The sequence below is a fragment of the Neoehrlichia mikurensis genome (assembly GCF_019186785.1).
Taxonomy (GTDB): Bacteria; Pseudomonadota; Alphaproteobacteria; order Rickettsiales; family Anaplasmataceae; genus Neoehrlichia; species Neoehrlichia mikurensis.
In genome coordinates, this window is sequence record NZ_CP066557.1 from 634,388 (window position 1) to 749,730 (window position 115,343).

81 protein-coding genes, 2 rRNA genes and 1 pseudogene (1 of these 84 cut by a window edge) are annotated in these 115,343 nt (G+C 27.6%); 43 read left to right on the forward strand and 41 right to left on the reverse strand.

Annotated features, from left to right (window positions below):
* Positions 1-82 precede the first annotated feature (82 nt).
* Together HL033_RS02585 and HL033_RS02590 are read right to left on the reverse strand one after the other, a co-directional pair.
* Positions 83-298, reverse strand: a complete 216-nt coding sequence (locus HL033_RS02585; protein WP_218193758.1) for a hypothetical protein — start codon at positions 296-298, stop codon at positions 83-85.
* A 554-nt stretch (positions 299-852) separates the two neighbouring features.
* Entirely contained in the window at positions 853-990 is a 138-nt protein-coding gene (locus tag HL033_RS02590) for a hypothetical protein (RefSeq protein ID WP_218193759.1), read from the reverse strand.
* A 916-nt stretch (positions 991-1,906) separates the two neighbouring features.
* On the opposite strand from HL033_RS02590, the gene HL033_RS02595 reads away from it, so the two are divergent.
* The 3 genes from HL033_RS02595 (at position 1,907) to HL033_RS02605 (ending at position 13,561) form a co-directional block, all read left to right on the forward strand.
* Positions 1,907-4,282 (forward strand): VirB4 family type IV secretion/conjugal transfer ATPase, encoded by a 2,376-nt coding sequence (locus HL033_RS02595; RefSeq protein WP_218193760.1) that lies wholly within the window; start codon positions 1,907-1,909, stop codon positions 4,280-4,282.
* 1,522 nt (positions 4,283-5,804) lie between these two features.
* Positions 5,805-9,470 (forward strand): hypothetical protein, encoded by a 3,666-nt coding sequence (locus tag HL033_RS02600; RefSeq protein ID WP_218193761.1) that lies wholly within the window; start codon positions 5,805-5,807, stop codon positions 9,468-9,470.
* A gap of 1,655 nt (positions 9,471-11,125) precedes the next feature.
* Positions 11,126-13,561, forward strand: coding sequence for a hypothetical protein (locus HL033_RS02605; RefSeq protein ID WP_218193762.1), 2,436 nt, complete (start codon positions 11,126-11,128; stop codon positions 13,559-13,561).
* A 1,020-nt stretch (positions 13,562-14,581) separates the two neighbouring features.
* On the opposite strand, the gene HL033_RS02610 is transcribed toward HL033_RS02605, so the two are convergent.
* Both HL033_RS02610 and HL033_RS02615 read right to left on the reverse strand, forming a co-directional pair.
* Entirely contained in the window at positions 14,582-16,621 is a 2,040-nt protein-coding gene (locus HL033_RS02610) for a hypothetical protein (RefSeq protein ID WP_218193763.1), read from the reverse strand.
* Between the two features lie 968 nt (positions 16,622-17,589).
* A complete protein-coding gene (locus HL033_RS02615) occupies positions 17,590-18,666 on the reverse strand; it encodes a 5-(carboxyamino)imidazole ribonucleotide synthase (protein ID WP_218193764.1) in 1,077 nt (358 codons plus the stop codon).
* Between the two features lie 244 nt (positions 18,667-18,910).
* Here HL033_RS02615 and apaG point away from each other — a divergent pair, with 244 nt between their 5' ends.
* Both apaG and acnA read left to right on the forward strand, forming a co-directional pair.
* Positions 18,911-19,315, forward strand: coding sequence for a Co2+/Mg2+ efflux protein ApaG (gene apaG / locus HL033_RS02620; protein ID WP_218194499.1), 405 nt, complete (start codon positions 18,911-18,913; stop codon positions 19,313-19,315).
* A gap of 110 nt (positions 19,316-19,425) precedes the next feature.
* Positions 19,426-22,095, forward strand: coding sequence for an aconitate hydratase AcnA (gene acnA / locus HL033_RS02625; protein ID WP_218193765.1), 2,670 nt, complete (start codon positions 19,426-19,428; stop codon positions 22,093-22,095).
* A 1,003-nt stretch (positions 22,096-23,098) separates the two neighbouring features.
* Here acnA and gatC read toward each other — a convergent pair.
* Both gatC and HL033_RS02635 read right to left on the reverse strand, forming a co-directional pair.
* The gene (gene gatC / locus HL033_RS02630) at positions 23,099-23,437 is read right to left on the reverse strand and encodes an Asp-tRNA(Asn)/Glu-tRNA(Gln) amidotransferase subunit GatC (RefSeq protein WP_218193766.1); all 339 of its coding nucleotides are present in this window, start codon (positions 23,435-23,437) and stop codon (positions 23,099-23,101) included.
* The gene (locus HL033_RS02635) at positions 23,421-24,386 is read right to left on the reverse strand and encodes a ribose-phosphate diphosphokinase (RefSeq protein WP_218193767.1); all 966 of its coding nucleotides are present in this window, start codon (positions 24,384-24,386) and stop codon (positions 23,421-23,423) included. Before HL033_RS02635 ends, gatC begins: the two co-directional genes overlap by 17 nt.
* Positions 24,387-25,091: 705 nt before the next feature.
* On the opposite strand from HL033_RS02635, the gene HL033_RS02640 reads away from it, so the two are divergent.
* Positions 25,092-26,147 (forward strand): Mrp/NBP35 family ATP-binding protein, encoded by a 1,056-nt coding sequence (locus HL033_RS02640; RefSeq protein WP_246575208.1) that lies wholly within the window; start codon positions 25,092-25,094, stop codon positions 26,145-26,147.
* 182 nt (positions 26,148-26,329) lie between these two features.
* On the opposite strand, the gene HL033_RS02645 is transcribed toward HL033_RS02640, so the two are convergent.
* Both HL033_RS02645 and HL033_RS02650 read right to left on the reverse strand, forming a co-directional pair.
* The gene (locus HL033_RS02645; protein ID WP_218193768.1) at positions 26,330-26,914 is read right to left on the reverse strand and encodes a DUF2497 domain-containing protein; all 585 of its coding nucleotides are present in this window, start codon (positions 26,912-26,914) and stop codon (positions 26,330-26,332) included.
* 25 nt (positions 26,915-26,939) lie between these two features.
* Positions 26,940-28,166: a TolC family protein gene (locus HL033_RS02650; RefSeq protein WP_218193769.1), complete on the reverse strand. Its 1,227-nt coding sequence runs from the start codon at positions 28,164-28,166 to the stop codon at positions 26,940-26,942.
* A 145-nt stretch (positions 28,167-28,311) separates the two neighbouring features.
* Here HL033_RS02650 and rplM point away from each other — a divergent pair, with 145 nt between their 5' ends.
* The 8 genes from rplM (at position 28,312) to dnaN (ending at position 35,120) form a co-directional block, all read left to right on the forward strand.
* Complete coding sequence (gene rplM, locus HL033_RS02655) at positions 28,312-28,776, forward strand: 50S ribosomal protein L13 (protein ID WP_218194500.1); 465 nt, start codon at positions 28,312-28,314, stop codon at positions 28,774-28,776.
* Between the two features lies 1 nt (position 28,777).
* Positions 28,778-29,218: a 30S ribosomal protein S9 gene (gene rpsI, locus HL033_RS02660; RefSeq protein WP_218193770.1), complete on the forward strand. Its 441-nt coding sequence runs from the start codon at positions 28,778-28,780 to the stop codon at positions 29,216-29,218.
* Between the two features lie 5 nt (positions 29,219-29,223).
* Complete coding sequence (argC, locus tag HL033_RS02665; protein WP_218193771.1) at positions 29,224-30,252, forward strand: N-acetyl-gamma-glutamyl-phosphate reductase; 1,029 nt, start codon at positions 29,224-29,226, stop codon at positions 30,250-30,252.
* Between the two features lie 52 nt (positions 30,253-30,304).
* Positions 30,305-30,823, forward strand: coding sequence for an inorganic diphosphatase (ppa, locus tag HL033_RS02670; protein ID WP_218194501.1), 519 nt, complete (start codon positions 30,305-30,307; stop codon positions 30,821-30,823).
* 526 nt (positions 30,824-31,349) lie between these two features.
* Positions 31,350-31,985, forward strand: coding sequence for an ECH_1013 family putative transcriptional regulator (locus tag HL033_RS02675; RefSeq protein ID WP_218193772.1), 636 nt, complete (start codon positions 31,350-31,352; stop codon positions 31,983-31,985).
* 493 nt (positions 31,986-32,478) lie between these two features.
* Positions 32,479-33,267, forward strand: a complete 789-nt coding sequence (locus tag HL033_RS02680; RefSeq protein WP_218193773.1) for a response regulator transcription factor — start codon at positions 32,479-32,481, stop codon at positions 33,265-33,267.
* Positions 33,268-33,333: 66 nt separating this feature from the next.
* Positions 33,334-33,948 (forward strand): ribonuclease D, encoded by a 615-nt coding sequence (locus tag HL033_RS02685; protein WP_218193774.1) that lies wholly within the window; start codon positions 33,334-33,336, stop codon positions 33,946-33,948.
* Between the two features lie 44 nt (positions 33,949-33,992).
* Complete coding sequence (gene dnaN, locus HL033_RS02690) at positions 33,993-35,120, forward strand: DNA polymerase III subunit beta (RefSeq protein WP_218193775.1); 1,128 nt, start codon at positions 33,993-33,995, stop codon at positions 35,118-35,120.
* A 309-nt stretch (positions 35,121-35,429) separates the two neighbouring features.
* Here the strand turns inward: dnaN and glmS are convergent, their stop codons facing one another.
* The 3 genes from glmS to purD form a co-directional block, all read right to left on the reverse strand.
* Positions 35,430-37,241, reverse strand: coding sequence for a glutamine--fructose-6-phosphate transaminase (isomerizing) (gene glmS / locus HL033_RS02695; RefSeq protein ID WP_218193776.1), 1,812 nt, complete (start codon positions 37,239-37,241; stop codon positions 35,430-35,432).
* A 48-nt stretch (positions 37,242-37,289) separates the two neighbouring features.
* A complete protein-coding gene (gene yajC, locus HL033_RS02700) occupies positions 37,290-37,649 on the reverse strand; it encodes a preprotein translocase subunit YajC (RefSeq protein ID WP_218193777.1) in 360 nt (119 codons plus the stop codon).
* Between the two features lie 85 nt (positions 37,650-37,734).
* A complete protein-coding gene (purD, locus tag HL033_RS02705) occupies positions 37,735-39,003 on the reverse strand; it encodes a phosphoribosylamine--glycine ligase (protein ID WP_218193778.1) in 1,269 nt (422 codons plus the stop codon).
* 236 nt (positions 39,004-39,239) lie between these two features.
* Between purD and HL033_RS02710 the strand changes: the two genes are divergently transcribed.
* Positions 39,240-39,908 (forward strand): outer membrane protein assembly factor BamD, encoded by a 669-nt coding sequence (locus HL033_RS02710; protein WP_218193779.1) that lies wholly within the window; start codon positions 39,240-39,242, stop codon positions 39,906-39,908.
* Positions 39,909-40,112: 204 nt separating this feature from the next.
* Here HL033_RS02710 and cyoE read toward each other — a convergent pair whose 3' ends face one another.
* The 4 genes from cyoE to HL033_RS02730 form a co-directional block, all read right to left on the reverse strand.
* On the reverse strand, positions 40,113-40,988 hold the full coding sequence (gene cyoE / locus HL033_RS02715; RefSeq protein ID WP_218193780.1) for a heme o synthase: 876 nt from the start codon (positions 40,986-40,988) through the stop codon (positions 40,113-40,115).
* A 2-nt stretch (positions 40,989-40,990) separates the two neighbouring features.
* Positions 40,991-42,547, reverse strand: a complete 1,557-nt coding sequence (ctaD, locus tag HL033_RS02720) for a cytochrome c oxidase subunit I (protein WP_218193781.1) — start codon at positions 42,545-42,547, stop codon at positions 40,991-40,993.
* A 14-nt stretch (positions 42,548-42,561) separates the two neighbouring features.
* Complete coding sequence (gene coxB, locus HL033_RS02725; RefSeq protein WP_218193782.1) at positions 42,562-43,344, reverse strand: cytochrome c oxidase subunit II; 783 nt, start codon at positions 43,342-43,344, stop codon at positions 42,562-42,564.
* Positions 43,345-44,137: 793 nt separating this feature from the next.
* On the reverse strand, positions 44,138-45,370 hold the full coding sequence (locus HL033_RS02730) for an aspartate kinase (protein WP_218193783.1): 1,233 nt from the start codon (positions 45,368-45,370) through the stop codon (positions 44,138-44,140).
* An 805-nt stretch (positions 45,371-46,175) separates the two neighbouring features.
* On the opposite strand from HL033_RS02730, the gene metG reads away from it, so the two are divergent.
* Positions 46,176-47,708, forward strand: a complete 1,533-nt coding sequence (gene metG, locus HL033_RS02735; RefSeq protein WP_218194502.1) for a methionine--tRNA ligase — start codon at positions 46,176-46,178, stop codon at positions 47,706-47,708.
* Between the two features lie 832 nt (positions 47,709-48,540).
* Here metG and HL033_RS02740 read toward each other — a convergent pair.
* The 5 genes from HL033_RS02740 to HL033_RS02760 all read right to left on the reverse strand — a co-directional run bounded on the left by HL033_RS02740 (position 48,541) and on the right by HL033_RS02760 (position 54,206).
* Complete coding sequence (locus HL033_RS02740) at positions 48,541-49,233, reverse strand: class I SAM-dependent methyltransferase (protein WP_218193784.1); 693 nt, start codon at positions 49,231-49,233, stop codon at positions 48,541-48,543.
* 3 nt (positions 49,234-49,236) lie between these two features.
* Positions 49,237-50,655: an ATP-dependent protease ATPase subunit HslU gene (hslU, locus tag HL033_RS02745; RefSeq protein ID WP_281422985.1), complete on the reverse strand. Its 1,419-nt coding sequence runs from the start codon at positions 50,653-50,655 to the stop codon at positions 49,237-49,239.
* A gap of 2 nt (positions 50,656-50,657) precedes the next feature.
* Positions 50,658-51,227, reverse strand: a complete 570-nt coding sequence (gene hslV, locus HL033_RS02750) for an ATP-dependent protease subunit HslV (RefSeq protein WP_218193785.1) — start codon at positions 51,225-51,227, stop codon at positions 50,658-50,660.
* A 1,069-nt stretch (positions 51,228-52,296) separates the two neighbouring features.
* Positions 52,297-53,274, reverse strand: coding sequence for a pyruvate dehydrogenase (acetyl-transferring) E1 component subunit alpha (pdhA, locus tag HL033_RS02755; protein ID WP_218193786.1), 978 nt, complete (start codon positions 53,272-53,274; stop codon positions 52,297-52,299).
* An 80-nt stretch (positions 53,275-53,354) separates the two neighbouring features.
* Positions 53,355-54,206, reverse strand: a complete 852-nt coding sequence (locus HL033_RS02760) for an alpha/beta fold hydrolase (protein WP_218193787.1) — start codon at positions 54,204-54,206, stop codon at positions 53,355-53,357.
* Positions 54,207-54,488: 282 nt separating this feature from the next.
* On the opposite strand from HL033_RS02760, the gene HL033_RS02765 reads away from it, so the two are divergent.
* Both HL033_RS02765 and rrf read left to right on the forward strand, forming a co-directional pair.
* Positions 54,489-57,258, forward strand: a 23S ribosomal RNA gene (locus HL033_RS02765).
* A 73-nt stretch (positions 57,259-57,331) separates the two neighbouring features.
* Positions 57,332-57,446: ribosomal RNA gene (rrf, locus tag HL033_RS02770) — 5S ribosomal RNA — on the forward strand.
* 186 nt (positions 57,447-57,632) lie between these two features.
* Here rrf and guaB read toward each other — a convergent pair.
* The 3 genes from guaB to rpmE all read right to left on the reverse strand — a co-directional run bounded on the left by guaB (position 57,633) and on the right by rpmE (position 60,706).
* Positions 57,633-59,096: an IMP dehydrogenase gene (guaB, locus tag HL033_RS02775; RefSeq protein ID WP_218193788.1), complete on the reverse strand. Its 1,464-nt coding sequence runs from the start codon at positions 59,094-59,096 to the stop codon at positions 57,633-57,635.
* 554 nt (positions 59,097-59,650) lie between these two features.
* Positions 59,651-60,442 (reverse strand): NAD kinase, encoded by a 792-nt coding sequence (locus HL033_RS02780; RefSeq protein WP_218193789.1) that lies wholly within the window; start codon positions 60,440-60,442, stop codon positions 59,651-59,653.
* Between the two features lie 21 nt (positions 60,443-60,463).
* Entirely contained in the window at positions 60,464-60,706 is a 243-nt protein-coding gene (rpmE, locus tag HL033_RS02785) for a 50S ribosomal protein L31 (RefSeq protein WP_218193790.1), read from the reverse strand.
* 360 nt (positions 60,707-61,066) lie between these two features.
* Between rpmE and fabD the strand changes: the two genes are divergently transcribed.
* The 3 genes from fabD (at position 61,067) to HL033_RS02800 (ending at position 64,854) form a co-directional block, all read left to right on the forward strand.
* Complete coding sequence (gene fabD / locus HL033_RS02790; protein WP_218193791.1) at positions 61,067-62,026, forward strand: ACP S-malonyltransferase; 960 nt, start codon at positions 61,067-61,069, stop codon at positions 62,024-62,026.
* Between the two features lie 126 nt (positions 62,027-62,152).
* On the forward strand, positions 62,153-62,758 hold the full coding sequence (gene tmk, locus HL033_RS02795) for a dTMP kinase (protein WP_218193792.1): 606 nt from the start codon (positions 62,153-62,155) through the stop codon (positions 62,756-62,758).
* A gap of 890 nt (positions 62,759-63,648) precedes the next feature.
* Entirely contained in the window at positions 63,649-64,854 is a 1,206-nt protein-coding gene (locus HL033_RS02800) for an MFS transporter (RefSeq protein ID WP_218193793.1), read from the forward strand.
* Between the two features lie 107 nt (positions 64,855-64,961).
* Here HL033_RS02800 and HL033_RS02805 read toward each other — a convergent pair whose 3' ends face one another.
* A complete protein-coding gene (locus tag HL033_RS02805) occupies positions 64,962-65,591 on the reverse strand; it encodes a Tim44/TimA family putative adaptor protein (protein ID WP_218193794.1) in 630 nt (209 codons plus the stop codon).
* A gap of 113 nt (positions 65,592-65,704) precedes the next feature.
* Here HL033_RS02805 and secB point away from each other — a divergent pair, with 113 nt between their 5' ends.
* Together secB and HL033_RS02815 are read left to right on the forward strand one after the other, a co-directional pair.
* Positions 65,705-66,208 (forward strand): protein-export chaperone SecB, encoded by a 504-nt coding sequence (gene secB, locus HL033_RS02810; RefSeq protein ID WP_218193795.1) that lies wholly within the window; start codon positions 65,705-65,707, stop codon positions 66,206-66,208.
* 605 nt (positions 66,209-66,813) lie between these two features.
* Positions 66,814-67,530, forward strand: a complete 717-nt coding sequence (locus HL033_RS02815) for a DsbA family protein (protein WP_218193796.1) — start codon at positions 66,814-66,816, stop codon at positions 67,528-67,530.
* A gap of 507 nt (positions 67,531-68,037) precedes the next feature.
* On the opposite strand, the gene HL033_RS02820 is transcribed toward HL033_RS02815, so the two are convergent.
* Together HL033_RS02820 and HL033_RS02825 are read right to left on the reverse strand one after the other, a co-directional pair.
* A complete protein-coding gene (locus tag HL033_RS02820; protein ID WP_218193797.1) occupies positions 68,038-69,306 on the reverse strand; it encodes a M16 family metallopeptidase in 1,269 nt (422 codons plus the stop codon).
* A gap of 750 nt (positions 69,307-70,056) precedes the next feature.
* Complete coding sequence (locus HL033_RS02825) at positions 70,057-71,130, reverse strand: hypothetical protein (protein ID WP_218193798.1); 1,074 nt, start codon at positions 71,128-71,130, stop codon at positions 70,057-70,059.
* 1,253 nt (positions 71,131-72,383) lie between these two features.
* Here HL033_RS02825 and HL033_RS02830 point away from each other — a divergent pair.
* Positions 72,384-73,703, forward strand: a complete 1,320-nt coding sequence (locus tag HL033_RS02830; protein ID WP_218193799.1) for a M23 family metallopeptidase — start codon at positions 72,384-72,386, stop codon at positions 73,701-73,703.
* Positions 73,704-73,815: 112 nt separating this feature from the next.
* On the opposite strand, the gene HL033_RS02835 is transcribed toward HL033_RS02830, so the two are convergent.
* Both HL033_RS02835 and HL033_RS04550 read right to left on the reverse strand, forming a co-directional pair.
* On the reverse strand, positions 73,816-73,986 hold the full coding sequence (locus tag HL033_RS02835) for a hypothetical protein (protein WP_246575210.1): 171 nt from the start codon (positions 73,984-73,986) through the stop codon (positions 73,816-73,818).
* A 27-nt stretch (positions 73,987-74,013) separates the two neighbouring features.
* Positions 74,014-74,076 (reverse strand): annotated as a pseudogene (locus HL033_RS04550) (hypothetical protein); the annotation flags it as partial.
* A 1,088-nt stretch (positions 74,077-75,164) separates the two neighbouring features.
* On the opposite strand from HL033_RS04550, the gene HL033_RS02840 reads away from it, so the two are divergent.
* Positions 75,165-76,568: an NAD(P)H-dependent flavin oxidoreductase gene (locus HL033_RS02840; protein ID WP_218194505.1), complete on the forward strand. Its 1,404-nt coding sequence runs from the start codon at positions 75,165-75,167 to the stop codon at positions 76,566-76,568.
* A 725-nt stretch (positions 76,569-77,293) separates the two neighbouring features.
* On the opposite strand, the gene HL033_RS02845 is transcribed toward HL033_RS02840, so the two are convergent.
* Positions 77,294-77,908 (reverse strand): riboflavin synthase, encoded by a 615-nt coding sequence (locus HL033_RS02845; protein WP_218193800.1) that lies wholly within the window; start codon positions 77,906-77,908, stop codon positions 77,294-77,296.
* Positions 77,909-79,853: 1,945 nt separating this feature from the next.
* Between HL033_RS02845 and HL033_RS02850 the strand changes: the two genes are divergently transcribed.
* From HL033_RS02850 to HL033_RS02885, 7 genes are all read left to right on the forward strand, one after another.
* Positions 79,854-80,018, forward strand: coding sequence for an RNase H family protein (locus HL033_RS02850; RefSeq protein WP_218193801.1), 165 nt, complete (start codon positions 79,854-79,856; stop codon positions 80,016-80,018).
* An 813-nt stretch (positions 80,019-80,831) separates the two neighbouring features.
* Entirely contained in the window at positions 80,832-81,287 is a 456-nt protein-coding gene (gene rnhA / locus HL033_RS02855; RefSeq protein WP_218193802.1) for a ribonuclease HI, read from the forward strand.
* A gap of 111 nt (positions 81,288-81,398) precedes the next feature.
* Positions 81,399-84,335 carry an AsmA-like C-terminal domain-containing protein gene (locus tag HL033_RS02860; protein ID WP_218193803.1) on the forward strand — a complete coding sequence of 979 codons (2,937 nt, stop codon included), beginning with the start codon at positions 81,399-81,401 and terminating at the stop codon, positions 84,333-84,335.
* 398 nt (positions 84,336-84,733) lie between these two features.
* Positions 84,734-85,474, forward strand: coding sequence for a UMP kinase (pyrH, locus tag HL033_RS02870; protein WP_218193804.1), 741 nt, complete (start codon positions 84,734-84,736; stop codon positions 85,472-85,474).
* A 20-nt stretch (positions 85,475-85,494) separates the two neighbouring features.
* Entirely contained in the window at positions 85,495-86,049 is a 555-nt protein-coding gene (frr, locus tag HL033_RS02875; RefSeq protein ID WP_218193805.1) for a ribosome recycling factor, read from the forward strand.
* 9 nt (positions 86,050-86,058) lie between these two features.
* Positions 86,059-86,757, forward strand: a complete 699-nt coding sequence (uppS, locus tag HL033_RS02880; protein ID WP_218193806.1) for a polyprenyl diphosphate synthase — start codon at positions 86,059-86,061, stop codon at positions 86,755-86,757.
* Positions 86,747-87,391, forward strand: coding sequence for a phosphatidate cytidylyltransferase (locus HL033_RS02885; RefSeq protein ID WP_218193807.1), 645 nt, complete (start codon positions 86,747-86,749; stop codon positions 87,389-87,391). Before uppS ends, HL033_RS02885 begins: the two co-directional genes overlap by 11 nt.
* 560 nt (positions 87,392-87,951) lie before the next feature.
* On the opposite strand, the gene HL033_RS02890 is transcribed toward HL033_RS02885, so the two are convergent.
* Positions 87,952-88,512: a DNA-3-methyladenine glycosylase gene (locus tag HL033_RS02890; RefSeq protein ID WP_218193808.1), complete on the reverse strand. Its 561-nt coding sequence runs from the start codon at positions 88,510-88,512 to the stop codon at positions 87,952-87,954.
* Positions 88,513-88,953: 441 nt separating this feature from the next.
* Here HL033_RS02890 and HL033_RS02895 point away from each other — a divergent pair, with 441 nt between their 5' ends.
* The 3 genes from HL033_RS02895 (at position 88,954) to HL033_RS02905 (ending at position 91,793) form a co-directional block, all read left to right on the forward strand.
* Positions 88,954-90,297, forward strand: a complete 1,344-nt coding sequence (locus tag HL033_RS02895; RefSeq protein ID WP_218193809.1) for a hypothetical protein — start codon at positions 88,954-88,956, stop codon at positions 90,295-90,297.
* Positions 90,298-90,662: 365 nt separating this feature from the next.
* On the forward strand, positions 90,663-91,148 hold the full coding sequence (locus tag HL033_RS02900; RefSeq protein WP_218193810.1) for a hypothetical protein: 486 nt from the start codon (positions 90,663-90,665) through the stop codon (positions 91,146-91,148).
* Between the two features lie 504 nt (positions 91,149-91,652).
* Positions 91,653-91,793, forward strand: coding sequence for a hypothetical protein (locus tag HL033_RS02905; RefSeq protein WP_218193811.1), 141 nt, complete (start codon positions 91,653-91,655; stop codon positions 91,791-91,793).
* A 396-nt stretch (positions 91,794-92,189) separates the two neighbouring features.
* Here the strand turns inward: HL033_RS02905 and purC are convergent, their stop codons facing one another.
* Positions 92,190-92,915 carry a phosphoribosylaminoimidazolesuccinocarboxamide synthase gene (gene purC, locus HL033_RS02910; RefSeq protein ID WP_218193812.1) on the reverse strand — a complete coding sequence of 242 codons (726 nt, stop codon included), beginning with the start codon at positions 92,913-92,915 and terminating at the stop codon, positions 92,190-92,192.
* A gap of 509 nt (positions 92,916-93,424) precedes the next feature.
* Between purC and hisS the strand changes: the two genes are divergently transcribed.
* On the forward strand, positions 93,425-94,678 hold the full coding sequence (gene hisS, locus HL033_RS02915; protein WP_218194506.1) for a histidine--tRNA ligase: 1,254 nt from the start codon (positions 93,425-93,427) through the stop codon (positions 94,676-94,678).
* Between the two features lie 912 nt (positions 94,679-95,590).
* Here hisS and HL033_RS02920 read toward each other — a convergent pair.
* The gene (locus HL033_RS02920) at positions 95,591-96,355 is read right to left on the reverse strand and encodes a DsbA family protein (RefSeq protein WP_218193813.1); all 765 of its coding nucleotides are present in this window, start codon (positions 96,353-96,355) and stop codon (positions 95,591-95,593) included.
* A gap of 1,529 nt (positions 96,356-97,884) precedes the next feature.
* On the opposite strand from HL033_RS02920, the gene HL033_RS02925 reads away from it, so the two are divergent.
* Together HL033_RS02925 and panB are read left to right on the forward strand one after the other, a co-directional pair.
* Complete coding sequence (locus HL033_RS02925; protein ID WP_218193814.1) at positions 97,885-98,883, forward strand: COX15/CtaA family protein; 999 nt, start codon at positions 97,885-97,887, stop codon at positions 98,881-98,883.
* Positions 98,884-99,011: 128 nt separating this feature from the next.
* Positions 99,012-99,830 carry a 3-methyl-2-oxobutanoate hydroxymethyltransferase gene (panB, locus tag HL033_RS02930; protein WP_254815649.1) on the forward strand — a complete coding sequence of 273 codons (819 nt, stop codon included), beginning with the start codon at positions 99,012-99,014 and terminating at the stop codon, positions 99,828-99,830.
* A gap of 444 nt (positions 99,831-100,274) precedes the next feature.
* On the opposite strand, the gene ccmA is transcribed toward panB, so the two are convergent.
* The 3 genes from ccmA to dcd form a co-directional block, all read right to left on the reverse strand.
* Entirely contained in the window at positions 100,275-100,883 is a 609-nt protein-coding gene (gene ccmA / locus HL033_RS02935) for a heme ABC exporter ATP-binding protein CcmA (protein ID WP_218193815.1), read from the reverse strand.
* A gap of 190 nt (positions 100,884-101,073) precedes the next feature.
* Positions 101,074-102,360 carry a UDP-N-acetylglucosamine 1-carboxyvinyltransferase gene (gene murA / locus HL033_RS02940; RefSeq protein WP_218193816.1) on the reverse strand — a complete coding sequence of 429 codons (1,287 nt, stop codon included), beginning with the start codon at positions 102,358-102,360 and terminating at the stop codon, positions 101,074-101,076.
* Positions 102,361-102,451: 91 nt separating this feature from the next.
* Positions 102,452-103,012 (reverse strand): dCTP deaminase, encoded by a 561-nt coding sequence (dcd, locus tag HL033_RS02945; RefSeq protein ID WP_218193817.1) that lies wholly within the window; start codon positions 103,010-103,012, stop codon positions 102,452-102,454.
* A gap of 1,224 nt (positions 103,013-104,236) precedes the next feature.
* Between dcd and HL033_RS02950 the strand changes: the two genes are divergently transcribed.
* From HL033_RS02950 to HL033_RS02960, 3 genes are all read left to right on the forward strand, one after another.
* Complete coding sequence (locus HL033_RS02950) at positions 104,237-104,518, forward strand: cold shock domain-containing protein (protein ID WP_218193818.1); 282 nt, start codon at positions 104,237-104,239, stop codon at positions 104,516-104,518.
* A gap of 118 nt (positions 104,519-104,636) precedes the next feature.
* Positions 104,637-106,787 carry a sensor histidine kinase NtrY-like gene (locus HL033_RS02955; protein ID WP_218193819.1) on the forward strand — a complete coding sequence of 717 codons (2,151 nt, stop codon included), beginning with the start codon at positions 104,637-104,639 and terminating at the stop codon, positions 106,785-106,787.
* The gene (locus tag HL033_RS02960; RefSeq protein ID WP_218193820.1) at positions 106,781-107,935 is read left to right on the forward strand and encodes a ribonuclease D; all 1,155 of its coding nucleotides are present in this window, start codon (positions 106,781-106,783) and stop codon (positions 107,933-107,935) included. Before HL033_RS02955 ends, HL033_RS02960 begins: the two co-directional genes overlap by 7 nt.
* A gap of 981 nt (positions 107,936-108,916) precedes the next feature.
* Here the strand turns inward: HL033_RS02960 and ligA are convergent.
* From ligA to HL033_RS02980, 4 genes are all read right to left on the reverse strand, one after another.
* Complete coding sequence (gene ligA / locus HL033_RS02965) at positions 108,917-110,917, reverse strand: NAD-dependent DNA ligase LigA (RefSeq protein ID WP_218193821.1); 2,001 nt, start codon at positions 110,915-110,917, stop codon at positions 108,917-108,919.
* Positions 110,911-111,249 (reverse strand): Grx4 family monothiol glutaredoxin, encoded by a 339-nt coding sequence (grxD, locus tag HL033_RS02970; RefSeq protein ID WP_218193822.1) that lies wholly within the window; start codon positions 111,247-111,249, stop codon positions 110,911-110,913. The genes ligA and grxD overlap by 7 nt, the downstream gene beginning before the upstream one ends.
* Before the next feature lie 16 nt (positions 111,250-111,265).
* A complete protein-coding gene (locus HL033_RS02975; RefSeq protein ID WP_218193823.1) occupies positions 111,266-111,487 on the reverse strand; it encodes a BolA/IbaG family iron-sulfur metabolism protein in 222 nt (73 codons plus the stop codon).
* A 401-nt stretch (positions 111,488-111,888) separates the two neighbouring features.
* Entirely contained in the window at positions 111,889-112,575 is a 687-nt protein-coding gene (locus HL033_RS02980; protein ID WP_218194508.1) for a P44/Msp2 family outer membrane protein, read from the reverse strand.
* Here HL033_RS02980 and HL033_RS02985 point away from each other — a divergent pair.
* Entirely contained in the window at positions 112,549-113,058 is a 510-nt protein-coding gene (locus tag HL033_RS02985) for a P44/Msp2 family outer membrane protein (protein WP_255323782.1), read from the forward strand. The genes HL033_RS02980 and HL033_RS02985 overlap by 27 nt on opposite strands.
* 181 nt (positions 113,059-113,239) lie before the next feature.
* Here the strand turns inward: HL033_RS02985 and HL033_RS02990 are convergent, their stop codons facing one another.
* Entirely contained in the window at positions 113,240-113,737 is a 498-nt protein-coding gene (locus HL033_RS02990) for a DsbE family thiol:disulfide interchange protein (RefSeq protein ID WP_218193824.1), read from the reverse strand.
* Positions 113,734-115,077 (reverse strand): DNA repair protein RadA, encoded by a 1,344-nt coding sequence (gene radA / locus HL033_RS02995; RefSeq protein ID WP_218193825.1) that lies wholly within the window; start codon positions 115,075-115,077, stop codon positions 113,734-113,736. Before radA ends, HL033_RS02990 begins: the two co-directional genes overlap by 4 nt.
* 259 nt (positions 115,078-115,336) lie before the next feature.
* Between radA and HL033_RS03000 the strand changes: the two genes are divergently transcribed.
* Positions 115,337-115,343, forward strand: partial view of a TRAP transporter fused permease subunit gene (locus tag HL033_RS03000; protein ID WP_218193826.1) — the 5' portion only. The gene runs 2,594 nt beyond the window's last position; 7 of the gene's 2,601 nt are visible here — the first part of the coding sequence; the start codon lies at positions 115,337-115,339; the stop codon falls past the right edge of the window.

The following is a 115,343-nucleotide window of genomic DNA, read 5'->3' on the forward strand; positions in this document are numbered from 1 at the left end:
TAAGTTTAACCATAATCTAATTATTTATCAATTATAAAATTAGTCTTATAAAACTATTTCTGTGTGCATTATGTTAATTAAATCAGTTTTTATTGTTATGAGATTTTATGGATGACAGATAATTATAAATTTCTTTATCAGAGTTTTGAGACGATTGTTCAACATTTTGTGGTTTGACCTTAAAAGGTGTATTATTATGTAAGTGAACAAAGCTATTATTACTTTTTTTGTAATATATTGCTAAAATAATGATAATAGCAATTATGTATATGGATATCAATAATTTTGCGCTTTTCATATTTAGTACTGATTTTAACTATATATGATAGTTGCTTATATAGAAAATGATTATTGAATACAAGCAATTTTTTCAAATATTGATGATGAATGCATAAAAAATTAATAATTTTAGGACTTAATAGTTCTTGATAATATCCTAAATACGCTACAAATTTATATAATGAAGATATGCATAAATGATTATATAATGATTATATATTATATATAATGCAGTATTATATAGAGCTGTATTTATATTTAATGTAAAGCCAATAAAAATAACCTATAGTTAGCATCTAAACTGCGCTAAGAAGCCCTAAAGTATACTACCCTTAGCTTTTGACAAAGCTTATGTTAATGAACACATCAAACAAATGAAAGTAACGTTAATAAACGTATTTTATATAATAAGTCAACAAAACTTATGCAAGAAATCAACCTAAATGATATTTGCTAAATTCATAGCACATATAAAACTATTTATAAATATGGACAATAACTTGTACCATATTTATATATCAACGTTACCCCAAATATTTGATGATTATTACTTATCATCAGCCTAATGTTTTTTTATGGTGCAGCTTTACATTCAAATGTTTCAGCATTCATACCTATACCTGCAGCAAATTTATTAATTAATTTTGCTGAGCCAAAAATTTGCTGCAGGTATAGGTATGAATGCTGAAACATTTGAATGTAAAGCTCCATAAATACATTGAATTGTTTCTAGTAACATTAATAGAGAAGTGTTGTTTATGTAACTATTATGATTATTGTTAGTATATTTTGAAAGAGATTTATATGATTCTGTTGAGTGTGGGCTTTTATTAGCAGTATATGTAGTTATATTTGATAATATATTCTGTATTATGGTGATTAGTTAAAGAAGTAAAATAATTTATAGAGAACTGCTTTTGTAAGAAAAGAGAAGTAATTATAGAGTGCGCTTTAGTATTTGATGTTATTTGGGTATTGTACTGTGTTCCATATTGTTTTTGTTCTTTTGTAAGCAACAATGTGAGCCGGTAATAGTTAATTTACTTCAGTATTACAACAGCAGTAATAAGCATATGGAAGTTTTTGCTAGCTGTTAATATTTTAGGTGAATTTATAACTTATTAGTATAAACATTAAATTATTAGAGTGCACAGATAATTTATGAAAGGTGCTATTGCGATTTTCAAGACACTATGAGTGGTTTTTTTTAATGATTTAACACTATTGTATTAGCTTTTGCTAACTTTGATTACATGACTTATATACCTGCTAATGTTTTTGTACTAGTAATGGTTACAATAACTCCTATTACCTTTACCTATATTCTTTCTATTTCGTCTTTTTTTTGTTTTTTATTATATACAAACCTTGATCTAATATGTAAAAAGAAGAATTGTATTTTATAAAAAAAAATATACTATAAATTGTATATTTATATATATAAGTGAAAATTTTAGAAAGAATATAGAGTAATTATATACCTCAAATCTTATAGTGTTGGAGAGAGATAAGTTTTATATATAACATTAATTAGATATTAATTATATATTAGTATAAGTAATTTTGTATAATGCATGTATTTTATCAATATGCTTTGTATAATTGCGTAATGTTTGGTCATTAAGATATGTTTTCTTTTAAAAGCTTGGTGAATAATCTTGTATTCAACACTGATGATAATAATGTACATGATAAGGATCATAGAACAAAGGATAATAGAATAGATTTCATTTCAGCAGCTTGTCATTATAATGAAAATACTATTCTTAATAGAAATGGCGAACTTGTACAAATTGTGAAAATAGAGGGTTATGCTTCAAATATAGAAGAGTATAAGGATGTAAGAGAGATAATACGGCAAAGTATTATTGAGATAGCGGAATGTCTTGAGGTTTCTTTCTGGATATATACAGTGAGAAAACATCATACATTTGATTCACAGTGGGTAGCTAAAGATAAATTTTCTGATGAATTACATGAAATGTATAAAGTACATACAAATCAGGAATATGATACGTATGTAACAGAGTTATATATAGCAATTGTAACTAGTCATTTGCAAGAAAATATTAAATCATTAATAAAGGCACTATCTTTTAAACATTTAAAGAAAATACATAAAGAATTTTTATGTCAAAAGTTTAATGTACTGGATAAAGTGACTAATAATATACTAGATAATCTAAAATGTTTTCATGTTAAAAAATTGGGATTATTACTAACTGATACAGGAAATTATAGATCAGAGTTGTTAGAATTTTTGAATTATTTAGTTACTTTTAGACATGATGAATGCTTTCTTGAACGTAAAAATAATGCCTATATATCTTCTAAATATAAGATAGATATGGGATTTAATACGTTTAGAATTACAGATAATGATAGTAAAAAGTTAGGTACTATTCTGGGAATTAAGGAATATTTAGGACTGTCATCGAATGCAATAAATATCTGTTTACAACAAAACTGTGAATTTGTAGTTGTAGAAATTATTAAATTAATAAATAGTAAAAACGTAATGAAAGTTTTTAAAAAACAAGCAGATATTTTTCGGATAAGTGGGGATCAAAAGCTTAGTCAAGTAATGTGTTTAAATGATTTTGTAAACACTGATAATGAATTTGGTTTTTGTGAACACAAAATTAACTTTATTATTATATCTGATACAATACAAATGTTACAGAGAAATATTGTGTCTATTGTTGCCGCTTTATCAGTTATTGGAGCTATATCTGTAAGACTTGATTTAAGTATGGAAGATAATTTTTGGTCACATATACCAGGTAATTTTCCTTTTGTATTAAACATGCGATGTTGTGTAGTAAAGCATGCATGTGTTTTTGCTATGTTAGACAATTTTTCTGTAGGAGCATTAAGATATGGAAAATGGGGTGAAGCAATAAGTATATTTTTTTCTCATAATAAACCTTATTTTTTTAATTTTCACGTTCAAAATTATGGTCATTGTCTATTTATGGGACCGCATAATTCTTCAATGACTGTGTTAATTAATTTTATATTATCAGAGTCAAGAAAGATTAATACAAAGATTATATTGTGTGATTATAGTGGGAAGTCTGTTATTTTTGCTAAAGCTTTATGTGGAAAATATTATAGAATAGATTATAAAGCTAATAATAATATTTTTTCTTTTTATCCTTTTAATATTGAGGATTGTGCCATGAATCGTAATATTATGGCAGGGATCTTAAGAAGAATGAACTATGCAACGAAATTAATAAATGATGAAGAAGAAAAGTTAATTAATAAAGTAGTTGATGATTTATTTGCCATTCCTATAGAAATTAGAACGCATGATAAGATTTCCGAATGTTTATCTGTTCTTGGTCAAGGTGTGAATGATTGGATTAATGAAGGTGAGTTTTCACATCTTATAAGAAGTGGTAACAGTATTAATTTTATAGAAGATTTTATAGGTATTAATATCGGAATTATTATTAATAAACCCAAATGTATTTCAGTAATCATGTATTACTTTTTTAATATTTTGGAAGCATACCTTGATGGTTCTCCTACAATTCTGGTAATATATGAAGCATGGATAATGGATATAATTTTTTTATCGAAAGACGAATTTGATAATTGGGTACATAGAATGGGACAATTAAATGTTGTTATTATTTTTGCTTCTGAGAGTGTGCATGCTATGACTTCTAGTAAGACTATAGGATACTTAAATAAGCACATTGAAACTAGGGTGTTTATGCCAAATGTTGTAACAAGTGGTCAACTTTCTATGCAGACTTTTGGTCTGTCAAGACAAGAATTAAATGTTATGTTTCAAATATCTGAACATAAAAGTCAATTTTTTATTAAACAAGGTAGTACTTCAACAGTATTAAAATTAGATATAAAAGATAAAAAGGAAGTTAAAGTATTATCTGCTACTAGAGAAAGTATTCAATATATGTATGATGCTATAAAGGAAAAGGGAGAGAATGTAGAAGATTGGCTACCTATCTTCTATTCGAAAAGTATTTAGTGTTTATATCTACATGAGTGTTGTTATTTATAGATATTGTGAATTTTGTGTATTGTTTATAATTCTATGCTAAATTTAATATATAGATAAACATTAATACAGTACTGCAAAAAAGATATATTACATATACATATTGTTATTATTCATTATGCTAAAAATATTAATTAATAAAACTTATGCATTATTATTTTGAATGCAAATCTTAAGTTGAAAAAATGTTTTATAAAGATACGTTGTGTCAAACAGTTATATGTATTTAATGTATATATCATTAACAAAAGTTTGATGATTACCCTTTCTGGTGTATTTAGGATAATATTGTAAAAAATGCAAGATAATCGGGCATTATGTATAAAAAGCTTACTTGATTTTATCAGTTTAGTAAAAAATTACAGTAGTAACAATAAGTAATCTTATGTTGTTTGAGGTATTTACCAGATTTGCTTGAATTAATGCTACATTGAAAGAATACTGTAATTGTATATATACATAAAATGATTAAATAGTATATGATTATGTATTCATAATAATCCTATAAGCACTACTAAGATGATAGCTGATACTTTATAATTCTATTATGTAAAAAAATGCATTTTTAATATTATATAAATTCATACATTTTATCTTCGTAAACTGATAAATTATTACATTGTAATATAAATGAACAAATTATAAGCTTGAAATTTTTATCTGATTATATTCTAGTATTATGTATATTATAGCTTTGAGCACATTTTTTTGAACTACTATATAGTTGTTAACAACTAGTTTCCAATTCTATTATGTTAAGTTTATTTATGTTTTTCAGAAGTATAATCTTCAAAACAAGATATGGTTTATGCTTTACAATGTTACGTTGTAGCTATAAATCTATGTTATAGAAGCTTTTGAAATTGAATCTTATTCAAAAAGATCAATTGAAGTATATAATAATTATGCAAATAAATTAATATAATAGAATTATATGAAAATATATTTTCAAATATAAAAAAATGCATTTTTAGTACTATTGTATTTAATAGCCTCATATAGTTTTAATATTAGTGGTTTTCCTTATATGTGTTCATATGTAATGCGTTAGTAATGTATAAATTTTTAGTATTACTTAATAACAGTATTTAATGCCTATTTTAAGTATTAGTTTTTACATGATGTGTCTGTAAAGCTGAGAATAATTCTTTTTTAAATATAACTAATTTTTAGTGTAATGTTTTTTCATACAGTATTGTAATTAACATCATGTAATGCATGGTGTTTTTATGATTTATAATATATCAACAATAAAGTTTATGAATTAAACTAATGTTATTATGATAATATATAATATTTTTAGTGAAATTAATATTTATTTTACGTAATATAGTACATACATAATTATGAGCAAAAGAATGAAAAGGAGCTAAATAGTTTATTTATTGGTACAAGTGCTCTTTTTGTGATGTGTTTTTATTGATACAAGTGCTCTTTTTGTGATGTGTATTGTACTGCAGCCACTGTTCTATATTTTGTATGAGAAAGAAAAATGAAAAAAAGTCTTTTTTTTGCAAGTATATTTTTGTTTTTAAATGTATTTTTAGTATTTTCTAATGTTAAAAGTGAAGTGGATGCTGAAAGCGAATTTGATGTAAACAATATTATACCATATGTGTCAGATGAGCTAATGATGTATTATAATAGATTTTTTGTTCCCAAAACAGTACTGGATGGAACAGCGCAAGAACCAATTATAGGAGTGATAGGAAGAGCATATTCGAATGGACGAGAAGATAAATGTATTGTTGGCAGGTATCAGCTTGTGGAGTGTAATAAAAGTTTATTTTTAGGATTTCTTAAAGAAATTGATAAAGATAGATTACAAATGTGTGCGTGTACTATAAATAGTGTGGAGCTTTTCTCTCAAAAATTCACCAGGGTTTTGGCAACATTACCAGAGTTATTTAATGACACTACATATAATCCTTCTATAAGACAACGTTATCTTGCAGGGGAAGATGATATTGATATGGATCTTGATCAACGGATTGATAAGGGCTGTTTAAACAGAAATATTCCGGGAGAATATGGATGTATTGATATTTCAAACATTATTATGAGAGGGCCTAATCCATTTTGTAATGTTATTGCACATGAATCAAGTGTAAAAATTGTACCTATAGCATTTGATAAGCAATCATTTTTTGTGCCAGGTGTACATTTTATTGTAAATGGTCCAAATAATACTTTTCATGAATTTGATGTGTATGCAAAGTTAGATGGGGGACAAAATTCTTATAATTTTAATGATATAGATTATACTATAAACAAGATGTATAGAAAGAATTTTGATTCATTATGTATAAATTATCAAGATAAGCAAGGTGCTGCTACTCAGTGTATCCCGATACCATATTTACAACGTCCAATACTTAAAGAGCGTGATGATAAGGTTAATATTATGTTCAACAACTGTAAAGATTATTCTGAAGATAAAACAGGTAAGGATACTAAATATTGTAATTTTGAAATGTCAGTTGGGGATAAAGATAATAATTTAGGGTTTTCATTTATTAAACCTAAGTTTAACATTGAAAAGTATGACTTTGATTATAGTTTTAAATGTGAAGATGGATCAGATATTAAATCAAATAGTGCTTGTAAAGCACATAAAGTATATGAGGAAGATGCAAATAGTAATGTTAAATGTTTAGTTAATGTTCCATTTTTTAAGCAAAAGCATGTCGTAAAACGAAATAATAGACATCATTGGTTAAATAAATTGGATAAAATTTTATTAGGATATAGTTATAATGTGGGACGATGCGATGAAGCTTCATCTCTGGATTTGGCAAGTATGGATCAGACTTTAATAAATAAGATGACAATTTTTGATTCATATTTTTATATGCAACAAGATACACATCAAACTGATAAAAAGCCTTGTTTCAATGATATGTATTATATTTATACTAATGACAGGGCATTTGTAGGTAATAAATTATGTAAAAAATCTGTTAAGATACATGATAGCTCGAAGAAAAACAGCATTGCTTGTGTAACTGAATTTTTTAGTGAAGATGATTACAATAACTTCTTTCTCACAGATGAAGAAGATGAAGAAAAAGGTAATGTAAATGTTCTTAATGATATGATGCAGGGCATGTGTATTAGCAATTTTCCATCACATGAATATATGGTTCGAGGTGATGATAATAAATATTTATTAAATATTAATGATGATAATACTAAATGTGATTTTATTAAAATAGAAGCATGGGGAGGAGGAGAGTCAGGTTCTTTGGATACTTATGAAGTAGGTAGAGCTGGAAGCTATTTAATGGGTATTTTGAAATTAAGTGATCATATGAACAAGTATTTACTTATGGATATTGGTAAAGGTGGAGGAGATGGTGTTAAATTAGAGAGAGTAGGTAAAAATACAGAAGTAAAATTATGTGATGATGCATTAGGTCGAAATTGTTCTATAAAGTTAATAGCAAATGGTGGAAGTAAAGATGTTTTGCAAGATAGTTCTAAAGGATATGAGAATTTAATACATTATAGAGTTGCTACTGGACGTAATCATGTTAATGATAATGAGATTTTTATACCGTACCAAAATATTGATCTTGCAAGTGGAGTAGTACGTATGGATGATAAAGAATGTGTAAGCAAAGGTATAGAAAAAAATTCTAATAAATATTTAGGTGCTGGGGGTTGTGCTAGAAGGGAAACATCTTCTGCTCAAGAGGGTGCTAATGGTATGGTGAAATTAACATGTGAAAAATGGTCAGATATACCTGGAAATGTTAAGGAATGGGAAAATATTAACTGTGGAGAATATCTTACAAAATTAAGTCAGCTGTCGCATAAATGTAGTAAAGAATTTCCAGAGACTTTGAATGCTATTATTGATATGATGCATAAATCTCAATTTTGTCGAGCATCAAATAAAGAATCATTACACCTTATTAATGAGTTTATTGATAGTATAAAGACGATTGCTAATAATAGTGATAATGAAAATGTAACAAATATGGTTACCAGGTTAGCGGATAAATTACAGGATAAATTTGCATTAGATAAAAATAAAGTTATGTCTCATATGCAAAATTTAATTAAAAGTTGTACAAAATTACCAATGGATAACAAGCAGTATTCGCATCAATTACGGGAAGATCGTGAAGATATGTATCAACAAGACCAGAGTGCTATTCCTGATGATAAAGAAATATCGAAAGAGAAAGAAGGAAAAAATAGAAAATTGTACGATCTATTAGACTTTTTTAATACACTTAAGATTAATAATAACTGCGTCGATAAGCAGGAGTTTATGTCTTTGTTAGATAGGATAACAAAACAAATACCTCAAAAAGCATTTATTACAAGATTTTCTATAGATGATCATTTAATGATGGATGATAGTCAGTTATTTACACCAGAATTAGTAATATTCAGTAATAAACTACCAGAGTATATAGGACATTTTTTCTTATTGATTAATAAGCTTGCTAGCAAGGGTGATATAGATGAGCAAGAAATTGTAAATTTTATAACAAAATCATTACATAATGGATGGGATGAAAAATTGAAAGCACTTGGTATTGACATGATGATACTTTTAAATTTATTTCGTGCTTGTTCAGGAAAGTTAACAACTATTAATATTGGGGATGGATCAGTTATTGATAAAAAAAATAGTCAAAAAATTGCTTCAGATAAACTGGAAAAAGATGATCTTGTTGTATTACTTGGAGAATTTAAGCAAAATAATATATGTAGAGATAAGGAACAATTTGTACAAACGCTAGATTATCTTATAAATAAGATTCCTAACGCAAAATTTCATAAATCTTTGCATTTTCCTAAACCTATAGAAAATTTAGTCTTATTAATAGAAGAGCTTGCAAAAAATGGTAAACAAATTGATCAACTTACTTATTCAAAGAAAGTTTTGGACTTTGTAAATACAATTAGAAATAATCCTTCAGATAAGCAGATTTTTTTAGATTTAGGATTAGATGTTGAGACAAGACCAAAGCGTTTTCCTAAGCAAAGATATACTGATGCATATGGTGAGGTAAGTGAACTAGAAATGCCATCTGATGACCTTACAGAGATATTTGTAAATTTATTTATTGATTGTGTAACTCTTGAAATAGTAGCTTATCCATATTGGAGTACTGATGCGCATTACATACATTTACGATAATAAATTTTTTACTGTTATTGAGATGACCCAATTATTCTAGAAACGATATGAGATTTATATATTCCTACATATCAAATCTAATTAATTTCATTTTCATATTATCTACCGAATTATTGTATTACCTACGGATATATTGGATATGATGAAGATAGATTACTAACAGATTTAGATACGATAAATAAGTAAATATAATTAATTAACGATGAAATGAGTTTTACATAACTAATTTATGTTATTTTTTTTGATATAAGCTATAGACATAGGTTATGAAGTGATTTGAAAGTGCTTATTCATTTAGGTGTTAGGTTATTAAAATATTGTCTGTGTGGCAATGTTGTACTTAGAATGTGTAAATAAATTTACAGTTTATAACCAATTTTAGTACTATTTCGATGTATTCTAAAGAGTTTCTTCTAATATATAAATAAGGTATATTTTAATATATATTATAGTTTATGACATAAGGATTAGTGTAAAGGAATCTCTTTTGTAATAAAAATTATTGTTTAACAGTAATTTAAATATATTGGCATGCATTTATATATTTGTAGGATTCCTATAATGGTATGGTGTATAAAGGTATCATGTATTCTTAACATTGTAAAAGATAGTAATTTTTGTATGAGAAGTACTATACTATTTAGTATTATAGCAGTATTTTATACTTATTTAATAACAAAGCTACTAATAGCTCTATTAATATAGAGGAGGAAGGGTACTATATTATTTATATAATAGAAAAGGTACTTTATTCATTATGAATATATTGTAAGTTTATATAATTAAAAATAGTAATTTGAAAAATTCAGTATATATAAGATACTATGGGACTGATATACGAGGAAACATGTTATTGAAGATAATTTTGTGCCTATATCTACATTAAATAAATGGGGATCATGTTTTTGAGAAGAGGAACATTGTATAATAAAAAGATAGTAATTTTGTATGAGAAGTACTATATTGCTTGATATTATTACATTGTTTTATACTTTATTTTCTTTTATCTATCTGTATTAATTCATGTAATTGACATATTTGTTCAGTAATTTTAATGTATTTCTTAGCAATGATTTTATGATGAAGTTAATTTTATAGGATCCTTGTGGTGAGTTGTTAAAAGATAAGTAGCTAAAATATAATAGCGTTATTTTTCAGTAATCAAATAATACTTTGTAGATTTTTATTGTAATGCCATACCTAATTATAGTGTTCTCTGGTACACAAATTAGTAAAAATTTTTTATAATAACCATGAAAATCTTTTAAAGAAGGGTCATTTGATTAGTGATATCTAAATGTATTGTGTAATTAATAAGAATCTTATTATATAGTAATTTATATAATTAGTGAAAAACAAATCCAATAATAAAGAATTTGGTAGTAATTGCAGGAATAGTTAGGAAAATAATAATTTAATCATAACATGAAATTTATTCTGTAGTATCCCAAGAGAAAAATAGTTGACTATATAATTGCTGTTTGTATAAAGATTATATATTTAAAATTGTGGTTAAGTAACTATATATTTAAATCAAGTTGTGTTAAGTTGTAAGTATGTAATGGTAAAAATTGTTCTGAGGTAATTATTTGTTTATATTATGGCGTCATTATTTTAATGAAGTTAATTATATCGTATTGTTACTTGTTCTTTGCATGCACTATCAGGATGCACATAGTATTTGTCGTGCTATTTATCAAGATGTGCAATCACCTTTTAAAATGAATTTTTTTGATCCTGATGTTAAAGTTTGTGCAGCATGGCCGTTTTGTTCTTCTTGTACTAATATGAAAATAGGTGAATGTAGATATATTTTTCCAACAAATGTTATGACATATGTTGATGATAAATCACATCAATTAAAGATTTGTGCATGTCAGGTTTTTGCTTGTGATCTACCTTGGGATCCAGCACAATGGGCTAGTAAGTGTATATCTGATAGCATTCAATGTGTTAATTTTCCTATGGCACCATATGCTGGTCCTTTTTGTAATATTATACAATCTGTATATTTTCATGTTAAGTTTGTGCCTATGGAGTTTTCAAAGCAAAGCTTTTTTATACCTGGCATAGTAATAGTAGTGGAAGATGAAACAGGTGTTCATCAATATGAAAAGAAATTATTACATAATATGCATGTTAATGATGAATACATAGATTATGATTTTGTGCATAAAGATACAAAGTATTTTTTTGGGGCATCTAAAAAAAAAGATTCAGTATGTATAAGATACTATGGAACTGATGTTATAAAAAAACATGTTATTGAAGATAATTGTGTCCCTATACCTACATTAGATGGGATTGTTTTTTTAAAAAAGGAACATTTTTCATCTATTAAAAGTGATAGTAAATTAAGTGACTTACCTATAAAATTTAAAGATAATATTGCTTATTTTGGAGATATCACTAACCTTGATGAGATGGTTAATAAATTACTTGGTGTAAGAGTAGTACAATCTGTAAAAGATAATAATTATACGTTAAAAACTACACGATATAAATGTAAACAAAGTGATAATACTGTAGATAGCAATTGTGGTTCTCATCATGTAAAATGTATATCATTTCCTTTCGGAAAATATCAAATAAAGGAGAGCGATAATACTTATGTATTTATTAATGAATTACCTAAAATACTAAGACGTTACGTAGTTGTAGAAAATGGTGATTATAGTAGAAATATAAAATGTAGTGATGAGTATTTTTTAGACCTTCAGACTATGACGCAAGAAAATCTCAATAATGCAATAGTAAAAAATGATATTTTTACCTTTTCTAAAGAAATGTTTAATTATTATCGTGATAAAGGTATAACTCCATGTTACAAAAAGAACTTCAAAAATTTATATTTTTATGAAAGTGGATTTTTTTCTGTTACAAGTGATAATTTGAATAAAAAGAAATGTTCTCATCCCATAACACAATATTATAGCGAGAATGACAGTTTTGTGGGATGTGATTATAGATATGCATATATTGATGGTACTTTCTATTATCTTAATGCAAGTTATCGAGAACTTGAGCAAAACAATATAAAGATTACTGTTAGGGATTTGTATGATCAAGGGCTGTGTATTGATTATTTTGATAAGTCACTATATTTTATAGCTTATAAGAAACCTAAAGATGGTGCTAATAGTAATAAAAGACATGTTGATAATAATAAGACATCTACAGATAATGTTATTAATAATGGCAATGATGAAACTATAAAAGATATAACTAAAAATAGCACTGATATAGATACAAAGTATGTTAATAAAGCATCTACAGATAATGTTATTAGTGATAATGAAACTGTAATAGATTACTATAATAATTTTTATGTTGAAGAAGATATTGATAAAATTAAAAGTATTGATGGAACTAAAATTAGTGGCATAAGTAAGAATGTGGTGGTGAACACTGGTGATGTGAAATATATTTATAATAATCTACAGTTAGGCAAGATTTATCAAGAGTGTAGCTTCTTAAAAATGGAAATATGGGGAGGAGGGCAAGCTGCTAATAAAATAGACTCTGTTATAACTCTTGGCAGACCAGGTGAATATGTAATTGGATTATTAGATAGCAAAAAAATACAAGAATATTCAACTTATAATTTAGTAATTACTATTGGTCAAGGTGGTACTCAATATGGTGAAAATGGAAAAAGTACATATATAGAGTTATGTAACAGCAAAGTATGTGAACGTTTGATAACGGCAAAGGGTGGAGGTGATTTATCTGTACGTGAAGTACCTTCTAGTCATGTTTTTTATCACAGTGTGGTATCTGGAAGGTCATCGATATCAGATGATGTTATTGCAAGCTTGACAAAAAGATATAGTGTATTATTACCTTATTTTTCATTAGATATCTCATATTTTGCTAAGAATGAATTTTTTGACTATATATTTAATCATTCATACGTATTAAAATCTTTTGCACTAAATAATTATATAAATTGTGTAGAACGTAAATTATATTTTGAACGTTATAAAGTTTTTTTTCCTGGAGCTGGAGGATGTGTTAATATAGAAAAAGGTATTGCTGATATAGGTAGTAATGGTGCAGCAATATTAACTTGTGAGAAATGGCAAAGTTAGCTTGACTGCTTACTGTGGTAGAAAGATTTGATGTTAATAGTTGGGCTATTTTGTAATTTAATGATATTAATATGAGAAATTTTATTAAAAAGTAGGGAAAGATATTCTTAATTTTTTAAATTAGATAATTTGTAGATTTCTTACTAATATGATTTTTGTATTATAAAATAATTGATTTTTAGTGTATATTTATATTTATTTATAAAACTGCTATGAATACTAATTAATGATATTATGGTGTATATTACTAGGAATTAGTGAATGATATGTAAGTTGAGCTATGGTATCATAATATATAATCTATGGATTATAATTGGTTATGCACCTTTAAAATAAGAGGGATGCATTATAGATTTTATGAAGTGATAAATAAAATTTTACTGATATGATTTTATATATTATTAGATGATTGATTTTTAGTATATTCATGAAGAATTCCTTGATTATGAATGTATGTGTAAATTTATTTGCAATGTTTAGGATAGTGACTCTATTATAGGCATATACTTAATAGTATATATTTTTAGTTGATATAACTTAAAATGCATTTTTAAATATTATTTGTTAGGGAATAGTAATTCTATTGTAGGTTAATGATTGATAATACAAATTTAATTGTAGTTGATTTAACTTAAAATGTATTTTTAAAGACAGTGTTTATTGAATAACTACTTTATCAATTAAGGTGATAATATTATTCAAGTAGCAATAGAATGTATAACTGAGTTACTGATATAGAATCTTATATTCTAAATTATATACAATGGTATATTTTATGAGTTGCTCTTATTTGTAATTTTATTATGACTTATAGTAAAGTTTTTAGTAATGCATTAAGTATGCGTTTATTATATTATGACCGCATGGATCGTTAATAATTTAAAATTCTTGCTAGAATTTTGTATTATTAATGACGTAATTATTTTTTTGATGAATGTAACCTGATAGAGAATTTGATAAAATATTTAAATAATATCTACTAATATAACATTTAGTGATGTTAATCAAATAACTTATTTGCTACCATTGTTCGCAAGTAATTTTTACCATGCCATTGTTGGTTAGAGGTTCTGTAATACGTGAAATAGTACTTAATATACGGAAATAGTTTGTAGAATGTGGCACAAAAATATGTGTCTTTGAATTTTGTTTGATATCATATGGGACTGTATGATATTTGTTTTTTGTATTTGTTAAAGGAGATATTACTATTTTTGTAATAGTTTCACTTGGTATATTACTTTTTCGACCTAATTTAATTTGTATAATTATTGGATATTGAAGAGATGTTTTTTCTATTATTAATATTAACAAAGGACTTTTTGTTTTTTTTGCTGTGCTTCCAAGGGACTCAATTCTTAAAAAGTTGCAGCTGTCATTTAATATCATGCGATGGTCAAAATCATTAGGTAGTGTTGTTGAAGTATTATTTATTGTCTTAATATGTTCTTCAAATATTTTATTTGTCTGATTATTTGATATTGTAGTAGGGGTATTAGTGTTAAATTGATATGTTGTAAAATTATCGATGCATAATCCTTGATCATAAGGATTTAACGGTTCTATGTTGTCTATATCTTGTGGTATATATATATTTCCTTTATTATCAATATACGAAGAAACATGTGTTTTTCCTTGTGTATCATATATGATTCTTGTATTTTGATATGAAAACAGTAGGTGTTTATTTGTTTTACATGGGTTATTTGTTTTTTTATGAACTTTAGAAAAATTACGTACATATTTTGTGGGTATTTTGTACATATTCCCAATTTGCTCAACTTTATCTAAAACTTTTTGTGGAATGTCATAAAAAGATAGACTGCCTCTATCATTTGCATAGCATTCTGTAAGAGTATTTTGCCTATCTTTGTAAAATGGAACAAGCATTTTATGCATTATTGTACCAAAATTATAATGACTAGATATGGCATTGATTGGTGCTGCCTTGTTTCTTGTATTAGTATTGCTTATTGATATTACTCCACTGATATTTATAATATATTCTTTAGGTTCAAAATTAATGTTATGAACGCATATAATAGGTCCATTATTATTTTCTTGATATTTTACAGTTGGTAATATTTTATTATCGCATTTTTTTGATTTGTTATAGAAATCTGAAATGTTATTGTATGTGAATTCTTTATTATTTGCACAATATATGGTTTTGTAAAAAACGCGATTAGTTGTTACATAAGGTGAAATTACTTGCAAGGTAATAGGTGTTGTTTTTTTCATGCCTGATTGAAGAACATAGTTGCAATTTTTTGATGTGCATTCTTTAAATCTTACCTCTAAAGTATTATTGTTGACTTTATGTACAGTGGGTTTTTGAAGTGGTGGAGTAGGTACACATGTAGTAATTTTTCTTATATATTCTACGTAACTTGCGCAAATAAGTTGTTCTTCTGTTTTTTTAATAGTAATAACGTAAGTATTGCCCCTGAACGGTATTGTATAATCTTTCTGTGTTTCGCCATTTTCGAGATTGAGAAATAAATTTTTCTCTTGAATTATTTTGCCGTATGAGAATATTACACGAATACCAGGATGAAAGTAATTTTGATCATGAAAATTTATAGGTACAAATTTTATTATTTGATATTCTTCAATTATATTGCAGAATTTTATGGGACGATATATATCAATACTAGCGCACCCTATAATTTCTTCGCAATAGTGTTGTGCGATATATATAGAATCTTGATTGCTGAATAAATTTTCCATATTTTTATTGCAAGGATCTTTTAATTTACATGCACACATGAGAAATGGAATAGTGTTTCTGTTGGTATAGGATATTACAGATTTAAGTATCTCGTGTTGTGGATGTGAAATGCATTTTCCTGGGAAAATTCTATATTCGCTGTAATATGGCATATTACGATTAAAGTTCCTTATGTTCAGCATCATATACATCATATCATCTGGCATATAATATTCCATATTGTTATGTGGTGGTATATAAACGTGAATATCTCTAGTAATAGATGCATAGCTTTTGTTTGAAGAAAAGTTTGTATACATCAATAGAAAAGCAATTATTAAAATATGCATATAAATGCTGTAAAAAATAATAACCTTTAGTGGTAAAATGTTAAGGATGTATAAACTGTAGTGGAAAAAAATTTATTTTTTAGTAGATGAAAAAAAGAAAACGCATAATGTAATTCTTATTATTATGATATAGTTCATAAAATTGCTTGCTAATAAAAATAATATTTTTATATTACATTTCTTTTGTATATCACACTGTTGAGTAATAGTGTATATACGTTGAAATATTAGCTTACTATGAATTAAAACTAAAAATTGTTATTATTGTATTTTGATCATTTTTAAATTTTGCAATAATAAAGATTAATTTACATTATCATAAATAGTATAAAACACGTGTAAATAAATGTTATATACCAGTTGGTTACAATTTGATTAGTATATTTTATACACGATATATCATAATACTTATTGCTAAAATATTCTGTATATTATTTATGTATCAGATATTGTTACTATATGATTATTGATTATTATATTTCTATTTTATCAAAAGTTCAAGTTGTGTTGTACTAATTAGTATTAGTGTAATGATATGGAAGTTATTTTGTAAGATTTGATAATTTTTAAAGTGTTAGTTTTATATGTTGATTTAAATTAAGTCATCAAAGCTAAAAAGCTGTTATGCATTTATTAAATTAAAATACTTCATTACATAATAAACTACTGTTTATTGACTATTTTCAATAGCATTAATTTTTCTATTGAAAAATAAAAAAAGGACATTAAATTGCAAATTATCTAATGGTTTATTAATATTTCTTGCAAGTTTTTATATAGTGATTTTTTATCAAAATTTGATGTCATATATGTTATACCTAACATATATTAAATAATATGTTGTGCATAAAGTTACACAAATCAAAAATTGTTTTCCCTTTAAAAAATACACATAGTATTTTCTTCTATTAAAAAAGGAGTATTACTTATTATAATATTTTGTGTATATAGTTTATTTGTATTGTAGCCTAATAATCCATAATATTAATGTGCCCCATTTTTCTATTATCATGAGCTTCTTCTTTTCCATATATAGTCAAGTGATAATTTGGCATTTTTATATAGTTGTTATGGTTATATATGTCTTGCCCTAATATGTTTTGCATAGTACATGGGAAGAGTAATTTTATAGGCTTTAGTGGCAATCCGCAAATTGCATTTATTAGTTGTTCAAATTGACTTATGTTACATGCATTCAAGCTCCAATGACCAGAATTATGAGGACGTGGTGCTATTTCATTAACTAGTAATTTTTGTTGATATGTTATGAAAAATTCTACTGTTAATATACCTATGATGTTTAGAGATTGAGCAATTTTAAGAGTTATCATTTGTGCTTGTTTGTATATATCTTGATGTATTTTTGCAGGGACAATTGATTTATCCAGGATACCATTTATGTGGTAGTTTTCTGCTATTGGAAAAAATTCTGAAGTATTATTTACTCCCGTAACAATTATTGAAGATATTTCCTTATAAATGTTAATAAATTTTTCTAAAATGTATTCTTGATTCCAGTTTAAAGATGACAGTTGTTTTAAGTTGCTTTGATTTTTAATAAAATATTGTCCTTTGCCATCGTATCCCAGAGTTGCTGTTTTAAGTATTAGAGGATAACCGAGAATATTAGCATGATATATTAGGTTTTCATAATTATTAATAGTGACGAAATCTGCAACTTTAATGCCAAGTTGTTGCATATGTGTTTTTTCCTTAATTCTATTTTGTGCAATAGATAAAGTTTTTTTATTAGGATAAACTTGAGTTTTTTGTAGAATTATATCTATGATATTACTATCAATGTTTTCAAATTCTATTGTAGCTACATCTACACTTGAAGCAAATGAAACTAGTTTCTCATGGTTATTATAATTTGCAACAGTCACTTTGTTGCTTACCTGAGCTGCGGGGCTGTTAATGTTATTTGTAAATATATGAGTTTTATATCCTAATTGTGATGCAGCAGTAGCCATCATTTTTCCAAGTTGACCTCCGCCTATAATGCCGATAGTTGAACCAGGAGAAATATTTAGGTTGTATGACATAAATTAATAACCTATTATGAAAACAATTATTATACATGAATTATCTTTATTCAAAAGTTGAGTAATGTATAAAAAATTACTATACTGATAGTTATTTTAGTGAATATGTAAGTTTTATATAATACAAAAGTAAATGTTTGTATATGTATTGTTTATATATGTATTGTTGTTGATTTTTATTAATAGGTATTGTGCTAACTAATAAATGAATGTATTATTTATATTATAAAGGGGTGTAATGGCAATGGTCATTCAGTATTGTAGTGTCACAAAATTAATAGAAGTAGAGGTCATTACAAGTTACTTGGAAGAGCAATCGGTGCCACATGAGAATTGCTATATATGGCTTTATAGCATTAAAATTAAAAATAAAAGTAAGTCAACAGTGCAACTTTTGCGTCGCAATTGGAGGATTATCGATTCTCGAGGTGTTATTAATGAAATAACAGGATCTGGAGTGGTTGGTAAGCAGCCTATATTAAAGCCAGGTGAGTTTTTTGAATATACTAGTGGTGCATATCTTAATACCCCTTCGGGGATTATGCATGGAGAATATCAGTTTATGGATGAAAACGCAGCTCAAGTTTTTTATGTAGATATACCTACTTTTTCTTTAGATAGTCCATATGATAATATTAAGCTGAATTAAGCATTGTAAAATTTATAATTAATGTTGGGTGACCTTAATAATGTATAGTTTATTGGCTATAAAAAGATGTCTTTGTTTTAATAAAAAAGAAATTAAGTGAAGGATTGATTATGTCTTTAGACTCTTTTTGTGTGCAAAAAAAGCTGAATATTAAAGGTTGCTCTTATAATTACTTCAGTATCAAAGATGCAAGTAAAAAACTGGGGTTAAATTATAAGAAATTACCAGTAATAACTAAAATTTTTTTTGAAAATTTATTACGTAATGAAGATGGTTATAATGTAACGTGTGATGAAATAAAGCTTCTGCCTGAGCTTTTGAATAGTTCTAATGGTGAAATAAGCTTTATGCCAGCACGAATTTTGATGCAAGATTTTACAGGTGTGCCTGCAGTAGTGGATTTAGCAGCAATGCGGGATTATGTTAAAAAAAATGGTAAGGATCCTAACATTATTAATCCTAAGACTTATGTTGATCTGGTTATAGATCATTCTTTACAGGTAGATTTTTATGGATCGAAAGATTCTGTAGTAAAAAATACTGATATTGAAATGTATAGAAATATGGAACGATACCAATTTCTCAAATGGGGAAAGGCAGCATTTAGTAATTTTAGGGTAGTTCCTCCTGGGGTAGGAATATGTCATCAAGTCAATTTGGAATACTTGGCGAAAGTTGTATGGAATGACGGGATACATGTATATCCAGATACTGTTGTTGGCACTGATAGTCATACAACTATGATTAATGGATTAGCAGTTTTGGGGTGGGGTGTAGGTGGTATAGAAGCTGAGGCAGTAATGCTAGGGCAGCCAATTACTATGCAAATTCCAAGAGTAATCGGATTTAAACTTGTTGGCAAATTATCAGAAGGTATTACAGCAACTGATATGGTGCTAACCATTACTAATATTTTAAGGGAAAAAGGAGTTGTTGGTAAATTTATTGAATTTTATGGTGATGGCCTTAAAACATTATCAGTTTTTGATCGTGCGACTATTGCAAACATGTCTCCTGAGTATGGTGCTACATGTGGATTTTTCCCTATTGATCAGAATACTTTAGATTATTTAGATATTACAGGACGAGATTCTGTACTAATAGATTTAGTAGAAGCTTATGCAAAAGAGCAGGGCTTATGGTGTGATTATTGTAATGAGATATTATATTCTGATAATATAGAATTTGATTTATCTGAAGTGCAAGCAGTAGTTGCTGGTCCTAAAAGACCACAAGATAAAGTATTGATATCTCAAGTATCTAAAACGTTGTATGATTTTAATATTCAAAATATTGATGATACGAAGTCATTAATGAAGCATGGAGATGTTGTTATTGCTGCAATTACAAGTTGTACTAATACTTCAAATCCTAGTGTTATGATTGCTGCAGGGCTTGTAGCACGTAAAGCTAATAAATTGGGTATTAAATCTAAACCATGGGTTAAAACTTCATTGGCTCCAGGATCACAAGTAGTAATGGAATATTTAAAAGTATCAAACTTACAAGATGATTTAGATGTTTTAGGATTTAATGTTGTAGGTTATGGATGTACGACTTGTATAGGTAATTCTGGACCTTTAGCAGAAAATATAGAGCAAGATATAAAAAATAATAATATAGTAGTTACTGCAGTATTATCAGGGAATCGTAATTTTGAAGGTAGAATACATGCCATTGTTAGAGCTAATTATTTAGCATCACCGCCTTTAGTAGTAGTGTATGCAATTGCTGGTACTGTAAATATAGATATTACCAAAGATCCGATATGTCAAGATGAATTAGGAAGGGATGTATATTTAAAGGATATTTGGCCTTCTAATCAAGAGATAAGTGACATTATTAGTAAATTTATCTCAAAGGAGATGTTTATTGAAAAGTATAGCAGTGTTTTTGAAGGTGGCAAATTGTGGGAGAATATTGATTCTATGGATGAAGAAATGACTTATAAATGGGATTCTAATAGTACATATATACAAAATCCTCCATATTTTGATAATTTATCTGTTAATAATTTTACAAAAAGTAAAGAACTTGACATTCGTAATGCAAGAGTATTGATGTTACTAGGTGACAATATAACAACAGATCATATTTCTCCTGCTGGCAATATTCCACGTGATAGTGCTGCTGGTAGATTTTTAATGCGAAATAATGTTCAAATACAAGATTTTAACTCTTATGGTTCTAGAAGAGGTAATCATTGTGTTATGATTCGTGGAACTTTTGCAAATATTCGTATCAAGAATGAGATGTTAGATGGTATTGAAGGTGGATTTACTTTACATGTTCCTACAAATCAAAAAATGACCATATTTGATGCATCTGTGTTATATCAACAAGAGAAAATACCATTGGTTATAATTGCTGGGAAGGATTATGGTAGTGGGTCTAGTAGAGACTGGGCTGCAAAGGGAACTTTTTTATTAGGTGTGAAGGCAATTATAGCTGAAAGCTTTGAACGTATACATAGATCTAATTTGATAGGAATGGGAGTATTACCACTGACATTTAAAGATGGTCAAACAAGAAAAAGTTTACAATTATGTGGAGATGAAATAATTAGTATTACGGGTACTGTGGGTATACAGCAAGATGTAGATTGTTGTATTGTAAGAAAAAATAACGTTAAGGAAACCATTAGGTTAAGATGTCAACTTAATACTATTAGTGAAGTTGATTATTTTGTTGCGGGTGGAGTTATGCAGTACATGTTGTTAAAAATGATTAAGAGAGAGGGTGTTTACAAGGAAAGACATACACTCAAAAATGATAATTAATGTCTTAATTCTTTAAGGATTAATGCTACTTGTAACAAGTCTTGTTTATAAAAAGACTTTTGCTTATATAGGTAATATACATAGATATGATGTATTATTATTTTATGGTACATAAAGTTAAGTGCTAATGTATAATAACAGTTGATCATTATATCATGGATCTGTTTTTACATAATCAATCTTATTATTTGTGACTCTTATGAAGAATAACAATTTTATGTATGTACAATGTAAATAACATGAATGCAAAATAATATGGTATAGCTATATTTGTGCAGAACACTATGTATTTTCCAAATGATAAATTTCAGTAATTTATTGTTATGTTATGAATTACATTATTTACATAGCAGGGTTATGATGACATTTATTTTTGTGGTATTTTTTACATTGTGTTAGTTGATTAAATGTTAGCTAATTTTCTAGCAGTTTTGTATAATAAATTCATATGTGAAAAATGATTAAGTACATCAGTAATATTAAAGAATGTTTCATGAATTTTGATCTAATACTTAGTAAGTTGATGTAACTTTATGTATTACAAGATGCGTAATTAATATCTTGATTATATAATTGTATAGTTTTATGTGTGTATTCACTTATAACTTATGTGTAGAAATATGTGAAAATATATTTTAAAATACCAATATTTTAATCAGTAATACACAAGTGAATTACAGGTATGTATAGCAAGTATAATTAATAAGAATATGCTTTGAAATGAAAATACCAATATATTTTATGTAGATATTGTGAAAAACAGTATTTTATATATCTTAGATTATTTTTACTAATTGGGATTTTGAGTTTAAATAACTAGTATAGTATTATAATTTTGTTGCAGTAAGTGACGGTATATTAGAATATAGCTTTCTTTCATCATATTTTGTTTATACAAGAGTAATCTTTGCTGAGAATTTATTATTGTATTTCTTGTTATTACAATTAATAAAGGACTGTTATATTCAAAATCTTAATATCATTATTAAATAGTGATAATTTCTTACATAACTTTTGGTACTACAAAATATCCATATTCTGATTTAGTATTGGATAATACTTGATCTTTGACATTACCGTCATTAACAATGTCTTGACGTGTAATTAATTTATGAAAAGGATTCCCGTAATACATTGGAGGAACATCATTTGTATCTACTTGTGAAATGATATTAAACCAACTTACTACTTTCTCTAATTGATTACTGTAATACTTAATTTCATGATCCGATAGCCTAATCTTGACTAACTTTGCAATTTCCTTTAGCCTTGCTGCATTAATACTTTCTGTTGAAGAATGTTCGTGATGAACAATATCATTATTTTTAGAATATTTTTCCATTGTGTAATAAATTAGCTATAATATATTGACTTAAAAAATTGCTTATAGATTTAATCTTAATCTTACTGCATATTTTATCATTTTGAATAGTATCAGTTATAATTAAATTGTCAAGTTCTGAGTTGAGTATTGTATCTACTGCTTGACCAGATAGTACACCATGTGTAATATAACTATCTACTTGGATAGCACCTCTATTTTTAAGTGCTATTGCAGCATTACATAATGTTCCACCAGAATCAATTATATCATCTATTATGATACAATGCTTACCTTTTACATCACCTAGTACATACATAACCTCAGAAACACCAGGACTTTCTCTATATTTATCAATCATTGCTGATTGTATAGATTGTGTTTTACATGTATTTGATAAAATTTTTGTAAAATTTCGTACTCTATTTAAAGAACCACAGTCAGGTGATACAATTACTAATTTATCTATAGTACTATGTGCAATTATATTATCAATAAAGATATTATGACAAGTTAAGTTTGTTATTGGTATATCAAAAAAGCCTTCTAATTGTTTAGAATGTAAGTCAATAGTGATGATATGATTAATGTTACTAGATTTTAAAATTTTTGCGATTACTTTAGCACTAATAGGAGAAAACATTAGTTGATTATTAATTTTCCTAGAAATTACCCTATCTTGTCGGGAATAACAAAAATATGGTATTATAGCTGTTATTTTTTTTGGATTTAAAGCTCTTGTAACAGCATCAGTTAATAACAATAATTCAACTAAATTATCGCCAGAAGGGTAAGATAATGATTGTATAATGACAACATGTTTATTTTGATAAGAGATATCACTTTCTACTTCTATATTAAGTTCTTGATCTGAAAATCGTGAGGTAACAGTATTGACTAATTTTATTCCTGTCATGTTCGATATGCTTGTTGCTAATGGAATATTAGAAGTTCCAGATATTATTAACATATTAACTTTAATTTAATTGACTAGGTAAAAATGATAATGAAAACTGCTATAAAAGTAAATAACTTATTTATGATAGACCTAATATTTTTTAGTAAAAGTTTAATAATAAAATTTTTATCACGTGTTACTTAAGACAAAATTTGAATGTGTTTTTAAATGGGAGATATTGTGTCTATTTTTTGTAGATAAATACTAAAAATAAGGAGATGTGATATGTAGTAGTATTTACAGAATAACTAACTTATAAGTCTAAGATAGATTATAAAGAGCGCTCTTTTATAGTACAAGTAAAAGAAAGCAGCAAGAATATGAGTAAAGGCTGATAGCTACAAGGTTGTTATAACATGTTGTGTAAAAAAAGTCAGTTAGTTATGAACATGTTTATTTTTTATAATTATAATTAGTCCATGTTAGCTCACGGTAATTTTTATTCTACAAAGCATTATGAATGCAAAATTTGTTATTGTACCATTTAGTAATAAGTTAGCATTATCTTAGTTGCTGTAATGCCTTATGATGACTTACTAACAAGTTTTAATCCAGTTATTTTTGGAATTTAGTATATAATAATGAATAAAATATATTAAGTTGTTTATGTTTTGCCGTAATGTATTATTGTTTAGTGAATGATATTCTTGTTATTTAGCAATCTTAATGTTTTTGTTACGCAATTAGCTAATATTTTTGAGTGATGTGAGGAGCAATGTGGTAGATGTTATAAGTAAAAGCCAGATTCTTAAAGTTTTAGAGTCTGTTATTGATTATGAAGTAAATCAAAACATTGTTAAATTAGGGATGGTATCTTCAATTGTAATATGTGGTGATAATGTTACTTTTGCATTGGAATTTCCCAATAAAGCACAAGCAATACGTAAGCAGCAATTAACAGAGGAGTGTAAGAAAGCTATAAAGAATAATATTAAAGAAGTTAAAAATATTAATATTGCATTAGTTATAGATAATACCACAAAATCAGAATTAATACTTAATGATGTAAAAAATATCATATTGATTGCTTCAGGAAAGGGTGGTGTAGGTAAATCTACAGTTGCTGTACATGTAGCATTGTCTTTATTAAGAATGGGATATAAGGTTGCATTGGTTGATGGTGATATTTATGGTCCGTCGGTACCGCAACTTTTAAATATATATGGTAATGTGAAAGTAAATTGTAATGGTAAGATGGTCCCTTTGGAAGGTTATGGACTTAAAACTATGTCAATCGGATATATCGTGGATAAAGACAAAGCAGTAATGTGGCGTGGTCCAATGTTAACAAAAGCAATATATAAACTTATGGTAGATACAGAATGGCAAGATATAGATTATTTAATAGTAGACACACCTCCTGGTACAGGTGATGTACATATTAATCTTTTTTCTAAGTTTAGTATTACAGGTGTAGTACTAGTTTCTACTCCTCAAGAACTATCAATATTAGAGCTAATGAAAATGTACAATATGTTACAAATTATGATGGTTCCAATTATTGGTATGGTAGAAAATATGAGTTATTTTTTTGATAATGTTTCAGGGCGTAAAGTTTATTTTTTCGGAAAAGAAGGAGTGCAGAGAATTGCAAAAGTAAGAAATATCACATTTCTTGGTGAGATAATAATAGATCCACAAATTTGTGAGTCATCAGAAAAAAGAAATCCATTATTGTTAAGTCAGGATTTGCTTAAGGCATATGATAGTATTACTATTAATATGTTAAATAGTTTAAAAAATATTTATGGTAAGAAAGATAACATTTTATAAACGTTAATAAATTTAGGTTAATGTAGTGATTATGGATTTCTTTTAAAAGGTTTTTTTCATATATATTACTGAGAAATTAATTTTTAAAATTATATTTTTACTAGTAATTTAACTTATTTAAAACAATAACACACTGTATTTGATATTTCTTATAGTAGGTAAGTGAATTTTTATACTAAAAGTTATTGAGATTTAGAATTGTTAACTAATTGGCTAATTTCTTTTTCAATAATACTTTTAACTAATTTATATAAATTCTTGTTAAGCCACAAGGATAACTCCGGTTTAATAATATTTATTACTAGCTCTTCTATAGTTATGTTTGAATGATTAACAGTTTTTTGAGGTTTGTGAATTTGATTGATTAATTTTTTTACTTCTTCAGTAGTAGCAGTAATATTTTCTTCAGATATTAAGGAAAAATTTGTTACATGTTGGGTTGTTGACTCATTTTCTTGTATTAGGGAAGAATTTTCAGTTAGATTCATTGATTTTAATTCAGAGCTATCACAGGTTGATGTAGTAATATTAGATGTGATATTATACTGATGAGTAGTTTGTTCGATTATAGAACGCAGGGTGTTATCGATATCACTAAGTATACTATAGGGGTTATATTTATTTTTATTGAGCTCTAAAGCATTTTCAGGATTTTCTAAGTATACTATTTCTGTGTCCTGTACCGGTTGTGTTTCATTATTAGCCATAACTTTTTTGATTCCATTAATGATATCCTTAATTGATTGAAAGTTGTTAAGTTTACTCATATTATAATTAACTTTTAGTTGATTTTTAATTTAAATTAAATTGTCCGATTAAAGCAAGTAAATTATATTGGTTTATAATTACACTACTTTGAGCATTTATTAAGTTAACCTTAGCTTTCAGTAATTCCTGTTCAGCATCTGAAACATCAAGTATTGTCTTAAGGTTCAGTTTAGCCTCTTCCTTTACACTTTCTAAGACAACTGTTGCATATTTTATAGAATCTTTTGCTGATTGTAGCATAGATTGAGCAGTAGATAAATTTTCCCAATTTAATACAACAGATTCCTCTAAGGATTTTAAAGCTTCATAATATGCATACATTTTTTGTTTACGGGCAATGTGCGATTGTTCAATATTAGCAATGTTTACACCTTTCTGAAATATAGGTAGAGATATTTGAAAATCAATATTACTCATATAGTTTGAAGTGTTAAATGGAGATGTTAAATTAGCTGTAATACTGAGATACGGTAAGGACTTTGCCAGCGTTGTTAGTATATCTTTTTTTGCAGAGATGTAAGCATAGCTTGCTAACTTTAAGGCAATGCTATTTTGTCTAGCAAGATTTAAAGCATCTTCTAAGGCAACAGGAATCTTTATAGGCATTTCAGGATAATGTAGATTAGTAGGTTGCTCTCCAATAATGTGAAAATAACTTGCTTCAGCAACTTTCATATTACCGTGTGCTTTTATAGTATCTGATATAGCAGCTGATAGCAGAGCTTTTGTTTTTGATACATCAGTTTTTGTTATTTCTCCAACATTAAAACGCTTTTGAGCAATAAGCAAGTGTTGCTTTAGAATTTTCTCATTGTTTTGGTTAAGCTTATAAACTTCAATTGCTGTTAGAACATTCATATATGCTCTTATTGCGTTTAATAAAATATTCTGCTTTCTTAATAAAAAGCTTAGATCTTGAATGCCTAGTAAATAACGTGATTGCTGTAATGCTGATATAGTAGCCATGCTAAGTGATTCTGATAACATTATACCTGTGGTTTTGTTTTGATTTGGTATATTTATACTGTTAATACCATTACTTGCAGACCTAATAAAATAGGTAACATTTGGTAGTAACTCAGATATACTAGAAAAGAAAACCTGCTTTTTATTCCCTAATGTTTCGTAGAAGCTATTTTTAAGACTAGGATTATTCTCTAGTGTTTTTATTAAAGCATCATTTAGTGATGTGCTGTATGCATATAAGGGAAGAATTGTAAGAATTAAAAGTAAAAATGCACTCTTATACATAAATAAATTGCTAATTTTAATGTGGTGCATTATACAACTAGGCTTACAATAAGTAAATATGTATTTAGATCTACATATAATGAGTTTCTTGACAATAGTAAATTATGCTAGTAGATTAAGTAATATTTTAAGTTGTTGGATGCAAATGAAGACTTTTTCTTTGAAAGCTAAGCAGATAAAGAAGCAATGGGTTGTTATTGATGCAGATGGAGCTGTTGTTGGCAGGCTAGCTGCTTTTATTGCTACTGTTTTACGTGGTAAAAATAAACCTGAATATACTCCTCATATGGATTGTGGGGATAACGTCATAGTAATTAATGCAGAAAAAGTCAAATTTACTGGCAGCAAATTTAATGATAAAATTTACTATAGGCATACTGGTTACCCTGGTGGAATAAAGAGCTCTACACCTGCTGAATTATATAGATCTGGGCGTTTTGATCGTGTATTAAAAATGGCTGTTTTGCGTATGATTGGAGATGGGCCTATGGCACGTTGTCGCTTTAAGAATTTATATGTTTATTGTGGACCAACACATAAACATTATGCGCAGAAGCCTATAGAATTAAATTTTTTGCAGATGAATGCTAAAAATAAAAAGGAGATGTGATATGGTAAGTAATGTTTTACAGAATCACCAACCTGACAAACCTAAGATAGATTCTAAAGGGCGCTCTTATGGCACAGGTAAAAGAAAGGAGTCAGTAGCAAGAGTATGGATAAAGGCTGGCAGTGGAAAGGTTGTTGTTAATAACATGGAACTATCTAAGTATTTTAAAAGAGGTTCTTTATGTAGAAGGGTTTATTTGCCGTTTAATGTTACTTCTACTACTGGGTGTTATGATGTTATTGCCACAGTTGCTGGTGGAGGTATTTCCGGGCAGGCTGGTGCTTTAGCTCATGGTGTTAGTAAGGCGTTAAAAGATATTAATCCTTCTCTACATCCAATCTTAAGACAAGCTGGGCTTTTGACAAGGGATTCACGTATTGTTGAGCGTAAAAAATACGGACAGCATAAGGCAAGGAAGAAATGTCAGTTTTCTAAGAGATAATATTTATGGAACACATAAGGGCTGTTGTTGTAGGTGCTACAGGGTATGTGGGGGTTGAAATAGTAAGATTACTTATGTCGCATCCTATGGTAAGGATTAAGTATCTTTGTGCAACGCAGTTGGGATCATTATCAGATGTATTTCCTCATATTAATCGTAGATGTGATTTATTAATTTCACAATTTGAGGATGTTGATTTTTCACAAGTTGATGTTGTGTTCTTGTGTCTTCCACATAATATATCAAATAAGTTAATAGCTAATATACCAGAATTTGTTAGAATAATAGACCTATCTGCGGATTTTAGAATCAAAAGTCTTGATATATATCAGCAGTGGTATGGAGAACATAGTGCGCAATACCTTATTGATAGTGCTGTTTATGGGTTATCAGAGATTTATCGTAGAGAAATTAAAAATGCACGTTTAGTTGCTTGCCCTGGGTGTTATGCTACTTCAATGCTAATACCTCTTATTCCTTTAGTAAAAGATAATTTGATAAAAGTAGATAATATAATAGTTGATGCAAAATCTGGTGTAAGTGGTGCAGGAAAAGTGTTAAAGCAAGAAAATATGTTTTGTGATGTCAATGAAAGTATTAAAGTGTATAGTATTTCGCATCATAGACATATCTCTGAAGTAGAACAAGAATTGTCGTTTTTTGCTAAAAAAGATGTATTGTTGCAATTTACACCTCATTTGATTCCAGTTAGTAGAGGTATATTATCTAATATATATTTAAATCTGAATGATAAAGTTTCTATTTATGATATTAATGATGCTTTATTGTCTTTTTATAGAGCTTCTGATTTTATATTTGTAGATAACGATAAGGCAGTAAATACAAAGTCGGTCATTGGTACTAATTTTTGTTATTTAGGAATTTTTCCTGGAAGACGAGAGAATTGTATAGTAATAGTATCTGTAATTGATAATTTATTAAAAGGTGCTGCTGGGCAAGCTGTACAAAATTTTAATATTATGTTTTCTTTAAGGGAAAGTTTAGCTTTACTGCAAACAGCAATTTATGTTTAGATGATGCAGTGACAGGTATTGTAAAAGCGATTTATAATTAAAGGATGTGATGATGGATTTGAAAAAAATTAGTTATGGTAATAATGTTCCAAAAGAAATAAATGTTATTATTGAGATTAGTCAGGGTTCTGCTCCTGTTAAGTATGAATTTGATAAGGAAAAAAATTTTTTTTGTGTAAACAGATTTTTGCCAACGGCAATGTATTATCCATGTAATTATGGATTCATTCCTAATACTATTGCTGGTGATGGGGATCCTGTAGATGTTTTAGTATTAACCAGGTTTCCAGTGATGGTGGGTGCATTAATATCTGTAAGACCTATAGGGGTGCTGACTATGTATGATGAAGCTGGAGAAGATGTAAAAATTCTTTCTGTGCCTATTGAAAAAGTTGATCGTTATTATGCTAAAGTTTATAATTATCTTGATATACCAGAATCATTTATTGATTCAATAACTCACTTTTTTTCTTTTTATAAGAAGTTAGAAAAAGATAAATTTACATCTGTGGAAAAATGGCAAGATATGAAATTTGCAGAGAAATTAATATTGGATTCATTAATTAAATAATATAAGAATTTATGAAAAAATATTTCTGTAAGTAAAAAAAAACAGTTAATAAACTAAAATTTTATCAATTGTTATATTTTTTTATTAAGTTTAATATTAGCTTATATTAATAAATTTTTTTGTATCTTTTTTAAGAAAAGTGAATTTATATAATAAATATATTAATAGTTAATATTTTTTCAAGGATATACATAATACTTAGTTAACATATGCTATGATTTAATGTTACAGTTGCTAATATACTACAAGTTATATATATATATTTAATATTTAAAATATTATTAATTTTTTCTATGTATATATTGGGTTATTTATAGTGTTTATGTACCCTTATATTAATATCTTTCAATTTTTAAGATCTATATAAGTATTGTTTTATTTAGAAATTTATTAGAAATTTAATTTCTAAGTAATGATACATATTGATTATTAATTAATAATAAATCAATTGTGATTTATTTAATGCTTGAGTTTATCTAGTTTAAATTGTAATAAGTTGTAATAATGTGAACTATAAGGTGAATGTATGGAGAGACATGACAATCATGGTACAATAGTTACTAAGATAAAGTTACAAATGAATAAAATGGGAATAAATGCCCGTGAGCTGGCAGATAAAGCTTATGTTGGTAAGTCGTTCGTTTATGATATATTGAGTGGTAAATCAACAAATCCTACATCTAAGAAACTTATGGCAATAGCAAAAGTGTTAAAGGTGCCATTATCATATTTAATTAGTAGTGATGACTGTACTTATGATATGAGTGGTAATGATATATTACCTATAAATCATTTAGATACACAAAATAGCTTGTCAGAGTACTCGAATAATTTAAAATTTTATTTACCTGCAAATATAAAATTATCATTAGATATAAAAAATTTGCGTTTTTACCATGTTAAGGGTGATAGTATGTGTCCTACATTAGTAAATCAGGACATTGTGTTGGTGGATACGGGTGATAAAATTGCTCATCCTGTTGGTATTTTTACTATTATTGATTCAGTTGGTATATCAGTTAGAAGATTGGAGTATGTAAAAGATAACCAAAAAATTAGATTACGTATTGTTTGTGATAATAAACAATATTCTTCCTATGAAAGTGACCTTGAAGATGTAAAAGTGTTAGGTCGTGTGGTTTGGTATGCAAGAGCATTATAATTAATCTTTTGTCAATAAATAAGGATTTGTATTTTGTATGAGTTAGCATTATTATCTTTATTAGAAGGTATTAACTTATTATTTGTAAAAAATATAGCATTATAACCTACTAAGTAGAAAGGTAGGTTTATGCGTGTATAATAGCTTAACTGTCAGTCAATAAAGTAAAATTTTTATGTGCTATGTGTGCAACATAATAGAAATATGTTATATATAATTTTGCTATTATGCTTGATTAGCATAATAACACTATATATTAATTTTTTTTGAGATTTATTAATAATAAGTTAATTATGGTTATTGATTTTAAATGCTGTATATCTAGTGTTATTATAAATTTTGACGGAGGATGATACATATATGATAAGGAAGATAATATTTATAATCTGAAGTACGTTTTAGTGTATATATTATTTTTTTAGAGTTTTGAGCTATTAATTTGGGGTGTTTTTATAATTAAGATTTATTATAGGGTTTTATTAGAGGTGTATTTATGCGTATATTATTAATAGAAGATGATATTACATGTGCGAAAGCAGTGGAGGCTTCTTTATCTTCAGAGGGACATTTTTGTGAGACTATGACTTCTGCTCAAGATTGTTATGGTAGTATTATTCCAAAAAATGATGATTATGATGTAGTAATATTGGATATACATTTTCCAGGTAAGATAGATGGTTATGATATATTAGTAAAGCTGCGTGAGTCAGGAATAAAAGTTCCGGTATTAATATTGTCTTGTATTTCGTCTGTAGCTCATAAGGTAAAAGGGCTATATTATGGTGCAGATGACTATATAACGAAGCCTTTCCATAAAAGTGAGTTGCTTGCAAGGATTAAGGCAATAGTGCGCCGTACAAGAGGACATCCTGAATCAATAGTACGTGTTGGCAATATTTCAATTAATTTAGATCACAAATGTGTTGAATGTAATGGTGAAATTGTACACTTAACTAAGAAAGAATATGGTATGATAGAACTTCTTTCATCGCGTTTAGGTACTGTTCTTACAAAAGAAATGTTTCTGTCACACTTATATAGAGAGCTAGATGAACCATCTGACGATAAAATTATTGATGTATTCATGTGCAAACTACGTAAAAAGTTGAAAATTGCAAGTAATGGTAAAAATTATATAGAGACTGTTTGGGGACGTGGTTATGTTCTTAAAGAGTGTGCTGATGATGAAGATGAATCTAGAAGGGATTATATGTGGAATGAGAATAATCATGATATGGCGTATGGTAACGAAACAAGTAAAGATTATGTAGAGGAAGCTTAATTTATTATTTGGATTTTAATATTTTTATGTTAATGTGGAGTGTAATAAATGCATTTTAAGTAATATATGGCAGTTTTTGTGCATAATAATGATTTACCTGAAAATTTGAATTTTGGTGATGTTATTGCAGTTGATACTGAAGCTATGGGTCTTGTACATAGACGTGATAGGTTGTGTTTGGTGCAATTATCTACAGGTAATGGTGATGCTCACTTAGTTAAGTTTGTGGATGGTTGTTTCGATGCTCCAAATTTAAAAAGGATACTTTCTGATAGTAATATACTTAAAATTTTTCATTTTGCGCGATTTGATATAGCAATTATATATTATTATCTTAAGATTTGGGCTGTGCCGTGTTATTGTACAAAGATAGCATCAAAGCTAACTCGTACTTATACTGATCATCATGGGTTAAAAGATTTATGCTATGATTTTTTAGGCATAAAACTCAGTAAGGTACAACAGTCTTCTGATTGGGGGCATGAAGTGTTAACATCTGATCAACTTAGTTATGCAGCATCGGATGTATTGTATTTACATGCTATAAAAAATAAGTTAGATATAATGCTGCGACGTGAATGTAAGCAGGAAATAGCTGATGCTTGTTTTGCATTTCTTCCTACAAGAGCAGAGCTAGATTTGTTGGGGTGGGGTGATGATATATTTAGTCACAGCACTTAATTAGATTGTTTGTTCATTGTGTAAGAGTTTATGTGTAAGGGAACATGAGTGCTTTGTTAAAAAATAATTTGCAATTTAAAATTGTAAAAGAAGATTTATTTCAGTCTTTAGTATATATTAATAATATTATAGAAAGACGACAAAGTATTGTTGTTTTGTCGTGTGTTAAAATTGAAGCAAAGGGTAATGTTATAAGTTTAACTGCTACTGATCTTGATATTTCAATAGTTGCTTGTATTAATGCTGATGTTATTTCTGATGGTATTGTAGTAACATCTGCTCAATTGCTTTATGATATTGTGAAAAAACTTTCTAACAACACTGAGATAATATTTAAAATTAAAAATGGAAAATTGGTTATAGAATGTGGAAATGCAAAATTTTCTTTGCATATTGTTGATCCTGATAAATTCCCTATTATTGAAAATAATGAGTTAGATTATAAATTTGATTTGAAAGTGGAGGTTTTAATAGATCTACTAAGTAAAACAAAATTTGCTATGTCAACAGAAGAAAGTCGATATAATTTAAATGGTGTTTATTTACATATCAATGATAATGTTTTATGTTGTGTTGCAACAGATGGTCACCGATTATCGTTAATGCAAACTGAAAAATTTGACAATGAAGTTTTTGATTTTGGCATTATTGTACCTAGAAAAACTGTTAACGAAATACTAAGGATTATTAGTAATGATTATACAGATAAGGTTATATCTATTAGCTTATCAAAAAGAAAAATTTGCTTTAAATATAAAGATTATGTAGTGACATCTAAAGTAATAGATGGTGTATTTCCAGATTATAAACCAATAATTCCACAGGTTGAGGGTAAGCATGTATCTATAGAATCCGAGGTATTATTAAGTGTTATAGATCGTGTATCTGTTATTGTATTTGACAAAGTAAAAGTAATTAAGTTAGATTTTACTCATAATAAATTACTAATAAGTTCTGCTTCTTCTGATCAAGGAGATGCTATAGAGGAGTTAGATATAGATTACATTGGAGAAGATATTACTATAGGACTAAATGCTAAATATTTGATGGAAGTATTATATTGTATCAAAGGAAGATGTAAATTGATATTCCGTGATGGTAGTACGGCGATTGTAATCCAGGACCAGGATATAGAGCGAGCACTTTATATTATAATGCCAATGAGGATGTGATGTTAAAATATTATGTATTATGTGATAAATTAGTATTATAGTACTGAATTTATTGGGGATAGAGTTTAATATGTACTTAAAAACGCAGTGTAGTAGGGATTTTATTTATATTTTTGATAAATAAAGAAGAAAGTTTTATGATTTTTTAAAAGTATAGACTATGTAATTTTTATTTACCAGCATAAATATTATTATGTTAATAATATTTAATTTAATATTTTAGATAGGGAAATGTGGTTAATTTATAACTACTATGCTTTATTATTGTTCTATTTAATTTTGCTGATATAACATATGTATATATGTTAACTATTCCACTGTTACAGATTTGGCAAGATTTCTTGGTTGATCAGCATTTATCCCTTTTTTAATTGCAAGTGTATATGCAATTAGTTGCATTACAACTGTATATGCAATTGGTGATGAAAAGAAGTTTGTCTGAGGTAGTTCTATTACTTGAGTACAAAGATTTTGTAATTTTAGAGAACCTTTTTTATCTGTTATTGCTATAACTATACCTTCCCTTGCTACTATTTCTTGAATATTAAGAAAATTTTTTGAGAATAACTCATTGTATGGTGAAATGGCAATTGTGAGTATTGATTTATCAATTACTGCAATAGACCCATGCTTCATTTCTCCCGCTGCAATACCTATGGTATTAATATAAGATAATTCTCTGATTTTCAAAGCACCTTCTAAAGCCACCCCGTAGGCAGTACCTCGGCCTATAACAATAGTATGATTATATTTTAAAATTGTACTTGCTACTAAATCAATATTTTTTACTTGCAAAACATGTGATATATGTGTTGGTATCAATGCTAGATAATTTATAAAGTGTGATAAGTCATGAGAAGAGTTGTTCTTTATTTGAGCTAAATGTACAGCAAAACATGCTAGAACGGATAATTGAGCCGAAAAAGTTTTTGTAGATGCTACACCTATTTCTACTCCAGCTAAGGTTTTTAAGGCAATATCTGAAGCTTGCTCCATACTATTCCCTGGTACGTTTGTTAAACTAATAATTTTACAATTATGTTTTTTTGCATAGTGTAATGCTTCAAGAGTGTCAGCTGTTTCACCTGATTGCGATATTAATAACACAATGTCTTTTTCTGAAAGAGAAATATTTTTATAACGAAATTCAGATGCTATATCTAAATAAACTCGTACATTAGTAATACCTTCTATCCAATATTTTGCTATTAGTCCAGCAAAATATGAAGAACCGCATCCTATTATTATTATAGAATCTATGTTACTAAAATAATCGATATCATTAAATGCTAATATTGAATTATTATTGTTAATAAATTGACTTATTGTATTATGTACTATTTGCGGTTGTTCGTATATTTCTTTAAGCATGAAATAAGGATATTGACCTTTACTAACTTCACCAATTAAAAAATTACTAGCAAATGTGTTACGATGAACTTTGATATTATTATTGTAGATTTTTATATTATTTGAATGAATTTCTGCAATATCATTATCTTCCAAGTATGTAATTTTCTGTACATGATGAATTAATGCATGTGCATCAGAAGATACAAAATTAGTATTCATGCCATACCCTAATACTAGAGGCAGCCCGTTCTTTGCTGCTATTAATAGATTATTATGATCTGTAAATAATACTATAATAGAAAATTTCCCTGTTAATTTTTTAACAGCTTTGGTTACAGCCTCACGAGGTGATAATCCTAATTTTAAATTAAGTTGTATAAGATGTGGTATAACTTCGGTATCAGTTTTAGTAATAAAAGCCAAAGTTTGTGCTTCTAATTGTCTTTTTATTTCCATGTAATTTTCTATAACGCCATTGTGTGCAACGGCTACTTTATCAACACATATTGGGTGTGCATTATTGATTGTTGGAGCTCCATGTGTAGCCCATCTAGTATGTGCTATACCAATTGTGCTAGTAAATGTACTGTCGGATTTTATAATATTACTTAAATGAGTAACTTTTTTACTAGACTTTTTAACTTGTATACCATTACTAAGTATTGCAACACCACAAGAATCATAACCCCTATATTCTAACTGGGATAACCCATGCAGGAGTAACTGCACAACAGAATATTTGCTGACTACCCCAAATACACCACACATGCAAGCACCTAATTGTAACAGCTATAATGGAAAGTACTAACTATAAATCTACTTTTCCTCAGATACTGAAGCAAAAGACTTTTTAGTTTTATTTATTACTTCAGATATTGAAGATTTTAGCACCTTTACTTCTACGCCATCTGCAATTTCTATAAAAAGGTGCTGATTGTTAGTGTCAACTTTGTTGACGCATCCTAATATACTACCAGATACTACAACTTTATCACCTTTTTTAATACTATCTAATAACTTGTTATGCTCCTTAATTTTTTTTTGTTGTGGCCTAATAATTAGAAAATAAAACACAACAAAAATTAAAACCAGCGGTACAAAACCTGCAATTGATGCCCCTATTCCTGCAGTAGATGGAGAAGACACTGATGTAGCAAAAGCTTCAGAAAAAAACAATACTTAACCTATCAAAAATATATAACTACTTTATAAAAAATCAAAATCTTTGTCAAGCTAGTTTACAAGCAAATTTTTTTACATATTATTCACAGGATCCAATATCATATCTGTACACGCCATCTGGCCAATCCAATAAGTCCAAAGCAGCGTATGCTTGGTGCTTTGCACTTGCTAAATTATCGGCTTCAGCTACAATGTTTAAAACTCTTCCACCATTAGATATTACATTACCATTACTATCCAATTTTGTTCCCGCATGAAAAACATTAATATTAGGCAATTTTTCAATTGCATCTAAACCTTTTATGATAGATCCTGTTTTATATTCATCAGGATACCCTTTACTTGCTACTACAACACATACAGCAGATTTATTATTAAGTTCTACAACTTCATTCCCAAGTTTACCTTTAGCTGTTAATACCATTAATTTTAACAAATCGGAATTAAGTCTTGGAAGTATAGATTGTGTTTCTGGATCACCAAACCTTACATTGTATTCAATGAGCTTTGGTTCATTTTTTTTAATCATTATGCCTGCAAATAACATTCCCTTAAATTGTATATTCATATTGAACATTGCTTTAATGGTGGGATATATTATTTTTTGTACAATAATATGCTCCATTTCTTTGCTAATAATGCCTGGAGAGGAATAAGAACCCATTCCCCCTGTATTAGGTCCTTTATTGTTATCGTGTATAGTTTTGTAATCTTGAGCCACTCCTAGTATTACAGGATTAGTACCATCAATTAAAGTAAAGAAGCTAATCTCCTTACCCCCATCAAGGAATTCTTCAATGATAACTGCTTCTCCTGCTTGTCCAAATTTCTTTTTAACAAGCATTAGATCCAACGTATTATAAGCTTCCTCAATAGTGTGACATATAACAACACCTTTACCACTTGCAAGACCATCAGCTTTAATTACTAACGGTAATTTATTTTTATTTATAAATTGCTTTGCTGATTGTACATCAATGAAATATCCGTATTTTGCTGTGGGAATATTATAACGCGTACATAATTCTTTAGTAAATCCCTTTGAATATTCAAGTCTTGAAGCAGCTTTTGATGGACCGAACACTAAAATGCCTTCATCAGTTAAGGCATCTGCTAACCCATTAACTAATGCAGCCTCTGGTCCAATAACTACTAATTCAATTTTTTCTTTATTACATAGCTGAATTACTTCTATAAAGTCATTTATGTTAAGATCTACTAAGGTAGCTAAATTAGACATTGCTTCACGCCCCGGAGCAACAAAAAGCTTTCCAATCATAGGAGACTTTTTTAAATAATGCAGCAATGCGTGCTCACGTCCTCCAGCTCCAATAACTAATACATTCATTTTATGATGACCAAAAAATACCTATATAACCTTATAATTTGGTATCTTATGCTACCATAAATTATATAATTGTCAATGTAAATATAGTACTTGACTACGTTTTTGATAAAGAACTTGCCTTAATAATTGTTTTATGTTTTAATTTTTTTTAAAATTGTTGTGCTTTCTGGGAAAATTTAATGAATTTCTTGAAAATTGTTTTTATATTATATTGTATATTCTTTAGTAGCTATGTTGTGGCAGATGTTAAAAATTTTGAGGAATCAGCTTCTGCACTTTATAATCTTGGTATTCAGCAGTTTAAAATTAAGAAGTATAAGGATGCAATAAAAACTTTCGCAAAAATTGAAAGCTTATATCCTTTTTCAGAATTAGCAGTAAAGGGTCGTTTAATTGCTGCAGTTGCAAATTATGAAATTGATGATTATGTTAGCGCTAGTGATTTAGTAGATGATTATATACAAATGTATCCTAATAGTCAAAATATAGACTTTGCCTACTATTTACGTATTATTTCTAAATATATGCAAATTCAAGATATAGATCTTGATCCGAAAGTAGCTTATGAAGTATTAGAGTTATCAAATGAGTTTATAAAGTTGTTTTCCAATTCTGAGTATGCTGTATCTGTAAAAAAAGGATTAACAAACGTTAGACATCATGTGGCAGGGAAAGAGTTTTCTATAGGGAATTTTTACTTAAAAAGGGGTGAATATATTGCAGCGCTTAAAAGATTTAATGTTATACTTGCTCAATATGATGATACAAAATATTTTCCAGAAAGCATATATAGGATTTATGAAATATATTTAGCTTTAGGAGATAGGGAAACATCGCAAAAGTACTTATCAATGTTTCAAAAATGTTGTAAGGATAGTATTTGGATTAACTTAAATAAACAGTAAATTATACTTAATTTTAATATTAGTTAATAGATTAGAAAATTTTTTTAATTAGGATTTTATATAAAATGTTCTTTACTTAAGATTAAGTAAAGGTTTATTAATATAACAGCATTATTATTTAATAATATAATTATTCTGTTGTTTTTATTATGAACTACCTTGTGCTATATAATTTAAGGTATGAAAAATAAATCTCTTCTTAGATTATTTAGATAGTATTATTACGGCAAATAGTAAAAATAAGTAGTAAATTGAATAAGTAAATAACTGCTTATAACGTAGTGCATTGTTATGCTTAAATATTCTTAATACATGTATTAGAAATATTGTTCCAAGTATTGTTGCACTTATTTCATATAATATTGTATATTTAACAAAGATACCTGGGAATAATGTGATAGGAATAAGAATAAGACTATAAAAAAGAATATGAAGTTTTGTTTTATGTATACCATAAACAACAGGCATCATAGGAATATTTGCTTTTTTATATTCATTGTAATTTAGAAGTGATAAAGCCCAAGAATGAGGTGGTGTCCACATGAAAATAATACTAAAAAGTATAAGACTTTCTAATGAAATGGAACCTGTAACGGATGTCCATCCAATTATTGGAGGAAAGGCTCCAGCTATACCACCAATAACTACATTTTGTGAAGTTCTTCTTTTTAATATTATGGTGTATATTATTATATAGAAGTTGATACTAATGGTGAGTATAATAGCAGATATATAATTGACAGAAATTGCCATTATGGTAATTGATAATATTGCAAGCACTAATCCAAATTCAAGTACAGTACTTTTTTTAATTTTGCCAGCAGGTATAGGACGATTTTTTGTACGTTTCATTATTGCATCTATATCGCTATCATACCACATGTTGATAGCCCCTGCTGCACCTGATCCTAGAGCAATACATAATATAGATATAATAGCAATAAAAGGATGTATATTACCTGGAGCTATTGTCATTCCTGTAATACCCGTAAATACAACTAGGGACATAATTTTTGGCTTTAATAATTGACAATAATCACCAATGGAAGCAATTTTCTCTTCTTTTGTATTTAAGGACATGATTATTCTATTTTTGGAATTTCATTGAAAGTATGAAAAGGTGCAGGAGATGGAATAGTCCATTCTAATGTATCTCCTCCCCAAGGATTACTAGGAGCTTTTTTGCCATTTTTCAAAGTTATTATTACAATATAAATAAAGAATAAAGCAGAGATAAAAGATAATAGTGCCCCTAAAGAGGATATATAATTCCATGGTATAAAAGCATCCGGATAGTCAGGAATTCTTCTAGGCATTCCTGCAAGTCCTAAAAAGTGTTGAGGAAAAAATGTTAAATTAGTTGCGATAAATGTAATCCAAAAATGTATTTTCCCTAGACGTTCATTATATTGTTTACCTGACATTTTACCTATCCAGTAGTAAAATGCTGCATATGCTGCAAATAAGGCTGCAATAGACATTACATAATGAAAATGTGCTACAATATAGTATGTATCATGTAGTACTTTATCAATACCACCATGAGATATTACAATTCCTGTTAGTCCACCAGCTGTAAAAACAAATATGAATCCTATTGCAAATAACATTGGAGTTTTAAATTCAATATTACCACCCCACATTGTTGCGATCCAACTGAATACCTTTATACCTGTTAATACTCCTATTAACATAGTTGTTACACTAAAATATGTAATTGCTTCTGCACTTAATCCTACAGTAAACATGTGATGTGCCCATACAACACCACCAACTGTTGCTATACCGATTAATGCAAATACCATACCTAAATATCCAAATACTGCTTTATGGGAAAACGTTGAAATAATTTGAGTGATAATACCAAAAGCTGGGAAAATGATAACATATACTTCTGGATGGCCAAAAAACCAAAATAAGTGTTGAAATAGAAGAGGATCGCCTCCACCTGCAGGATCAAAGAAGCTAGTTCCAAAATTACGATCTGTTAAAAGCATTGTAATTGCACCAGCTAATATTGGTAAAGTAACAATTAGCATGAAAGATGTTAATAATATTGTCCACACAAATAAAGGCATCTTTAATAATGTCATGCCTGTAGCACGCATGTTGAAGATAGTTACTATGAAATTCACTGACCCAGCAATAGAAGAAATGCCGGCAACATGTAGAGCAAAGATAGCAATGTCTACAGATGCATCAGGATGGGAAGCAATATAAGATAATGGTGGGTAAAGTGTCCATCCTGTGCCAGCACCTTCGCCTATTAATATAGAACTTATTAAAAGAATAAGAGAAGCTACAAGCAGCCAAAAGCTTACATTATTTAGTCGTGGGAATGCCATATCTGGTGCTCCTATTAATAATGGAACAAACCAATTACCAAAGCCTCCAGTTAGTGCAGGCATAATCATAAAAAAAACCATAACTAATGCATGACTTGTAACAATTGTATTATAAAGTTGGTAATTATCATGAAGTACATTAATATGCGCGAGTTGAGCACGTATTATAAGTGATAAAAGCCCTCCTACTATTCCACCAATAATTGAAAATATAATATACATAGTACCTATATCTTTATGATTAGTAGAAAATAGCCAGCGTTTTATTCCTCTTGGTAAGTGTTCATCATTCATAATTATGGTCCTAACTAAAGTTTATGTTCTTTTACCCATTTAGCAAATTCTTCCTTACTGACGGCTACTATTGTAATAGGCATAAATCCATGTAGCCTACCACAAAGTTCAGAGCATTGTCCATAGTAAACGCCAGGATTTTTGATATTAAACCAGGTTTCATTTAGTCTTCCTGGCACTGCATCAATTTTTACTCCAAGAGCAGGGACTGCCCAACTATGTATTACATCTGCACCTGTAACTTGTACCAATACATTTACATTTGTTGGTACTATAACCTTATTATCTACCTCAAGTAAACGTAATTCCCCTTCTTTTAAATCATTAGAAGCTTTCATGTAGCTATCGAACTGAATATTGTAGTCTGGATATATATAACTCCAATACCATTGATAACCAATCGCCTTTATCGTTAGTTCAGTTTTAGGTATTTTTTGTTCCTGTTGAATTAATTTTACGTTACTTATTGTAAGAAACCCTACTAACATTAATGGAATAACTGTCCATATAATTTCAAGCAATGCATTATGAGAGTTTTTAGTGTTAAAAGTTATTTGATCATTGTCTTTTTTACGGAATCTGATTATTATATATGTCAGCATGCTAAAAACAACAGCCGCTATTATTAACATTATTATCATTACAAAATTGTGTGAATGTATAATATGTTCCATAGTGTCAGTTGCAGGGTCTTGAAAGCCCATTTGCCAAGGGTATGCCGTAGATGCAGCATATAAATTACAATAATAACATACTGTGTTAAATATAAAAAGCAAGCAAGGGTAAATTATTAACATGCAATTATAGTTTTAACTAGTTTACCTTTCTATCATTATAGTTATAAAAATGCAAGAATTTTTGTGCTAGTAGTGCTTCTGATTATGAAATATCAATGCTGATTATATGTTTGTTATAATTTTTATTATTGATAGAATGTGTCAATACTTTAAGATAATTTTAATAAATTATATTATATCGAGTTTTAAAGTATAAAATTATCAGGAAATTTATTTCTAAGGTTGATGTTGGAAATTTTATTGTTTCCGTAGTAGTAATTGTAAATTATCATATAAATTTTTATAGGAATGTTGTGTATAACTAATTAGTTAGTTTAAATTACATTTTAGATTTCTTCATTGTATTGTTTATTTGAATAACAATTATATTGTTACAATAAAGTTATAAATATCACTACAGTAGTTCTGTTATGATATTAGTTATGTATTATTGTAATTGAATATTAAAAGAGAAATTAATAGGGCAAAGTTAAGTATAATATTGTATCTATGATTGACAATAAATTACCTCAATAAGATAGATATTGACAAGAAGTCAAAGAGCGGTTACGGATACAATTAAAATTAGTAGAGTAGCCTACATTAATTAGTTACATGCGGATAAGTGATTTTTATTATAGTTGAAATTGATAAATAATAATTTTTGATTAATCAAATATGGGGTGTTGTTTACTATTTATAAATTTAACAAATTAACTAATGCAAAATATTTATTAGTTTACAGAGGATATTGTGGATAGCAATGCATTTTGCTTATTATCGAGGTATTTAAATTACAAGTATGTTTAGAGTATCATTTAAGTTCTTTGTTTATATGCAGTTCAAATGCATCATGTAATACTTTTATTGCCAATGCTGAGTGAATACGCTCTATTAGTACACTAATTTTTATTTCTGATGTAGTAACAGCTAGTATTTTTATTTTATTATTACTTAAAGTATTAAACATCTTATATGCCACTCCAGGATTAGATATCATACCTACTCCAATAATCGATACTTCTGCTACTGTTGGGTTTATTATTAAATTATTATACATAATTTGATCTTTTAATTCTGTTAATAGTGCTGTTGTTCTGGCAATATGATCTTCTGAAATTGTGAAAGTAACGTTAATTTTTTCATGTCCTATATTTTGTATAATCATATCAACACTGATATTATTTTGTGCAAGAGGTGCAAATACTGCAGCAATTCCAGTTAATGTATTAATTGATTCTACTGTTATACTTACCGCATTGTTGTGAAGTGTAATACCTGTAATAGTGTGACTTTCCATAATTTCTTCCTTTCTTACTACGAATGTTCCTTGTGTTTTTGCAAAAGTAGATAGTACGCATAATTTTATATTATATCTCATTGCTATTTCTACGGATCTTACTTGTAGTATTTTTGCTCCTAAAGAAGACATTTCTAACATTTCATCGTATGTAATATTATTAACTTTACGTGCTGTAGGAACGATATTAGGATCGGTAGTGTAAATTCCATCGACATCTGTGTATATATAACAAAGATCTAACTTCAATGCGGCAGCAATAGCTACTGCAGATGTGTCTGACCCTCCTCTGCCTAAAGTAGTAATTCGGTTGTTATACACTCCTTGAAATCCAGCAATGATTGCAACGTCATTATCTTTTAAAAAATTTTTTAGTTCAGTATCTTCAACTTCAACTATTCTAGCATTAGAATAATGAGAAGAAGTTTTAATAGGTATCTGCCACCCTAGCCAGGATCTGGCTTTAATATTCATTTTCTGTAGTGCAATGGATAATAACCCAGATGAAATTTGTTCTCCTGAGGCAATAATAGAATCATATTCAGCAAGCGCTGAAGCAGTACATAAGTCGGATAATAGTTTAATTTTTGAAATAATGTCATTAGTAAATGTACCCATAGCAGATACAACTACTATTACTTTATAGTTATTTATAACATCATTTTGAATTATTTTTGCTACTTTATTAATACATTCTATATCTTTTAGAGAGGTGCCGCCAAATTTTTTAACAATAATTTTACTCATGATAAAAGATAAATAGTATGTTGTGAAGATTATAGTTGATTTTTTATGAGATTAACATAAGTAATTTTTTGGAAATTTAAATCTTATTAATAAAATTATAGCTGCTTTTTTTTACTAGTATTTATTTTAATAATGTAATGTATGCTTTTAGTATTAAAAATTATTTAATCATTTCTTTTACAGACTCTGATTATTACATATGTCAACATAATAAAAACAATAGTTGCTATTATTAACATTACAATTGTATGTGGATGAATAATGTTCTCTATAGTATTAATGAAGCCATGATTATCATGGATAGCTGTAATTTAAGATAAAATAATTTAGCTTTATTTTCTAAAATTTAGTTTGAATGTATTATTATTATTGTACTAGTAGTATTTGATATGGCAGGGGGGGGGGTAATATTGTTTCTGTGTTTTTGCAATAATTCTGTTGAGTATATAATATTAATATAATTCTTTAATGGTGTAGGTAAATATGTAGTTTTAGTACCTAATTTTTTATATTATTTAATAAATTAGTATGTATATAAACTTAGTAAGCTTTTGATCTATTTTAAATGTAGTTTTGATACCTAATTTTTATATAATCTGATTAATAATGTGTTATGTAATTGCTCTAATAATTATGTTAAGCAGTATTCTTGTTATTATATATGTAAAACAGTGTTATTGTATTGTGCTTATACATCTATTATATTGTGCTTATTTTAGTTCTCATTGTGATATATTTTATAATGTAATTGATTTTTTGTAGGATTAATATTAAGTAATAAACTAAAATTGTAGGCTGTTTTGTGATGGGAAAAAAATATTTTTATATTACTACTCCAATGTATTATGTTAATGATGTTCCTCATATAGGTCATATTTATTCAACGTTAATTTGTGATGTTATAGCAAGATTCAAGCGTCTTGATGGATATAATGTTAAGTTTATTACAGGCACAGATGAGCATGGTTACAAAATTCAAAAAGCAGCAGCAAAAAATAATTTTTTAGTAAAAAATTTTGTGGACAACAATAGTGCTGTTTTTAAAAAAATATCAGATGTAATGAGCTGTAATTATGATGATTTTATTCGAACAACAGAGAATCGTCATAAAAATGCAGTATATGGATTGTGGCAACGTTTGTGTGATTATAATCAGATATATTTAGGGCATTATTCTGGATGGTATTCTGTGCGAGATGAGGCATTTTATCAGGCGCAAGAACTTGTTGATAATCGTGCTCCTACAGGGGCTGAAGTTGAATGGGTAGAAGAATCTAGTTATTTTTTTAAATTGTCGGAATGGCAAGATGCATTACTTGATTTTTATAGCAAGAATCCTAACTTTATTACACCAAGACATAGATTAAATGAAGTAATATCATTTGTAAAATCTGGGCTAAAAGACTTATCAATATCAAGATATGGTTTATCATGGGGTATAAAAGTACCAAATGATGATAAGCACGTTATATATGTTTGGGTTGATGCTTTATCTAGTTATTTAACTGCTCTTGGATTTCCAGATACTTCAAATAGAGAATATCAGCAATACTGGGATAATGATCATAGTTTAAGTATTCATGTAATAGGGAAAGATATATTAAAATTTCATGCTGTATATTGGCCTGCAATTTTAATGGCTGCTAAGTTGCCTTTACCTAGTAAAATTTTAGCTCATGGTTGGTGGGTCAATGAAGGACAAAAGATTTCTAAATCGATAGGAAACGTTATAGAACCTTTTAAGTTAATAGAAGAATTTGGTATTGATCAAATGAGATATTTTCTTATTAAAGAAATTCCTATAGGAAATGATGGTAATTTTTCACGCCAGAGTGTTATTAATTGTATAAATTATGAATTAGTAAATAATATAGGTAATCTTGTACATAGAACGATATCTCTTATACATAGAGAATGTAATGGCTTGATTCCAGAAGTAGATATGAGTTTATTAAGTGATAAGGAATCATTACCTGATTACTATTGTATATTACATCAAGTAAGTGATTATATAATGCATTATGAACTTTATGAAGCTGTTAAATTTATAGTACAAATATCTTCTTCTGCAAATGAATATATAACAGAAAGAGCTCCATGGCATCTTTGTAAAATAGATAAGAAAGTTATGGAAGCTGTTTTATATAAGCTTGTGGAATATATAAGATGTATTGGTATGTTATTGCAACCTATTATGCCGAATGTAGCTTCGAAAATTTTAGATCAAATTGCTGTTCCTATTAATAAAAGATGTTTTAGTTTTTTTGCAGTGAAGAGTTGCATGGGAAGTAAATTACTAGATCCTCAACCTATTTTTACTAAATATGAATTATATTAGCTTTAAATACTAAAATATGTAATATGTTATGATTAAATAAAATATAGCAGTTATATATTTTGTAGTTATTAGTGTTTATTAATGCGTGTGTAATTATTTGATAATGTAATTTACTTTTTTATGTATCCACAATAATCACAATGTATTGATAATAAATATATTTTAATTTATTTCTCAAGCAATTGTTATTATTATGTAATTATATAATTTTGTAGTGATCAATATTTAAATACGTGTTGTTGATTGGTAATCAATAATGGAATATAGTACTTTTTCTAAAGGAACTATAGCAGGTTTTAAAGTAGTCATAGCAACATTAGTTGTGTAGTTTTAAGGTTTATTATTGGTATTTCATAAAAATTATTATATCAATATTTTCTTATGAGGAAATCATTAACATAATACATAGGGTAGTATATAAAAATATTTTTTCCATCACAAAACAGACTACAATTTTAATTTATTATTTAATATTAATTCTACAAAAATCAACGATATTATAATTTTTAGTTTATATGGGGTAGTATATAAAAAATTATTAACTAACATTTAATCATATTCCACATATAAAAATTATTACACAACATTATAGATATCAAAAAGAATTTTCTAATGATGGAAAAACACTTTTATATTAGAAATATATTATAAGTAATCTTGTATATAGGTGGTTTCTTTGAATATCAACTTGCTTTAAAAGTTTTTACTTCTAAAAGATGTAATTTTATTAAAGAGTAAATGATTATTAATGTAATACTGTTATGTTATAATGATTTAAAATTCATATGTAGCTTTAAGAAACTAATGCTATTATATAAACTTGGATAATTTATTATATTTTGCTTGCTCTGTATAGAGTAGCAATTTTATTGCATATATCTTCATAATATATTGTAGTAAATCCGGAATCTGCTATTTCTTGTATAAAGTTATTTTGTGATGGAAAGGCTCTAATACTATCAACAAGATATTGATATGCTGTTTTATTATTTGCTATAAATTTTCCTATATTAGGAATAATATTAAATGAATAGAAGTCGTAAATTTTGCTGAATAAGTTATTATTTTGTAATGGGGAAAATTCTAAACATATAAATTGTCCTTTAGGAGATAATACTCTATAAGCTTCTTGTAATGCACGATGTCTATTAGAAACATTACGTATTCCAAAGATTATAGTGTAATAGTCAAAAGTATTATTAGGGAATGGAAGATATTCTGCATTTGAGCAAACCCAATTTAATTTTAAAACATTTTTATCAATAGCATAATTACGGCCATGTGTAATCATCTCATAACTTATGTCACATACAGTAACATCAAGATTTTTTTTTTGTAGAATTTTTATAGCTATGTCACCAGTACCGCCTGCTACATCAAGCAGCAACCCTTTATCTTTAGTAATGCAATCAACTACCTTTGCTTTCCATAACCTATGCAGACCAAAACTCATAACATCGTTCATAATATTGTAGTGAGGTGCTACTGAACTAAATATTTGACGAACAAAATCAGATTTTTTCATGCCCTATAAAATAAATTTAGAAAGATCTAGTTGTTTTGAAATATCTTCAAGTTTTCTTTTTACATATGGACCATCTATAACATATGTTTTACCACTATTTTCTGATGCATTATAACTTATATCTTCCATTAGTTTTTCTAAAATAGTGTGTAATCTTCGTGCACCAATATTTTCAACTTCTCTGTTAACTACGGAAGCTATTTCTGCAATTGTAGAAACACCATCATCTGAAAAATTGATAGTTACATTTTCTGTTTTCATTAAAGCACAATATTGCTTTAATAAACTTGATTCTGGCTCTGTCAGAATTTTAATTAAATCATCCTTACTTAATGGATTAAGCTCTACTCTAATAGGAAGACGTCCTTGTAATTCTGGTAATAAATCAGAGGGTTTAGCTAAATGAAATGCGCCAGATGCAATGAATAATATATGATCTGTTGTGATAGTTCCATATTTTGTTGTTACGCTTGTTCCTTCAAGTAGTGGTAAAAGATCACGCTGTACTCCTTCTCTGTTAACTTCACCTCTAATTTCTGTTCGTGCAGCAATTTTATCTATCTCATCTAAAAATACAATACCGTCATTACTTGCTATGTGCAGAGCTTCTTTAATGATTTTATCTTCATCAATTAGTTTTTCTGTTTCTTCATGCATTAGTATTTCTCTTGCTTCTTTTACTGTAACATTAATAGTTTTTAACTGTTTATTATTACCTAGCATTTTATGTACTATTTCACTAATGTTCATGATTCCTATTTGTCCGCCTTGTACTCCTGGTATATCAAAAGAAGATATACTTTTATTTTCTTTAATACTAATGGATATTTCAGAATTTTCAAATTCCCCAGCTGATAATTTCTGTTGAAAAGTCATTTTTGTTTCTTCACTTGCATCCTGACCAATGAGGGCAGTTAATATAATATTTTCTGAGATTTCTGCGGCTTTTTTTGCAAAAATTTTTCTATATTTTTTTTTAACTAATCCAATAGCTATATCTACAAGATCACGTATTATAGAGTCTACATCTCGACCAACATAACCAACCTCAGTAAACTTTGTTGCTTCAACCTTTATAAATGGTGCGTTAGCTAATTTTGCTAATCTACGCGCTATTTCTGTTTTACCAATACCTGTGTGACCTATCATTAATATATTTTTTGGTATAATTTCTTCTCTTAACGGTAAAGGCACTTTATTGCGTCGCCAGCGATTACGCAATGCTATAGCAACAGCACGCTTAGCGTCTGCTTGACCTATAATAAATCTATCCAATTCTTGTGTAATTTGCTTAGGCGATAACTCCTGCATTACGTTATCTTCAGTAGATGCCACTTGATTTTGGTTTACAGAACATTTTTCAATATCACTGTAAGCATCTTTATTATTGTTAGAAGTGTGATAGTTACTTATTAAAGACATAATTAGCCCTCTATTTTTTCCATTATAATATTATGATTAGTGTAAATGCAAATTTCAGCAGCTATTTTCATAGATGTAGTTACTATGTATTCTAAACTCATTGCATTTTCAAGATCTTCCTGCGCTGCACACAAAGCTTTTGCTGCTGCTAGTGCAAAATTACCTCCTGAACCAATAGCTGCGATTCCATTTTCTGGTTCTAGAACATCACCATTACCAGATATAATTAAAGATACAGACTTATCTGCAACAATCATCATTGCTTCTAATTTGCGCAAATATCTATCCATACGCCAATCTTTAGCTAATTCCACACATGCTCTCATTAATTGTCCAGGATGCTTTTCTAACTTGCTTTCAAGTCTTTCAAATAGTGTAAATGCATCTGCAGTTGCTCCAGCAAATCCAGTAATGACTGTATTATTTGCTAAACGTTTTACTTTTTTTGCTGATGTTTTGATTACAGTATGACCTAAAGATACCTGTCCATCGCCTGCAATTATAACACTATTACCTCTTCTAATACATAAAATTGTAGTACCATACATTATACTATTGTCTTTATGGTCCATATAGCTCCTTTTTTTATGTACACACTTACCTAATTATTGCTTTGCCAGCTATTATATTTATATAAAAACTTATAATATATATATTTTATTATTAGAAATCAATAAATATAAAAGCAAGATATATATGACACAATTGTTGAATATGATAATGTAATTGTATTTAAGATATATGATAATGTATCTTATTAATGTAATATATATAATATACTTGTAATTAGACGGTTAATCATTATAGTAAGGCAATTATTAATTGCGCTCCTATGATGGTAATGTAGTAGATAAGTTAAGTATGAGAATATGTTGCATTGTTTGCGTAAACTTCTATATTTAAGATTTAAATGTGCTTTATAACTTTTATTGTAGTGTGGAATTTATGTAATATTATAAGTTAATAAATATGAATAGAATTCTTACTATCGATAATTATATTATCTACATTTTACATAGCTATGGAGACATTTTACTTTAAAACTATAGTATTATTTATAAAAAATTTGTTAGATATGTCGAAAAATTGCTAATAGCAAATACCGCTGCAATTTAATTATCGCAGTTTATTATGGAATAATTAAGTATAGAGACACCATTTTACCGTAATTAACAAAATGAAGAATAAATTTTATCTTTTTTGTGAGCATCTATTAAGTAAGGAGGTAGCATTGCTCTACTTTACTATTAAAGAGATTCCTTGTTAGCTAAAACAAGTATATATACCTAATATGATATAAGTTTTATCAAGAAAATGTTTAGTAAAGAATTTATAAATATGAAGTGAAGCATAGTGCTATAACAGTTGAAGGATTAACATTTTATTAGTACATTTTAATGTATTATTGCTAGTAGAAGTGATGACATCATACCTATTTTGATGTCCTTTTCATTTTTTAAAGATTTAGCTTTTACTAATATAGAGAGTAAGCATATTATGGAACTATGTTTTATAACGTTTCTGTATAGCTTATATCTTTTAATTGTACTTATTGTGATATTTTTACATGTTATAAGCAAAATGCTATAAATATAAAAATTTATTGTATAGTATATAATTATTTATTATGACAGTAGGGTGTTAATTTTTATAAATTTCTATATATAAATCATTATCATTAGGATAAGGACTGTTCTGAGAGAAATCTATAGTATCTTTGATGACATTACGTATTTTTTTTTCATATTCATTAAGAACATCTTCGGTAGTAATATTTTGAGATATTATATATTTTTTTAGTCTATTGATAGGATCTTTAATTTCTTTTATTTCCTGTACTTCTTCTTTTGTTCTATATGTTGCTGGATCTGACATTGAATGTCCTCTGTAGCGGTAAGTTTTTATTTCAAGCAATACTGGACCGTTGTTTTCTCTACAGTGTTTTGCAGCATCTTGTCCTGTTTGTATTACTGAAAATATATCCATGCCATCTACTTGATAACCAGGTATTCCACAACTTTCACCTTTTTTATATAAATCTGTTATGTATGATGCTCTTGCAACAGATGTGCCCATTGCGTACTCATTATTCTCAATAACATATATTATAGGCAATTTCCATAAAGATGCCATATTAAAGGATTCATAAACTTGACCTTGATTAACAGCTCCATCACCAAAGCATGCAAATACTACATTTGTATTTTGCTTATATTTATTAGCAAATGCAATGCCTGTTCCTATTGATACTTGCGCTCCTACAATGCCGTGTCCGCCGAAAAAATTTTTTTCAATATTAAACATATGCATAGAACCACCTTTACCTTTTGAACATCCTGTGCTTTTGCCCATAAGTTCTGCCATAACATATTTAGGGTCTGTACCCGCAGATAACATAAATCCGTGATCCCTGTAACTAGTAATGATAGAATCTCCATTGATTGTAGAATATTGTAATCCTACAGCTACAGCTTCTTGTCCTATATATAAATGGCAAAAACCTCTTATAAGGCCCATGCCATAAAATTGGCCTGCTTTTTCTTCAAATCTACGTATCAGTAACATATTATAATAACAGTTGATAATTTGTTCTTGTGTTAAATTTTTATAAAGCGACATTTATATTTACTCCATAATCTAACAAGTTGTTATAATAAAGTTATACTTTATAAAACAGCACTTATAATTTATCAAGGTATTTACAACAATGAGTTAACAATTAGCCAATCTTGTATATCTTTTATTTGATAATTTTCCATTAAAGAAGGATTATGACCTATATTAGGATACTCAATATAATCAGTTATTGGATTTAATTCTATCATTTTTTTTAAAGTATCTCTTGTTAAAATATCTGATTGACTTCCCCTAAGAACTAATGTTTTACTTTTTATTTTTTTCCACACATCCCACATATTCATATTGTGTATAGATTTAATTGTATCATTGAATGCTATACTTATTTTTGGATCGGCAGCAATTATATAATCATTTTGTTGTTTAATTATACTGTATTTTACAATATGATCCCAATGTTCTTTTTGCGTAATTTTAAAATTATAAAGCATTTTTTGTAAATAATGTTTTGCACTGCTTACATTGTTGAATTTAGGGATGTTACTAATATATTCAGCAATTTTCTTTAAAGGGACTATATCAATAAATGGTCCTATATCATTTAAAATTAGACTATTAATTAATTTTGGAAAATATGCTGCTAGGTACATACCTATAATACCACCCATTGATGTACCAAGAAAGTTAATTTTGTTAATTTTAAGATGTTGTAGTAGGTATATAATGCTTTTACAGTATGTCGAATAGTTGTATAGTGTTAAGTTTTTTATCCAGCTACTCTTTCCTCTTCCTATTATATCAGGGCATATTACTTTACAATGTTTTGAAAGTGAAATAGCTAAGTAATCAAAATCTCTACAATTTCTTATTATTCCATGTACACATACTAAAGGTATAGAATTTCCTACATAGTCAAATATTAAGTAATGTATTTTAAATGGTTCTGAAAATTGTGAAACATGAAAATAGCTCATTATAAACCGTAGTAATAATATTATTAATTTAATATATCAATATCACTATCAAGAAGAAACTTATTTATTATTAGTAAAAAAGTATTGACATGGAATGTATATTTCGTTAAAACTTGTAATTCATGAAACATTTAAAGTTGTTTTGTATATTTTTGATGTTTTGGTTGTTTGACAAGTAAGTAGAAAGATTAAAATGGTAGAGATTATTATATAATATAATCTTGATTCAATTAGCTGAAAAGTATAAAAATGTAGTTTTAATACTACATATATTTTGCAAATAAATAAACAATTAAGAGCACTTGATGGATGCCTTGGCGTTAAGAGGCGATGAAGGACGTGGTAGGCTGCGATAAGCTACGGGGAATTGTCAAACGAGTTTTGATCCGTAGATTTCCGAATGGGGGAACCCAATCAATTTATTGATTATTGCATGCTGAATTCATAGGTATGCAAAGCAAACCCGGTGAACTGAAATATCTAAGTAGCTGGAGGAAAGGACATCAAATGAGACTCCGTTAGTAGTGACGAGCGAATGCGGAATAGGCCAGTAATTTATAACTAAAAACTAGAATATTTTGGAAAAAATAACCATAGAGGGTGATAGTCCCGTATAGGTAAAAAGGTTATAGATTCTTGAGTAGAGCGGGGCACGTGAAACCCTGTTTGAACGTAGGGGGACCATCCTCTAAGCCTAAGTACTCCTTAACGACCGATAGTGAACAAGTACCGTGAGGGAAAGGTGAAAAGAACCCCGGTGAGGGGAGTGAAATAGATCCTGAAATCAAGTGCTTACAAGCAGTTGGAGCTTTAATTTAGTATTTTATATTAAATGTAAAGTGACAGCGTACCTTTTGCATAATGGGTCAGCGAGTTAATCTATTAAGCAAGCTTAAGCCGTTAGGTGTAGGCGCAGCGAAAGCGAGTCTGAATAGGGCGTTTAGTTTAATGGATTAGACCCGAAACCAAGTGATCTAGCCATGACCAGGTTGAAGATGTAGTAAAATACATTGGAGGACCGAACCTGTTACTGTTGCAGTAGTATTGGACGAGTTGTGGCTAGGGGTGAAAGGCCAATCAAACTTGGAAATAGCTGGTTCTCCGCGAAATCTATTTAGGTAGAGCGTTGTAATATATACTTTTGGGGGTAGAGCACTGAATGGACTAGGGAGACTCATCCTCTTACCAAATCCAATCAAACTCCGAATACCAATAAGTAGTTCTACAGCAGACACACTATGGGTGCTAAGTCCATGGTGGAGAGGGAAAAAGCCCAGATCGCCGTCTAAGGTCCCAAAATTATGGCTAAGTGTGGAAGGATGTGAGAAAACCAATACAGCTAGTAGGTTGGCTTAGAAGCAGCCATCCTTTAAAGAAAGCGTAACAGCTCACTTGTCTAAATAAGTTTTCTTGCGCCGAAGATGTAACGGGGCTAAAGCCATATACCGAAGACGCGAGTACCGTAAGGTACGGTAGCGGAGCGTTTCGTAAGCCTGTGAAGGTAATTTGTAAAGATTGCTGGAGGTATCGAAAGTGAGAATGCTGACATGAGTAGCGTAAAAGAGTGTGAAAACCACTCTCGCCGAAAACCTAAGGTTTCCTGTGTTAAGTCAATCTGCGCAGGGTTAGTCGGACCCTAAGGCGAGGCCGTAAAGGAGTAGTCGATGGGAATCAGGTTAATATTCCTGAACCTTTTAAATGTGACGAATTTTGTGTTAGTATAAATCTTATTGGATTGATTTATGCTTTAAAAAAATTCCAGGAAATAGCATTTAAGTTAATAAGGCCGTACCGTAAACCGACACTGGTAGGTGGGTAGAGTATACTAAGGCGATTGAGAAAACGATGTTGAAGGAACTCGGCAAATTACACCTGTAACTTAGGGAGAAGGGTGACCTGTATGTGGGCAACCATATGCAGGTGGCACAAAATAGGGGGTAGCGACTGTTTACTAAAAACACAGGGCTCTGCAAACACGTAAGTGGAAGTATAGGGCCTGACGCCTGCCCGGTGCTGGAAGGTTAACATGAGGGGTGCAAGCTCTGAATCGAAGCCCCAGTAAACGGCGGCCGTAAAACTGACGGTCCTAAGGTAGCGAAATTCCTTGTCGGGTAAGTTCCGACCCGCACGAATGGCGTAACGATTTCCCCACTGTCTCCAACATCGACTCAGCGAAATTGAATTCCCCGTGCTGATGCGGGGTACCCGCGGGTAGACGAAGAGACCCCGTGCACCTTTACTATAGCTTTACATTGATATTAGGAATGTGATGTGCAGGATAGGTGGGAAGCTTTGAAGCTAGAACGCTAGTTTTAGTGGAGCTGACCTTGAGATACCACCCTTTACGTTTTTGATATCTAACTATGTTTCATAATCTGGAATTAGGACATTGTATGGTGGGTAGTTTGACTGGGGCGGTCGCCTCCTAAAGAGTAACGGAGGCGTGCGATGGTAGGCTAGGGCTGGTCAGAAATCAGCTTTTATAGTATAATGGCATAAGCCTGCCTGACTGTGAGGCTGACAAGCCGAGCAGAGACGAAAGTCGGTCATAGTGATCCGGTGATTCCGTATGGAAGGGTCATCGCTCAACGGATAAAAGGTACGCCGGGGATAACAGGCTTATGGTGTCTAAGAGTTCATATCGACGACACCGTTTGGCACCTCGATGTCGACTCATCACATCCTGGGGCTGAAGTAGGTCCCAAGGGTTCGGCTGTTCGCCGATTAAAGTGATACGTGAGTTGGGTTTAGAACGTCGTGAGACAGTTCGGTTTCTATCTTCCGCGGGCGTTTGGAAATTTGAGAGGAGCTAACTCTAGTACGAGAGGACCGAGTTGGACATACCTCTGGTGTACCAGTTGTTGTGCCAACAGCATTGCTGGGTAGCTAAGTATGGATAGGATAATTACTGAAAGCATCTAAGTAAGAAACCTTCCTCAAGATTATATTTCCCCATTAGAGCCGTGAAAGACTATCACGTTGATAGGCTAGATGTGTAAGTATGGTAACATATGTAGCTAACTAGTACTAATAGCTCGATTGGTTTATTTATTTTGTAAATTATGTGTAGTGTTAAGATTATATTTTTATTCTTTCTTCTTACTTTTTTGGCATAGTTTAATTGGGTTGGTGGTAATAGCAAAAGTGAAACACCCGGTTACATTTCGAACCCGGAAGTTAAGCCTTTTAGCGCCTATGGTACTTTATCTTAAGATACGGGAGAGTAGGTCGCTGCCAGCCTTATTAAACTATGTGTTTTTCATTTTTCTCTTAGATCAATATTATTTAATATATATGTCAGGATTAAATTGTATTTTAATCTTTAAGCTATATTGTATCCTACTTGCATTCATATGGAATTATTATTAATAAAGCTTATTTTATAGTAGAAGCATTTTTTTACATATATGCATACTAAAATTGCTTTTATTCTTTGAGTTGAAAGTGAGGTTCATAATTTGATGTTTCATGAGTAATAATAACATCATGAACATGGCTTTCACGTAATCCTGATGATGTTATAATATTAAATTTACAATTTTTTTGCATTGAGGCAATATTTGCATTTCCTGTATATCCCATAGCAGATTTTAATCCCCCAATTAATTGATATATAACATCTGCAGCGCTACCTTTGAATGGTACTCTACCTTCTACTCCTTCAGGAATGAATTTACTACTTTCGTCTTGAAAATATCTATCTCCTGAGCCATCTCTCATTGCATTAATTGATCCCATACCTCTATAAGTTTTATAAGCACGTCCATTATATATAATAATATTTCCGGGACTTTCATCAGTTCCAGCAAAAATAGATCCTATCATTACAACGTCAGCTCCTGCTGCTATAGATTTGGCAATATCTCCAGAATATTTTATACCGCCATCTGCAATAACTTTTATATTTTTGTCTTTACATTCTGCAGCAATATTTTTTATTGCAGAAAATTGAGGTACTCCTACTCCTGTCACAATTCGAGTTGTACAAATAGATCCAGGACCTATTCCGACTTTTATAGCATCAACACCTGCTTCAATTAATGCTAGTGCACCTTCTGCTGTAGCAACGTTGCCGCCAATAACTTGAGAATGTGGATACATTGCTTTAATTTCTTTGATAGTATGAATTACTCTTTCAGAATGGCCATGTGCTGTGTCAACAACTATAATATCAGCTTCTGCTGCAATGAGTCTTTCTGCCCTTTCAATCCCTTCTTTAATACCTGTACCTACTGCTGCAGCAACTCTTAATCTTGCTTTACTATCTTTGCATGAATTAGGAAATTTGTTAAATTTTTCAATGTCTTTAACAGTAATTAGACCTATACAACAATAATTTTCATTTATTACAATTAGTCTTTCTATTTTATTTTTATGTAGTAATTTCATTGCATCAGATCTTTGTATACCTTCCTGTACTGTAACAAGGTTATTCTGTGTCATAATATCACGAACTTTACAGCTTTTATCTTCAATGAATCTTACATCTCTATTTGTTAGTATCCCTACTAATTTATTTGTATTGTTTGTAACTACTGGGATACCAGAATAATTATATTGCTGCATAAGTGCTAGTGCTTCAGATAGTGTTGCATCAGGAAGAATTGTTATAGGATTGTACACTATCCAACTTTCGTGTTTTTTAACTTTTTTTACTTCAGTAACTTGATTTTCAATTGATAAATTTTTATGTATGCATCCTATGCCCCCATGCTGAGCTACTGCTATAGCAAGTTTTGATTCAGTGACTGTATCCATAGCAGCTGACATTATAGGAATACCTAATTGTATATCATTTGTGATATAAGTTTTGACATCTACATCTGTTGGGAGCACATTTGATTGTGCAGGAATAATTAAAATATCATCAAATGAGTAAGAAATTTCCACTGGTTACCTTTTTTTATGGTGTTTATTAAGTATATGAACTTTTAATATATATGCAATAGTATTACTATTCTCTTGTTATTAATATTACTTATGTTTTCTATACATGGGTATTTTATGATTATAGAAGTTAAGTGTGGTATTATTATGTAGCTAAATTATAAAGGTTAACTTTATTAATTAGGTATTGTAAAAGTATAAGAAGTATTTATTTAGTAAAAATTTTTTATATGAGGGATTTAAAATAACTAAGAACAAAGAAACATGAAATGTTTTAGAGACCAAATGATATTTGAATACATTTTTGATAAAACGTGCACGTAGTAAATTCTTATTTATAACATAATCCTATGTAAAATATAAGAAAATCTTAAGTAATGATATATAAAAATTTTCTAAATATGCTAGAGGATTTTATTTGCTGATCATAATAGTATTATTTGGATAGATAATTATAAAATTTATGGGTAATGTATATAGCTAGCTTAGTAAATAAGCTTTTTTATTAATTTAAAATATGTAATAATTTGTGACATAGTTTTTTTTTGCTTATTATATTAAAATAAAAATTGTTCTGTGATGATTCTTTCTTCTAATTTATTGTGTGGATCAAATAATAATGTAATATCTAAATTATGTACTTTTTGTATTGTAACATTTTTTATATTATGAAATTCCGTATAATCTGCTACTGCATTTACTAAACGTATTTCAGGATTTAATACTTCGATTTCTACTATTGCGTTATTTGGCAAAAGAGCACCGCGCCATCTTCTTGGTCTAAAAGGATTGATGGCAGTTAAAGAAATAATGTTAGAGTTTAATGGTAAAATAGGTCCTCCAGCAGAAAAATTATAAGCTGTACTACCTGCAGGGCTTGCTACTAACACACCATCAGATATTAATTGTTTCATGACTAATTTATTATTAATCTTTATTTTAAGATTTGCAGCTTGATGAGTATTACGCAAAAGTGAGATTTCATTAATTGCTATTGCGTTATACTGAATACCATTTATGTCAAATGCAGTCATTTTTAAGAGTAGGAGTTTTGTACTAACGGCGTTATTAATTAATGTAATTAAATCATTATCTGAGTATCTATTTAATAAAAACCCAACTGTACCATAATTTATTCCATATACAGGAATATTTCTACAACATTGAATAACATAGCTATGTAAACTATGAAGCATTAAACCATCACCTCCCATTACTACTAATAGATCAATAGAAGAATTAGGATTTTCTGTGATATCTATTAAATTATACTTTTCTTTTAAAAGATTTATTTGCTGATCTTCAACAAAACTGCTAGCAACATATCCAATGTTCTTATACTTAATCATTAAAAATACTAGCTAGGTAATTTATGCTAAATCTCCAAATCTATTCAAGAACTTAGCAGCTTTGCTATTTTTTTTGCCAGCAACTCTTAATCCAGGATTCCATGCAGGGTGATTGAAGTGATCAGTTTCAAGGTGTATTTTAGTAATTTTATTTTCTGTTCCTATAGTAGACATCATTGTTTGTTCGCTTCCATCTGTAAAAACAACTAATATAGGATGAGCCTTAGGGTGTCTTTCACTTTTTGAAACCTTTACATTTTTCATGATAAAACCTAACTTAATTGTTAATATATTTTATTAATTCAAACATCAACTACTTCTTATACTATATTAGTGTTACGTTTTTGTCAAATTTAACTAAGTTTAGTATTTTAATTGTTACATATTTTGAATCAGTTGGTAATTACAATATAGAATATTCGGTATTTACGTAGGTTATGCGAATTGTTTTTTAACAACTTTGTTTTTATTAGGGATAATCATATTTTATTATAGTTTGTGGGGTTTTATATTAACTGATGTTGTTATTTTATTTATTATGTACTTATTTCTTGATAAATTAACTTTGACTGAGTTATTTATGCGAACTATAATTATTTGTAGAATAGGTAATAAGCTAAATATATGATATTTGTATTTCCTGGACAGGGTTCTCAGTTTGTAGGGATGGGAAAAGAAATTTATGATAATTTTACTGCTGCCCGTAATGTTTTTCACGAAGTTAATGATATATTAGGTAAGGATTTAACTAAAATAATATTTGAGGGACCATCTGAAGATTTAATGTCTACTGAAAATGCACAGTTGGCATTAATGGCAGTGTCAATAGCAACTTTGCGTGCACTTGAAAGTGTTTTAGGAAAAAAATTCTGTTCCAGTGATAAAGTGAAATATATGGCGGGTCATTCGGTTGGTGAGTATACAGCCTTATGTGCGTCTGGTGCCATAAGTTTACCATTTATGGTGCAACTTTTAAAAGTGAGAAGTAAGGCAATGCATGAAGCAGTTGCTTATGGTTATGGAGGGATGGTAGCTTTAATAGGTGGAAGTATTGATGAAGTAGAATCAGTAGTACATTCTGCAAAAGCTTACGGTATATGTGAGATTGCAAATGATAATTGTAATGGACAGGTAGTTGTTAGTGGAGTAAGGAGTGCTTTAGAGAATTTGGAGCATCTTGTGAAAGGTACAAATATTAGGAAAATTATAAAATTACAAGTAAGTGGTCCATTTCATTCATCATTGATGTATTCTGCTTATAAAGAGGTGAGTAATTTTATTGATTGTATTGATATTAAGATGCCGGCTATTAATGTAGTATCTAATGTTTCTGCAAGTGAATATACAAATTGTTCTATGATAAAGGATTTATTGGCAAGGCAGATTATTAGTAGAGTAAGATGGAGAGAAAGCGTAATTTATATGATAAGACGTGGTTATTCTCATTTTGTAGAAATTGGTGCAGGTAACGTTTTGTCAAATTTAGTACAAAGGATTGATAATACAGTATGTAGTGTTAGTGTTAGTACTGTAAAGTGTATAGATGCTGTGGTATCTAGTTATTTTAGTGTTGTTGATGCTTGATATTATTGAAAGTAGTAATAGGATGCAGTAAAGCAACCCAATCTTTTTTTGGAGTATTTATCAAACTTATATTTTAAGGCTGATATTAAGCTTGCTGGTAAAAGTTTTTATTAATATTTGTGTTAAATGTTTATTACTTTTGAAGGGATAGATGGGTGTGGTAAGACAACACAATCTTCTTTATTGCTGAAGTATTTATCAAACTTATATGGTAAGGATAATGTTGTGATTACCAGAGAACCTGGTGGTACTTCTTTTAATGAGCTTGTACGTAAATTACTATTAGGTTTTACAGGTGAGAGAATTGATGCAGTAACGGAGTTGCTGTTTTTTATAGCTATGCGTAAAGAAAATTTTATAAAAGTAATAAAACCTAATTTATTGAATGATAAAATAGTAATATGTGATAGATTTATTGATTCAACAGTTGCGTATCAAGGCTATGGGCATGGTATTCAATTAAGTATAATTAAATTTCTTAATGAATTAGTTGTAGATATTCTTCCTGATATGACTTTTATTATTGATATTGATGTTAATAAATCTATATTAAGGGCTCATCACAATGGATATGAATCTTTAGATGTAAATTTTTATAAAAATGTAAGGTATGGATTTCAGTGTATTGCGAAAGAGAATGTGAAGCGTTGTCATATTATTCAATGTGAAGATGATGATAAAAATTCAATACATAACAAGGTTATAGAGTTATTTCATGCTAAGCAATATTAAGTATTTATTTTCTTATTTAGGTTGTCTGTAGTAGGTAAATATAGGTTATGAAATAATATTGAGGATTATTAGGTCAATATTATGATTGATACTAAAATTATAAAGGTAAAGAAGCATTATTGGGTGTAACAATATTTTCAATTTTAAAATATTACATAAAAAATTTAGTATTATGGTCTATAGTATATATATTTATCAATAATTCATCTATATTTATTAAAATGTTTTTTTTGATTAGTAATTATATATTGCCGAAAAGAGATATTTTATTGCTTTATAAATTATAAATATCAACTAAGATAATTTAGTATACGTTGTATTGGATGTAAGACATATAAATTTAGCTTGGTATATAATATCTTTCATAAGGATAATAACATTAGTAATCTCTTGAAAGACGTGCTTTTAAATTCTAGTACTTCTTATGAAAATCTTCCTTGCCTTCAAGTAATAATAATATTATTTAATGAAATCTTTTTTTATTTTAACTTCTTGTGAAGGTAATTAATTTATAGTTTATAAATTTGAATAAAAGGTTATGTAAACATAAAGTTTATTATAATTTACATTAAGAATGTGATTTTTTAAAGATGTAGTTTTATAGTAGTAGTATTCTTTATGTTGTGTGATGCGAAAGTAAAATAAAAAAATATACATGTGAGATAAATTTTATTTTAACAAAAAAATGAAAGTATATAAAGATGCTATTATATATAGTGTTTATATTACATTAACTTTATAGGGTAATATAAATTATAGGATAATATAAAAATTATGTTTTCGAGAAAAGAATATTTAAATATGTAGTGTATGTTCAGGTGTTGAATTTTAAGAATTATAGGATAATATTAGTGACAGTCATAATTTTGTAAAATATGTGAAGGTGCTCTGTGCTATTAGATAGAAAATTTGCTTCTTGGTTTTTAATTTCGTTTTTTTATGCTTACCAATATGTTTTAAGAGTACTACCTAATATTGTATCTAATATTGTAATGGATAAATTTAATGTGGGTATTCTAGCTTTTGGACAATTTTCTGGGTTGTATTACATAGGATATACTCTTGCACATATTCCAGTAGGGATAATGTTAGATAGGTATGGACCTAAAAAAATTATTCCTATTTTTATAGCTGTAACATTTATTGGATTAGTGCCATTGTTGTTTAATTCGTGGATATTTGTGCAAATTGGAAGAATTATAGTAGGGATTGGTTCTGTTGTTGGGGCATTGGGAATATTTAAGATATCAAATATGTATTTTCCTGGTACTTTTGCAAGGATGGTAGGATGTTCTATAATAATAGGATTATTAGGAGCTATGTACGGTGGATTACCAGTATCCTCTTTGATAAATATTTATGGATGGATGAGTTTAGTTTTAGGATTAATCATTATTGGAGCTATACTTTGTATTGTAATGTATTTTGTTATGATTCCTAGTGAGTCTAATGGTTATGATAATAATTTTGTTAACCAATTTAAATTAATAATATGCAATAAAAATATTTTGTTAATTAGTTTATTTGCTGGATTAATGGTTGGTCCTTTAGAAGGGTTTGCTGATGGATGGGCTACGGTGTTTTTATTAACAATAGGTATGAGCTCTGAAACTGCAAAATTATTGCCATCTGCTATATTTTGTGGGATGTGTGTAGGGTCTTTTGTAATTCCTTATATGTTAGAAAGATCTTTTAACTCTTGGAATATAGTAATCTCTTGTGCTGCAATTATGTGTATATCATTATTTTTATTATTTGCAGTATGTGACAGTGTTTTGTGTGTTTTTATATTGTTCTTGATTATAGGATTTTGTTCCGCATATCAAATTGTAGCAACATGTAATGCAGTTACATATTCAGATGGAAGGTCAGTGGCTTTAGTTACCGCTATTTCGAATATGATAATCATGTGTTTTGGTTATATATTTCATACAATTATATCATGGATTGTACATTTATATTGGGATGGAAGAATAGTGGAAGGTATAGCAGTTTATGAAATTGATTTGTTGATTAAAGCACTTATGGTTATACCTATTGGATTAATTATAGGGTTAGTAGGATTTGTTTGGATAAAATATCGTATAAGGAATTAAAAGCGTAATTATAAAAGTAGTTTATTTTAATAAAGATTTTTTATTTATATTGTTTATACAATGTAAAATTATTCTTAATTTATATAATTAATTTAAGATTAATTATGTTAGAAAATTTTATTAATCTTTGATACATTGTCACTTACTAAGTTACCATTAATATCCTTAATTAAATTAATTTGCTCTGTAATGAATTTTAGCACTAAATTACCATTAATATCCTTAATTAAATTAATTTGCTCTGTAATGAATTTTACCACTATATAAGCAGTGTTATTTATTAAACTAACATTAACTATTTTTTGTGAAAGTATTGATACAATAACATCTTCATGCACATTGCCAAGATTTTTGCGATTTTGAATTTCTTGCACAAATGCATTGTATAGCTCACCATCTAATAATGTAAGAAGTATATTAGATTTTCCTTGATTATATGCTTTTATAATTAGCTCAAATGCATTTGCAGCACCATTCATAAAATTCTGTAGTGTAAATTCTTTATTTTTTTTCTTTATAGTTTCTATTATATGTTTTGCATTTTCAATATCTCCTTCCATAATTGATTCTAAAGTTACATCTTCGTATACAATATCTTCAATATACTTTTCCTTTTGATTGGAGTTATAGTGAGAATTTGTTTTATGAAAGCTAGCAGTTGAAATTTTTCCTGCAGAATTATATAAACGAAAAAAGATAAACGCTGCTAAAAATGCATATATTGCTAATTCGATCATGTTCACCAACTTTTATTAATAAGATATATACAAGCATCATTAACTATATTATAGTTTAGTGAGCGTTAATCAATAATTAATTTTATATATAGTTTTTTTTATGGAGTGAGTTTATGTATCCTAAGATTAAGATAAAAGGTCAATATATTAAGGATTTGTCGTTTGAAAATGTAAATTCTCCTCAGATTTTTTTAATGATTAGCAAGAAACCACCTGCAATTAATATATCTGTAAATGTTAGTTCAATTTTACTTCCAGTTAAAGAGACTGATGATGAGAATGCTAGAATTGAAGGTGATTTTTATGAAGTAATGTTACAAATTAACGTAGAAGCTAAGGCAGAAAAAGTTACTGCATTTATATGTGAGCTAAAATATTGTGGGGTGTTTCTTATTGAAAAATTGGAAAATGGGCAACATGAAGAAAGCTTTATTAAGGAAATGCTTTTAGTTGTTGCGCCAAGTATAATATTTCCATTTGCTAGAGAAGTAATAGCTAGAGTTACTGCATCTGGAGGATTCCCTCCTTTAATGCTTGATGTAATTGATTTTAAAGTAATGTATGAGAATCAGTTATCAAGTAATCAATCACAGCATGATGATACTAATCTTAACTAGAAGGGATCTGCGTTTCAAATAACTAGAATTGTGCAATAACTTTTCTGACTGATAACATGTGGGTTTTTATTATACATAAAGCTTTTATATAATTAAAAATATATTTATATAATTTCTACATAGCTTTTTTGTATTTATAGTGCAACTACTGTAATAGTAGGTCATACGTAATTATTATAATCTAATTAAATCATTTGTGTTTTTATAACATGATTTTACAATATTATTTTGACTTAGATCTATACCATAAATCTAATCTTGATATTGATTCTAAAAAATACCATTAACCAATATCTAGTAAAGTGATGATAATTGGCTAAAGTATTATTAAGATGATTTACTACATAACATACTTTTATAGAGTTTATCTTATGTATAATGAAAAACTATCTTTTTTATTCATATGTAGTTATCGTAATGTTGTTCTTATACGATAAATATATAATCTCTTGTGATTAATTAGTTTTGAATATTGAAGTCTAAAAGTAGTTTTTGTAAATTAAAAACTATACTATTATATATATGCAGCATAAATAGTTGATATTGAAAAATGTTATTTATTTGATACAATAAGGTTGCTTTCCAAAAATTAATATGTGAGATATATGCGTTATTTAGGAAATTGTATAATAATATTATTATTAGTGGTTGCGTTGGTTTATTATAAATGTGATGTTGCTAATGCAAGTAGTAGCCATACTTCTTCTATGAAACATTATTCTGATAGGCTAGTAAAATTGAAGGATAGTACTACAGCTGAAGAATTATTAGGGTTAATGCCACATGATAGATTTTTAGGGAATAAGAAAGCTCCTGTAGTAATAATAGAGTATGCATCTTTTTCATGTATGCATTGTGCAAGCTTTATTTTAAGTGTTTTGCCAAAAATAGAGGATAAATATATAAAAACAGGTAAGTTGTTGTATATATATAGGAATTTTCCTTTAGATTACGTATCATTAAAGGCGGCAATGCTAGGGTTATGTTATGATAGCAATGAAAGTTTTTTTACTTATAGTAAAGCTGTATTTAGTTCTATTGAAGCTTTAGTAAGAAATTATAAAGATCTTACCCTTCTTTCTAATATTGCTAAAATTAGTAATATCTCCGATGAAAGGTTTAACAAGTGTATGAATGATGAGCATATGATGGATTATATTATTCAAGATAAACTTTTAGCAAGTAATAAACTGCAGGTTATGGCAACACCTACTTTTTTTATTAATGGAAAAAAATATGATAAAGCTCATGATTTTGAAAGTTTTTCGAGAGTAATTGATGAGATAATTATGTTACATCCCAATTATTCTGTTGCACAGTAAAAGGGAATTTATATAAAGTATATTTTCTTTAATAACGTCATGTTAATTGTAATCAGGAATCTATTTTTTTATAGATGTTATATTGTATGGGATTATATTAAAATTCTTTTAGTAAGTAGAAGTTTAACTTGTTAATGAGTATTTAATATAGAGTTAATTGTAATGTATAGTGATAATACATTATAATTACAATGTTTAATATTTATTAATGAGTTGTGTAATAATATACTTTACTAATTATTTATTAGTAGAAGTTTATTATATCAAGAATTGTTTACAATATGTATATTAATGTTTTTTAAGTTTTTAACTATATTGGTATAATTACAAGGTTTATCAGTTAATTAGAAAATTTGTTTCATTATAGTTAAATTTACTAAATATTATACTATAACAAATACATAGCTATACTATGTTAATATCATTTTTATTACTAATTTTTGTTAATACTATGTAAAGTCTATTTTTTATTAAGCTAGAAGTAATTTTCATTAATGAATATTCATATTAGGGTTTGAGCATTAAAGATATATCATGATAGCTTGGTAAATATTCTATTTCCCCTATTGCTGCTAAAGTTATTTTATTATAATGTTGCATTAATGAGTGAATAGCTGATTTTACTTGATGAATATTAACTGCATGAATATGTTCTATAATTTCTGATCTTGCTATGTATCGGTTATAATGAGAATAATAATATCCTAGAGCATCTGCATATGCAGTTGTGCTTTCTCTTGACATTAATATTTCAGATATAAGCTTATTTTTTGATCTTTGTATTTCTTCTTCTGTAAGATTGATAGATGTTTTTTTAATTTCAGATGTAATGGCAATGATTAGCTTTTGTAAATTGTCTTTATCTGTTGCTGCATATATGGAAAAAATCCCATTATCACTATAACTTGAATTAAATGATGATATACTATAAACAAGGCCAAGCTTTTCTCTTATTTCTTGAAAAAGTCTTGAAGACATACTTCCACCTAAAATAGCATCTAAAACTTGCATAGTATAAAACCTATCATCTTTATACGAAACCCCAGGAAATCCAATAAGTAAATTAACCTGTTCTAAGTCTTTTTTTTCTAGATATTCTCCTCCTGTGTAAACAGATGGTGTTACACTAGAACATTGGGATGTTGTAATGTGTGAGAAATCGCTAGAAAGTTTTACTATATCATCATGCAATATATCTCCCGCTACAGATATTAACATATTGTTGCCATGATAATGAGTACGCATATAATTGTTAATATCTTCTTTAGAAAAATTTTGTACTGATTCTACTGATCCTAAAATTGACTGGCCGAATATTTGATTACTGAAGGCAGTTTCCATGTACTTATCAAAAATTATACTACTAGGAGAATCATATGTTTGATATATTTCTTGTAATACTACTCCTTTTTCCCGTTCAATTTCTTCTTCTGGAAATTGTGAGTTAGCTATAATATCAGCTAGAATTTCAATTGCAATATTAATATCTTTTTTTAATACTTTAACATGATATACAGTATGTTCTCTATCTGTTTGAGCATTAAAATTTCCTCCTATTTGGTCAAAGGTTTTAGCAATATCAAGTGCAGTTCTTGTATTTGTCCCTTTAAATGCCATGTGTTCTAGAAAATGTGATATTCCTATTTTATCTAAGGATTCGTACCTGCTACCAACGTTGATCCAAATATTGATGGCGACAGAGTTTACATTATCGATTTGTTTTGTAATAACAGAAAAGTTATTCTTTAATTTTGTGACTTGTGGTTTAACTATCATTAAATGCATCTTTTTATAAATTTGAATGATATTATACTAAATAAGTGCAAATGCAAAGTTGTTATTAATATATGTGCATAAATGTTCTACATTTGATGCAAATAAAGTTATACAATATGACATTGTACATTAAAAAGATATTTTATAGGGGGTATTAATATTAAATTTAGTGAAGTTATATAGCTTTTTTCTAAATTAGATTTATTCGTTAAAAACTATGTGGTTATATGAAAATTTATTTTCAAATATAAAAAAGAGTTATCATTTAAATTAATTTTATATTTTGTTAAAGGTTTATTTTTCATATTCAAAATTTAATTTTCAGAATTAGTAAGTATACTAACAGCTATATAACCTCTTTTTATATATGTAAGCTTGTGTTTATTTTAAAGTAGCAATGAAATGAATTTATATCTTTTAGAAGCATTATTATATGTAATGATATGTTTTTATTTAAGTTGTAGTTTCTAAGAATAAGTCTTAATATCTAATAATTTTTACAATATTTTAAATTTTATTATTGATATAAAGTATATTTATACAATGAAACGTGACAGTAATTCTTGGATATAGTAAAAATAGTGTTATATTCTTTCTAATAAGATAGGGTTATTGCAAGTTAAAATGCAGCACTGATAAGTCAAGAGAATTTTTTACACTTTATGAATTAAAACTGTGAAGACTGAGTTAAAGCATTTTTTATTTAATAATAGGTCTATAATTTTAATGAAAAATAGAAATAATAATTTATTATTTAAAATATTTGTCACAATTCACTATCTTTTGTTGTTCTACGCTGCAACATGACATGTAATAATTAGGATTGTCAGTATTATATGTAGTATTTTGTTGGAAATATTGTTCATTATACCTATTGCATAATGTCTTTTGATGTTTGTTAGAAGATGGAAATATGTCTTCAAATAATGTCTTTTGATGTTTGTTAGAAGATGGAAATATGTCTTCATTTGAGTTATCAGCTGTGGTAAATACTTGATTTATTATAGTACATTTTTGTTTTAATGAAGCGTAAATATTATATAACGTATTGCCTATCTTAGCAAAAAATGATTGCCGATTGTGTGTGCTGTTAGTGAAAGTAAGGGGTGCTTTTTTATTAAATGCGTTGGAAACTTTAGTATTGTATTTATCTTCATCTTCATCTTCATCTAGTGAAACATATATACTATATAACATATGAATGATGTTAGTTAGAAACCCTTCTTCTTTGTCTTTAGTGAAGGTTGCTTTTTTGCAATATGTATTAGGGCTTGGTAAGCTACATTCAGAATTATTTTTTTGTAAGAACATTTGTGTATTATGTGTATTAAGAGTTAAATTATGTTGAGTGTTGCTATAAATATTATTTTCGTTTATAGTGCTGCAAATTGAAAGATTATATTCTTTATAAAATTCATCGTTGTTATAGGGATCGTAAGGTAGAGGATTATTTTTGTTATACTTGATGTTTGGTACTGTATCGAATGCTTGTTCTTTATTGTTATATTCATAATTTAACTGAGATTTAAAATTATTTATACAATCTGGTGTGTTATAAGATTTATAGTATTCATGTAAAATATGCAAAGTGATGGGCTTAGTATCTGATTGAGCCTCTAAATTACTTAATTGATAATAATTATAGTCATATTTATAATTACTATATATCATATCAGGAGATTCACATATTGAATAGTTGAATCTTGCAGATGATATTATACTTTTATTGTATAAGTTCATAACACTAGAAAGTAATTGTGGGTCTTGATTATAAAAGCTGTGTGCAGATTGTTTAGTAGTAGCAGCATTATTGTATGAAAGCATTTTTCTTTATCTTAATTAATTAACTAATGATATCATCATTATAATATATTTGTCAATTATTAACAGTATAGATAACTATTATATAGTATATTATAAGAACAAGGGTAATATTTTATTTGAAAAAGGATTTTATTGAGGCTTTATGCATACATAAAATGTTACAGTTTATAGTATTTTTATTTTATAAATGAATTGTACATTACGATTACAACATTTACTGCAAAGCTGTGGTATTAAATAAATCCTTGTTGTGATTTAAGGAAAATGGTAAAGATTAGCATTATTTATGTGGGTTTAAGCTATAGGTTGGAGATACATATTTAATGTGCCTAACTATGTATTTTATTGCAGTATTAAAAATTTAGTAAAAAGTTATATTTTATATTTAAATTAATATGATTTGCTCTTAGTTATTTTTTTATATGAAAACTGTACTTAAGTTAATTAATTAGTAACTTAGAGTTATAAAGAGGGCTTAAAGTATTCTAGCTATTGAATTATTATCTGAAGTATACAATGTAACGAAGTTTTTTTGTAGTTAATATATTGCATTTACTAAATATTATTTAATAATATAGGGAAGTTTGTTGTATTATTTGGTACGATTTTTGTATATTAATATTTTATAATTACTGGGATATTGTATGCAAAGTACAGTATTTATATATTTTTTGATATTGGTAATGATTTAATTGTAAATTAAGATAATTTTTTTAGGTAATTATCACTGTGTTATTTTAATATATAGTTTACTGACATAATAATGTCGATCGTGATACTGGTTTAGTATATATATGATGAAATTGAAAAGCCTACTATTCTTTAGACCTTCTATTCTATGATATGCTTGTTATTATGATGCTTTAGATAGCTAACTATGTATAGTACCGTAAATGAGCTATTTTAGACAAAACGCAAGATTACTTTGTATCTTTATAGCAGTAATTATGTTTTCTATATTCTTATATAGAGTTTTATTTTTAATAAGTAGTAAAAATTTATTGTTAAAAGTGTACTGTGATTACAGTTATATAAAGTATATAAGGTAAAAATGCATTTATTAGTTAATTAATCTTAAGCTATGCCTAATATAATGGACAAAATTGGTGATTTTTAATATAGATTATAATATAAATCTATAGTAAGTTCTATAATATAAATGTTATATATCATATATTATATATTATTATGTCATTATTAAAGGTATGGTGTGTTTTAGATCTCATTTTTTTAAGTTCTATGATGCAAAAGCTATGTTAATTAAAAATAAACCTGTAATACAGTTATTAATGAATTTATCTATGTATTTTATAACAATTTTTTTTATGGTGTTTATTGTATTATCAATACCTGCTGTTAAAGTATTATCTAAGGTACCAGAGTCTCCTTCTCACGAAAAAGTAATTAAAAATATTAATATACCATATATTGCTAAGCCTAATATATATCGGTTTTCGATAAATGCTGGGGACAATATGATAGGTGTTTTAAGAAAAGCTGGTCTTTCTGTTAAAGAGGCTAATAGAATTATTTATCCTATGCAAAAAGTTCATAATGTTAATAAATTAAAGATTCATGATAAAGTTACGATTAAAATAAATGAACATAATTGTGTTGAGTATGTACTGATAAATACGCAATCTTCAATGCGTAGCATTAAAATATATAGAGATAACAAAGGAAATTATAATTCTCAAACTGTTGATAATGTGAGAGAAAAAAGAATTGTGCGTGCTTCTGATACGATAAAATCATCTTTATTTGCTTCTGCAATTGAGCAAGGTCTTTCATATTCTATAATTATGAATCTTATTAAGTTGTATGGTAATGGTATAGATTTACAAAGAGAAATAGTAGCAGGTAGTAAATTCGATGTTTTGTTTGAGAGATATTTTGATAAAAGTGGTCGTCCTATTACAGATGGAAAAATATTATATGCTTCTTTAAAAACTAATAATAAAAATATTAGCCTATATAGACATTTATTTAAGAATGGTACTGAAGGGTATTTTGATAGTAAAGGTAATGGTATACAAAAAATTATGCTAAAACATCCAATAGATAGTAATAGGGTGTTTTATATCTCATCTAAATTTGGAGTAAGACAACATCCTATATATGGATATAGTAGATTTCATAAGGGTGTAGACTATGCTGTTCCAATTGGCACGCCGATTTTAGCTGCTGGTGATGGGGTGATAGAATTTGTAGGGGTAAAAGGCGGATATGGAAAGTATATAAGAATACGTCATAATAGATTTTATTCTACAGCTTATGCGCATATTAGTGATGTATATCAAGGAATAAGGAAAGGTTTACCAGTAAGACAAGGACAGGTTATAGCTTATGTTGGCAACACTGGATTATCTACAGGACCTCATTTACATTATGAAGTGTTATATAAAGGGCAACAAATTGATCCACAGAAAGTACATATTGCAAAAGAAATAGTAAAAATACCTGAAAGTGAATTACCTTCATTTCAGTTAACTATGAACGATATAAGACGTACACTAAAAAATACACCATATGTTACAGAGTTTGCTATGATGAATCGCAAAAAGAAAGGTTAACATACCTTCATTTGAATAAGTTATACGCTACATGAAATGTATACTAAAAATATTCTAGGGATACCATAATGAGAAGTTAGTATATCTGATAAATTATGGGTGATAATAGTGGTTAATTATGATTAACAGACAAAAGTTTGCATCCATACTTCAGAGTCATTAGTGTACGTCTTATATCGTTCATAGTTAACTGAAATGAAGGTAATTCACTTTCAGGTATTTTTACTATTTCTTTTGCAATATGTACTTTCTGTGGATCAATTTGTTGCCCTTTATATAACACTTCATAATGTAAATGAGGTCCTGTAGATAATCCAGTGTTGCCAACATAAGCTATAACCTGTCCTTGTCTTACTGGTAAACCTTTCCTTATTCCTTGATATACACACTAAATTTATACTAGATGTTTGAAAATTACTTAGTACATTTCTGTTTGAATTAGGCGAAAATACTAGATAATTTATTAATGATACAATTAAGTAATATAGTTAGCATAAAAAAGATTTCTATAATAAGTTAGAAAGGTATTTTTTGCTGGTAAGTGTACTGATTTAAGTATCATTGCATAATGTAAGTATAGATGCGGTAATTCTTGATTTGTAAGTTCAATTTTGTTAAGTATTTAAGTTATTGACAGAAGCTGCTGTGTAGGATTTATTTTTTATGTTGTGCTGCTATTGAACTGTATATCTTATCGTAATATCGTAAATGTATAATAAGTTTTTTTCTTTTTTAGTAATAAAGTTTTACTGATTTTTTTGGTATATTGCCTTAAGGAAGTATACTAAAAAAATGTTATAATGTAGTATTGTTGTCAATATTAACCTTGTAATCTACATTAATGTAATATTTATTAAAATGTAAGCTGAGTTGTATTATAGCTTTAGTTTTACTTTAAAAAAGTTCTAATTAAGATTTATTATACCTAAATGTTTAGTTACTAGTTTAAGATGTGTGTTTTTATGAAATTATGTACATAGCTATAAAATTTACTGTGGAGATCTGTAATATTGTAATGTAAAATATAAAAGTGTGTCATACTTTTTTAATATCTATGAATACTATAATATGTTGTCTATTAATTAAAAGGGTATGCACTTTTTTATTATATGTAACATGCATTGAATAACACCATACCTTTATAATGCTGTAATATGCTGTCTATTAATTGAAGGGGGGGGGGTGGTGTGTAATCTCTTATTATATATAGCATGAATTGAAAATACCACACCTTATACAGCAAAATGTAATATAGTTTAATATTATATGTCAATATGCTATTTAAAGAGTTTTATAAAATTTCTATTGTGCTATAATATTTATAGCGTAACTTGGAATTAGCTTTTACTTGATTTACAAGTATAAGTATTACTGAAAGTTGCATGGAAGTATATGCTTGTAATATGAAAGTCTAAAGTAAGTCAAATGCTTGATTTGCTGTATTAATGAGTGGAGTTTTTTTTGCGAAAGGATATTAAAAAAGTTTGTATTTCTGGCAAAGATGTATGGCCTATTATAGAGGGTGGAAAAGGCATTGGTATTAGCGATGGCAAGACGTCAGGTGCGTTTGCTGCTGCCGGAGCTGTAGGTACATTTTCTGGGGCAAATGCTAAACTAATGGATGATAATGGAGAATATATTCCTTTAGTTTATCGTGGAAAAACAAGACGAGAACGTCATGATGAGCTTATTGAATATAGTATTAAAGGAGCGATTAGTCAAGCTCGTATAGCTCATAATATATCAAATGGATGTGGAAGAATTCATATGAATGTTTTATGGGAAATGGGAGGAATTCATAGAATTTTACATGGAGTACTTGAAGGAGCAAAAGGGTTAATACATGGTATTACTTGTGGAGCTGGTATGCCATATAAATTAGCAGAGATAGCATCGCAATATCAGGTATATTACTATCCTATTGTATCTTCTATGCGTGCATTTAAAATTTTATGGACACGTGCATATAAAAAAATATCGAAAGAGTGGTTAGGTGGTGTTGTATATGAGGATCCATGGTTAGCAGGGGGACATAATGGGTTAAGTAATAGTGAGTCTCCTGATGTACCTCAAGAACCATTTGATAGGGTTGCGGAGATTAGATCATTTATGAATGAAGTTGGTCTTTCTGATACAATACTAGTTATGGCAGGAGGAGTATGGCATCTTAAGGATTGGGAGTTGTGGTTTAATAATGATCTTGTGGGGCCTATAGCTTTTCAATTTGGGACGAGGCCTTTAGTTACTCAGGAAAGTCCTATTTCTTTATTATGGAAAAAAAGGCTATTAACTCTTAAAAAAGGGGATGTTTTTTTAAATAGATTTAGTCCAACGGGGTTTTATTCATCTGCTGTAAAAAATGACTTTATAAATGAATTGCAGGAGCGTAATGAACGTCAAATTTCTTTTAAAGAAGAACCTAATGAAGAATTTTGTGTAGATATTGTTTTTGGTAGTAGAGGTAGAAAAATATATATTAAGCCTTGTGATAAGGTGCTAATTGATAATTGGGTATTACAAGGATATACGGAAATGTTGAAAACTCCTGATGACACACTAATATTTGTTACAAAAGAAAAGTCACATGAAATAAGAGAGGACCAAATTAATTGTATGGGATGCTTAAGTCATTGTAGATTTAGTAATTGGAAAGACCATGGAGATTATAATACAGGGAACAAACCTGATTCTCGTAGTTTTTGTATTCAAAAAACTTTACAGAATATTATTAATGGTAAAGATCATGAATGTGAATTAATGTTCTCTGGACATAATGCTTATAGATTTAGTAGTGATTCGTTTTATAAAGATGGGTATATTCCTACTATCAAGGAGCTTGTAAATAGAATTTTGACAGGTTATTAGTTATTTATTTATAGCTGTGATATATCTTATAGGAAGGAATAGTATATTTTTTGCTGTATTGGATACATAGTTATTATACATTTTATAGGTACGTTTTTATAATAAATATTATTTGATGTATTAGTGATTATTATAAATTATTGAAGATAATATATTATATTATATTGTGGTACATATATAGAATGGTGAGTGTGATTTTTTCTATGGGAGCTGTACCTAAAATTAAAATAGAGTATTGAATTATAAAAAATATGAATTGTAGTTTAAAGTTGTAATATACCTATATTTTTGTAAAGTTAGTTTTTTGTAATGTTAGCTGCTTATTCTTATATTGACTATAGATACAATTATATTATGAGAGTATGTCAGTTTTATAGTAATGTATAAATGTTACTGTTAATAATAAGATAGGATATGTATGAAGTTTTTCTTATAAAATGAATAGTGGTTTTTTTTGGTTTTTATATTTACTATAAGTGTATGTATACTAATATTAAATACTGATGATATATTGGATTGGTGATATCTTGATGATAAAATAGTTGTGTCCATTTTTATATAATTATAGTAAATGTGTGTAGTAAAAGTGCATACTACTCAACTTAGAAATATGGGAATCCTTTTGATAAATTGATATAACAAATGTAATGATAACTTGAGCAGGTCTATGATAAAGTTTGTAAGGCTCATGTGTACAATACATTGTTATACAATAAATTATTATTTTATAAATTTGTGTTTTTATAATTTTTTTGTAGTTGAATTATGTATTTTGCTATAATATCTATTTCTATGTTAACTATGTCATGAATTTTTGCATATTGAAAAATAGTATTGTACCATGTGTAAGGAATTATATTTACTTTAAAGGCTGTATTATTGACATCATTAACAGTAAGGGATATACCATTTACTGCTATAGATCCTTTTTTTATAATATATTGCAATAATGACATGGTAGTACTTATTTCTATAACCTTGGATTCATTAATTGATGTAATAGATATAATTTTACCAGTACCATCTACATGGCCTTGTACAAAATGTCCATCAATACGGTCATTTAATTTTAATGCTGCTTCAAGATTTATTTGATATCCTTTACGCCAATGGCTAATATTTGTGCAGGCTAGGGTTTCTTGTGAAACAGTAACAGTAAAATAATTGTTGCCTAGCTCTGTTATGGTTAAGCATATGCCTGAACATGAAATTGAACTTCCTAATATGAGATCTTGTGAAAAATTATTTTTTATTGGACTGATACGTATTATTGTCTCAGAGTTTGGGGATGTATTAGTTTGGATAACTGTTGCTATACTGGTAATAATTCCTTTAAACATAATTTATGTTTCAATGTATTTGTAATTAATTATCAATTTTACTAAAGAATTGAAAAATAACTAATATTATTTGCTGTGCTAATTGTATTACTTATACGGCAAACTTTAAGAATTACTTGATTATATAATATGTTAAAAAGCAAATATTTTATTTGTTGTATTAAATATAATTAGTATTTTTAAAAATAATGTTCTATATCTTAATAATTAGTGAATAAAATTTTATTGTGTTAAGGATTTTTAATGATTGTGTGTATACACTATTAACTAGGGTATCATTTTTAGCATTTTGTCCAATAAATACACTTCTTAATATATTTACTAAAGAATTTATTAATAAATTGAAAGAAAATTTAGCCCTTGTATTATTGATATCCTTATCAACATTATTATTGCTAACCAAATTAAATATGAAGCTTAATAAAGTATTTAAGTTTATATTTTTGAGTATTAAAAGAGCTAAACATTAACCTTTAAGGTTTATTACGGAGGTTGAAAGGGTACTAATGCTGAGTTCATATTTGGTAGGATTATTGTGTTATATAATACGATAATAAATACTAATTTATACATACATTTTTAATAGTATGTATTTTTGATTATATGACTTATATAGTTTTATTATCAGCTTTGATATTACACTTATTAAACTTTGTAAAGATAATATTTCAGAATATAGAGTGAATTTAGATTATATTTATAATTTTGATGTTGTCTGTAGATTTTGTCATTTCTATCTTCGTTATAATGAAATAGATAGTATGCTTTATTATCTATTTCAATATATTATGCTACATTATAATCTAATATGTAATACACTGTAGTATGAAATCACATTTTTATGTTTTTAATAAGAATGGAAGATACTATCTTTAAAGTATTATTAGATTTATGTGACTACATTTGTTTTTTGAGGATCTTCAAGTATATTATTAATTATCTCAATTTGCTTTTTTAACCTGATTTATTAATAAATTTACAGATTTTATAGTGCTAATATTATCTATGATTGTTATAAAAGGTTATTACTAATCTGGTGTAAGAAGGAGTAAATCATCCTCCTAGGATTTATTTAATTCTTGATCATCTATAAGCGGCATTTTATCACTTTGGGTATTTTGCATTTGTGGATTTTGTTCTGTAATGAAGTTACTGCACAATGCAAATATGTACAGACATTACTTGTGAATTTAGTTGCATACTTTTCTATTCTTATAATTTAAGAGGGATACTCTAGATCATTCACAAAGGAGAAAAGGTACTATATCCCATTTATTAAAGAATTCTTGATCTTTTAATTTTTTATTAACTTTTATCTAATGTGACTACATGTGCTATATTAACGTACTTGCATTTCAAGTTACTTGTTTTGTAATGTATATGCCTAGTACAGTGATATAGTTGGTGAAGAAAGTGCATTGTTATATTGTGTTTTCATAAATTTCAGTGTTGTATACTTGATAGTATTATATATAAAATATAGAGTACTTCAAAAGAAAGATTAATAATATTATTATACAAATGCAGCATAAAGATATACTACTAGTCATTGAGAGAAAGTATAAAATATCCAACTTGTGTAATGAAGTTTATTTTATTGACTAATATGTATACATGTGAATTATAGTGTACGCTATTATACATATATTGCTTTTATGCAATAAAGTATATTACCCTAGTTTCTTGCCGCTAAAAGGTAGTGTTATTTATGTTATGTATTACTGTGCATTAGGATAAATGACGGCATTATATATTGCAATGGCTAACTACTTACAATTTTTTTATTTTTACAATGACTTAAACATTTACTGTTTAGCTGAGATTTTATTATATGTATGCTTACAGCATATTATTTATGATAAATTACAATAAATGTAAATACGATGTTTTTTTATATTTTGACATTTTTAAGTTTAAGTAAATTGATGAAAAAACTATTAATAAAATGGAATTAATGGCGGTTATTCAGGTTTTAAAAGTTTTAAAATGTTATTCTAATATACAGTTATACACTAATAGTATTTATGTTAAAAATGGTATTACGTTATGGATACACAAATGGAAAATCAGTAGATGGGAAACAGTTAATAAATTATCTGTTAAAATTTGAATTTATGACTAGAATTGATGATTTATTGGATGATATTAATTATGGAAATATAATTTTAAATGTTTTTTATAAGAGAATTACGTATAATTATTTATAAAATTGTATATTAAATGAGGTTGCATTTATACAATTTAGTGTTTTATATTTGTATACTTTAAAAAAGTATTTTTTATCATAGGATAAGTTAAATATCTTGCTTTTAATTTTAGTTTCTATGAAATTATCAGTTGTTTGCTTATTTTTTAATTGATAGTAAATAAAATAAGCGTCAGAGCTAGGATTATCTGAAAAATGATAGTATATCTCTATATTCCATTACTACTAAATGGTAAAAGAATTAATTTATTTATGAAATTAATATGTCATTATTGAATATTGTGGTACATATATAGAATAGTGAGTGTGATTTTTTCTATGGGAGCTGTACCTAAAATTAAAATAGAGTATTGAATTATAAAAAATATGAATTGTAGTTTAAAGTTGTAATATACCTATATTTTTGTAAAGTTAGTTGCTTATTCTTACAAAGCAATTACAATGATCAATTTAACGATAAAATTTCAACATTATAAAGTATGATTTAAATTTTTAATAATAGCTTTCACTCTACTTAAAGCTTTATTATTAATGAATAAAATGTAAACTTAATGAAATAATTTATAATAACATAGTGTGTTATTTACAAATAATATAATTTAATGTTGTAAACTATTAATTGTAACATTATATGTATAACATTAGGATAATGTGTTTAAAAAACCAGTAAAGCTAGAAGCATATTATAGCGATAAATCAATGAAATAGGATTATATTATGACAATAGATCAACAAGAAGTTACTATATATACTGATGGAGCATGTTCCGGTAATCCAGGCCCTGGTGGATGGGGTGCAATATTATTTTTTAATAGTAATAAAATAGAAAAAAGGATATGCGGTAGTGAATCTTATACTACAAATAATAAAATGGAATTAATGGCGGTTATTCAGGCTTTAAAAGTTTTAAAATGTTATTCTAATGTGCAGTTATACACTGATAGTATTTATGTTAAAAATGGTATTACATTATGGATACACAAATGGAAAATTAGTGGATGGAAGACAGCTAATAAATTACCTGTTAAAAATATGGATTTATGGTTAGAATTAGATAAATTGGCCTTATTGCATAATATTAATTGGTATTGGGTGAAGGCACATGTAGGAAATAAATATAATGAGGAAGTGGATATGTTAGCACGCAATAGTATATATACAAATATATCATAGGGATAATAATGTCAAATCAAAGCTCATTTATATAGAAATATTAATTTATGTTGTCTGTATTTTTAGTAAGTCTTGTTAAAGTGCAGGTATTTTTATTGCGTATGTTGTATTATGGCTAGTATAAAATTTTGTGTTCAATTGCTTATAATAGTGATAGTTTGTGCAATGGGTGGCTGGCTATATTACTATGTACATAGCAAAAGTGTTATAGAATTAAAAGCAAATATTATAAACCTATATATAAAACATCGATTATCTAATATTTTTCCTAAATCAGAAATTAGTATACAAAATACAAAATTATTATGGAAAAAGGCTGATGAAAATTTTATGTTATTAGCAAGTAATATTGTTATAGATAACAGTCATTTAGGAGTAAAAATTAGTATTCCAAAATTTTCTTTATATTCTAAAATAGGAATTTTATTTTTATGGGGGGATTTTAATTTTGCATACATTGATATTCCAAAAGTAAATATCAATATTGATGGTGTGGAAACATCTTCTAATACTGTAATAACAAATATTAACTCAATAAAATTATTAAAAAAATACTTTATGAAATTGGTAAAATTAAGTATTCCAACGCACGTTAAAGATCTTACTATTACTAATAAAACAGGAGAGAGTTTATTACTGGATTATTTGCAAATAGGTATTAAAAAAAGATATGATAGCAATGTTTTTAGCTTTACATTAGGGAGCAATAATTCTTTTATGCAGTTAACATTGTTTGAGCATTATAAAGGTATTATATCACTTAATATGACTTATAATAACTTTCATACAAGGTTATTGCGATTTTTAGGATTCATTGATAAGAGACTTTTGTTATATGATAGTATAGATAATATTTTAGGGAATTTAAATGTAGTATTTGATGAATATGATAATATCAAGTCTGCTGATGTAAATCTACAAAATATTAATGGCAGTATTCCATGTGTGAATACTAGTATATGTAATGTTAGTAATCTTAGTATTCAACTAAATTATAATGATGATTTGTTGATAGTAAAAGATTTTAGTTTTTTTATAGATGAAAGTAATATATCGGTAAGTGGTAAATTAAATACAAGTAAGCAAGATTTTGGTATAGATATTAAAACTCATATGGTTAATACAAATGTAGTGTGTAACTATTGGCCTGATATGTTGTATCATAAAGTTAAAGCTTGGTATTGTGCTAACGTTTCCAACGGTAATTTTAGCGATGTTAATGCTACATTAAATGGGAATATCTCTGATATTAATGATATTATACTAAATTATAATATAAGTTCTTATATCAATAATGTTAGTATTATGCTTGATGATCATAAATTTATTAAAATATTAAAGGGTAAGTTACTATTAGATAATGAAAATTTTGCTATTAGTTCTAATAGTGCTAATTTTCAAGGTGTTGATATTGTAGAAGGCCATGTTTCTATGAAAATGAATGATGTAAATGCTGTTATGTATATAAAAGGTCAAGCTATAGGTAATGTACGTCAACTTTATAAAATAGCAGCTGGGCATTCATTATTGCAGTTTAAAGAGAACTTAATATTTGGTGATGTTAGTACTAAATTTAATTTTGAAATATTTAATTTAGCAAATAGTAAACCTGTTTATCATTTTAAAAATATAAATTCTAAGATTACATCTTTTGCAGCAAAAAAGATTTTTGATAGTTTTGATATAAATAATGCTACGGTTAATATATTGCTTGCTAATAATCATTTAGAAGTAAAAACTATTGGACAAATGAATAATCATGAAATGAATTTAAGTATTATTCAAGATAAAGAAAAAGCGGAAAGATTTCACTATAGATTTTCTGGATATCTCTCAAGTGATAATATTAAAAACTTTAAAGTATTTGGATATAATGATTTTCAAGGTAAAGCTAAGGCCAATATTAATTGGATAACTAATTATTCCAATGCTAATGATATTTTAATAAATGGTCATTTAGATGTTATAGATTTTAATTTAGGAAAAAAGTACTTTACAATAAATAATCAAGATGGTTATGTAGAGTTTTCAGCATTGTTACAAAATCGTAATGATATTAAATTAACTTATGCTAATATAATAGGAAAGGATATTAAAATAAAGCTTAAAGGCCGCGTAAGTAAAGATGTTGATCTATTTATAGAAAATGTAGATGTTAATGCTCATATAAAATCTGCTAGTAATAACTTAACAGTTAATCTACATGGTGAATTTTTGGATTTGAGTAAAGTAAATTTTGATACTTTTTTTGATAAAAAACCTGATAAAAGTAATATTCACTTAAATGTAAGAGTAAAAAAAATACTACTAAAAAATAATGTTATGCTTCAAAATGCTACTTTATCATTAAATTGTAATAGTAGAAACTGTATTGGTAGTAAACTAAATGGTTATTTTTCTGATAATACTGTATTAAATATAGAGTATAGTAACATTGGATTAGAAATAGTATCAGAGAATGCAGGTAGTTTTTTGCGTGCAATTGATATAATGACTACTATAGAAAAGGGGCATCTATCTTTTTATATGCATTTGTCAAATAATGCTGAAGAAACTTATGGTATGTTTTCATTAACGAATTTTTATGTTGTTAATGCGTCTATTTTGGCTCAAATATTAACTTTATCATCTCTTAAGGGTATATTAAATACTTTAAATGGGCAGAGAATATATTTTTATCATTTAAATGTGCCTTTTACATATAAGAATCATTTAATAAAAATACAAGAATCATGGATGGAGGGATCTGAGCTTGGTATTAGTTTAAGTGGTGATGTTAATGTTAAAACAAAGGTATTTGATGTTGAAGGTCAGATTATTCCTGCATATGTTATTAATAAAATAATATGGCAAACTCCTGTTATTGGAAAATTGCTTACAGGTGGGCAGAGTAGAGGAATAATTGCTATTGATTATAAGGTTAAGGGTAGTGATAAAGAACATGATGTATCAGTGAATCTTATGTCAATTTTAGCACCTAACTTATTAAAAAGAGTTTTAAAAGTATTTGATAATCGAATGTTACAGAATACTAAAATGGTTGGTTAAAGTGATGTACAATAAACATCTATTATTTTAGATGCTACATTATCATCTCCACCAATTATTGTAATTTCTTCTTTGTTTAGCAAGCTTAACATATGAAATCGTAACTGATCAAAAAATTCAGTTTATTAGTTATATATTTAGTAATGCAAATTCAAGAATAGAAGATATATTATTATTTCTTGATATTTACTTTGCAGATTATATTAAATAAGGCGGGTAAAAAGTTTTTAAAATAATTTAATTTGATAAGTATTTATGGTAATTCTAAGGGTGTTTGAATGTGATAAGTTATTATTTTAATATGAGTGTATATTGCACATTTTTATATTTATTGTATAATTCAGCATTATATTGCATGAGTATATAAATTTGTTATAAAAAGTGGTAAAAGATTAATTATGAATTCTAATGTTAATAATATAGGTAGTATAAAATACTCTAGGGTATTACTTAAGGTCTCTGGTGAAGCTTTAATGGGTAATAAAAGTTTTGGATGTGATTTAGAAGTTATTGAAAAATTATCTCATGATATAAAATTAGTTGGTAGTTTTGGTATTCAAATTTGTCTTGTAGTTGGTGGTGGTAATATATTTCGTGGAGCTACAGCATCGTCGTCTTTGGGATTTGAAAGAGCTAGTAATGATTATATAGGTATGCTAGCTACTGTAATGAATTCTTTATCTTTACAAAATTCTTTAGAAAAAATTAATGTAGATTCGAGAGTATTATCAGCAATGCCTATGCATTCTATTTGTGAAACATATATAAGAAGACGTGCTATACGTCATTTAGAAAAAGGTAGAGTTGTAATATGTGCTGCAGGGATAGGTAGTCCTTTCTTTACCACGGATACAGCTGCAGCGTTGCGTGGTATAGAAATGCGTTGTGATGCTATATTTAAAGGTACTCAAGTTGATGGTGTTTATTCTTCTGACCCTAAAAAAGATAGTAATGCTGTGAGATATACTCATATCTCATATCTTGATTTATTAGCGTCAGATTTAAAAATTATGGATATTGCTGCACTATCTTTAGCTAGGGAGAATTCTGTTCCTATCATAGTTTTTAATCTAAATAAAAGTAATGCTTTTGCAGATGTTATTAGAGGCAAAGGTTTGTATACAACTATATCTGATTAGCATAAAGTACAGAGGAATATATGATAAGTGCAATGAAAAAAGATATAAGAGCAAAGATGGAAAAAACAGTATCATTATTTTTAAATGATATTTCTGGAATTAAGACAGGAAGAGCGAAGGCTTCCTTGCTTGATGGAATCACAGTTGATTATTATGGTGGCAGAGCGAAATTAAATACAATTGCTAATATTACTGCATCTGATAAATTGTTAACAATAACTGCATGGGATGCAAGTATTATAGGTAATATTAAATCTGCAATAGAAAGCTCAAATCTGGGGTTTGGCATATCATGTGAGTTTAGTACAATAAGATTAACAGTTCCTGATTTAACGGAGGATATGAGAAAAAATTTAGTAAAGTTATTGAGCAAATTATCAGAAGAAGCTAAAGTGTCAATACGTAATATAAGACGTGATTCGATGGATAAGTTAAAGCTTATACAAGAAAATAAAGAGATATCAAAAGATGATTTTCATGTTTGTGGTTTAGAAATACAAAAGATGACAGATGAATTTATTAAAAAAATATCAGATGCTTTTGTTGTTAAAGAAAGTGAAATTTTAAGTATATAAGTTGCATATATGGATTATGTAGCTGATATTCATAATTTGCCTAATCATGTTGCTGTGATAATGGATGGTAATGGAAGATGGGCTAAAGGTCGTGGGTTGCCAAAAATTAAGGGATATGAGGCAGGGAGTCGTGCTGCAGAGCAAATAATAGATGTATGTCTTAATTACTCTATAAGATACTTAACACTTTATGCTTTTTCTTTAGAGAATTGGTTAAGAGAAAAAGGTGATATTGATAGTTTAATGAAGTTGCTAGATAGCTATTTATCATCTACTGTTTATAGTTTAGTAGATAAGCAAGTAAGAATTAGTTTTATTGGCAACTTAAGTTTGTTGCCTAGTAATATACTTAAGAAAATAGAAGAAGTACAACTATCGACATATAATAACAGTGGGTTATTTTTAAATGTAGCAATAAGCTATGGAGCAAGGCAAGAAATTGTAGCGGCAGTAAATTCTATAATATGTAATAATATTAAAGTTGTAGATGGAACAGTAATAAAAAATTTTTTATCTAGTAAAAATTTACCAGATGTTGACTTATTGATTAGATCAGGAGGAGAGAAAAGATTAAGTAATTTTTTATTATGGCAACTAGCATATGCTGAGTTATATTTTTGTAATACAATGTGGCCTGACTTTACAAGGAAACATTTTTTAGAAGCACTTAATGAATATTCAATGAGGAATAGAAGGTATGGTAGGTAAAAATTTATTAATCAGAATGTTGTCTTCTGTGCTAATTTTTTGTGTATTAATATTTAGTTTGTATAGTGGAAGAATGGTAGTGTATACTCTTTTTTTTAGTATAGCAGTAATTTCTGCTTTTGAATGGGGAAATATGACCGCTGGAAAGAAGGTTTTTTATATACCAGCATTTTTTATTATAATATTACCATATGCCTCATTATTATATATATATAGCTTGCCCCATGGCACTATGTTGTTATTATGGTTAATATTTAGTGTGTGGAGTACAGATATAGCAGCATATTTTATTGGGAAAAGTATAGGAGGATGGAAAATATTACCTGGAATTAGCCCTAATAAAACATGGTCTGGGTTATGTGGAGGTATTGTATTTAGCATGATTACTAGTGTTATGATGTCTATCATTTTTGGTATATTTTCTATATCACATTCCTTCATCATAGGGATAATTATTGCTATAATTGCTCAGATTGGTGATTTTACAGAATCTTTTATTAAACGTTTATGTAATGTTAAAAATAGTGGGTCAGTTATTCCAGGTCATGGAGGAATGCTTGATCGTATGGATGGGTTTATTTTTACTGCCCCATTAACTGCATACTATATTAAAGGTATTGCTAAGTTTTTCTAATTTATATGTGAATATGGAAATATTTGTATAGGATTATTCTGTACTATGAAGTGACTTTCATTTCTATTTAATTACCTGCATATTATAGTACTACTTTACTAAGGAAATACTTATTTTTTTAATTAATTAAAGCATACTTAATAGGTAAATATATTAAGAAGGCTTGAGGTAAAGCTGATTACTGACAATTCTAATATGATTTTAAAACTATAGTAAACAGGTAGGGTGATATCATTATAAAGACAATTTATAAGCATCTCTGACTTACTCTTCGTTACTTTTATAAAGCTGTCTTTCCAGTCGGATAAAGTCGTATTTTAGATAATTTATGATTATTGTGAGTTTAATATTATTATACATGTTATTTTAATACTTTTTAGTATTAATGGCTGAGTAAGCATAAAGTAAATCTATGTTTTTAGTTGTATAGCTATTTTGATGTGTATAACTATTTAAGATGATATTGTTATTTTAATAGTTTTGATTTGCAGAGCTGTTTAAGATTATGATAATTTGCAAATTTTAAGAAAAGATACTGAATTACCAAGTGAATTTTTATATTAATTTTTTAAGTATGATAAATTATGCAAATATTTATTTTGCTGTAAATTTGTTGCTATAAATCTCCAAAATTTTTCTTTTGCTTTACTGATGCCAATTCTTGGGGTGCATAAATAATCAAATTTGATGTTTGAGTCATAAATACAAATATTTTTATTTGCTGTAATATCAGTATTGTTGAAATCTTTTGTAATTGTTAGAGCTTTACATACCTTTCCTGGACCGTTAATAATTATTTTATTATCTTTTGTTTCTAATATTATTGATCTAATGAGAATTGCTGCTGGAAATTGTTCGCGTTCTGTTACTATATTAAGGCAATAATATATACCATAAATTAAATATACATATATGAATCCTGCAGGACCGAACATAACAGAATTACGTTTAGTATATCCTCTTGCAGCGTGGGAAGCTAAATCATTAAACCCAATGTAAGCTTCTGTTTCTATAATAATTCCGTAATTGTTATAACACCTAATTTTTTTTCCTAACAATTTGCTTGCAACTATAAGAGAAGGTTGTTCATAAAAGGATTGCAGTAAGATATGATCTGACATGCAGTTATTGTTAAAAAGTAGTATATTTTAATTTGCATATAGTTACTTAATTTGTCAAGTATTATAGGTTATCTAGTTAAAATATATGGTATGCATGATAAATGGATGTTATATCTTAAGAAGCTTATAATTTTTTTGCAAGATATGCGAGCAAGTTTATTTAGGTAATATATTTTTTAACACTTTAATATTTATGTATTAATATACTTAATTATGTAGGGGGAATGCATATTTGTAATAAATATGTGGGATACTGTCTAGATTCTTATGTAAGTTGATAGATATATCTATTATTAAATATTAATAAAAATATTAAAAAATAAATTTATTTATTTTAATAAATATTATTATTTTTTGAAAAAGGTTAGAATTTTTAATAAAAAGAGTATATTATTAATATATGAATAAAATTTATTTAATAAATTAAGGAAATTATTAATTATGAATAGAAGTAATACAACATATGATAAATCAGCTGACACAAGTACATCACAAAATACTTGGTTATTTGTTACTAGTGTTATAGAGGTAGAGGAAAGAAATTTTGGTTTGCAAGCGAATCATCAAGCAATGTTTATTGAAGGAAAGAATAGTGTATTGGAATTGTATAATGAAGAAAAATCAAAAACTTATAATGCAACTGTTTTTCTGGATAAGTATAGAGAAAGGAACATATCAGATACTATAGGAGATGCAACATATGACAAGTTTGATTATTTAAATGATATTTCTATGTATAATGATGAAGTTATAATGGCAGAATATTGTCAATTATCAGAAAGTAGCAAACGTGTTATAAATCAGTTAGTGAAAGTTGTAACTAAAGGTGTATCTTCTGGTCAAAGTAATGCGGCAATGGTTCCTGTACTACAAGATAAGGAATTAAACTTGTTGAAAGTTTTTAAGTGGTTAAATGACGATATAAATGTAGAATATGATTATAGAGCATCATTACAGGAGGAAAATTTACGCTGTGCAATATTTAAAAATGATAAGCAGCAATTTAGCAGAATTCGTAATGAAATATTTATGAATCAGCAAAAGATATTGCAAGTCTTTGACGTAATGAAGGAAATGACACAACAATATTTTGCTAATAATGCAGCAATTTGTCAAAAAATGAATCAAATAGCTACATTTCAACAAGAAATAGTGGATAATATGGGTACTTCTATCAATAACTTCAATGCATTGTATAATAAACTTAAAACAAGAATTTTTCCTATTATGGGTAATTATAATGCAGAAAAGAAGCAGGCATTTATTAACTTTCATAATATTAATGTGCGAGATTGTTTTAATGAGCAAATTTCAGAATGTTATGCTATGAGTAAACTTTTGGAGAGTTATAAGACGGTTGATAATAGGTTAGAAGTGCAGGAGTCTTGTGCTAAACTTAATAAGGATATAAATAAGCTCATTGATAATATTACTGTTACTAATTTAATTGTAAATTTTTCTACAAGAAAATTAACAACATGTTTTGCTTTTGATTTGGAAAATTCTAGTGATGTTGGTATTTTAGAGTTTTGCAATTTTAATAAGTATAAGAATCGTATTGTATGGAATAGTAGACCTTTATTAAGTAAATCAGTAAATGCTATAAATGCTTTTAGTGATCAAATTGCTAATATGGATTGTAATAGTATGCTAGCATGTACGAGAGATGATGCTATAAGTACTCCTATGGATCAAATTGATAATGTGGATTGTGGTGATGTATCAACACGCATGGAAAATATTGATGTAAGAAATATGCAACAAAAGCAACGTATTGTTGCTTAATGAAATTATTTATGGGAGATTTTGTATATACTTATTAAAGAGAGTTATTTTTATAGTTTTGCATTTTATAAGAATTAGTATGATAAGTCCTTCTAAGGAGAAATACTTGTTTTTTCATTAATTAAAGTTAATGCACAACTATATTGATGGTATAACTAGTTTTACTAATGTAATTAGAAAATCATTAAGTAAAACTAGCTATTCGCATTACTATATATGAGTAATCTGTGTATTATTGAATAGAAAATTTGTATTTATGATACTAAATAAGTTATTTTCTTTAGTTAATTTGCAAAATATTGCATAAATATATTATATGGGTTACTATTTATTGTAATATAATAAGTATAGTGTGTGAGGTATTTATGGTTATAGCTTTAAGTAAGAAAAACGTAATGTTAGCTTTGATTACTTTTACTACGCTTCTATTGATAGCATCAATAGTTAATCTTATAGTTGTTATAGTTATGCGTAAAAAATCTATGAAGCTTAGTGATAAAGTTGATGATCTTATAAAAGAATCTAATGAGATTAGTGATCAACTTGATGATATGTTAAGAGTATTAAGGAGTAATGTTGTTTGTGATGATAAACCTTTGGTTGATGTAGAGCTTAGGGATGCCTGTAATGGAACAGATGATTTATGTAATGTTGCTGGCGACAATTTGTGTGATGATACAAAGGATATAGCAGGTAACTTGCATAAAACCAATAGTAACTTATCTCTTTCAAAATCTTGTGATGGTAGTGAAGAGGTTTCTGATGATGAAAATGGTCCTAATAGTGAGGTTACGAATTTACTTCCTTATCGTAGCGGATGCCTAGGTCATGTGAAATATCACCTTTTGTAGAAAAGGTATGGTAATAGAGAATTATTAGTGACTTTTTATGTTATTGATAGTGTATCAGACTATTTAGTTTAGTATGGTTTTATGAATCCTTGAGTAGGCATTAATAAAGCATGCGCTTGGTTTGTTTAAGGGCGGTGTTTTATTAATGTCCAGGTAGTAATTAATGATGCTGCTATGTATTATGTTTATAAGTATTGCATGCGTTCTTATTTTATAATATTTTTTCATGAGGCTTATGTATTGAAAAATATATGGATAAGGTGGGGTACTTTATTATTCATTATTCTTTGCTTTCTATTGTAATAAGTACAGGGCTATGTTTTGCTATTTGTAGGGTAATATTTGCGGCATGAGATATTGCAGAGGAAAGGATACTTTTTAATTGCGATTTGCGGAACGTAAATTTTATAACAGTAGTAAGGATATTTTAGAGAAAATAGATTATAGGTTATCGCAAAGAAATGTAGGTTCTGTTACTGATTGGAAGTAATAGAAAGAAGAAGGATGTTAAGGGAATTAAGATCTGCTGTAATTAATGAGTCGTTATTAATAGAGAGTATTCTGATAAGCAGGGGATTATTTTTAGTTACAGAGTTTAATAACCTGGGATTGAGTATGCAAGAATTATTCTTATTAGAAGTATAAAAGATGTAGTTTTTGTACAAATCATATTTTGTAAGAAGGTGCTTTCTGATAGTGTATTAGCAGTATTTGATGGTGTAACTCAAGTTAGTAGAGAAATGATATTGCCATTATGAGGTTGTTTATTACTTGTAAAATAATTGAGACCTTTAATATGTTTTAGGTTGTTCTTATGTATTGGGTTATACCATTAAATATTGATAGTATGCTATTATAAGTTGTTTATAATATTTTTGCTGTTATATTATAGCTTGTTCATATGCGATATTATAAATATAAAATAGGTTTTTAATATTTATAGACTATATTGTTTGTTAAACATAAGTTATTTAAAAAATTTGACTAAATAATTGATTTATAATTTTGATTAAAAACAGCATTTCTGTTAAATATTATTATTTAAATATAAGATGTACCTAATCTTCTTGCGACTTCTGTGTAAGTTTCTATTACGTTTCCTAAATTTAACCGATAGCAATCCTTATCTAATTTTTGATTAGTTGACATATCCCACAATCTACATGTATCTGGGCTAATTTCATCTGCTAATATTATATGTTTATTGTTATCGCATAATCTACCGAATTCTATCTTGAAATCTATTAAACTAATATTAACATCTGAAAAAATCTTGCATAAGATGCTATTTATTTGAAAAGATATAAATTTTATTTTTTTTAATTCACTCATTGTTGCCCATTGAAAATGTATTATGTGATCATCATTAACCATGGGATCAGATAAGTTATCGTTTTTGTAATAGAATTCTATTATAGGTGATTGCAACAACTTTCCCTCTGCAAGATTAAATCTTTTAGTAAAGCTTCCAGCAGCAACGTTTCTTATTACTACTTCTAATGGGATAATTGCAACTTTTGTTACTAATTGCTCCCTATTGTTCAGTACTTCTATTAAATGTGTTTTTATATTACTTTGCTCTAGATATGACATTAATAAAGCACTAATATGATTATTAATTATGCCTTTGCCAGGTATAATATCTTTTTTTGTATTATTAAAAGCAGTAATATTATCTTTGAAGTGCTGTATAACTGACATTGAGCTATTGCTTGAAAATATAATTTTTGCTTTTCCTTCATGAAGTAATTTATAGTAATCTGGCATTTATAACATAATATTCTTACTTGTTATTATTGTATATATAAATAGGGAATTTTGTAAACTTATTATTAAATTTTATTAAAGTACATACTTAATATTATGTATATGGCAAAAAGTTATATATATAGTTAATTTTTACTTATTATTTTGTGCTGTAATGTTAATTATCAAGAAGATTATAACTAATAAAAATTGCTAATAATATTTCATTGAAAATATTTATTGAATTATGAATGAAGAGATACTTAGCATTATTAATAATATATTTTATGTTAACATTTATTAAATAACAAGGATACATTTTGTTGGCTATCTTTTTGTTTTTTAAAATTTTTGTATTGGTAAACAATAGTAGGAAAGATCTTTTATATAAGAGGTTGTAGTATAAGATTTATCTCAGAGATAAAAGTTTTTTAAGTTTGTATATGCTTATAGGTTATGTACTATTATATGTTTAGCGTTGATGTATTTTATGGTAAATTACTATCTAATATTGTAAGGTTTATTTTGTGATTAAATTAGTAGGGAAATTTCAACCAGTAAGAGGTACAAAAGACCTTTTATTTGATGAAGTTTATAAATTTCAATATATACAAAATGTAGCTCAAGAAATAGGTAGTAGATATGGGTTTTTACCTGTTGAAACTCCTATTTTTGAGTTTAGTGATGTGTTTTATAAAACTTTAGGGGATACTTCTGATATTATCACTAAGGAAATGTATATATTTAGTGATAGAAATGGTGAGAGTATTACCTTGAGACCAGAATTTACGGCTTCAGTTGTTAGATTATTAATTAATAATAATCTTAATTTACCAGCAAGAATATTTACAAGTGGTCCTGTATTCCGTTATGAAAGACCTCAAAAATGTCGTCAAAGACAATTTCATCAGATTAATTATGAATTTTTTGGTATTGATAGCTATATTGCTGATGTTGATATTATTTGTTTAGCTTATAATATTTTAGATACGTTTAATCTTTGTGAAAAAGTGATTTTAGAAATAAATTCATTAGGTAGTAGGGAAGTTATAGATTTATATAAATGTTCATTAGTTAAATATTTTACCAAATATAAAAATGATTTATCAGAAGATAGTAAAAGAAGATTAACTGTAAACCCATTAAGGATATTGGATTCAAAGAATGAACAGGATATAGATATATTAAAAGATGCACCTGTTATTACAAATTTCTATAATAAGTATTCTCAGCAGTTTTTTGATAATATTTTAGAAAAATTATCAAAGGTTAATATAAAATATAAGGTAAATACAAGATTGGTAAGAGGATTGGATTATTATTGTCATACTGTTTTTGAGTTTACAACTGAGTGTTTAGGTTCTCAGAGTGCAGTGATTGCTGGTGGTAGATATGATGATTTAGTGAGTAATATGGGAGGTAATAATACCCCAGCTGTAGGGTTTGCTGGTGGAATAGAAAGAATAGCGTCCTTAATGAGTTATTCTCGTGAAGAACATAATGTTATTGCGTTGGTTCCAATAGGGGAAAATGCAAAAAATTATGCTATAGATCTTGCTTATAAATTACGTTGTCAGGGGATGAAAGTCTTATGGAATTATGATGACAGTTTAAAATATGGGTTAAAGCAAGCTAATAAATTAAATGCAAAGGTAGCTTTAATTTTTGGTGATAAAGAAATGATAAGCAATTATGTTATCGTAAAAAATATGAATACAGGTGAACAGAGAGAGGTAAATGTTAATGAATTGTTTTTAGCAGAATCTTTACTGTATAATATCTAGTGATATAGAGATATGATTGTATAATTTGTTTTATTATTGTGTGAGAGTTAATTATTTAGGTTGGTAAAAATACAAAATAAAGTAACTTTGTAGTCTTGATAATTGAGTATTGAAAACGATGATAAAAGTTAGTTGTATATATTGTTTAGGTTTCTGAATCAAAATCAATATATTCCCTGTAACAGTATGTACTGCTTTCTATTGAGTGTGTTTTAGTAATTATTTATCAATTGATAGATAGAAATTTGATTTTGCATGTAGATTGTGTGCATTTGTATGCTACAATAACAGTATATTGAATAGTTATTAATAGGCAATTGAATACTTGAGATATTTAAGTAATTTTAAGTTGTAGTAAAAAATTTTAATTTCAAGTTTGATTGTAGGTATTTGTTATGTATGTATTTTATAATTAGTCGAATATATATATTATGGAATATATTAGTTAATTAGAAATTAGATAAGAATTATTATCGATAAAATTTTTAGAAAACATAATAGGAAATTATATGTGAGATATAAAAGATAGGGTATTTCTTATGCTTAATATACTAATGATGATGCCTTATAGGGAATAATGCTATTTTTTTACTACAGCAATAGATGCATAAATTATTTTAAAGCTTTTTGAATAATTTTATTAAGATGAATTATGTAAAAGCTTGTATAAAGGGAGAAGATAATAAATTATTTAATGAACTAGGAAAAAATCTGTATAAGAATAAATAAGTTTTGTAAGAAAGCGTTCATGTAATAAGTGTTATATAAAAATGCATAAAACTATGACACTAGCACTAGAGTTATAATCAAAAGTACGTATGTAAGTGTTTATTTCACATCATAGTACATGTTAAAAAGTCTTAATTGCTTATACTCTTAATTATGTTTTTTATAAATTAATTGTTTTTCTATTTAAGAAACATTTTTTAATTCATGATTTATCTTACTTTGAATGGTTTGTAAGTCACTTGCGCCAACAAGTAATGAATTTCCTATTATTATAGATGGAGTTCCTTCTATACCAAGTTTTGAAGCTAATATTTTATTATTTTCTATCATTTTTTTGATAGATGTTAAGTTGCTATTCAGTGATTGTTTAAAATCTTTTTCACTAATATCTATTGATTCTACAATTTCTAAAATTGTTTCATTTGTCAGAGTTTTATTACTAGGCAATGCCAATGCTGCATAATAAAAATCTATATATTTTTTTTGGTCAATAAAATGGATAGCTAGGGCAGCTTGTGCAGCATTTTGTGAAATTTCACCAAGAATTGGAAGATCTCTTAGAATTATATGAACTTTATTGTCTTGTATTAACTTTTTGATATCGTTAAGCATCATTTTGCAATATCCACAAGAATAGTCGAAAAATATTGTGACAGTTACTTTACTATTTTTTAGCCCTAATGAGGGATAGGATGCATTTTTAATTTCTTTAATATTGTCTTGTATTTTTTTACTTGTTGTAGATTCGGCTAAGGACTTATATCCATTTCTAAGTGCATTAGTGATTTTTTGCGGATTTTTAAAAATATACTCCTCAATAATTGACTCTATGGCTTGTTTATCAATTTTGTGATTTTTATGATCAGAATTATTAGAAATCCAACTACTAATTAATGGAAAACCTGCTACTAGAATTACTAAACCAAGTAAAAAGAAAATTCTTGCCATCTAAGTCCTAACCAAATAAATCTACAGCACGGTTATCATGAATTAATCTTGAAGTCAATGTTCTATTTATTATGTGATATTATTAATAAGAATAATGTGTTAAATTGCATTGATTTAAGGAGTGTAATCTAAAACTATCATTATATAATCTTTTATGAAGCTAAAATGTAGATATATCTTTTAATCAAGACTAATTATTCTTATTACATTCAAAATAATTTCTGTTATATTTTTTTTGCATTGTAATATTTTGTTGAATAGTGTGTTTACTAAATTTAATTTAATTAAGTATTTGTGAAAATTTTTAATACAATAAATAAACTATAGTAATGAATTTAAATTTATGTTTGTTTTTTTATAATTTGATGTGCTTTATTAGTGGATCAATTATTACATTCTACTTAATAGATGTTAATAGTGAAAAATATGCTTAAAAGAACGCAGCTTATAGGGTATACACTTATACTATAGGACTTATTCTTTATTAATGCCTAATTAAAGAATTCATCCAGCAACTTTTTATACTAAAACTATCAACAGCACTATATATTATTAATAGATAACTTTCAATAACATTAAATGTAATTAATAATACTGTTCTGTTATATACCTTTGCTTAATATTAGCTATGTATTTACTGCGATATCGTATAGCAAGGTTTCTATTTGATGAGTAATAGAATTTAAATTGAAGTTACATAATGGCTACTTATTCTTAGTTTAAAAAGAAGGAGGTTTATTTAATAATTGTGACTTTATTCTATACATGTAATGAATAGATCTTAAATGTGTGCTGCTTAGTTATATATAACAATGATTTTACTGCAAATATCGTTGATGTTTATTTTAATACTAGATTTATGGCATATTTATACACTAATGAATCTTAAAGTTTTAATTAATAATGATGCTTACTATAGGAACAGAAAATAAAATGACTAAAATACACCTTGAAACTGATCATTTCAATCACCCTGCATGGAATCCTGGATTAAGAATTGATTTGTATTTTTAGGTATTATTGAATCCGAGTAAATTAGAATGAGTTGTTTATTGATTTCTTCAAGTTACTATTTATGTAATCTTATCAGCTAATGTTTTGTAACGATTAAGTAGGAGTTTATATTATGAAATAGTGGTGTATAGTAAAATAAACTATTTTATCCATTTTTTTATTATGATAACTTACCTTTGAAATACTACAATATGCAATATTTACATATTTCTTATAAGTTATTATAAAGAACTATATATTAGTTAGCAATTTGCGCATATGTGATTATCTTGATTAGCAATTTTGTATTTAAATTTTTTGTCTATTTACGTGAGATTATATGTGAATAATGTACAAAAAACATATTTAGGTATTGTATACTTTTGTTGTATTAATATGTTTTCCTATAAATAGTACTTTTCAAGTGTTATAACTTACTTGCTTAAAAGCAGTAGTTCAAAGTTAGTATTTGCTAAATAGTATATATGATGGAATCATTGTTACGGAATTGATTGTAAGCAGTTAGGGCATCAAAAATGCAACAAAGTCAGTATAAGATTGCAATATGGCTTTTGTTATGTTGTATAATGATATTAATTATGGTTTTTGTTGGAGGGATAACACGTCTTACTCATTCAGGACTATCAATTACTGAATGGAATCCCATTATTGGTATAATACCACCACTTAATGATGATGATTGGCTTCAAGAAAAAAATAAATATAATGTAACTCCTGAGTATAAATATTTAAACTATGATATTACATTGGAAGAATTTAAAGTATTGTATTTGATAGAGTATTTTCACAGATTACTTGGAAGAGTTACAGGTATAATATTTTTTGTTCCATTGTGTTATTTTATATATACAAAAAAGCTTAACAAACATCTTTATAATTTTGTAATTATTGCATTTTTAGGTATGTTGCAGGGGTTAATAGGGTGGTATATGGTTAAAAGTGGGTTAGTAGATATGCCGTATGTTAGCCATTATAGATTAGCAGCGCACTTATTATTAGCACTTGCAGTTTTTTGTTTATTATGGAAGAATTTTCTTAATATTGTGGTTATAAATGATGTAAATACTGTAAATTTTACAGGAATGGTCCTACTTAAGATTATCTTTATTCTGATAATTTTTCAAATAATATATGGTGCTTTAGTAGCTGGATTAAATGCTGGATTGATATTTAATACTTTTCCTTTGATGGATGGAGAGATAGTTCCAAAAGGCTTATTTTTTATGCATCCATGGTGGCGTAATCTTTTTGATAATATTATTACTGTGCAATTTATTCATAGAGTTGTAGCAATGATTATTATCACATTTGTTATAATTACTACAATAATATTAAGATCTTATCGTGTGATGTATTTATTATGTGTGTGTACTATTACTCAGTTTATATTGGGTATTGGTACTTTATTATATCATGTACCAATATTTTTAGCAGCCATGCATCAAATAATGGCGTTTATTTTGTGCTCCATTTCTTTGTATATTTTGCATTGTACAAAGTTAAAGCAGAAATAAATTTGTCTATATTTTTATATAATGTTTAAGTATCTAAAAGCATTTTTACTTTTTCAAATATTTTAATGATGTATGTATTAAAATAAACATTTACATATTATAAAGCAATATGTAAAGTGCTGTACATTGTGGTATTCAGGGGATTAGTTATTGTGAGACAAAAAGTTAATATTATTGATATTCAAAATAAAAAAGGAAGAGAAAAAATAGTTTGCTTAGCTGTGCATACGTTCTCAATAGCAAGTTTAGCTGATCAATATTGTGATCTTTTACTGGTAGGAGATTCTGTTGGTATGGTTGTTTATGGTATGGAGTCTACTTTAGAAGTTACTATAGATATGATGATTAATCATGGTAAAGCTGTTGTTAAGGCTAGAAAGAAGTCATTTGTAGTAGTTGATATGCCGTTTGCAAGTTACTTTACTAAAGAAATTGCATATGAGAATGCTGCTAAGATATTAAGTCAAACTGGATGTGATGCTGTAAAAATGGAAGGTGGGTATGAAATTGCTAATATAGTATCTTTTTTAACACGCAATGGTATTCCAGTGATGGGTCATGTCGGTCTTATGCCACAACATTTTAAAAAATTAGGTGGATATAAATGTCAAGGAAATACTGATTTGTCATATGCATCTATAGTAAAAGATGCAGAAGAAATCTATAATGCAGGTGCATTTGCTGTGGTGTTAGAGTGTATAAATGAGAGTTTAGCTGTTAAAATTACAAATGATATTCCTGTCCCCACTATTGGTATAGGTGCTTCTCTTTCTTGTGATGGACAAATTTTAGTTATTGATGATATGTTAGGTTTATCAAAATATTGTCCAAAATTTGTTAAAAAATTTGCTAATATTAATGAGGTTATCGAAGAAGCAGTTAGTAGTTATGCACAGGAAGTTAAAGATAAAAAATTTCCTAGTGATATTTATTGTTATAAATTATAAACATGGATTTATGTACTAAAATAACATAAGTATTTTCTATTGACTGATAATAAGTTTTGAAATAGGTAGGTGTGGCGTTTTTAAAAAAGCAACTGATCATTTTAAAGTAGGATTCTTATGACTTTAAAAGTGTTTTTATATAAATTTTTGCTTTTCTTATTATATTATAGGCTGTTATTTAAGTGCTGCTGATACTTAAAATTATGTAGGTAATTGATTTGTGGATTTGTCAGTTATTGTAAGCGTTATTTATGGTATATCATATATTTTTTAAATAATCGATTAATGAATTATGGAGTGTTTGTGAAAAAAATTAATGCTTATTTTTAATAGATAAGATTTATATTAACTTTGTGGTATATATGGACTAATAATTATTCTGTCTTTTGTAAGTATTATATATCATATATTTTTTAGATACCAACTCATGGACAATAAATTTTTCTAGAAAAAAGACTCAATATTTATTATTTGACAAGGAGTGAAGTTTATATTGGCTTTGTTATCAGCTACGATAATAATACCATTTTGTTTTTGGCGAATTGAAATTAATTCAGTTATCAATTGTATAGAATTATGATCTAAGTTTGTAAATGGCTCGTCAATCACCCATATTAATGTGTTATATATTAAGAGCCTTGATAAAGCAACTTTTCTTTTCCATCCGGCAGATAAGTTTTTATACTGTATGTCTAAAACTTGATTAATACCTAAAAAGCATACTGCTGCTTCAACTAATTCCTGTGTGTCTTTAAGAGCTGCCCAAAATTTTAAATTTTCTAAAACAGTAAATGTATCGTTACAAGCATTTTTATGACCGATATATGTCACTTGCGAAGTATATGAATCAGAGAGTTTTATAGGGCAATTATGGAACTTTATACTACCAGATCGTATTGGAAAAAAACCTATAATAGCTCTTAAAAGAGTTGTTTTTCCGCTTCCATTTCCCCCTGTAATTATAGTTACTGAGCCCTTATTTGCAGAAAAACTTAAGTTGTTAAATAAACGTCTTTCCCCCCTGTAACAGGATACATTAATACATTCTAGCATTGCTTTCTGACTAAACTGGTGCAGTATATCATGAAAATAGTTAATTCACAAGTTGGATGTTTATTTTGCTTGATATAACTATTATGCAATTATGCAATAATGGCTAAAATAATCTTGATTACAAATTGTATATTTCTGATTTTTTGAAACATAGCAATTTGCTGTGTTTTATAGTTGGTCGATTATAAAGTTATTGATCAATAAGTTTTATATTTGCACCGCATAGATTGAGTTTTTCCTCGATTGCTTCATATCCTCTATATAAGTTATTGGCATTGTTTATTATAGTAGTACCTTTTGCTGTTAAGCCTGCGATTAATAATGCTGCAGCAGCTCTTAAGTCAGTCGCCTGTACGGAAGTACCATTTAGGGATTTTACTCCTGTTATTATAGCAGTTTTATCTTGTATTATAATGTTAGCTCCCATTTTAATTAATTCACCAATGTATAAAAATCGATCTTCAAAGATATTTTCTTTAATATATGATGTATTAGTTGCATGACATAATACAGATGCAAATTGTGCTTGCATGTCACTGGGAAATCCTGGATAAGGATGTGTATCTATAGATATAGCATTAATTTTGTTTTTCATATTTGATACAATGATACTATTATGTGTTTGCTGAATATTACCTCCTATTGCTTTAAGATGGTCGAGGAAGCATTTAATATTGTTTACGGTTATTCCTACAAGTTCAATACAGCCACGTGTTAATATTGCAGCTAGTGCATATGTTCCAGCTTCTAATCTATCAGGAATTATTGAGTAATGACATTCTGATAATTGGTTTATTCCTTGAATTTTTAATGTTTTAGTGCCAATTCCTGAAATGTTTGCACCTGCCATAACTAAAAAATTGGCTAAATCTGAGATTTCTGGTTCTATTGCAGCATTGTTAATGATAGTGACTCCATTCGCTAGAATAGCCGCCATTAATATATTTTCCGTTGCTCCTACGCTTACAGATTGAAAATTAATTTCACATCCTTGTAATGTACCATTTACTGAATACTCGATATAGTCATTATTTATTTGAATATGAACGCCCATTTTTTGTAGTGCTTCTAGATGCATATCTATTGGACGCTTACCTATTGCACACCCTCCAGGTAGTGCTATTTTAGCTTTTTTAAGTCGTGCTAAAATTGGTCCTATAATTAAACAGGATGCGCGCATCTTATGTGTTAAGTTATAAGGCACTATTTCTTTATGTAAATTTTTGCAATTAATGTTTACAGTATGATTAGCTTTATTGTGTCTGTTATATATAAATTGAACTTCAGCTCCAAGGTTAGTTAACAGTTCAGCCATTGTTATTGTGTCTGTAATATTTGGTATATTATGCAGTGTTACTTGTTGATTAAAAAGTATGCATGCTGCCATTATTGGCAATGCAGAATTTTTTGCTCCATTTACTATTACTTTTCCAGAGATAGGGCGGTTGTTATTATTTACGTAAAGTACTTTTGTCATGTATTGAACTATTAACAATAGTAGAATTTTTTTGATGCATAAAGCACAGTTATTATTTTTTCTTGCATAATATGAGTATTGATTTTATTGTTTACGAGCTTATTATTGGTAATGTCACATCTACTTGCTTCATATATTTTCCACTCATTTCATCATAAGAAGTGTTGCATTGACTTTTACCTTGTAGAAATATGAATTGACATGCTCCTTCAAAAGCATATATCTTAGCTGGCAACGGGGTAGTATTCGAAAATTCTAAAGTAACATACCCTTCCCATCCAGGTTCCAGAGGCGTAACATTTACTGTAACCCCACACCTAGCATATGTAGATTTTCCAACGCATAATACAATTACGTCTTTAGGAATTTTAAAATATTCTACTGTTTTTGCTAGTACAAAGCTATTTGGTGGTATTATACAGATATCAGTTGTTTTATCAATGAAACTTTCTGAGGAAAAATTTTTAGGATCAATAATAACAGAATGTGCATTGGTAAAGATTTTGAATACATTATTGACTCTTGCATCATAACCATATGATGAGAGTCCATAAGATAAAACACCTATACTTTTTTTGCAATCAACAAAAGGTTCTATCATTTTATCATATATTGCTCTTTCTTTAATCCAATGATCAGGCATTACTGACATATAAAACTTTACTTTAGTATAAAAAGATAAAGTGGTAGTTTATAATTAATAATTATGAAATGCAAGTAAAACTTCCTAAATAACACAATGTTCAAAAGCATATATAAAAGTCTTCATAAGGGAGAAATTTTTAGGTTATTAGTGAAGTAAAATTTACCGTATAAAAATAATACATAATAAGAAAACTTATAATACAAGTATTTACGAGGCATACTAAATAAACTTCATGCATTACCAATGTAATATATGTTGAATATATTAGTTGAATGTTTTGATACTTTTATATTATTAATAATAAGCTTAAAGTATACATTTTGTATTTCAAAAACTATGTTATTTTTAGAAAAATTACCATAAAATTTATCAACTTATTAGTAATATAGAATTTACTTTTTGTTGTGAAGATAATACTTTTCTTTAACTAAAGAATATTGATTAATTATTAATTTTGTACTAATTGTTGAGTAATTAAAATATCTAGCAAATAAGAATTTACTGCATAGAAACATATATTACGGATTTTGCTTATTAAGGTAAGCATAATTATTGACTAATTCAATTAACCCTGTTTCAATATTGTTTTTATATAACAACAAACAATGTGTTATGCTAGATTAGCAGCATTATATATGGCATTATTATAAATAACTGAAATATATATTTTAACATAGTGCTAATTATGACATGTTAGATTAATTATAAAAGTAAAAAGTTATTATATATAATATATATTAAGATGATACAAAAAAGTATAAGTTAAGGTATGGGCATATACTATGCATGTATTAATACTAATAAATACAAGATTATACTGATTTATTTAGCTAATGTTATATTTATGAACTGAAATAATGGAGTTATTGATTACATAAATGTTATTTTTATTACAACTTACCTTACACTTATTTTACTAAAATGATACTATAAATGGTGAGTGAATTTAAATATTAATTTAATTATAAACTCTATAATTTTTTTAAAATATATTGTTAGCAATTTAAATAACAGTATCTAAAAAATATTTAAATCATTAATTATCTTATAATTTGCAGCTAATAATTTATTATATGTATGCCCATAATATTTTTCTTGCAAGTTAATATATTAAAATATACCATAGTATGTAAGATAAATATATGTATTATAGCACTAGTAGGATACTATCTTATTAGTAATGTACGTATTAATATTTTTAATTTAATTTATATTTTTAAGGGTTTTTTAATGTCTCAGGTAACAAATGAGAAAGTAACTTATACTGGTCATGTTAAATGGTTTAGTATAGAAAAAGGTTATGGCTTTATCTGCAAAGATAAAAATGTTAGTAATAACAATAATAAGAGTAGAGGGAATTTTGGGCAGAATTGCAAAGATGTTTTTGTACATATCACTTCACTTCAAAAAAGTAGGATTGAAAATTTAAAGGAAGGTCAAAAAGTAAAATATCAGCTTGATGAAAATAATGGAAAAGTTTCAGCAGTTAATCTTGAAATTCTCGCGGATTGAAGTCACATATAATTTTTTGTTAAATGTTTAGTAGATAAACTCTTATAGGTGTAATAAAAAAATCAATAAAGCTAAGGGTTGTTCTATAGTTTTTTAGCAGCCAGTTTTTGTATCATGGATGAGAGATTTTATTTATCAGTTTTTATATAATAAACTAAAGCGTTTTAAATTAGTTGCATTATTTTTAACAATATCTATTTTTTTATTATCTATTGTTACCTATTATATTGCATTTTATTATAGTGATTCTATTAATCCTGATCCAGGTAAAGTGATTAAGTTAGTATTTGTTGACTTAATGCTATTTCTTTTGTTAATCACAACTGTATCTTATAGATTAATGCATATATGGATACAAAAAAAACGTGGAAGGTTAGGTTCAAAACTTCAAGCAAAAATTGTATTAATGTTTTCGGTTGTAGCAGTTATTCCGACGATTATTATTTCAGGTTTTTCTATTTTATTTTTTAATTATAGTATTAAAACATGGGTTAATAAGCAGGTTGATGCTGCTATATCTGAATCTATGGAAATAGCAGAAATATATTTACAAGAACATCGTAAAAATGTCAGGGTTGGCGTTTTATCTGCTGCGCATTATTTGCGTAGTAAATTGATGACAATGCATTATTATAACAAAAAGTTTCGAGGTGAATTATTGCAATCTATATCAGACTTAATAGGATTATCAGAAGTAGTTGTGTTTCAGCCAGATAAAATTATAGCAAGTAATAAACTAAGTTTTATTTTAGATCTTAGTATGGTCCCGTGGCATAATTTAAATACAATGCAGCGTGATGTTATAGTGTTTTCTAATGAAGATGTAATGCGTGCTGTAGTTATATTAGATGTAGAATCTTCAACATATTTAATGGTAGGGCGTGTTATAGATAAAAGGCTTTTATCACATTTATTGATTACTAAAAATGCGGTGAAGTCTTATAAGAATTTGCGATTACAAGTATCATCACTACAGATACAAATTTCTATGATATTTCTTTTTATTTCTTTATTGTTATTATTTATGGCTATTTGGGTAGGTATTAATTTTTCAGGAAATATAGTACAACCGTTGTTACATTTATTTTATGCTACGCGTAAAATTCAGAAAGGAGATTTAACATTTCGCATTAAAAATGGCAAAGTTGGAGAAGAAATGTCTACACTTGCACGTGCATTTAATCAAATGACGTTAAAACTTAGCAAGCAACGTGCGCAACTTATTAATGTATATCGAGATATTAATGAAAGAAAAGAGTTTATAGAAGCTGTATTATCAGGAATATCTTCAGGTGTAATAGCAGTAACTTGCGATCTAATTATTACTTTAGTGAATAATAAAGCGCAAGAACTATTATCGCCTTGTAATATTGTGTATAGTTCTTTGGATGAGATTTTCCCTGAAATGTCTCAGTTAATAAAAAATAATGTGTTAAAAGGCGAGATAACAGTTTTAAGAGATAGAAAATCTTTTACTTTATTAGTAAGAATTGAAAAATTAAGTGATATATCTAAAGGTTATATTATTACATTTGATGATATTTCAAAACTTGTTGAAGCTCAGAGGATGGCTGCATGGTCTGATGTTGCGAGAAAAATTGCTCATGAAATAAAGAATCCCATTACTCCTATTTATCTTGCAGCTGAAAGATTGAGTAGTAAATATTGTAAAGAAATAACTTCAGATAAAGATACTTTTAATAAATATATTAGTACCATAATGAGGCATACTATTAGCATTCGTAATATTGTTGATGAATTTGCAAAATTTGCTAGAATGTCAGATCCTGTGTTTGTTATTTGTGATATTTGTCATTTACTTGACGAAATCATTTTTTCTGGGCAATTTAGCAGTAAAGTAATACAGTATAAAATTGTAGCTCCAAAATTGCCTGTTTATGTTTTTGTGGACGAAACTCAAATTAATCATGTTTTTATTAATATATTTAAAAATGCTTGTGAGTCAATAGATGCAAAATGTCAGGTAGATGGTGTGATTTTAATTTCAATATTTGAAAAAGGTGATTATGTTGTTGTAGAAGTACAGGATAATGGCATTGGATTCCCGGAAGAATTAATGAATAAATTGACAGAACCATATGTTACTACACGTAGTCAAGGTACAGGATTAGGACTTGCAATAGTAAAAAAAATTTTAGATGAGCATAACGCGACTATAGAATTTTTTAATGTGAGAGATGGAGGATTAGTTAGGATAATGTTTACTAGATATAAAAACAATGAAGTAGTGGTGCAGCAGATATGTTAATTAGCTCAACAGATGAGTTAAAAAAGTTTTGTGATTTAATATTAAAAGATCATCCTCAATATATAGCTGTTGATACAGAGTTCATGCGTAGCTATAAAGAGTATTATCCCAAATTATGTTTGATACAAATAGCCTATCATAGTCAAAAATGTATTATTGATGTTTTAGAAGAGAACTTAGACTTATCGCCATTAAAAAGTATATTTTATAATAAAAATATTACAAAAGTATTTCATGATTGTAGACAAGATTTAGAAGCTTTATCAACGAGGTTTTCTCAGAGTCCTAGCCCAATTTTTGATACTCAAATTGCTGCAATGTTATGTAATTATTATGATAATGCGGTAAGTTATTCAAAATTAGTTGAGCAGTTTTTGGGAATAACATTAGATAAATTGTTATTAAAGAAAACTAACTGGATGCTGCGTCCTTTATCACAAAATAAAATAGATTACGCTTTGGATGATGTAGTATACTTATATCAACTTTATGCTAAAATTTACGAAAGACTTGTATCTCATGAAAGATTATTGTGGTTTTTTGAAGAAATGCAAGCAATAGAGGTTAATAAGATAAATTATGATGCTATTTTTGATGGATTGAAATTTGTTCATAATATTACAGAAGATTACATTTTAATAGCAAAGTATATAGTTGAATGGCGTGAAAAATTAGCAAGACATTTTAATGTGAATCGTAACATTATTATCAATAATCAATCTCTTTTATACTTAATTCGTGATCTTGCATGTGGAAAAGATATTAGTGTTATAAAACAATACGTTAAAGAAGAATATTTACAAGATATACTATTAAATGAATTTATTGTTGTAAAAAATTGTGATTATCAATATACAAAATTTTGCGGATCTATGAGTTATGATCAATCTGTATTAAGCACATTAATAGTGTTTTTACATAGTCTATGTTATGAAAATAATATATCATATAGATTAGTAGCTTCTAAAAATGATTTAATCAAATTTATTAATCAAAAAACAGGTCCTATAATTAATGGGTGGAGATATGAATTTTTTGGAAAGTATGTGGAAAATTTTATAAATGGCAAGTCAAATATAGTATCGTCAATAAAAATTCAAGATTCTAATTACATCGGTATTTTGACAAAACTGACAGATAACATTTAAATTAAGTATTTTTATATTACATATTATTATTTGTATTCCATTATGTTACTAATAACTATAAATTAATAATTATGTTAAATAAGAGGATATTGTTATCATTTAATATAAATAATTTAAATAGTATTTTGATAGGAATAATACTTATTAGGGTTACTTTTTGTAAACAGTTTAATAACTATTTAACAACCTTTAAAAAGTTATTAAGAGAATGTTTAGTACTAGCAAGTACGGAAAAGTTGTAAAAGTACTGTAGATTTTGTAAGTATAAAGTTCCATAAAGTACATTATGGGACTATACTTTTGTATTGAAAATATTTTATGAATTAGAGTGAAAAAATTGTTAAAAGCAAAAAAGTATAATACTTAAGGGTCATATATACTTTTGGGAAGCTAGAATTTTATAATAAAGTACATTATGAAATTATGTTTTTGCACTAAAAATGGTTTCTCTAAACTAATGTGGAAAAAAATTTTATTAAAGGGCAAGAAGTTTTTTAACGTAACTAGTACTATGCAATCATATGGAGCTAAGAATTGATAGATTTATACACAAAATATAATAACCGCAGCATATGCAAATATGGAAGTAATATTTTCATCAGCTTTATACAATTTATATTAAATAAGCTTATTTCCTTTTTGTTATTACTACTTTTTGAGTATATATGCTGTAATGTTGTCAAAGTTATATGATGAGCTTACTAATATTATAAAAATTTTCGAAATTATAGTACTATCTTAATATATAAAGTATTTATCAATACAATAATTATTGTAAGAACTTTTTATGTAATACAGTTATATAGTATTATATGCATTCAAACAATTATATATTTTATAATGATGTTTAGGATTATATAATCCAACAGGGGTTCTATATTTAAAAGTAATTTACTTCAGTGATTTAGAAGGACGATGAACCTAATTAGTAAGCCTTTAGTATTGTATAAGTTTTACAGTAAAATCTGTTTTGTATAGCTGTTATCTTATCATTGTAAGCCAAGCATCTTCATCAATAATTTGTATGTGTAGCTTTTTTGCTTTTTGATATTTTGATCCTGGATTACTTCCTACAACTAATAGATTTGTTTTTGTAGACAATGATGACTGTACTTTAGCACCTAGCTGTTCTGCTTGAAATTTTGCTTCAGTTCTTGACATATTTGAAAATGTACCAGTAAATACTATTATTTTACCAGTAATGTTTGAGGTATTTGTAGAGTGCTCTTTATTTTTAGCATTGATTATATTTAATTTTTGCACAATCTTACTTAGAATATTAATATTTTGCTGTTCAGAAAAGAAAACTCTTAGAGATTCAATACTTTTTTTGCCTATACCGCTGATATTGATATTGTCCTTTAATAGTAGCATTGAAGCATACCAATTTTCATATGAAATATAATGTTGAGCTAGTGCTTTAGCAGTATTTTTACCAATAAATCTTATTCCTAGCGCAAAAATAAAATTTTCTAAACTTACATTTTTACTATGACGTATTGCTTGCAGTAGATTAGCTATAGATTTTTTTCCCCATCCATGAGTATTTTCTAATTCCATATTATTAAGTTTTTCTTCTAGAGAAAAAATATCATCAATACTGGTAATTAATGATTGTTCATAAAAAAACTCTAACTGCTTTTTACCAATGCCAATTATATTGAGTGCATCTCTAGAAACAAAATGTTTCATTTTTTCTAATATTTGATTTTTACAAGTTAGTTCTCCAGTACAGCGTAAAGCAACTGCTTGTTGATCTTTGTGTAGCTTACACCCACAAGATGGGCAATGTGAGGGAAAGATAAATTTATGTGATTTTTTACTTCGTAAGCTTTTATCAACGTCAACAATTTGTGGTATAACATCACCAGCTCTTTTAACGGTAACATAGTCACCTATACGTATGTCTTTACGAATTATTTCATCTTGATTGTGTAAATTTGCCCTTGATATTATTACTCCGCCTATGTTAATAGGTTCTAATTCTGCAATGGGGGTAATAACACCCGTTCTACCTACTTGTATAGAAATATTTTTTAATTGTGTTTTTGCTTCTGTTGATGGGAACTTGTGTGCTATTGCCCAGCGAGGGTATTTATTAGTTATTCCAAGTTTTTTTTGTAGGCTTATATTATTAATTTTATATATAACCCCATCGATATCATAGCTAATATTATGACGATTATTATAAATTTTTTCGTAAAAATTTAAAGCCTCTTCAATATTACTTGTTGTATATGAGTTTTTGTTAACACAAAATCCCCAATTATCTAGTTGATGAAGGAGTTCTTCTTGTGTATTAATATTGTGATTAACTATTGAGTATACAAAGTACTTAAGATTGCGTGATTTTGTTATTTCATGGTTTAACTGACGGACAGATCCCGCTGCAGCATTACGTGGGTTTGCGAAATTACATGTTTTATTAATCTGTTTGAAATTATGACGATCCATGTATATTTCTCCTCGTACTTCTAACAGATGTGGTGCATTTTTTATAATATGAGGAATATCCTTGATTGTTTTAATATTTTGTGTGATATCTTCCCCAAAATACCCATTACCACGTGTTGATGCTTGTGTTAAGACTCCATCTTTGTATAACATTGAGAACGATAATCCATCAATTTTTAGTTCGCATATTATTGTTAGTAGTTCATCATTGTTCATATGTAAGAAGCGTTTAGTTCTTGAAATAAATTTTTCTATGTCAGTTTTAGAAAAAGCATTTTCAAGTGACAACATAGGAGCTAGATGTTCTACTTTATAAAATTTTGTGTTGACCAGGGATCCTATAGCATTTTTATAGTTATCATATTTTTCTAATTCTGGAAATTGTTCTAATAATTCTTTTTTAGACTTATATAACATATCATACTGAGCATCTGTAATTTCTGGATTATCATATCCATGATATAGCTTATCATGATATGCAAGCTGTTTGTTTAATTTTTCAAGTTCTAGCTTTTTTTGCTTTAGCATTGTACCAATGTAATACCCTTTGACTTAATTAGTTCCTGCAACTCACCACTTTGATACATTTCACGTACTATGTCACATCCCCCTATAAACTCACCTTTTATGTATAATTGTGGAATTGTTGGCCACTTTGTAAACTGTTTGATTGCTGTACGTAATTCTGGATCTTCCAATACGTTTATGCTTTTAAACGTAAGATTCATTTTTTGTAATATACTGACAACTAAACCAGAAAAGCCACATTGCGGAAATTCGCTAGTACCTTTCATGTAAAGTACTATATCATTATTTTCTATATCATGTTGTATTTTACTTATTATATTACTATTTTGCATAAGCACTCCTAATTCTTTACTTCCATCCTGTATGTATTTGTACAGCATGGACATCTATTCCATTTAAAACTTCATAAATCATTCTATGTTGTGCTATTTTACTTTTATTTTTAAAGTCTTCTGATAAAACTGTTATTGAATAATGATCATTATCATTAGCTAAACTACTAACACTAACTTGAGCGTTAGGAAATGCATTTTTAATTAATGTTTCTAATTCTAAACGTGTTATAGCCATACATCATAAGATTAATTAAACATGGTATTTATAACACGTTTTTATATTAAGGTAAATGCTTTATATTTTTTACCTTAACTATAAATAAATACTAATATCAAGGTATACTATGGTAATTTTATCACTTACTAAAAATAAAAATTTATTATGCATAAATCAAGTATTTTAAATATATTACTTTGAATATTATTTTAGTTAATGATGTATTATCATATTAAATTACTGGTTTTGTTTATGATTTAAATAACGCTAAACTTAAAAAAATCCTATAACAAATCATATTTTCATAATTTTATAATAATTAAATATCATATTATTTTTTAAACATTATAAGCCTTTAAAGCGTAAATTTTTTTGAATGTGAGACCTACATATATATTAAAAGATCTTATATTCATAAATTAATTAAGTATAAATTTAATACCAAGCTCACCCCCGAAATAATTAAAATCAAAACTAGCTTCAGCCACATGATCATCGGTAAATTTATTATTATTAGCTTGAGCAGCATTATTACCAAATTTAATAGGTTTATGAATAACAGGGGTAATAAAAGTATTATCATGAGTAGCATGATAATAAGCATCAGCGAATATAGCTACGGAGTTAGATAAGAAGTAATTAACACCAGCTTTAGCTTGATAAGAGAATTTAACATGAGGCATATTAAGAGCTTTAACTAAACTAGCACCTACACCAGCACATAAGTAAGGAGAAATTTCACCATTTCCAAGAGCATCGGAAGTAAAATCATAACACAAATTAATCATAGTAGCAGCAGCTGAAATATTAGAGTTCTTTATAACATAGTAATATTTATTATGGTTATTATTCTGATCCGCCGGCTCAGCAGCTATCTCATCATTGGCATCTTTTAATTTAGCAGCAGCAGCGAAGTATTTATAAGCATTTTTAAGGGTACATTTATTAGAGTTTTTCAATTCAAAATTTTCAAAAGATCCTTCCAATTCAAGTCTAACACCATTAGGAGTAGAATAACCAATAAGTCCACTAAAACCAGCAAAACTATTATTATAAGTAGGTTTATAAAATCCTTTAAAATTACCCTTAAAAATGCTTATAAATATTTCGCTGCTGCTGCTAAATTAAAAGGTAACAATGATGAGATAGCTGCTGAGCCGGCGGATGAGAATAAGAACCATAATAAATATTACTATGTTATAAAGAACTCTAATATTTCAGCTGCTGCTACTATGATTAATTTATGTTATGATTTTACTTCCGATGCTCTTGGAAATGGTGAAATTTCTCCTTACTTATGTGCTGGTGTAGGTGCTAGTTTAGTTAAAGCTCTTAATATGCCTCATGTTAAATTCTCTTATCAAGCTAAAGCTGGTGTTAATTACTTCTTATCTAACTCCGTAGCTATATTCGCTGATGCTTATTATCATGCTACTCATGATAATACTTTTATTACCCCTGTTATTCATAAACCTATTAAATTTGGTAATAATGGTGATGCTAATAATAATAAATTTACCGATGATCATGTGGCTGAAGCTAGTTTTGATTTTAATTATGATAACCGTGCTGCAGGTTTATTTGATTAGGATTAGAATGGTAAGAATTTTCTTTTTACTTGGGTTAGTAATTCTAGTAGCAAGTTTTCCATTAATTAGTAGTTAGATTTCTAATATCCTAATTGCAAAAATCAGAAATTGATAAAATTGATAAAATTGTAGCTTTTTTATTTGTGGGTTAAAGTTATGGTGCTAATATAATTTTTGTAATTTATTTTTTTAATAAGTTAAGTATTTGGTTTTCCCATATTTCTAAAGTTATATTACCAGATATATGTAGGATAACTTTTCCATATTTGTCAAAAACAAAAGTTTCTGGTACTCCTGTTACTCCAAATGCACTACCAGTTTTACCACTATAGTCAGCTGCAACGATTTTATATGGATTGCCATTTTCTTGTAACCAGGCTATAACATTGTTTTTAATATCAAGATAGCTTATCCCATAAATATCAACTATATTTTTTTGTGCAATCTCTAGCCATACTTTGTGTTCTTCTTTGCATGTTATGCACCATGATGCAAATATGTGAATTATATATGGGCTGCCTTTGAGATTACTGGTAGTAAATTGCTTATCTTCTTGTAGAAGATATGGTAAAGTGAGATCGTATGACGGATTATTAAGATTTTTATTATATATTGCATATAAGAAAGTTGTAACTAATAATAAAAATATAATTAGTAATATAATACATATAGCTTTCATAAACTTTTAGTTAAAAATTTTTTCAATTTCTTAATATTATCTATTTCTATTATTGTAATATTAGCAAACGTGCACTTGCTATTACATGGTATAATAGCTTGCTTAAATCCAAGCTTATAAGCTTCTTTTAGTCTTAAGTCAATATTATATATATTTCTTATCTCTCCTGATAAGGAAATTTCTCCACACATTATTGTTAAAGGTGGAATAGGAATATTAGTAAAACTTGAAATTAATGATGCTGCTATAGCTAAATCTGATGCTGGTTCATATATTTTTAATCCTCCAGCAATGTTAAGATATACCTCTTTATCTCCTAGGAAAATATTACATTTAGCATTGAGAACTGCTATTATCATAGAAAGACGATTGATATCACATCCAACTACTGCTCTTCTGGGGGCAGCCATATAGGTATGAGAAATAAGAGATTGGAATTCTATTAATATTGGTCTAGATCCTTCAATTCCAGCAAAAACAGCACTTCCAATAATACTATGATTATGAGATTTGTGTCCTAAGAATAATGATGATGGATTGCTTATGGGTATTAGTCCATGTTTTAACATTTCAAATACTCCTATCTCATTTGTAGGACCAAATCTGTTTTTTATTGTACGTAAAATACGGTATTGATTACTATTATCTCCTTCAAAATATAAAACAGTGTCTACCATATGCTCTAGAGTTTTAGGTCCAGCTATTTGTCCATCTTTTGTTATTTGTCCTAGTATAAATAATGTTATGTTATTTTGTTTGGTAAATGTAATTAATTCGTGTGTACACATACGTACTTGTGCTATTGTACCTGGAGATGAGGAAATTCTTTCATCGTATATGGTTTGTATTGAATCTATAATTAGAAATTTAAATTCATTGTCCTTTTTTACTATATTTATGATATTATTTAATGATGATGTTGAGAGAATTTTTATTTTTGATTCGAAAATACATAAACGATTTGCTCTTGATTGAATTTGATCAATTGATTCCTCACCTGAAGCGTAAAGACAACTATATGATTTTTTTGCTAAAATTGATGCAATTTGTAGCATTAAAGTAGATTTTCCTATTCCTGGTTCTCCTCCAATTAATATATTACTTCCTGATATTATGCCTCCACCAAACACTCTATCCAGCTCGTCTATTTTTGTGCTATATATATTTTGTGAACTTATTTTATTATCAGATGCAGAAAGTGCTACAGCACTATTTTCTATTTGTACTTTTTGCAATGATTCACCTACAATACTGTCCCATGTACCACATACATTACATTTACCAGTCCATCTGTGAAAGTTGCTACCACACACTGTGCAAATATAGGATATTTTTGACATTTTTAAATACGCTGCTATGCCGTAATTTTAAATCATATAAAACAGTTTTCTAAAAGTAAAATATTATGTATTTTTAATTTACTAGATAAGTTATAAGCATTATGTACTCAAATAATATTATAATAATAATAATGGAGCTGATAAACCAGATCTATGTGAAATTTTATGATAGTAAAAAGGACAGTAGTGATATTTTATTGACGTATATTATATGTAATGTTATTAATAGTACTTAAATGTTTGATATTAATGAATAAATATGGAAT

What these genes read in the sequence shown, in the direction of transcription:
- HL033_RS02585 (WP_218193758.1), bottom strand. Translation starts at nt 298, where the DNA reads ATGAAAAGCGCAAAATTATTGATATCCATATACATAATTGCTATTATC.
- HL033_RS02590 (WP_218193759.1), bottom strand. Translation starts at nt 990, where the DNA reads ATGGAGCTTTACATTCAAATGTTTCAGCATTCATACCTATACCTGCAG.
- HL033_RS02595 (WP_218193760.1), top strand. Translation starts at nt 1,907, where the DNA reads ATGTTTTCTTTTAAAAGCTTGGTGAATAATCTTGTATTCAACACTGAT.
- HL033_RS02600 (WP_218193761.1), top strand. Translation starts at nt 5,805, where the DNA reads ATGAAAAAAAGTCTTTTTTTTGCAAGTATATTTTTGTTTTTAAATGTA.
- HL033_RS02605 (WP_218193762.1), top strand. Translation starts at nt 11,126, where the DNA reads ATGCACTATCAGGATGCACATAGTATTTGTCGTGCTATTTATCAAGAT.
- HL033_RS02610 (WP_218193763.1), bottom strand. Translation starts at nt 16,621, where the DNA reads ATGCATATTTTAATAATTGCTTTTCTATTGATGTATACAAACTTTTCT.
- HL033_RS02615 (WP_218193764.1), bottom strand. Translation starts at nt 18,666, where the DNA reads ATGTCATACAACCTAAATATTTCTCCTGGTTCAACTATCGGCATTATA.
- apaG (WP_218194499.1), top strand. Translation starts at nt 18,911, where the DNA reads ATGGTCATTCAGTATTGTAGTGTCACAAAATTAATAGAAGTAGAGGTC.
- acnA (WP_218193765.1), top strand. Translation starts at nt 19,426, where the DNA reads ATGTCTTTAGACTCTTTTTGTGTGCAAAAAAAGCTGAATATTAAAGGT.
- gatC (WP_218193766.1), bottom strand. Translation starts at nt 23,437, where the DNA reads ATGGAAAAATATTCTAAAAATAATGATATTGTTCATCACGAACATTCT.
- HL033_RS02635 (WP_218193767.1), bottom strand. Translation starts at nt 24,386, where the DNA reads ATGTTAATAATATCTGGAACTTCTAATATTCCATTAGCAACAAGCATA.
- HL033_RS02645 (WP_218193768.1), bottom strand. Translation starts at nt 26,914, where the DNA reads ATGAGTAAACTTAACAACTTTCAATCAATTAAGGATATCATTAATGGA.
- HL033_RS02650 (WP_218193769.1), bottom strand. Translation starts at nt 28,166, where the DNA reads ATGTATAAGAGTGCATTTTTACTTTTAATTCTTACAATTCTTCCCTTA.
- rplM (WP_218194500.1), top strand. Translation starts at nt 28,312, where the DNA reads ATGAAGACTTTTTCTTTGAAAGCTAAGCAGATAAAGAAGCAATGGGTT.
- rpsI (WP_218193770.1), top strand. Translation starts at nt 28,778, where the DNA reads ATGGTAAGTAATGTTTTACAGAATCACCAACCTGACAAACCTAAGATA.
- argC (WP_218193771.1), top strand. Translation starts at nt 29,224, where the DNA reads ATGGAACACATAAGGGCTGTTGTTGTAGGTGCTACAGGGTATGTGGGG.
- ppa (WP_218194501.1), top strand. Translation starts at nt 30,305, where the DNA reads ATGGATTTGAAAAAAATTAGTTATGGTAATAATGTTCCAAAAGAAATA.
- HL033_RS02675 (WP_218193772.1), top strand. Translation starts at nt 31,350, where the DNA reads ATGGAGAGACATGACAATCATGGTACAATAGTTACTAAGATAAAGTTA.
- HL033_RS02680 (WP_218193773.1), top strand. Translation starts at nt 32,479, where the DNA reads ATGCGTATATTATTAATAGAAGATGATATTACATGTGCGAAAGCAGTG.
- HL033_RS02685 (WP_218193774.1), top strand. Translation starts at nt 33,334, where the DNA reads ATGGCAGTTTTTGTGCATAATAATGATTTACCTGAAAATTTGAATTTT.
- dnaN (WP_218193775.1), top strand. Translation starts at nt 33,993, where the DNA reads ATGAGTGCTTTGTTAAAAAATAATTTGCAATTTAAAATTGTAAAAGAA.
- glmS (WP_218193776.1), bottom strand. Translation starts at nt 37,241, where the DNA reads ATGTGTGGTGTATTTGGGGTAGTCAGCAAATATTCTGTTGTGCAGTTA.
- purD (WP_218193778.1), bottom strand. Translation starts at nt 39,003, where the DNA reads ATGAATGTATTAGTTATTGGAGCTGGAGGACGTGAGCACGCATTGCTG.
- cyoE (WP_218193780.1), bottom strand. Translation starts at nt 40,988, where the DNA reads ATGTCCTTAAATACAAAAGAAGAGAAAATTGCTTCCATTGGTGATTAT.
- ctaD (WP_218193781.1), bottom strand. Translation starts at nt 42,547, where the DNA reads ATGAATGATGAACACTTACCAAGAGGAATAAAACGCTGGCTATTTTCT.
- coxB (WP_218193782.1), bottom strand. Translation starts at nt 43,344, where the DNA reads ATGTTAATAATTTACCCTTGCTTGCTTTTTATATTTAACACAGTATGT.
- HL033_RS02730 (WP_218193783.1), bottom strand. Translation starts at nt 45,370, where the DNA reads ATGAGTAAAATTATTGTTAAAAAATTTGGCGGCACCTCTCTAAAAGAT.
- metG (WP_218194502.1), top strand. Translation starts at nt 46,176, where the DNA reads ATGGGAAAAAAATATTTTTATATTACTACTCCAATGTATTATGTTAAT.
- HL033_RS02740 (WP_218193784.1), bottom strand. Translation starts at nt 49,233, where the DNA reads ATGAAAAAATCTGATTTTGTTCGTCAAATATTTAGTTCAGTAGCACCT.
- hslU (WP_281422985.1), bottom strand. Translation starts at nt 50,655, where the DNA reads ATGTCTTTAATAAGTAACTATCACACTTCTAACAATAATAAAGATGCT.
- hslV (WP_218193785.1), bottom strand. Translation starts at nt 51,227, where the DNA reads ATGGACCATAAAGACAATAGTATAATGTATGGTACTACAATTTTATGT.
- pdhA (WP_218193786.1), bottom strand. Translation starts at nt 53,274, where the DNA reads ATGTCGCTTTATAAAAATTTAACACAAGAACAAATTATCAACTGTTAT.
- HL033_RS02760 (WP_218193787.1), bottom strand. Translation starts at nt 54,206, where the DNA reads ATGAGCTATTTTCATGTTTCACAATTTTCAGAACCATTTAAAATACAT.
- HL033_RS02780 (WP_218193789.1), bottom strand. Translation starts at nt 60,442, where the DNA reads ATGATTAAGTATAAGAACATTGGATATGTTGCTAGCAGTTTTGTTGAA.
- rpmE (WP_218193790.1), bottom strand. Translation starts at nt 60,706, where the DNA reads ATGAAAAATGTAAAGGTTTCAAAAAGTGAAAGACACCCTAAGGCTCAT.
- fabD (WP_218193791.1), top strand. Translation starts at nt 61,067, where the DNA reads ATGATATTTGTATTTCCTGGACAGGGTTCTCAGTTTGTAGGGATGGGA.
- tmk (WP_218193792.1), top strand. Translation starts at nt 62,153, where the DNA reads ATGTTTATTACTTTTGAAGGGATAGATGGGTGTGGTAAGACAACACAA.
- HL033_RS02805 (WP_218193794.1), bottom strand. Translation starts at nt 65,591, where the DNA reads ATGATCGAATTAGCAATATATGCATTTTTAGCAGCGTTTATCTTTTTT.
- secB (WP_218193795.1), top strand. Translation starts at nt 65,705, where the DNA reads ATGTATCCTAAGATTAAGATAAAAGGTCAATATATTAAGGATTTGTCG.
- HL033_RS02815 (WP_218193796.1), top strand. Translation starts at nt 66,814, where the DNA reads ATGCGTTATTTAGGAAATTGTATAATAATATTATTATTAGTGGTTGCG.
- HL033_RS02820 (WP_218193797.1), bottom strand. Translation starts at nt 69,306, where the DNA reads ATGATAGTTAAACCACAAGTCACAAAATTAAAGAATAACTTTTCTGTT.
- HL033_RS02825 (WP_218193798.1), bottom strand. Translation starts at nt 71,130, where the DNA reads ATGCTTTCATACAATAATGCTGCTACTACTAAACAATCTGCACACAGC.
- HL033_RS02830 (WP_218193799.1), top strand. Translation starts at nt 72,384, where the DNA reads ATGTTAATTAAAAATAAACCTGTAATACAGTTATTAATGAATTTATCT.
- HL033_RS02845 (WP_218193800.1), bottom strand. Translation starts at nt 77,908, where the DNA reads ATGTTTAAAGGAATTATTACCAGTATAGCAACAGTTATCCAAACTAAT.
- HL033_RS02850 (WP_218193801.1), top strand. Translation starts at nt 79,854, where the DNA reads ATGGAATTAATGGCGGTTATTCAGGTTTTAAAAGTTTTAAAATGTTAT.
- rnhA (WP_218193802.1), top strand. Translation starts at nt 80,832, where the DNA reads ATGACAATAGATCAACAAGAAGTTACTATATATACTGATGGAGCATGT.
- HL033_RS02860 (WP_218193803.1), top strand. Translation starts at nt 81,399, where the DNA reads ATGGCTAGTATAAAATTTTGTGTTCAATTGCTTATAATAGTGATAGTT.
- pyrH (WP_218193804.1), top strand. Translation starts at nt 84,734, where the DNA reads ATGAATTCTAATGTTAATAATATAGGTAGTATAAAATACTCTAGGGTA.
- frr (WP_218193805.1), top strand. Translation starts at nt 85,495, where the DNA reads ATGATAAGTGCAATGAAAAAAGATATAAGAGCAAAGATGGAAAAAACA.
- uppS (WP_218193806.1), top strand. Translation starts at nt 86,059, where the DNA reads ATGGATTATGTAGCTGATATTCATAATTTGCCTAATCATGTTGCTGTG.
- HL033_RS02885 (WP_218193807.1), top strand. Translation starts at nt 86,747, where the DNA reads ATGGTAGGTAAAAATTTATTAATCAGAATGTTGTCTTCTGTGCTAATT.
- HL033_RS02890 (WP_218193808.1), bottom strand. Translation starts at nt 88,512, where the DNA reads ATGTCAGATCATATCTTACTGCAATCCTTTTATGAACAACCTTCTCTT.
- HL033_RS02895 (WP_218193809.1), top strand. Translation starts at nt 88,954, where the DNA reads ATGAATAGAAGTAATACAACATATGATAAATCAGCTGACACAAGTACA.
- HL033_RS02900 (WP_218193810.1), top strand. Translation starts at nt 90,663, where the DNA reads ATGGTTATAGCTTTAAGTAAGAAAAACGTAATGTTAGCTTTGATTACT.
- HL033_RS02905 (WP_218193811.1), top strand. Translation starts at nt 91,653, where the DNA reads ATGTTAAGGGAATTAAGATCTGCTGTAATTAATGAGTCGTTATTAATA.
- purC (WP_218193812.1), bottom strand. Translation starts at nt 92,915, where the DNA reads ATGCCAGATTACTATAAATTACTTCATGAAGGAAAAGCAAAAATTATA.
- HL033_RS02920 (WP_218193813.1), bottom strand. Translation starts at nt 96,355, where the DNA reads ATGGCAAGAATTTTCTTTTTACTTGGTTTAGTAATTCTAGTAGCAGGT.
- HL033_RS02925 (WP_218193814.1), top strand. Translation starts at nt 97,885, where the DNA reads ATGCAACAAAGTCAGTATAAGATTGCAATATGGCTTTTGTTATGTTGT.
- ccmA (WP_218193815.1), bottom strand. Translation starts at nt 100,883, where the DNA reads ATGCTAGAATGTATTAATGTATCCTGTTACAGGGGGGAAAGACGTTTA.
- murA (WP_218193816.1), bottom strand. Translation starts at nt 102,360, where the DNA reads ATGACAAAAGTACTTTACGTAAATAATAACAACCGCCCTATCTCTGGA.
- dcd (WP_218193817.1), bottom strand. Translation starts at nt 103,012, where the DNA reads ATGTCAGTAATGCCTGATCATTGGATTAAAGAAAGAGCAATATATGAT.
- HL033_RS02950 (WP_218193818.1), top strand. Translation starts at nt 104,237, where the DNA reads ATGTCTCAGGTAACAAATGAGAAAGTAACTTATACTGGTCATGTTAAA.
- HL033_RS02955 (WP_218193819.1), top strand. Translation starts at nt 104,637, where the DNA reads ATGAGAGATTTTATTTATCAGTTTTTATATAATAAACTAAAGCGTTTT.
- HL033_RS02960 (WP_218193820.1), top strand. Translation starts at nt 106,781, where the DNA reads ATGTTAATTAGCTCAACAGATGAGTTAAAAAAGTTTTGTGATTTAATA.
- ligA (WP_218193821.1), bottom strand. Translation starts at nt 110,917, where the DNA reads ATGCTAAAGCAAAAAAAGCTAGAACTTGAAAAATTAAACAAACAGCTT.
- grxD (WP_218193822.1), bottom strand. Translation starts at nt 111,249, where the DNA reads ATGCAAAATAGTAATATAATAAGTAAAATACAACATGATATAGAAAAT.
- HL033_RS02975 (WP_218193823.1), bottom strand. Translation starts at nt 111,487, where the DNA reads ATGGCTATAACACGTTTAGAATTAGAAACATTAATTAAAAATGCATTT.
- HL033_RS02990 (WP_218193824.1), bottom strand. Translation starts at nt 113,737, where the DNA reads ATGAAAGCTATATGTATTATATTACTAATTATATTTTTATTATTAGTT.
- radA (WP_218193825.1), bottom strand. Translation starts at nt 115,077, where the DNA reads ATGTCAAAAATATCCTATATTTGCACAGTGTGTGGTAGCAACTTTCAC.